Raw genomic sequence first — 115,343 nt, 5'->3', positions numbered from 1 at the left:
CCCGAGGACCGGATCGCCGCGGTCGTCCGCTCGTCGCTCGCCGACATCACCAAGGCAGACGAGCTCGACCTGGATGCGGGGTTGATCGAAAGCGGCGTCACCTCACTGCAATTGATCGACCTCGGCGCCCGGCTCGAGGACGTGGCCGGCGTCGGACTGGCCCCCGACGAGATCGTCGGCGCGGGCACCGTGCGCGGTGTGGCCGACCTGATTCGCACCAAGCGTGCGCGAGGCTGACATGACGGCTACCGATCGACACACATCGAACGGCGCGGAACTCCGGCCGGCCTCCCCGGCGCAGCCCGGTCTGTGGTTCGACAGCGTCTACGGCGCGGATCCGACGGCGTACAACCAGCCACTGGTCCTGCGTGTGGGTATCCGGCTGGAACACCGCCACCTCGTCGAGGCGTTGGCCGCGGTGCACCGAGACCATGCCGCGCTGCGCACCACCTTCGACATGGACGCCGGCGGCGAGCTGCGCCAGGTGGTGCACCGCGAGTTGGCGCCGGACGTGGACATGCGCGACCATCCCGGCGGGGACGTCGACGCGTGGGTGACCGAGCAGGTGGCCGAGATCGCCGGTGCCGCTTTCGATCTGCGGGCCGGTCCGCTCGCCCGGGCCCGGCATCTGCGGTTCGGCGACGCGGGGAACAGCGTGCTGGTGTTCAACATCCACCACACCGTCTTCGACGGCATGTCCTGGAAGCCGTACCTCACCCAGCTGGCGGCGGCCTACGCCGCGGTGCGGCGCGGTGAGCAGCCGCCCCGGGAAGACCGGCGCCAGGCCATCGAGGCCTATGCGCGGTGGGCCGAGCTGTCCGCCGATTCCGAGACGCTGCGTTTCTGGCGGGACAAGCTCGCCGACGCCCCGGCGGCGGCGCCCCTCGGCTTGCCCGCCGAGGGGCCCGCGCGGCACGTGACCCGGCAGTCGGTGCTCGATGCCGGGCTGTCGGCGCGGGTGCGCGAATTCTGTGCCGCGGAGGGCATCACCACCAGCATGTTCTTCGTCGCGCTCAGCTTCGTGATGCTGCACCGGCAGACCGGTCAGGACGATGTCCTGCTCGGCATTCCGGTGTCCGTGCGCGGCGCGGGTGACACCGAGGTGCTCGCCCATCTCACGAATACCGTGGTGCTGCGCCACCGGCCTACGCGCGGCGCCACCGCCAGGGACGTGCTGCGGGCGGCGAAACGGGAAGTGCTGGAGGGCCTTCGGCATCGGTACGCGCCGCTGGAGGCGGTCCTCGGCGAGCTGCGTTCGGCCGGCGGCAACCAGGACGGCGCGCTGTTCAACGCGATGGTCACCGTGATGCCCGCCGCCGCAAGGCGTCTGGATCTGCGCGAGTGGGGAGTGCGGACGTGGGAGCACGAGCCGGGTGGCGCCAAGTACGACCTGGCGATCCTGGTGGACGAGACCGCGGACCACTTCACCCTGGTGGTCGAGCACGCGACCGCGGCGGCCGACGGGGCGAACTTCACCGAATACCTGGTGCAGCGCCTGCGCACCCTCGTGGACAGTGTGCTCGCCGACCCGGACGTGCCGGTCGGCGATCTGCGTTGGACCGGTGACGCGGAGCGGCGGGCGATCGCCGAGCTGTGTGCGCGCTGTGCCGACGCGCCCGAACTCGGCACCGAGCTGACCGCCGATCTGTTCGCGGCGACCGTCGAGACCGCGAGCTCGGAGCCCGCGCTGACCGCCGACGGCGCCGAGCTCAGCTACGCCGAATTGGCCACGCGCGCAGACGCGGTCGCCGCTTCCCTGGCCGCCAGGGGAGTCCGCGCCGGGCAGCCGGTCGCCGTGCTGATGCGGTCGGGCGTCGACCTGATCGCGACGGTCATCGGAATCCTGCGCGCCGGCGGCAGCTACGTCACGCTCGACGCCGACCAGCCGTGGGATCGACTGAACTTCACCCTGAACGACTGCGGCGCAGAGATATTGATTCGAGCGCCCGAGATCGATATCGCGGGGAGCGCGTGGCCGCCTGGGCTCGAGGTCCTCGATGTGACCGAAATGGGCGGCGCGGGAACCGCATTCGAGGGGCGGCGGAAGACGCCGGAGGATACGGCCTACATCGTGTACACCTCGGGCTCCACGGGCAGGCCGAAGGGCGTCCGGCTGCCGGAGATCACGCTGGCCAACCTCGTGCACAACCAGGCGCTGTTCACCTCGGACCTGGCGATGCGCACATTGCAGTACATGCCGCCCGCCTTCGACGTCTTCGCCATCGAGGTGTTCGGAACGCTGTGCAACGGTGGCACTCTGGTCATCCCACCGGTTGCCGCCCGCACCGATTTCGAGGCGCTGGCCACGTTGCTCGCCGAGCAGCGGGTCGAGCGGGCGTACCTTCCGTACGTCACGCTGCGTGAGCTGGCCGCGGTGCTGCGCACGTCCGCGGTGGAACTGCCGGACCTGCGCGAGGTGTATGTCACCGGCGAGCGCCTGGTGATCACCGGTGACGTGCGGGCCATGTTCCGCCGGAATCCGGGCGCCCGGCTGATCAACGCCTACGGCCCGTCCGAGGCCCACCTGTGCAGCTGGGACCGGCTGCCGGCCGACCCCGACGAATGGCCGACCATCCCGTCGATCGGCCGCGTGGTGCCCGGCGTCGACGCGTACGTGCTCGACACCGACTCGACCGGCGCGGACCGGCAGGCGCCGTTCGGCGTCGAGGGCGAGCTCTGCGTCGCCGGACCGGTCGTGTCCCCCGGCTATATCGGGCTGCCGGACAAGACGCGCGCGGCCATGGTCCCCGACCCGTTCGTGGCCGGACGGCGGATGTACCGCACCGGTGACGTGGTCGTGCTGGCGCCGGACGGCCGGCTGCACTACCGCGGCCGCAAGGACGATCAGGTCAAGATCCGCGGCTACCGCGTCGAACCGGGCGAGGTGGAGGCCGCGCTGGAACGGGAACTGGACGTGGACGCGGCCGCCGTGATCGTGGTGTCCGAGGGCGGTGACCGCGCGCTGCGCGCGTTCGTGCAGAGTGCCGCGGAACCGCCGACGGACTGGCGCGATCGGCTCGGCGCCGTGCTGCCCGGCTACATGATCCCGCGGCAGGTCACCCGCCTCGACACCATCCCGGTGACACCGAACGGGAAGACCGACCGTCGGGCGCTGGAGTCGCTGCCCGTCGAGCCGGCGGCCGAGGACTCCGACCCGTCCGCCGTCGCCTGGACGGACTCGGAGCGGACGATGGCCGGGTTGTGGGCCGAGGTGCTCGGCCGGCGCCCGGCGACACCGGAGGACGACTTCTTCGTGCTCGGCGGGCACTCGCTGCTCGCCGCCCGCCTGCACCGCCAGGTCAAGCAGCACTTCCACACCGACGTCGCGCTGTCGACGCTGCTGAGCACGCCCACCCCGCGCGGGATGACGAAGAGCCTCGCCGACCGCTATGCCGCCGCCGCGCCGGACCTCGCCACGGACGCCGAGCTGCCCGACCTGTTCGTGGGGGAGCGGCACGCGCCCGCGCGCGGCGCGGTATTCCTCACCGGCGCAACGGGATTCCTCGGCAGCCACCTGCTCGACGAACTGCTGCGCACGAGGCAGCGGGTGCGCTGCCTGGTCCGCGCGGACACCGTGGCGGACGGACGCGACCGCCTGCGCCGCACGTTCCGCAAGTTCGCGCTCGATCCCTCCGGACTCGACGAGGTCGACGTCTGTCTCGGCGATCTCGACCGGCCGCGGTTCGGCCTCGGCGACGACTACGCGGCCGTCGCCCGCGACGTGACCGAGGTCTATCACGCCGCGGCGCACATCAATTTCGTCGTTCCGTACCACACGGTCAAGCGCACGAACGTCGACGGCCTGCGGCATCTGCTCGATTTCTGCGGGGTCAATCGCACTCCGCTGCGCCTGATCTCGACGCTGGGCGTCTTCCCGCCCGACTCGACCTCCGGCCGGGTCGGCGAGGACACGGTGCCGGGCGACCCCGCGTCGCTGGGCATCGGCTACTCGCAAAGCAAGTGGGTCGCCGAACAACTCGCGTTCCGGGCGCGGGCGGCCGGGCTGCCGGTGACCGTGCACCGGGTCGGCCGCATCGCCGGTCATCGCCGGACCGGTGCGTGCAGGCACGACGACTTCTTCTGGTTGCAGATGAAGGGTTTCGCGCTGCTCGGCTGCTACCCCGACGACATCGTCGAGACGCCGGCCATCGACCTGCTGCCGGTGGACTACGTCGCGCGGGCCGTTATCCGGCTCTCGGAAGGCAAGCCGGACAACGAGAATTGGCATCTGTACCACCCGGACGGCCTCGACTGGCCGACCATCCTCGAGGCCATTCGCGCCGAAGGCTATGCGACCGAACCGGCCGCCGGGTCGGTGTGGATGGCCGCCCTGGAACGCGAGGCCGCCGAGAACGACGACGAACGGCGCGGTCTCGGCCCGCTGGTGCCGCTCATGCGCGAGGGTGTGATGCGGCTCGGCGCGCACGCGTTCGACAACGAGAAGTCCAGGCGCGCCCTGGCCGACGTGGGATGCCCTTACCCGCAGGCGAATCCGGGCTGGATCCACCGGATGTTCGAGTACTTCCGCGCCGTCGGCGCCATCGCGCCACCGACCGAGCGAGCTCATGGAGGAGACCAGAATGACTGAACAGGCGATGCGCTCGGTGGTGATCATCGGCGCCGGGCCGGTGGGCTGCGCATTGGCCACGCTGCTGCGCAGACAGGGGCTGGAGGTGGATCTGTTCGAGCGGCAGCCGGAGTCGGCGGGCACCGGCTCCGGGCACTCGTTCAACCTGACGCTCACCTCGCGCGGGCTCGACTGCCTGCCCCGATCGGTGAAACGCCGTCTGTACCTTCAGGGTTCGGTGCTGGCGAAGCGCATCATCCACCACCGCGACGGCGCGATCTCGACCCAGGCGTACGGGACGATGTACAACCATCACCTGCTGTCCATCCCGCGCGGGATCTTGCAGGACCTGCTGCGCGACCAGGCGCTGCGCGAAGGCGCCCGGATCCATTACGGGCAGCGGTGTCTCGACGTGGACACCGCGCGACCCGCTGCGCTGCTTCAGGATCGGGACGGCTCGTCGAGCTGGGTGACCGGTGATCTGCTGGTCGGCTGCGACGGCGCCAACAGCGCGGTGCGCGATGCCATTGTCGCGGCACATCCGAAACAGGTCTGGATGACCCAGGATACGATCGCGCACGGCTACGCCGAGATCACCATGGACTACCGGGACGCCGACCCCACCGGTATGCACCTGTGGCCGCGCGGCGACCACTTCCTGCAGGCCCAGCCCAACCGGGATCAGACGTTCACCACCAGTCTGTTCAAGCCGACGGCGGGAGACGGTGCGCTGCGGCACTTTTCGGGTCTACCGTCGGCCGAGGCGATCAGCGACTACTGCGCGACCGAGTTCCCGGATGTCTTCGGCCGGATGGCCGAGGTCGGCAACGAACTGGCCGGCCGCAGCCCCGGCCGGCTCCGGATCATCAATTGCGCTCCGTACCACCATCGGCGCGCGGTGCTGGTCGGTGATGCCGCGCACGCCGTGGTCCCGTTCTACGGGCAAGGCATCAACTGTAGCTTCGAGGATGCCGCCACCTTGGCGAGCCTGCTGGAGAAGTTCCAGGCCGCGGTCCGGTCCGAGGGCGGCACGGTCAAGACGGTCGCCGAGGTCGTGGTGGACGAATACAGCGCCGTTCGCGTGCGAGCCGGGCACGCCCTCGCCGAGCTGTCGATGCGGAATCTGGAGGAACTCTCCGACCACGTGAACAGCCCGCGATTCCTGGAGCGCAAGGCGCTGGAACGGCGGCTGCACGAGCTGCGTCCCGAGCTCTATACGCCGCTCTATCAATTGGTGGCGTTCACCCACATGCCGTACGACGCGGTCCAGCGGGTGCAGCAGGAGTCGAGCGCGGTGCTGGACGCACTGTGTGCGGGGCGGGATGTGCGCGCGGACCAAGACGCCATCATCGACGAGTTCGCCGCGCGGTACGGCGACACGTTCACGCCCAAGCTGACCCCGTCGAAACAGCGGACGGGGTGACGGCGGCGGGCTAACCGGCGGCCCCGCCGGCCCCGGCCGGTTCGATGGCGTGCGCCGGCTTGCCCCGGGTCGCGTCCTCGTTGAAACGGAATCCGACGCCGTGCACCGTGACGATCCAGTCCGGCGAGCCGAGCTTCTTGCGGACGCTGCTGAGGTGGGTGTCGATGGTCCGGCTGGCCAGCGACGTCACCTCGGCGTCCACGTCGTCGTATCCCCAAACCCGTTGCAGCAGTTCGGCCCGGCAGAACACCTTCTGCGGTTCGGCGGCGAGCAGCCGGAGCAGTTCGAACTCCTTGCGGGTCAACTCGACCAGCCGGTTGCCCACCCTGACCTCGCGCAGCGCGGAGTCGATTTCCAGCTGGCCGACGATGAGCGCGGGCTGGGACATCATGTGCACCCGGCGCAGCAGGCCGCGCAGGCGGGCCATGAGCTCACGGCTGTGATACGGCTTGACGACGCAGTCGTCGCAACCCGCCTCCAGCGCGAGGACCTGGTCCAGTTCGAAGGACGAGAAACCGATGATCGGGATGTCGCTGGCGCGGCGGATCTCCCGGCACAGGGTGAGGCCGTCGAAGTCGGTGAAGTCGAGATCGATGAGCACCACGTCGAAATCGGGGTAGGACGCCATGGTTTCGGCTCCCGTCGTGGTCGGCTCGGGTTCGAAACCGTGCCGTTTGAGGTCATTGATCGTATCGTCGATCCCCTGGCAGTCCGCTACGATCAGCAAGCGCGGATGAAGCAAGACGCTCCTCCCTTCCGTATGGCAATTCAGTTGTTCGGCCGTGCGCGATCAGCGGGAAGACAGTTCGAGAAGAACTCGAATGGACGACTCCAGTGCGTAGTTCATTGAACCGCCGTTCGGTTCGAACGCGGTGTGCTCACCGGCGAAATGGATGCGCCCCTCCGCCGTCCGGGTGTGTTCCATGAGTTCGCCGTGACCCACCTCCGGCAGGATGTAGGCGCCGCCGGCGTAGGGCTCGTTGTCCCAGGCCACGGAGGCGCCGAGCTCGAAGTTGGCGCGGGCGCCCGGCAGCATCCGCTCCACCTCGCGCAATGCGAAATCCACCCGTTCGTCCTCGGTCATGCTCGCCGCGGCCTGCGCGGGCCAGCCGGTGAGCCAGCATTCGAGGATTTTGCGCGGGCCGGGTAGTCGCGGCGTGGCGTCGCGGACGGTGCAGATCGCGGTGTCCGCGGACAACATCAGTTTGTCCTCCGGCCAGAATTTCTTCCGCATCTGCAGGTAGATGCGCAGGACGGAGACGTATCGGAGGTTGCGGATCGCCGAATGCTTCGCGGCCGACAGTCCGGCCATCGAGAGATTGAGCCGGCGCATGCTGCTGAACGGCGCGGTGACGATGACCCGATCCGCGCTGATCGTCTGCAGCCGGTCGCGGTCGAGGAAGGTGACCTGTGCCGCGCGCTCGCTCTGGGCGATGCGGACTGCCGGGCTGCGGTAGTGGACGTGGTCTTTGACCTTGTCCGCGAGGGCGTGGGCGAGCAGGTCGGTGCCGCCCTTGACCTTGTACCACTGGGCGCCCGCCGCGGAGAACGAGCGCGGGCTCGACTCGTACCGGGCCCAGGCCATCGCGGAGGCGGATTCCAGTTCGCCGCCGCGCATTTCGAGGAACAGCGGTTCGATCAGCGCGATTGCGCCTGCCGACGCGCCGCGGTCCTGCAGGATCCGCCGCACCGAGATCCGGTCCAGCTCCAGCAGATTCGGCGTGGGGGTCCAGTCCGGTGCCGCGACCTCGGGTCCGAGGTTCTCGTTGAATTTCGTGACGTACCTGGCGAACAGGTCGGCGACGGTGAGCTGCCGCTCATCCGGGTGCAGCCCCAGCGTATCGGCGTGGTCGGCGACCTGATCCGGCCGGATCCGAATGCCGTTGCGGTAGTAGCGGAAATCGGTGTCGACCAGATCGCTCGGCTCGGTCTCCAGACCCATTTCCCTGAGGTAATGCATGGTGTAATGGCACTGTTCGGTCACCGTCATCGCGCCGGCCTCCGCGTGCAGGCCGTCGGCGAACGGGCGCCGGAACGTCCAGGTTCGGCCGCCCGGCCGGTCACTCGCTTCCAGAACGGTGACGGTGGTACCTTGCTTCGCCAATTCGAATGCTGTTGCGAGACCGGCCAATCCGGCGCCCACAATGATGGCGGAATCGATGTTATTCTGAGCTGGAAGGCCGCCGTCGAAGGTATGTCGGACGTCTTCCTGTGTAAGCCCCTGCACTGCTTTCCCTCCGGTGAATGCGCTTGATTTCCACCGGCTCAACAATGGTATTCTGAACCGAAATCATCAGACAAATCATCACGCTGACGGAAATATAGTCATCACTGATCTTCCACCCAATTGGATGAAATTATCGTATCAAGGCGCCGGAAGCCGGGCAAACAAATTTCAGTAGCCAGAATTTAGCTCGACGAGGGTGGTTCACACCTCGCTGCCCGGATGCCGTTTGCTTATCCCACTGTGACCGTTATCACACTGTGGCTCCTGTTTGGCCCGCAACTAACCGCAGGCGACTGCCGACTGAGTGGTCTCTCCGGTGCCGGACCGGGCTGGTCAATGTGCTGGCGGGCATGGCATTTCGAGCTGGTCAAGTGTTCAACTATAGATATCGGCTAACTTTTCGCAATCGCCGGAGGGCGGTTAGACGACCGGTCGGTCTTGCATTCGTGTGATCAGATGCCGGACGGCTGCGCGGGCGAACAGTGGTGCGCCCTGTCGCTGACGCCGGCCATTCGCGAAATGCTGGGCCGGCGTCACGCTGTCGCCCATTCGGGAAGTGGTTCGCGTGCGGCGAGCCACTGCTCGGGAATGCCGCGAATAGCACCACGGCCTCCGATGCCCGTGTGGGCGGCCACGATTCCACCGACGATCGCGGCGGTCGTATCGGCGTCGCCACCGGCTTCGACACAGGCGGCGACGGCGGACGGGTAGTCGTCGAGGAAGGTCGCGGCGGCCCAGAGCGTGAACGGGATGGTGTCCTGGGCGCTGACCGCCGCACCGTTGCCCAGCTCGTAGGCGGCCTCGGCCACCGTGCGTCCCATGAGTTTCCGGGCCCGACGCACGCCGTCGGAGGTGCGGCCGTCGACCAGGTACGGCTCGACGGAGTCGAGTAATTCGGTTGCCGTGCAGCCGGTTACGCGAGTCGCCGCCGCATGCGCGGCCGCGGCGGCGACCAGCATCGCGCCGACGATCGCCTCCGGATGCCGATGAGTGACCTCGGCGGACAGCGCGGCTTGCGCGGCCGCTCGGTCCCGGTCACCGGCGAAGTACGCCCCGAGCGGGGCCACCCGCATCGCGGCGCCGTTGCCCCAGGAGCCGCGGCCGTCGAACGCGGCGCCGGCCGCCTCGCGCCACGGGCGTCCGTCCCGAATCTCATGCAGCACAACGACTGTGCCGCCGCCGTAGCCGCGATAGGGTTCGCAGCGGTCGGCGAAGACGGCCGCGAGCGCGTCCTGGTCGATGGCGTCGCGGTGCCGGATTTCCGCATAGACCGAACAGGCCATCTCGGTGTCGTCGGTCCACGGCCACGGGCCGGCCGGCGGTCGCCCGGCGAGCAGATCGGGTACGGACCGGCCGGGGACGAAGAACTGCGCGCCCAGCGCATCACCTACGGACAAGCCTTCGAGGCTGTCGGAAACGGGATCGGAATTCGGCGGCATACCCGCGCAATAATGCCGATCGCGGCGAGTGAGCGCAACCTTTGTGCGGCTACACGCTGTCCGGCTCGGCGTTGGGCATTACGTGCGCCACGATGCACCGCTCGATATAGGTGAGCCATTCGTAGCCCTGCGTGGTGCCCGCGATCCACGCCGCCGTCGCACCGCCGACCACGTCGCGCGGGGGTGGCGGCGCGGGGTCTTCGACGGGCTGGGGTGCGCCCTGCCGATTCGGATTATCCGCGGCGTGGCGCCCGAGTTCGATATCGGGCGCCGGCGCGATATCGCCGAGCGGGTGCTCGTCGAGGGGCAGATCCGGTACCGCTTCCGGCCCGGTTTCCGGTGGCGACGAGACCGGGCCGGTCGGCTCGCCGACCGTAGTGTTGTGGGCGCGGGCGGCCGTCGGACCGCTGCTGTGCGATACGCCGCGGTCGGCCGTGACCAGGGCGGTGAGCAGCGCGGCCGTCGATACCACGGCCAACCGCATCGGGACGTCAGGCTTTTGTGGTGCGCGGTGCTTACCCATCGGCTACTTTCCGTCGATTACCGTCGGGTTTGAGAGTTTAAGCCGCGCAACCAATTCCGGCTACCAGTGTAAGTTGTGCTTCACGAACGTTAAGTTGGCACCGGACTCGGCACGGTGAAGGGATTATTCGGTAACGCCGAAATGTAATTCATCGGAACACATTCCGATTCCGCGGAAGCTCAACGTTACCCGTTGTCGTCGTCCGCTTTGCGCACCATTCTGGCGATCTCGCGGACGATCAGATCCGGGTCGGTGGCGGGGACGTTATGGCAGGAGTTCTCGGCCAGGACATGCCGCCCGAGCGGCGATCGAGCGGCCCGGTGGGCATGGGAGGCGATGGCCGCGGCGCGCATCGCGGCGTTCATGCCTTCACCGGCCAGTGCGCCCGAGATGACGGTGACCGGGACCGGGTCGTGGTCCGGCGGGTTGCCGCGCCAGGTCGCCAGCTCGTCCAGGAAGGTCCGCGCCTGCTCTCGCTGTGTGCGAATCACGCTGGGACGGAACGCCTCTCGTTCCATCTCCGGCCGAACATCGTCCGGCGCGGCCCGCAGTTGCGCCCGGAACAGCAGCTTCAGCAACCCCAACCGGGCCAGTACGCCGCTCACGGCGATCGCACCGCGTTCCAGCCGTCGAAACCCGCGACCGAACAACACGTCGGCGGCCTCGTCCGTCGGATCGATCAGCACGAGCCCGGCGATCCGATCGAGCCGCCGGGCCGCCGCCAGCCGGACGATCGGCCCCCCGGCGCTGTGCCCGACCAGCACGAACGGGCCGGGCCCGAAATGGTCCAGCACCTCGTTCAAGTCGTCGGCCATCCGGCTGAGCGTGCGATCGGTGACATCCGGCGCACTGCGGCCGAGTCCGGACCGGTCATACGCGACCGCCCGGGTGAACCGGCCCACTCCCGGCTGCACCAATGCCCAGGACCACCGCGCCGCGGCCGACCCGGCCTCGAACACGACGGTCGGCGCGGCGCCGGCGTGGGCGCCGGCCACCACCGTCGCATACAGTCGCCGTCCATCCCGAGTCCGCACCCACTCCGGCGCCCCCTGGGTGTGCTGCGCGATGTCCGTCATGGTCCCCCCGAATTCTCGACGTGGCACGACGACCGCGCCCCTCCCTGCCTGATCCGCGAAACCGATTCCCGCCGAGTGAACTCCACACACTCGCCGAGCTCCCGCGGATCAGCCGACCGTCACCGGCCTACGCTAGTTCATAGCAGGGGGAACGGCCTACGCCAAAGTCCGCTCACCGTCCAGGGCGCGATCCGGACGGATGGCGCGAGTCAGGCGACCACCGAACGCTGTGCCACGCCGACGTATTCGCTCAGCGGGCGGATCAACGCGTTCGATTCGCTCTGCTCGATGATGTGCGCGGCCCAGCCGGTGATCCGGCTCATCACGAAGATCGGGGTGAAGATCTCGATGTCGAAGCCGAGCAGGTAATAGGCGGGGCCGGTAGGGAAGTCGAGGTTGGGCTTGATGCCGGTGGCCTCGTCCATGGTGCGTTCGAGGATCTCGTACATCCGGACCCACTTGTGCCCGCCGGTGGCCGCGGCGATGTCGAGGAAGGCCCGCTTCATGGTCGGGACCCGGGAATCGCCGTTCTTGTAGACCCGGTGCCCGAAGCCCATCACCTTGTCCCGCTTGGCCAGCTTGTTGCGCAGCCACTGCTCGGCGAGGGCGGGGTCGTCGATCGCGATCATGTCGTGCATGACCGCCTCGTTGGCCCCGCCGTGCAGCGGGCCCTTGAGCGCGCCGACGGCCGCGGTGACCGCGCTGTAGATGTCGGACATGGTCGAGGTGACCACGCGGGCGGCGAAGGTCGAGGCGTTGAAACTGTGCTCGGCGTAGAGGATCAGCGAGACCTCGAACGCCTTCACCAGGTCCGGGGACGGGATCGTGCCGAAGCACATGTGCAGGAAGTTCTCCGCGAACCCGAGGTGCGAGTGCGGGGCGATCGGCTCCAGGCCGTGCCTGCGGCGGTGGTCGGCCGCGACGATGGTCGGCAGCACCGCCATCATCCGTAAGGCCTTCGCGCGGTTGGCCGCCGGGCTGCTGTCCGATTCGGCCGGGTCCTCGGCGCCCAGGTAGCTGATCGCGGTGCGGACGACGTCCATCGGATGGCAGTTGTCCGGCATCTTCATGACCAGCGACAGCAACGACCGGTCGACCCGCCGCGCCGCCCGTTCCTGCTGGCAGAACCGTTCCAGCTGAGCGTCGTTGGGCAGCTCGCCGTACCACAGCAGGTAGGCGACCTCCTCGAACGAGCAGTGCGCAGCCAGGTCCTGCACGGCGTAACCGCGGTAGGTCAGCGAGTTGGTCTCGGGTACCACCTTGGACACCGCCGTGGTATCCACGACAACGCCGGCCAGCCCTTTGTGGACAGTCGGCACGGCGGCCGCCGAACCGCCCGTCGCCTGATCGCCACCCGTCACCGAATCGTTGCGCGATGCTGTAGTCATTGGTCCTTCCCCAGGCTGAAATCGAAGACATCGGAATCGAATTCGTTGTAGCGCTCGTACCGGAGCAATTCGTAGAGCCGGCTGCGCGGCTGCATCCGATCCAGCAGGCCGGCCTGAGTACCCTCGGCGAAGATCTCCCGCAATCCGTTCTCGGCGGCCCACATCGCCAGGCGTAGCGTCGAGACCGGGTAGATGACCGCGTTGTAGCCGATCGACTCCAGCGTCTTCGCCGTCAGCAATTCGGTCTTGCCGTACTCGGTCATGTTGGCCAGCAACGGAATCGACACGGCCGCCCGGAACTTCGCGAAGTCGGCCGCGGTGGCGAGCGCTTCGGTGAAGATCAGGTCCGCACCGGCGGCGGCGTAGGCCTTGGCCCGCTCGATCGCCGAGTCGATGCCCTCCAGGCCGGCCGCGTCGGTGCGTGCACAGATCGCGAAATTCGGGTCACGCCTTGCGGATACGGCCGCGCGCAGGCGGCGCACCATCTCCTCGGTCGGCACCACGCCCTTGCCGTCGAGGTGGCCGCAGCGTTTCGGATTGATCTGGTCCTCCAGGTGACAGCCCGCGATTCCGGCGTCCTCGAGGAACGTCACGGTGCGCGCCGCGCTCATCGGCTCGCCGAATCCGGTGTCCGCGTCGATGAGGACGGGCAGATCGGTGACCCGCGCGATCTGCCGTCCGCGCTCGGTCACCTCGCTCAACGTGGTCAAGCCGATGTCGGGTAGCGCCAGATCGGCCGAAACCACCGCGCCGGAGACGTAGACCCCCTCGAACCCGATCTCCTGAATCAGCGTGGCCACCAATGGATTGAACGCACCGGGAAACCGCTGAATCGAGCCCGACGCGAGTCCCGCGCGGAAGGCGGCGCGCTTGTCCGCGGCCGAGGTCGCGGCGGCGAGCGGGCCCGGCATCAGAACAGCCCCTTGGGCAGTCGCGGCGCCCGCGCGAGCACCTCGTCGGACACGGTGAACGAAAGCTGGCCCAGCTCAGCGGCACTCAACTCGGCGGTGCGCTGGGCGACGTCGAGGAACCGATCCTGCTCGGCCGGCGCGACGACGCCCTCGGCCAGGGTGCGGAACTTCGCGATGTACTGCTCGCGGGCGAACGGACGGGCACCGAGCGGGTGTGCGTCGGCGATCGCCAGCTCGTCGACGATCACCTCGCCGGACTCGAGGGTGACCTCGGCGCGCGCGCCGAACGCCTTCTCCGCGGGGTCGGTGGAGTGGTAGCGCCGGGTCCACTCGGGGTCCTCGGCGGTGGAGATCTTGCGCCACAGCTCGACCGTGTCGGGCCGCTGCGCGCGCTCGGGCGCGTAAGACCGCTCATGGTGCCAGGTTCCGTCCTGCAACGCGACCGCGAAGATATACATCACCGAGTGGTCGAGGGTCTCGCGCGAGGCCGTCGGGTCGAACTTCTGCGGGTCGCCGGAACCGGTGCCGATGACCACGTGGGTGTGATGGCTGGTGTGCAGCACGATCGAGGCGATCCGGTCGAGATCGCCGATGCGCGCGCGCATCCGGCGGGCCAGGTCGATCGGGGCCTGGCTCTGGTACTCCGCGGAATGCTCCTTGGTGTAGGAGTCGAGGATGGCCCGCTTGGCCTCGCCGGGGCCGGGCAGCGGCACCGAGTACTCGGCCTTCGGACCGCCGAGCAGCCAGGCGATCACGCCGTCCTCGCCCTCCCAGATCGGCGACGGCGCGCCCTCGCCCCGCAGCGCGCGGTCGACGGCCTCGACGGCCAGCTTGCCCGCGAACGCCGGCGCGTAGGCCTTCCAGCTGGAGATCTCGCCCTTGCGGGACTGCCTGGTCGCGGTCGTGGTGTGCAGTGCCTGGCCGACGGCCTGGTAGATGGTCTCGGCGTCGAGGCCGAGCAGCGTGCCGATGCCTGCCGCGGCGGACGGGCCGAGGTGGGCGACGTGGTCGATCTTGTGTTCGTGCAGGCAGATCGCCCGCACCAGATCGATCTGGATCTCGTATCCGGTGGCCAGGCCGCGGATCAGGTCGCGGCCGGTGCGCCCGGTGTGCTGGGCGACCGCGAGGATCGGCGGGATGTTGTCACCGGGATGCGAGTATTCCGCGGCGAGGAAGGTGTCGTGGAAGTCGAGTTCGCGCACCGCGACGCCGTTGGCCCAGGCCGCCCACTCGGGGGAGTAGCCGCCGCCGACGCCGAACACGGCCGCGCCCGGTCGATAGGGGTGTGCCAGCGCCTGGGCGCGGGCATTGGCGACCGGGCGGCGGGTCAGCGCGGCCGCCGCGACCGCGGCGTTGTCGATGATCCGGTTGATGATCATCTCCGCCGTGTCCGGCGCCACCTCGACCGGATCGGTGGCGACCTCGGCGATGCGCCACGCGAGGTGTTCCGCGCGCGGGAACCGCTCGGCGGAGCGGTGGGTGCGAACGAGATGATTCTTCACCGTGGAAATCCTCCAGACTTCGATGTAAGCGTCCTTTTCGCACGCTACACACCACGATCGACCTGGAAAACACCTCGCAAATGCCTATTTTTGCGGAAGCGAACGGGTGAACTTGTAAAAGTTGTGTAAGACGATGGTGCTAGATTTCGGACTATGCAGAAGGTGTACGCGGGCGGGCGATTGCGCGCACTGCGGGAGCAGCGGGGGCTGACCCAGACCGGGATGGCCACGACGCTCGGGCTGTCGGTCAGCTACGTCAATCAGCTGGAGAACGACCAGCGCCCGCTGACCGTGCCGGTGCTGCTGCGGCTGAACTCGACCTTCGATCTGGACATGCAGTTCTTCGCCGCGGACACCGACGCGCGGCTGCTCGCCGATCTGCAGGAGGTGTTCGCCGAGGAATCCGACGGGGTCGCGATCACGACCGCCGAGATCGACGAACTCGTATCCCGGATTCCGGCCGCGGCGCGGGTGCTGGTCGGCATGCATCGCCGATTGCTCGGCGCGACCGAACAACTCGAACGGGTGTCGGCCGGGATCGACTCCCACGATTCGGGCACCGGTATGCCGTATGAGGATGTCCGCGACTTCTTCTACGACCACCGCAACCACATCCCCGATCTGGACACGGCCGCCGAAGAACTGTTCACCAGAAGGGGATTCACGCTCGGCGGGCTGGATCTCCAGCTGAGCAGGCTGTTGCGGGAGGAGCACGATATCGCGGTCGTGATCCGTACCGATGATCCCGATCGGCCCGGCCCGAAACGCACGTTCGATCCGGGGACGAGGACGCTGACGCTCGCCCGCCGGTTGTCGGCCGGGCAGCGGGCATTCCAACTGGCGACGCAGTTGGCGTTCCGCACCCAGGCCGACACCATCGACGCGGTCATCGCGCGGGGTGACTCGCTGGCCGCGCAGTCGCGTGGGCTGTTGCGGGTCGGGCTGGCCAACTACTTCGCCGGGGCATTGATCTTGCCCTACACAGCGTTTCACGACGCGGCGGAGGCGCTGCGCTACGACATCGACCTGCTGTCGGCGAAATTCGAGGTCGGGTTCGAGACGGTCAGCCACCGGTTGTCCACGTTGCAACGGGCCGGCCGGCGGGGTGTGCCGTTCCTGTTCGTTCGCACCGACCGGGCCGGGAACATCTCGAAACGGCAGTCCGCCACCGCGTTCCATTTCTCCCGGGTCGGCGGCAGCTGCCCGCTCTGGGTGGTGCACGAGGCGTTCGGGAGTCCGGGGCGTATCCGGACCCAGATCGCGCAGATGCCCGATGGCCGCCGGTATCTGTGGCTGGCCCGCACCACCGACGAGAGCACGCCGGGGTATCTCTCGCCCAAGCGAGACTTCGCCATCGGGCTCGGGTGCGACCTCAGTTACGCGCACAAACTCGTCTACTCGCACGGACTTCCGCTCGATGACCCGAGTACCGCCATCCCGATCGGCCCCGGCTGCAAAGTGTGTGAGCGCGCCGACTGTGCCCAGCGCGCGTTTCCACAGCTGGGCCGGCCCATTCGGGTCGACGAGAACAACGCCCTCAACATTCCGTACACCCCGGGTGACCAACGCGGCTGACCGGCGACGGTAAGTAATGCGGCGTCGGGGAGGCCGTCACCGGTATGAAAGTAAATTTCACCAAGACGTTAGTTTGCGGCATTATGATTTACGATTTCGCCGAATTTCCTGAATAAAAGGTGATGCGAAATGGGGCCGTCCGCCGATACAGGGTTCGACCGCAATGGCGTGCCCCCGGATGCTCCTTTTGCCGAGCAGCTCAGCACCGCTGTGGCGGCTACGGCAACTCTAGGAGATTTGTGTGACGTACCGGCTCGGGGACATCGATTGTGTCAGCGCGCGGGGGCATTCCGCGCTGGGCGGGACCCTGGCGATACAGGCGGTCTGGTATTACGACCGTCCGGTGGACAAAGCGGCACTCGCGGATTTTCACACGGCATTACGGCACGGCAGGTTGGGCCGGGTGGTCAAGGCCGCGATGATCCCGGCCGCCGGTGACCGGTGGAGTGCGCGAGCCGAATTCGCTCCGCTCGAGGTCTCAGATACGCCGATTCCGCGCGGAGAGCTCGAGACGTGGGTCGCCACGCAGGGGCGCGCGGAGTTGCGCACCTTCGGCGGGCCCGCGTGGCGGTTGTCGATGACCGCCTGTGACAACGGGGACAGCGCGATATCGCTGCTGGCCTCGCACACGATCGCCGATGGCCGGGCGTTCTGTGCCGCGGTCGCGGAGGCGGTCGCGGACAAGCGATTCGAGCTGCGCTATCCGACCGACGAATTCGGGCGGCTGCGGCTGCTGTTCGGTGATTGTCGCGATGCCGCGCGGCGTGGCGGTGCGCTGGTGCGCGCGGCCGGGCTGGCGGTGCAATTGGCGCTGGGGCGGCGCGGCGACACCGCGGCGGCGCGCGGCGGTGACCAGGACTTTCGCCTGCCGACCGTCGATGCGACGATTCCGGCGCAGCACTGGCATGCCGCCGCCAGGGACCGCGGTGGCAGCGCCACCACGTTGGCGGTGGCGGTGACCGCGGCGGTCGCCACCGAGATCGGTCGCACCGACGACCAGGGGCTGGTCCGGATGATGATGCCGGTCAGTACCCGCGCCGAGGCGGACGAGCGGGCCAATGCCTTGGCGTCCATAGATTTCGAGGTGGATCTGCGCGACGGGCCGTTGACCGACCTTGCCCCGCTGCGCGCGGTGATCAAGGAGAAGCTGAGCGCGGCCGTCACCGGGCAACGACCGGTCGCGCCGTTGATTCCGATCGCGGTCGCGTTGCCGCGCAGGCTGTTCGGGGTGCTGGTGCGCAAGGTCGCCGCCGACGCCACCGTCTCGGTGTGCTCCAACCTCGGCGAACTCGACCCCGAGATGCTGCGCGTCGACGGCGGTCCGGCAGCGAAGATCAGGCTCGGCCTGGTCAATCAGAGTCTGGACTCGCCTGCCGTACTTGCCGAGCGCGGGGGCAACCTCTATGTTTCGTTGTTCGAAACCGGCGGCCGGATCACCGTACGATTCAACGGGTTTCATTCACCGAAGCTGGTCGACGCGGAGCAACTGGCCGCGGTGACCCGGCGCGTGCTCGCCGGGTACGGGCTGTCGGCGATTCTCGAATAGTTCCGTTCAGGTTCGTGCCGCTGTTTTGTCGTGAACCGGCAGCGGCGCGAAAGTCTTTGTCGGAGTGGAGCGGCCGCGCAGCATCAGCGTGTCGTGCGGCTGCCACCACCGGGCTTCGTCGGGAGCGTCGGCAATGGTGTCGTAGGCGACCAGTATTCGTTCCGGCACCGCCTTCGCCTTTTCGGTGAGCCGGGCGGCCACGTTCACCGGATCGCCGATGACCGTGTATTCATATCGATGCTCGGCGCCGATATTGCCGGCCACGACGACCCCGGTCGACACGCCGATCGCGGCGTCGAGTTCGGGATATCGTTCGGCGAGGGTAGCCAGCGCGGAACGCAGCGAGCGGGCGGCCCGCAGGACCGCGGCGGCGTGCCCGGCGGTGTCGTCGGGCGGGCCGAAGACACACAGCGCGGCGTCGCCCTCGAACTTGTTCACCCAACCGCCCTCGGCGCCGACACAGTCCACCACCGCGGCGAACATGTCGTTGAGCATGGTCACCATCGATTCCGGGGGCAGGCGCTGAGCCAGCGAGGTCGAACCAATCAGGTCGACGAACAGCACGCTGGCCGGGCGGCGCTCGCCACCCACGCGCACACCGCCGGTCATGGCGAAGCGGGCGACCTCGGTGCCGACGTGCCTGCCGAACAGGTCGTGCAGGCGTTCCCGTTCGCGCATTCCCTCGACCATGTGGTTGAACCCGGCCTGCAACTGCCCGACCTCGCCGCCGTAGTCGACGGGGATCTGCGCGGACAGGTCGCCGTTCTGCACCCGGCGTTGCGCGGCCTGCAAACCGACCACCGGCTCGACCAGCGACCAGGCCATCGCGGCGGTGAACGCGAGACCCGCCACGACGCTCAGCGCGGCCAGCACGGACAGCGACACCGGCAGCCAGGCGCGCTCCGCGGGCGTCAGCCCGAGCGCCGCGGTGCCGAGCAGCACGACCGGGACCGCCCCGCTGAGCAGCCAGGACAGGATCAGCCGCCCGCGCAGCCCGAGCACGGCGCCGGCCGGCGGCGCCTCGCCGGCCAGGACGATCCGCAGGACCGGGCGGGCGACCCGCTCCAGGAGCAGATACGACAGGGCGCCGCTGGTCAGCCCGCCGAGCGCGATGATGATGCCGACCCGCACCGTGTACAGCACCGGATACTCGAGCACGGCGTGCACGACCGCGATCAAGATCGCCCCGAGGAGCCAGCCGCCGAGCTCGTCGATCGCCTCGGCCGAGGCGAAACCCAGCGTCAGCGACCGTTCCTGAGCGCTCGGCGCCCGCCGCTGCCGCACCCAGCCGAACGCCCGATCGGCGCGCCGCTCACCCCGATGGACCCCGATCAGCACCGCGACGGCGAAGTACACCAGCCCGACGGTGCCGACGACGATGGCGTCGTGCCGGAAATGCGAATGCCCGCCGGTCCACGGAATGCTCAGCACGGCCAGCTGCACCGCGACCAGGACGAACCCGACCCCGTTCGCGGCGATCGCCGCGCGCCGCCCGCGGTGGCGCTCGAACGCCACCGCGACCGCGTCCCACAGGGTGTCGTCGAACGGCAGGTCCGACGGGCGCCGGAGGTCTGCTTGATCGTCGATCATGAGGAACCCTCTTCCTAGGCCGTCATGGGTAACGCCCAGCACCGAGGACACCGCGTGCTGATCAAACCGTACGACACGGTTCCGGCCCGGGTTCGGTCACTCTTGGATAAACATCGCCGAGGCTTTGCCGGGGCGGGCGGATCGGGTGGTTCCATGTGCGGCATGAACCAGCGCGGTGATCTGCGTGGGATCGTCGGTGATCTGCTGCCGGAGCTCACAGAACTGCTAGAACAGCTGATTTCGATACCGTCGATCGCGTTTCCCGGTTATCCGGTCGACCATGTGCACCGTGCGCACGACCGCGTTGCCGACGAGTTGTGCAAATCCGGCGTCGACGACCTGCGGGTGCTGGAACTGCCCGATACGGCGCCGGTGGTGTACGGGCGCATTCCGCCGCCGCCGGGTGCGCCGACCGTACTGTTGTACGGGCACTACGACGTTCAGCCGTCGGGCGACGAAACGCTGTGGAACACACCGCCGTTCACCCCGGTCCGGCGAGACGGCGCGATCCATGGGCGCGGTGCCGCCGATTGCAAGGGCAACGTGGTCGCGCACATCGGTGCGCTGCGGGCGCACGGCGGCAAGCCGCCGGTGGGGATCATCGTCGTGATCGAAGGTCAGGAGGAGTACGGGTCGGTGCTCGACGACTATCCGGTCGAGCGACCCGACCTGTTCCAGGCCGACGCGCTGTTGATCTGCGACGCGGGCAATATCCGCGCGGGAACGCCGACGCTGACGACCGCGCTGCGCGGTGTCGCCGACGTGTTCGTCGAGGTCCGCACCCTGGCCGCGCCCGTGCACTCCGGCCAATTCGGCGGTGCCGCACCGGATGCGCTGCTCGCGCTGATGGCCGCGCTGACCACCCTGCACGACGCAGACGGCAACGTCGCCGTCGAGGGACTGCGCCGGGACACGTGGACCGGCGCGAACTACACCGACGCCGAGTTCGCCGAGATCACCGGCATGACACCGGGAATGCCGTTGCTCGGCACCGGTCCGATCGGGGAGCGAATCTGGTACGGCCCCGCGATCACCGTCATCGGCCTCGATGCGCCGCCGGTGAAAACCGCCGCGTCCGCGGTTGTTCCGTATGCGCGCGCGTATCTGAACGTGCGCGTCCATCCGGAGCAGGATCCGGCCGAAGGGCAGCGGGCGGTCATCGAGCACCTGCGCGGGATCAAGCCGTACGGTATCGAACTCGAGGTCACCGGCGGTGATGTCGGACGCGGATTCGCCGCTGCCACAACCGGTCCGGCCTATGCGGCGATGCGCGCAGCGATGCGGAACGCGTGGGGCGCCGAGGTGGTCGATTCGGCCATGGGCGGGTCCATCCCGCTCACCAATTCGCTGGCCGCCGTCAATCCCGGCGCCGAGGTGCTGCTGCTCGGCGCCGAGGACGCCAAGTGCAACCTGCACGGCTTCAACGAACGGGTGCTGCTGAGCGAAGTCGAGAAGGTCGCCCTCGCCGAGGCCGAGTTCTTCGCCCTGTTCGCGGCTGGGGCGCGCCGGTGAGCGACGTCGAAACGGCAAAGGCTGCAACGGAATCCGAACCACCGACGCAGAAGGCGCGGTACTTCCCGTCCACATACACCATCCTCGCCGGGGTCGCCGTACTGGTGTGGCTCGCCGCGTTCGTCATCCCGCCGGGGGCCTACGACATCGATGGCAAGGGCCACCCGATCGCCGGGTCATACCATCGCATCGAGGACGCCAAGAACTTCGGTGCGCGGCTGCGCGATCTGTTCCTCTCGCCGATCAACGGTCTCTACGGCATTCAGGACGCGAAATCCGGTCAGGTGGGCCCGGACCTGTCCGGCAATCTCTACGGCGCGGCAGCGGTTTTCCTGTTCGTGCTCGCCGTCGGCGCGTTCATCACCGTCGCCTTCGCGACCGGCGCGCTCGACAGCGGCATCGGGCAGTTGGCCTTTCGGTTGCGCAGCCGGTCCGCGCTGCTGATCGTCGGTGTCATGGTGGTGTTCGCGATCGCGGGCACCGTGGAGGGGTTCGCGGAGGAGACGCTCGGCTTCTACGCGCTGCTGGTGCCGTTGACCTTGGCGCTCGGCTACGACCGGATGACGGCGGTGGGCGCGATCATCTGCGGGGCCGGCGTCGGCATGCTGTGTTCCACGGTCAATCCGTTCGCCACCGGCACCGCGTCCTCGGCCGCCGGCGTTCCGATCGGCGACGGCATCCTGCTGCGGATCGCCATGCTGGTGGTGCTCACCGCGGCCACCGTCGGGTACGTGCTCTGGTACGCGCGCCGGGTCAAGCGGGATCCCGGCAAGTCCTGGTCGGGCTGGCAGCCCGGCGATCGGGACATCCGCGCCGAAGACCATGCGCCGGCCGCGATGACCCGGCGGCAGGCCGCGGTGCTCTGGTTGGTGGCGCTCACCTTCGCGTTCATGATCTTCGCGATCATCCCGTGGGCCGAGGTGATCAACGGACCCGAGGCCGAGCCGTTCACCTGGGAATTGGGTTGGTACTTCCCGGAACTCACCGCGCTGTTCCTGGTCGGGGCGGTGCTGATCGGGCTCGTCGGCGGGCTGGGCGAGAACAGGATGTCCGAGGCGGTCGGCAAGGGGTTCGGCGATTTCGTCGGGGCAGGCATGGTGATCGTGCTGGCGCGCGGGGTCACCGTCATCATGAACAACACCGAAATCACCAGCACCGCACTGCATGCGCTGGAAGGCGTGGTGACCGGCACCTCGTCGGCGCTGTTCGCGGTCGCGGTGTTCCTGGTGAATGTTCCGCTCGGGTTCCTGATTCCGTCGAGTTCCGGGCACGCGACGCTGGTCATGCCGATCATGGCGCCGCTGGCGGACTTCGCGAATGTGCCACGCTCGCTGGTGGTTACCGCCTGGCAGTCGGCGTCCGGGTGGGCGAACCTGGTGACGCCGACGACCGCGGTGGTGACCGGTGGTATCGCCCTGGCGAAGGTGCGCTACGACCGGTATGTGCGATTCGTCGCGCCGCTGATGGGCATCCTGTTCGTGCTCATCTGCGCGTTCCTCGCGCTCGGCGCCTGGGTCTGAACGGCCCGGGCGCGGCCCGGAAGCGAGATGTCAGGCGGGCCAGCCGCTTCCGCGGAACCGGATGTCGGCGTTGCTGCGTACTCCGTGCGGGCCGACGGCGAAGATCTCGTAGTCGATCGTCGACTGGGTGAGGACAGTGCCGGTGCCGCTGCTGATTTCGGTGATGAATTGGGGGTTGGTGCCCAGATCGATCTCGGTGGAGGGGGAACCGCCGACGCAACCGACGAACTGCACGTCGTTGAATCGAGGAAGCAGATGCTGTGGTGCTTCGACGATCCACTCGGCGCTCGATCCGGACGAGACCATGCCCGGTGGCGGATCGAACCCGACACTGGTGTTCTGCGGATTCGTCTTGTTGGAGATGGCGACGAAGCCGCGGCTCGGATTCGGTGTGCACACGGTCAGGGTGATCTCGTCGAAATCGGCGACCACGAAGTTGTCGATGCGGACCGGCGGGTTCGGATACCACTCGAAAAAGGCGTAGTAGCGGACGAATTCGTCGTAGCCGGGGCCGATCCCGAGCCAGCCGACGATGCCCGCCTGCACGACCTGCTGGTCCACGATGTACCCGTTGAGCCCGATCCACACCCCGATCGAATACCGGCCGTTGGGCAGCCCGCCCGGCGGCACGAAGATCCGGGGCACGTGGAAGCTCGCGCTCACGGTGTTCAGGGCGGGCCCGTCGCCGCGCCCGACGACGGCGCCCGCCCAGCCGTCGGCGGAGAGCAGCTTGCCCTGCGCGTCGCGCCGGTCGGGATCGATCAACGCCAACGGACGCGAGCGTCGTTCGCTCAGGATCGGATCGATGCTGAATTCCGGGGTGATCATGCGATACGAGTCGTCGATCGTGGCATCCCACAGGGCGTGCAGCCGCGGTTCGCGCTCCGGGTCCGGCTTGCGGGGGTACCCATAGCGATGCAGCTCATCGGTTGCCGCCCGGCGGGGACTGAATCCCGCGGGTGGCTGCGCGTAGCGGCGAAGCCGGCTCAGCAGATCCAGGTCGGACGTGGTCATCGGGGTGTCCTCTCGCTCGGACGCGAGGTCGTACGGATATGGGCGAATTCTTCGAGCATGCGACGAGCCCAGCGGTCCGCGCAGCACTGGCGTGTCATTCAGTGGCACGTATCCGCGATTCGTTCGACCTAGAGTGGGGCCGTGGTGGTCGCAGGCGTGGGAATCGTCGTACTCGGGGTGTTCGGCGGGCTGCATTGGTATGTGTGGCGGCGCCTGGTGCGGGATACGACGATGCGCGGATCGATCGGGCGGCGGGTGGGTACCGCGATGGTCGTCCTAGGGCCCTTGCTGCTGATCGGTGCGTTCGTGGCCGAGCGGGCCGGGATTCCGTTCCTGGCCGTCCAGCTTCTCGCCTGGCCTGGATATATGTGGGGCGTGCTGTTCCTCTACCTCGTGCTGTGGCTGCTGGTCGGCGAGGCGATTCGGCCGTTCTTCCGGCGCTGGGTCGATCGCGGCTCCGCGGTGGTCGACGACGCGCGCGTTCCCGTGGGTGCGCCCGAACCCGTCGCGGCTGATCAGTCGGACGATCCCGCGCCGGTTTCGCGGCGGCTCTTCGTTTCGCGCGCGGTGGGTGGTGCGGCGGCTGTGGCGGCGGTGAGCACCGTCGGCTACGGCACCTATGGCGTGCTGGCCGGTCCACGGGTGCAGCATCTGACGGTGCCGCTGGCCAATCTGCCACGCGCCGCGCACGGCATGCGGATCGCCGTGGTCAGCGATATTCATCTCGGCCCGATTCTCGGTCGCGGTTTCGCCGAGCGGGTGGTCGCGACGATCAACGGCACCCAGCCGGATCTCATCGCCGTGGTGGGCGATCTGGTCGACGGCAGCGTCGAACACCTGCGGTCGGCGGTCGAACCGCTGTCCCGGCTCACCGCGCGGCACGGCGCCTATTTCGTCACCGGCAACCACGAGTATTTCTCCGGCGCTGAAGAGTGGATCGAGCACGTGCGGGAACTCGGCCTGCACCTGCTGGCGAACAGTCGCGTCGAGCTGCCGTATTTCGATCTCGCGGGCGTCAACGACCTTCAGGGTAAGCGCATCGGTCAGGGACCGGATTTCACCGCCGCGCTCGGCAACCGCGATCTCGCGCGCACCGCGGTGTTGCTGGCGCATCAACCCGTGCAGATCCATGACGCGGTCGAGTTCGGCGTCGATCTGCAGCTGTCCGGGCACACCCACGGCGGGCAGGTCTGGCCCGGCAATCTGATTGCCGGACTTGCCAACCCGACGGTCGCCGGCCTGGAACGATACGGCGACACCCAGCTCTACGTCACCCGCGGCGCCGGCGCATGGGGACCCCCCGTCCGAGTGGGCGCACCCTCCGACATCACCGTGATCGAACTCGCGTCGACACAGGCGTAGCGGTGCGCCGCCCACTCGGGCGCGGTGCTCCGCAGTAACGTCGCGGTTATGGCCGCTCCGCAGTGCGTCGCCGGGCTCGTGGTTTCGCTGGTCGCCGCCTTCTCGACGAGCGCGACGTACGGGGAGCCGAGTGCGGAGCTCTCGGCTGTGTTGCACGCCGTGCCCACCGTCACCACGCAGGTAATCGTCGTGCACGCGCCGGTCGCCGCGACCACCCGGGCGATGCTGGAGACCTTCGAGAAGGTCGACGGTGCCTGGCAGCGGGCGTTCCCGGCGATGGTCGCCAGGATCGGCACGGACGGGTTCAGCGACCACCACCGCGAATCGGTGCCGTCGACGCCGACCGGGGTGTACGGCTTCGGCGCCACCGTCTTCGGCGTCCGGCCCGACCCCGGCACGCGCTACCCGTATCACCGGCTGGTCGAGGGCGATTGGTGGAACGCGAACCCGGCATCCGCCGGCTACAACACCTTCCAGCACGGCGTCGACCCCGGTGGCGCGAGCGAAGCCCTCTGGCAGGTGACACCGCAATACGACTACTTCGCCTTCATCGCCTACAACGTCCCACCGATCCCCGGCGCGGGCAGTGCAATCTTCTTGCACGTCAACGGATCCGACGATACCTCCGGCTGCGTCACCCTCGCCCGGACCGACCTGCTCCGAGTGCTGCGCTGGCTGGACCCCGCCCAGACCCCGCGCATCGTGCTCGGCCCGGACAGCGAGTTGGTACAGCTCGCCAGGCCGTCGGCTTGATCGCGGGCCGGGTGCACCTGGCCGCGGCCGAGATTAGTTGCTCTGTAAGGCGATTCGGATGCCGAACGCGACCAGGATGGCGCCCATGATGGTGTCGAGGGTGCGGCGGACGGTCGACTTGGCGAGTAGGCCGCGCAGGGCGTCGACCACGTTGGCCAGCACCGAGAACCAGATCAGGGAGACGGCGGCGGCGATGGCGCCCAGGGAGACGGTGTCGGTGACGGTCGGCGCGGCGGGCAGGAACTGGGGGAGGAGGGCCAGGAAGAAGACCGCGACCTTCGGGTTGAGCAGGTTGGTCAGCAGACCCTGGCGGAATGCGGCCAGCGCGCTCGGACCACCGGTCGGCAGGTCCGCGGTGGTCTCGTAACCGCCGCGGCGCGCGGCCAGCAGCGCGCGGACGCCGAGCAGCATCAGGTAGCCCGCGCCGACGAGCTTGACGATCGTGAAGGCCAGCGCGGACGCCGCCAGGAGTCCCGCGACACCGAGCGCGCTCACCACCGACCACAGGAATACGCCACCGGCAATCCCTGCCGCACAGGCCATTCCGGCGCGGCGGCCGGACAGCGCCGAACTCCGGGTCACGATGAAGAAGTCCGGTCCCGGCGACATGGCGGCCACCAGGATCACGCCACCGAGGGCGAGCATCTGCGCAGTTGACATCACCTGGATACCCTAGCGATCCACGGGGCCGCCGGATAGCCGGATTTCCGGGTGATCGGCTGGCCGTCGGTCCAATTCGAGGAGTCGTCGAATAACCGTTGACGTCCGCGTCGCCGTTCGGCCGATGTCGGATCCGGCCTCCGGCGATAGGCTGGCGTGATGTCGACTGGGGTGACTTCGGAAGACGCGCGCCGGCCCGGGCCGGAAATTCGGACCGCGTTTTCGGGTGATCACGATCGGGCGCGGCAGATATTGGCCGAGCGGGTGGCCGCGAAGGCGCCGAATATGGTGCTGGCAAGCACCTATGTTCCGCCGGATGGCGCGGTCTCGGCGTATCTACTGCATCGATTGCTCAGCGAAGGCGATTCGACCGGAACCGCATGGCATTCGGTATTCGTGAATTCCGGTGTCGAAGCGCTCGGTACGGTGGTGAAATACCTGCGCAACCGGCACAATCGCGGCGGCGCGGCCGGCGCCTGCCGCATTCTGATGCTCGACCCGACCGGGACCGCGCGGTACGCATTCGGACACGCGGTGCCGGGGCTGTCCGCGATTGTCGGGGACAACATGCTGATTGTCGGCACCGTCGAGGAGTTTCTGCACCGGGTCGGCGCGGAATGGACATCGTATGTCGTGATCGTCGACGGTTTTACCGACGACACGGTCATGCCGGTGTGTGCGGCGCTCGAGGTCGCGCGCGGGCGCGGTGCCGTCGTGGCGTGCGGCCTGCTCGGCGACGAGACCGCGCTCGCTCCGCTGCGCGAATCGGTCGCCGTCGCCGATCTGGTGTTTCTCGGCGAAGTCAGCGCCGACAATCAGATGCCCTGTGGCACTGTCTCGTTCACCAGGGAGATGTTCGCGCTGTGGAACAACACGATGGACAGTATCGCGCACGTATCGACATTCGGTGGCAACGGACTGGCCATGCGCATGTTGTCCGATACCTTGATTCGCTGGCGGCCGCCGGATCGGCACGAGCACGCGGCGGTAACTCGTATGCGGCGCAACAGTTTTACCCGCCGTGCGCGCCTACGTATGCACAGCAATACCTGGCAGACCAGGGCGATCGACCTGGCCGCCATCAACCTGACCTTCGACGAGGCCAGCGGTGTCCGGTATCGGCGCGGTACGCGGGACTACATCGACCTGGCCTCCGGTACCGGGCCCGCGTTCCGCGGGCACAACGCGCAGTCGGCCGACACGATCATGACGGCGGGTACGGCGGGTGACGAAACATCGCGGCTGGAAAGCACACTGGCGCGGTTGACCGGACTGCCGATCATGCTGCCCGCGGTGAGCGGACAGAGCGCCGTCGACAATGCGCTACTCGCGGCGCTGTGCGCCCGGCCCGGCCGTGCGACGGTGCTCACCTGTCGCGGAAACTATTCCGGCAAGGGCCCGATGTCGCTGGCCGTGAGCCGGACCAGCTCGTTCTTCCGCGACCGTGACGAGCATGCCTTCAGTCCGTATCCGGTCGAGGTGATCGAGGCCGATATCAACGACCTGACGGAATTGCGACAGGCGCTGCTGCGCGACGATATCGCGGTGGTCTGGCTGGAAATCGTGCAGGGCTACGACTGCGTCGAAATACCGCAGGCGGTGCTCGATGAGATCGAGCGGCGGCGATCGGCCGCCGGTTTCCTGGTTGGGGTGGACGAGATATTCACCGGCTTCTGGCGCTGCGATATCGACAACTTTCTCGCCTGCACCGGTCGCGGTTTCCGGCCGGATCTGGTCGCGCTGTCCAAGGCGCTCAGCGACGCGCTGGTCCCGATCGGCGCGGTCATGATCTCGGCGGCCGCCTTCGAGCAGGTGTCGCGCACCGCACCGGATTCGGCGCGGTGGCTGCGCACACACTATCGAAACGACATGGCGGCCGGGCTCGCCTGCGCGGCAATCGAAGCGGCGGAGCACGAGCGATCCGGGGCGGCCGATATCGCGGCGGCAATGGACTCGATGCTGCGCCGGGCGGTGCGCTCGCCGCTGTTCTCGGAGTATCGACGAGTCGGCCTGCTCGGCAGGCTGGTGCTTTCGCCGCGGGCGATCGGCACACGACCGCGACCGTCGGTGCAGAATTATGCGGAGGCCGTGCTCGCGCGGCTTATCGGAAAGCGCTGTGGCGCAATTACTTTGCAAATGCGGATCGCGCCGAATACGGCGGGCGACGGTGCGGGTGAGTTGGTGGCGGCGATGGCCGAGGTCGGCGAGTTTCTCGAACGCCTGCCGCGCTGGACGGTGGATCGAACCACGCTGAGCTCATTACTGGGTACGGTTGGTCGGGAAATTGCGGCGACGCTGTTGCGGGTGCGTGAGACCTACGGTGACCGAAAGGGAAGAACGCACTGTTGAGAATGATTCCGGCAGACTTATGTAATCGACAGTGTGCACATGAAGAATCGTTGATCTGCACAATGTATTCGGGATGAAACAACCAAGTAGTGCAGCATGAACGTGCTACCCTGGTGAACATTCGCTGGGACCGATAGGAGCGTGAGATGTTCTGTCACGCAATGGAACTGATCATGTGGAGCGGTGGCCTGCCCCGCGCCTTCGCGGTGCGATTATCGGAACCGTCGCGGCGCCGATCCCCGGGTCGGTGAGCGAGTGCCGGGGAACTAGCGTGTCGGCGCACAGGTCGGTCACCATTCGATTGGTGGTCTGTGCGGACAGCGCCTTGATGCGTTCGGGTCTGTGTGTGCAATTCGACCGGGAGCCGGATATTGATGTCGTAGACGATGTCGCCGGTGGACACAGTCTGCTCGGCGCCATCAAAGCGCACGCGCCCGATGTGGTCCTGCTCGTCGGCGCCGTCGAGGGCAAACATCGTCTCGCCGAGATCGTCGCGGCGTCGAAAGTCATCATGGTCATGACCGAGGAGGATGTCGCGCGCGCGGTGAACCTCGTGCGGACCGGCGTGCGCGCGTTGCTCTCGTCGGGTTGCTCGCCGTTCGAACTGCTCTGTGCGATAAGGGTGGTCGCCGTGGGTAATCGGCTGGTGGTGCCGCCGCAGATCGTCGGTGGTCTCGATCATGTGGTGGCCTCCAGCGTCACCCGGAACCTGGATATTCAGGTGGCGGGCAGCCTGACTCGCCGCGAAGCCGAGGTCCTCGGCCTGCTCGCGCACGGCCGTTCGAACGCGGAGATCGCCCGCCAGCTTTCGGTTTCGGCGACGACCGTGCGCAGTCACGTGCACCACGTATTGCAGAAGCTGGCCGTCGGGACGCGCGGGCAGGCGGTCGCGGTGGCCTACGAGACCGGTTTGATCGCCCTGCTCGACAACAGCACGGACCACGGGCAACCGCGCGCGGCCGGCCCCGGCAACGGGCTGCGCCACGGCCGTCAGTGGCCCATGCCGAGCCCGCCGTCCACCGGAATCACCGCGCCGGTGATGTAGCCCGCGTCCTCGCCGGCCAGAAACGCGACCACCCGGGCGATCTCGGCGGCCTCGGCGATGCGGCCGAGCGGAATCTTCTTGGTGACCTCGGCGCGCCACTGCGAGGTCAGCGTGGCGGTCATGTCGGTGTCCACGAATCCCGGTGCGACCACGTTGACGGTGATCCCGCGGGCCCCGAGCTCCCGCACGAGCGACCGTGCCAGGCCGATCATGCCCGCCTTGGACGCCGCGTAATTGGTCTGCCCGGCCGATCCGAGCAGCGCGGTCACCGAGGACACCAGGATGATCCGGCCCCGGCGCTGGCGAATCATGGTCCGGGCGGCGCGATTGATCACCCGGAACGTGCCGATCAGGTTGGTATCCAGCACGGACGCGAAGTCGGCCTCGGTCATCGCCGCGAGCAGTACGTCTTTGGTGATGCCCGCGTTCGCGACCAGCACGTCGACCGCGCCGAGCCGCTGTTCGATCATGGCGAACGCGCGATCCACCTGCCGCTGATCGGTGACATCGCACGGCACGGCGAACAATCCGTCGGGCGCCGCACCGGAACGCGTCGACACCGCCACGGGCTTGCCCCGGCGGGCGAGTTCGCGGGCGATGGCCAGGCCGATGCCGCGATTGCCGCCGGTGACGAAGGCGGAATGGTTCATCGGCGCACCTCCGGGCGGGCTCAATCGGACCGTTCGCGGATGATCGCGGCGAGGTCGAGGCGGCGAACGGCGCGCAGCCCGGGAAGTAGCGACCCTGCGGTGACCGCCAGGATCACCAGCGCCGCGATACTCAGGGTGCTCGGCCGGACGACCGCGTCGAGCTGGAACTGGTCGTTGGTATAGGTGGACAGGAAGGCGCGGCCGCCGAGCACTCCGAACGCCAGGCCCGGCGCGATGCCGAGCAGCGCCATCAGCACGTTCTCGCCGGTGATCAGGCGTGCGAGCATGCCGGGCGGCATACCGCCCGCCCGCAGTACAGCGAACTCGCGACGCCGCTCGGCGATGTTGATCGACATCGTGGTGAACACGATGGCGAAGGCCAGCACACCGCCCAGCGCCAGCATCCCGCCGACGAACACGAAGAAGAATCCGGCGTAGCGGTCGATCAGCCGATTCAACTCGGCCAGATCCTCGTATGCCGCGATACCGGAACGGCCGGACAGCTCGCGCCGGAGCTGATCGGGATCGGTGCCCGGCGCGACGCGCAGCAGGGCCGAGCCGACCGGTATCGGCGTGCCTGCCAGCGCGTCGAGCTGTTCGATCGACACATAGGCGAAGGTGCCGATCGGTTCGTCGAGTACGCCCGCGACGGGTACCTGAACCGGCGGCACGCCAGGCACTTTCACCTCGAGCGAGGCGCCGGTGTCGACGTGCAGCAGGCGCCGGACGCCCTTACCGACCAGCAGGCCGTCGCGGGCAACGGTGGTGCCGGCGACGGGGCGAAGGCCGTGCATCGTGGTGTCGCGGGGGAGCGCGATGAGTGCGGTCGTAACGGTGGCGCTGCCTGCGGTCAGTACGACCGGCAGTTGGACCATCGGTTCGGCGGCCACGACTCCGTCGGCGTGGGTCAGCTCGGCCAAGCGGCGCTGATCGACCGGAGCGGTGAAATCGACTCGCGCGTCGGCGGTTTGAACCTGATGGAACGACACGTCCAAGGCCTGGGCCATGGTGTCGAGCATTATCCACGACGTGAGGACGATCAGTAGCGCCAGCGCGGTACCCAGGGCGGTGCTCCAGGTGCGCCGCGGGTTGCGCCCGATGGTCCGCAGCACGAGCAGCCACCGCGCGGGGAGCCGGCGCAGGGGCGGGAACACGTGCTCGGGCAGGCTGATTCGCCCGGGGCGCGGGGGTGTGGGACCGCGCATCGCGGCCGCGGGCGGGGTACGGCAGGCGAGCAGCGCCGGTGTGAGGGTGCCGAGCGCGCCTGCCGCGACACCGAAGAGCAGCCCGCCGAGGATGGTCATCGGCAAGATCTCGACGACCGCCGCCGACGCCGGTAGATCGATCGCACGGAGGTAGACACGACTCAGTGTGCCGGATCCGACCAGCCCGAACGGGATTCCGGCGATCGCTCCGGCGAGCCCCGTCCCGATCCCGTAGTGCAGGTAGTGCCCCAGGATCGTCGCGCGGTCCATGCCGCCGGCCAGCAGCACGCCGATTACCGGGCGTTCGGCCTGTACCCGGCGATGCGACAGGATGTAGGCCACCAGTCCGGCGGCGCTCAGGAACAACAACGGAAACAGGTAGGCGAGATGCCCGAAGGCGTCGATGTCCATGCGCAACAACCAGTTCGACGGCTGATCGGCCCGGTCGAGCACCTCCTGCGCGCCATGGCTGTTCGCTGCGCGCCGAAGCTGTTCGAGCGCAATGGGATTCGGTGTGCCGGCGAATCGGGCCAGGGTCTGGTCGGTCGCGCCCGGGGTGAGCGCGGTGGCCAACGGCTCGGCCGCGAAGATCACGCCGAAGTTGTCCGGCAGCGCGAACATGTCGAGGCGGCTGCGCGCCGGCCAGAGGTACTCGGCCGAGGACACCACACCCGCGATCGAGACGTCCCGCCAGCCGTCGGGTCCCAGCACGGAAAGCGTTGCACCGGTGGTCAAGCCGAAGTGCTCGGCCATGTGATGTTCGATCAGTATCTCGTTCGCGGCCGGATAGCGACCGGACAGGAGGGTCGGGGAGTTGATCTCGGGCGGGCGGTCCGGGGGAATACCGACGATCCGCCCGCGCAGTTTGTCCGCGCCGACGCGCAGCGGCACGTCGGCCTGCCTGCGCACGATGACATCCGCGACGCCGGGTATCGTGCGCGCCGCGGCGGCGATGGCGGTCGAATCACCGCCGGTCACCCAGACATCGGCGAACCGTTGGGTCGCGAACGTTCCGGCGTAGGAGGCGGTCAGGTTCCGGTACGCGCCGTAAGACGCGGTGAACAGCGCGACCCCCAGCACGATGATCATCGTCTGTGCGGCGAACTGCGGCCATTGAACGCGGATGTCGCGCAGCAATTTCCGGCGCAGCGACGGATGCCCGGTCACCAGGAGATCTCGCTTGCCCGCAACGGTGTGTCCTGGTCTCTGTCTTCCACGATGCGACCCGAGCGCATCCGCAGCACCCGGTCGGCGATGGCCGCGATCGCCTGGTTGTGGGTAACCAGTACTACGGCGCGACCATCGCGGTGGCACAGTCTTTGCAACAGGGTGAGCACGCCGCGCCCGGTGTCCAGATCGAGTGCGCCCGTTGGTTCGTCGCACAGCAGCAGGCGCGGCCGGTTCACCAGTGCGCGCGCGATCGCGACCCGCTGCTGCTGCCCGCCGGACAACTGGGCCGGGAAGCGGTGCGCCTGCTCGGTCAGTCCGACGTCGGCGAGTACCTCGCGGACCCGGGATCGGACCGCACCGCCGGCCAATTCGGCCAGTACCGCGATGTTTTCGGCCGCGGTCAGGGTCGGGACGAGATTGAAGAACTGGTAGACGAAGCCCAGCGACTCCCTGCGCAGCGTGGCCATCGCCTTCGCGTCGAGGCCGCCGAGCGCCCGCCCGTCGACGCGGATATCGCCGGTGTCCGGCGTTTCTAGGCCGCCGAGTACGTTCAGCAGCGTGGTCTTGCCCGACCCGGAGGGACCGAGCACCACGAGCAATTCGCCGGACACGATGGTCAGGTCCAGCTCCGCCAGCGCCTGCACGGCGGTTTCCGCGCGCCCGAAGGTCTTCGAAACACCCCGCAGCACAGCGAGTATCGACTCGGCGGGAACGATGGTCGTGCGCTGATCGTCCCCGGCTCGGCTCGCCCGGTACACCATCGGCTACTCGGGTCCGCGGGTGGCGCGCACCCGGACCTGACCGAGGCGCCCCGCCGCGCCTTGTTCGGCGAGCGTCTCGAAGAATGCCAGGCCGTCATCGAAGAGCTTGTCGCCGAGCACCTCCCGGCCCTGCTCCGCGAAGCGCCGATACGATTCGGCCCAGCGCCGGTTGATCGCGACGAACATCGCTGTGGTGTCCCGGATATCGAGGTCGATGAATCCGGCGTGTGCCAGTAGTCGCCGATATCCCGCCGGCGTCTGCGGGAACAGGCGGCCGTAGACGGACAAGGCGCGCAACGTGTCCGGGTCACGCGGGAACGGGCCGGTGAGCACCTCGTCGGTGAACACCAGGCGGCCACCGGGTTTCAGCACCCTGGCGCACTCGGCCACCACCCGATGCCGGTCGGGCACGATGACGAGGCTGTCCACACTCACCACCGCGTCGAAGGTCGCGGCGGGGTAGGGCAGTTCGCGAGCGTCGCCGTGATGGAAGCGGATCGGTGGGCGCACGGCGGTCCCGGTGCGCCGGGCGATCTCGATCGCAGGCTCGGAGTAGTCGATTCCGGTCATCGCACAGCCGGTGGCCTCGGTCAGGTAGCGGGCGATTCCGCCGGTGCCGCAACACAGATCGAGGCCGGTCGTTCGGGGCGCCAACCCGGTGGCTCGGGTCAGCTCGCGCAGCTGGTCCCTGGTGGTCCAGCTCAGCTGGCCGAGATAGCCGCCCCAGTCCTGCCACAAATAGGCCATCATCGCCTGCCCGGAAGGGGTGAGCGTGATCTGCCGGTGGGTCAGGTCGTAGATCCCCCGGGTTTCCTCGATCACGGTGCGCACGAGTGCCTCCTAGTCGTTGGCTATCCGGACGTCAGCGAGGCGCCGCCGTCGACGACGATGGTCTGGCCGCGGATCCAGCTCGCGTCGTCGGTGCACAGGAAGGCGACGACCTTGGCGAGATCCGCGGGTCGCCCGACCCGCCGCATCGGGCCGACCTCCGCGACCTGCCGCATCCATTCCTGCGCACCGGCCAGCGCGCGAACCGAGTCGGTCTCGATGAGCCCGCCGCAGACGATGTTGACGTTGACCCCCGGCGCGAGTTCTACGGCCAGATAGCGGCCCATCGATTCGATCGCCGCCTTGCAGATGCCGAGCCCGCCGTAGCTGGGCAGGTAACGGCGGCCGCCCATGCTCGACAGCAGCACGATGGCGCCGCGCCCGCCGGGCATCAGGTCGTAGGCCGCGCGGCAGCCGAACAACGCCGCGGTGACATTCGTGTCGAGGATGTAGCGCCAGTGCGGGGTCTCGAGCGCGAACAACGGTTTCATGATGGCCGACGCGGCGTTGTTGACGTAGAAGTCCAGCTCGCCCCACTGTTCCCCGATGTCCGCGAAAAGCCGTTTCAGCTGATCCCTTTCGCCGACGTCGACGCGCAGCGCGAGGGCACGCCTGCCTTTGCGTTCGATCTCGGTGACCACCTCGCGAGCGGCGGAGCGTTTGCGCCAGTAGGTCAGGATCACGTCCGAGCCGCGGTCGGCGAACTCCAGCGCTATCGCCCGGCCGATGCCGCGGGAGCCGCCGGTGATCAGTACGGAGCGCCCCGCCAGATCGGCTGACATGGCCCTCACCTCTCTTCTTGCCAAGCGCCGAGCACCAACGCGGCGACTTCGGGACCATCCACGTTTCGGCTGAGCGTGACCGCGTACCGCGCGTCGAGCACGCACGGCCGGTCCACGACGTCGATCGCACCGGCCGTCGCCGCGTCGGGCCGCTCGAGATTGAGCGTCGGCGCGATGAGGCCGTCGCGCACGCTCAGGCAGGCGAACGCCGCCTCGGCGACGTCGGTGGCCGGCCCCATGTGACCGGTGGCCGCCTTGGTCCCGGTGAGCCGGATACGGCGTTCGCGCGCCAGGGTTTTCGCGATGCCCCGCAGTTCGGCGCGATCGCCGTCGACGGTGGCGTCACCGTGCCCGTACACGTAGCCGATCTGCCCTGGATCGATGTCGGCGTCGGCGACGGCGCGCGCGATCGCGTCGCGGACGCCGCTGCCGTCGGGGTCGGGGGCGAGCGGCCGGCCCCGATCGGTGGCGGCGCCGAATCCGGCGATCTCGGCCAGGATGTTCGCACCATAGGCGCGGGCCAACTCCACCTCGGCGAGGATGAGCGCGGCCGCTCCTTCGGCGCAGACGTATCCGTCCCGACCCCGGTCGTACGGCCGGATCGAGCGCGTACCGTGCGCGCAGGCCGAGGTCAAGCCGAACTCGCGCAGTGCGAGACGGGCGAATTCGTCCGCGCCGGCGTCGGTTCCGCCGCAGACAGCCACGTCTACGCGCCCGTCGCGCACGGCGCGGAAGGCCCGCCCGATCGCGCACAGGCCCATCGCCGACCCGTCGACCAAAGTGCTGTTCGCGCCGCAGATCTCGTGCCGGATGGTGATCTGGCACAGCGCCGCGTTGGGCAGGCCGGACAGCAGGAAGTCCGGCTTGGCCCGGCGCAGTGCCGCGTGGCCGAGCCGTCGGTAGTCGAGGGCGCCGTCCGGCCCGCGCGCGCTGGCCAGCACCGGCGCAAACCGTTCGAGGTAGTTGTGTTCGTCCTCGTTCTCGTTGGAGCCGATGTAGATTCCGCGTCGCGCGGTCGCGGCGGCCAGGAAGACCGGGCCCGCGTCGGCCACGGCCAGGTCGGCGGCGAACACGCCGAGACGCGAGGCTCTGGTCAGCCGTTTGAGCTGCTTGCGGTCCGCCGCGGCGACCGGATGTTCGGTGTCATCGACCGCGCCGAAATAGCCTGGATCGCAATGGCCTGCGGTGGTCGATCGCCGTAACCCGGTGTCGGCCGCCAGAATTCGATTCCATTGTGCGCGATAGTCGGTGCCGAGGCAGGACAGGACGCCCGCGCCGACGACGGCGACTCGGCGCCTCATCGCCCGTTCACCTTCGTTCCGTTGAGCCGCAGCACCTGATAGTTCCGCCGAGCGCTCTCCGGATCCTCGAATTCCGCCAATGGGTAACTGCGACAACGGAACGTCGCGACGGCGATCTTGCGCCCGTGCGCCTGCGCGGTGCCGCGGAAATCGAGCTCGGCCGACCGGTCCGCTGCGCCGCCGTCGTTGTCGAGCCGGTCCACCTCGACGGTGAGCCGATCGCCCGGAACCGCGAAGTCGATGAACTTGCTGTGCTGCACCGCGCTCAGCGCGACGGTTGTCCGGTAGTCGCTGGCGGTGATCACCAACCAGCGCGCCAGCTGGGTCATCGCCTCCAGCACCAGCACACCGGGCAGGATCGGCTGCTGGGGAAAGTGATCGGCGAAGTAGTCCTCGCTCATCGCGGCGTTCTTCACCCCGACCGCCCGCCGTCCGCCGTCCAGTTCGGTGATCGCGTCAACCATGAGAAAGCGCACGGGAACTCCTATCCGACTCCGCCGACCAGGATGGCCTGCCCATTGAGGTACGCACTCTCGCGTGCGCCGAGAAAGACCGCGATATCGGCGACGTCGTCCGGCGCGATCGGTCGCGGCATCGCCGCGCGCCGGGCGAGATAGCCGGCGACTGCGCGGATGTCGACGTCGAAGCCGCCGAAATACGCTCGGCTGACGCCACTGTCGGCCAACGTCGGGCAGATCGCGTTGACGCAGATGCCGCGCCGCCCGACCTCCTGGGCGACGCTGCGGGTGAAGCCGAGCACCGCCGCCTTCGCGGACGCGTACGCGACTTCGTCCGCGCCGCCGGTCAATCCGAGTGCCGAGGCGACATTGACGATCCGGCCGCTGCGTCGCGGCAGCATCCGCCGCACCGCCTGTCTACTGCAATAGAAGACCGTGTCGAGGTTGATCCGGAGCATGCGGTGCCAGTCGGCGTCGTTGTGGAAGACCAGCGGTGAGCGCAGCGCCGCGCCGGCGTTGTTGATCAGGACATCGACGCGGCCGTAGGTTTCGTCGGTGTGCTCGAACAGGCGGGTCACGTCGGCGGGGCCGGTGAGATCGGCGACGAACGCGGTGATCGGCACGTCGGCCACGGCTTCGATCGCCTTCGTCGTGGCGTGCAGGCGGGTCTCGTCGATGTCGGTGAGCACCAGCGCCGCACCCTCCTCGGCGTACCGGGTGGCGATGGCCGTGCCGAACAGACCGGCGGCGCCGGTCACGATGGCGACGGTGTCGGCCAGGCGGTTCATGTGCTCACCGCCCCCTGCGCGGTGAGCAACACGTAGGCGACGGCGTAGTCGCCGTCGTGACTCAATGACACCGCGGCACCGGTGATTCCGAGTCGGCGTGCCAGTGCGGGCAGGCGGTTGTGCAGCAGCAACCGTGGTGCGCCGGCAGGCCGGCAGACCTCGATGTCGCGCAGTCGCCGCGTCGTGGGCGGCAAGCCCAGGCCGACTTGCAGCGCCTTCAGCGTTGCCTCCTTGGCACTGAACCGGGCGGCGAAATGCGGTGCGGGATCGCGGAAGCCGGTGCAGTACACGATCTCTGCCGGTCGGAACACCTGTCGGGCGAACCCGTTTCCCGCCGCGAGTAGCACGCGCACCCGGCCGACCGCTGCGATATCGACACCGACCGCCATCGGTGTCGCGCCCGAGATGGCCGGTAGCAGAAGCGAGGTAGCGGTCACGGCAGTCGCTCCGCGCCGACCGAGCCGTAGTGTCGTTCCACGGCTCGCCGATAGGCCAGGTTGAGGCCGATGATGGCCCGCTTCTTCGCCGCGGACTGCGGGCCGGGCAGCGGGCGGTCGGCGATGTGACGGCGTAGGCGCTGCCGGGTCACCGCGCGGGAATAGGTGCTGGTGTAGAGGAATTCGAGGCCGTCTTCGAGCTGTCCGACGGTCATCGACACCGGCGCCACCGAGGCGCGCAGGTGCGACGGCCCGCCCGGGCCGGGGTCGATCATCCGGCCCGCGCTCCGATGTTGTTCATACAGCGGCACTCCAGGGCCACTGCCGAGCGGGTTGAAGTGGCAGATCTCGATCTCGTTGTCCACGACGAACTCCAGGGTCCGCTCGAACACGTCCGGGGTATCGCCGGCGAAACCGAAGACGAACGAGCCGATTACCCCGATACCCGCGTCGTGCAATCGGGCGATGTGCCCGCGATAGTCGCTCGGGCGGCTCCAGGCCTTGTCCGAGGAGACCAGGTTCTGCGGTCGCACCGATTCCAGGCCGATGAACACGAGCATGCACCCGGCCAGCCCGGCGGCCTGCGCCAGCGACTCGCGCTGGGCGATAGTGATCGTGGCCTGACTGCCCCACAGCACCCGCAGCGGTTCCAGTTCGGCGAACAGGGTGCGCGCGTAGCGTGGGTTGCCGACGAGGTTGATATCCGAGAATTGAACGAAATCGCTGGTGCGCGACTCGATCTGGGCGAGTACATGATCGATCGGCCGGGTGCGGAACGACTCGTGGTGGTAGCGGGTCTCGATGCAGAAGTTGCACGAGAACGGGCAACCCCTGGTGGCCTCCACCGGAAAGACGTAATCGTGCGGCGGCAGGTGTTCGGGACCGTACTGCGGCAGCGTTGCCAGGTCGACGGGACCGCCGAGGTAGCGCGGGCGCAACTGGCCCGCGGCTGCGTCGTCGAGCACCTGCGGCCACACCTGCTCGACCTCGCCGCGGACGACGGCGGCCGCCCCCATCCGCTCGGCCCCGGGGTCGTAGCTGGGGAAGTACCCGTCGACGACGACCGGCGTGCCCATGTCGCCGAAACCGCGGACGAGTTCACCGGTCCGGCGCTCGCCGAAGAACTTCGACGTGACGGCGACCAGGTCGACGTCGGCGAACCGGCCGAAATCGGTGATGGGCGTGGCGTTCTCGTCGATCACCGTGGCCCGGTGCGCGACCGAGGTCATGGCCGCGCGGTAGGCGAGGTTGACCGGAACCGGATTGAGCATGCGATTGCCGTAGATCACGCTCTTGTCCCGGACGTCGGGATTCACCAATAACACGTGCATGTGCGCCATCGCCTCCTCAGACCGGTGTCAACGCGTCGTCGGCGGCGCGGCGCACCACAAGGGTGCCGTTTTGGCCGCCGAGGCCGAACGAGTTGGTCAGCGCCACGTCCACCGGCAGGTGCCGGGCTGTGCCCGGCACGTAGTCGAGATCGCATTCGGCGTCGCGATGGCGATAGTTGACGGTCGGCGGCACGAGGGCGGTACGCACGCTCAGTACGGTGCTGATGAATTCCACGGCGCCGCAGGCGGCGATGAGATGGCCGGTCATCGACTTGTTCGCGGTGACCGCGAGCCGGGTCGCGGCGCGGCCGAAGACGTGCTTGATCGCGGTGGTCTCCACCCGATCGTTGAGGATGGTCGCGGTGCCGTGCGCGTTGACCAGGCCGACCTGGTCCGGGCTCACCGCCGCGTCGGCCATCGCCGCCCGCATGGCCAGCGCGGCCCCGTCGCCGTTCGGGTGCGGTTCGGTGAACCGGTGCGCGTCGAGCGAGCAGCCGAACCCGGCGACCTCCGCGTACCACGGCGCCGACCGGCGGCGGGCATGCGCCTCGGTCTCCAGCACGACCATGCCGGCGCCCTCGCCGACCACGAAACCGGTCCTGGTCGCGTCGAACGGGCGGCCGGTGCGACCGGCCAGATTGTCGGTCGAGGGCGCACCGAGCGCGACGAGCCCGGCCAGGCCGAGCGGGTTGATCATGGAATCCGTTGCGCCGCAGAGCACGATGTCGACGCCGCCACGCCGGAGCAGGCGGAACGCGGTGCCGATGGCGTGTGCGCCGGCCGCGCAGGCCGAGGTGATCACGGTGGTCGGTCCGGTGATGCCCAGATGCCCGGCGAGTAAGCCGATCACCAGGTCCTGCGGATCGCGGATCAGCGAAACCGGGTTGATCGTCGCCGGACCGGCCAGCGGCGCGGGGAGCCGGAACCGGCCGTGGTCGTCGAGGTGGCCGGCGATGTCGTCCATGCCGACGATGCCGAGCCCGGTGCCGAGCACCAGCCCGACCCGCTCGGTGGTGCTCGCCGCGATCGGACCGCCGGTCCGGGTCAGACCGCTGTCGGCGAGAGCCATGGCGCAGGCCGCGAGCGCGAACCGGGCCTGCCGGTCGGCGCGCAGCTCGGCGGGGAACGGGCCGTCCCAGTAGTCGTGCACGTCGAATTCCGCGACCTCGGCGGCGATCCGGGTCGGGAGGGCGGACGCGTCGAACAGCGTGATCGGCCCCTCGCCCGAGGTACCTGCCACGAGGTTGGCCCAGAACCGGCGGTGCCCGAGCCCGATCGGGGTGACCGCGCCGAGCCCGGTCACGACCACCCGGTTCACGGGGACACCGGCCCATTCGGCTCGGCCCGGATCCGGTCGAGTGACCAGCCGGAGTAGTAGCGGAACCGGTTTTCCTCGGCGGCGATCTCGGCCGGGTCGGTGATGTCCTGGAGCACGTAGTTCAGCCGTGCGATGCGCGCGATGGGCGTGGTCTCGTCGTAGGCCGCGCAGCTGAGCTGCGCCCAGCGTTTGCTCAGCCCGAGCATGCGCGCCTCGACCCGCATGGCCCGGCCCGGCGGGAGTTCGCCGACGATCTCGGCCCGGTCGATGAGGCACAGGAACGCCGAGACGGTGAAGTCGGTGCTCAGATGGACCAGCCAGCCGGCGACCTGCGCCATCGACTCGAGCAGCAGCGACCCGCTGAGCAGCCGACGGCCCGCGTAGCCGGCGGTCAAATGGTCCTCGGTGAGCGAGACGTGTTTCACCGCGACCATGGACTCGCGCTTGCTCGCCTCCAGCACCCGGTCGTAGAGCAGGAATCGCATCACGCCCCCTTCGCCTCGAACGCACCGAACACGACGCACTCGCTCTGCCCGCGGAACCCACCGGCCAGGCAGGCCACGGCGGTGCCGGCACCCATCCGGCGCGCGCCGCCGCATACCAGGGCCAGGCCCGAATCCGGTTCGGCATAGCGAAGATTGGCGATCGCGGGCACCCGCCGCTCGACCAGGCCGTGCACGGCGAAGACGCTGTGCAGCGGCAGCGCGGCGGCCAGCAGGTGACCGGTGGCGCCCTTGGCCGAGGTCACCGGGATGCCGGGTGCGTGCCGGCCGAGTACGGCGCCGATCGCGGCCGCCTCGACGGCGTCGCCCGACCGCAGTCCCGGCGCGTCGGCGTACACGCAACCGAGCTGGTCCGGGGTCAGCCCCGCGTCGTCGAGGGCCGCGGCCAAAGACTGTTCGATCGCCGCGTGCGGCGGGTGCGGTTCCGGTCCGGGCGGCGCGCCGACCGCCGCACCGTGGCCCAGCACCTCGGCGAGCACGTGCGCGCCCCTGGCCCTGGCGTGCGTGAGCGTCTCGAGCACCAGCACGGCCGCCCCTTCGCCGGGCACCGTCCCGGTACGGTCCCGATCGAACGGCCGGCACGATCCGGCCGCCGGGTCTGTGGTCCGCGCGACGATGCCGAGGTAGAGCATGCGTTGCAGGGCAGACAGATTCAGCCGCGGGCTGACCCCGCCGGCGAGCATGACCTCGGCGTCGCCCTCCTGCAACATGCGCAGCGCCGCGCCGATCGCCTGCCCGCCGGCCTCGCCGAAGGGGCTGAACGAGGCGTTCGGCCCGTGCAGCCGGTACTGCATGGCGATCTGGCAGAGGGTGGCGTTGTTGAGCATCACGATGGAGACCATGGGCGAGATGGCGCGCCACCCGGTGCGGCAGAACCGTTCGATGTCGAAGCCGGTCGGATCGTGCAATGACCGCCGGGCGGCGAGTTCCAGGTCGGCGATGTCGTAGTCGATCATGGTGACGCCCAGGGTGATTCCGGTCGCGTCGGCGTCGATGTTGCCCGGATGGATCTTCGCCGAGGTCATGGCCTGTCCGGTCGCGGCGAAGGCCAGGTGCGTGTGCAGCCGCATGGCGCGGGCGGCCTTGCGGTCGGTGATCCAGTCGCCCGGGTCGATGCCCCGCACCCGCGCCGCGGCGAGTGGCCGGTCGCAGTCGGCGCGCAGTTCGAGATCTTCGGCGAGCTCGCGCAGCCGCGCGACACCGGAAACCCCGCGCAGCAACGCGTTCCACTGCGTGCGCGCGTCGTTGCCGAGCGCGGACACCGCGCCGACGCCGGTCACCACCACGCGTTCACCCATGGCCGTCGCCGTCCGCCCAGCGGCGCAGCACGATGCTCGCATTCTGGCCGCCGAACCCGAACGAGTTGCTCATCGCGATTCGAACCTCCTGCGCGCGAGCGGTATTCGGTACATAGTCCAGATCGCAGTCGGGGTCCGGGAATTCGTAGTTGATGGTGGGCGGAATCAGGCCGGTGCGCAGCACGTGCACACAGGTGACGCATTCGATCGCGCCCGCGGCGGCGATCGTGTGCCCGATCATCGACTTCTGCGAGCTGATCGGGATCGCGGCCGCGCGATCGCCGAAAACCTTGTGCACGGCGCGGGTTTCGGCTCGATCGTTGATCAGTGTCGAGGTGCCGTGCGCGCTGATGTAGTCGATGTCCTCGGCCCGGAGCCCGCCGTCGGTGAGGGCGCCGGACATCGCCAGCACTGCGCCCGCACCGTGCGGCGGACTATCGGTGATGCGATAGGCATCACAGGATGTGCCGTACCCGGCCACCTCGGCCAGCGGTTCGGCGCCGCGCGCCAGCGCGTGTTCGAGCTCCTCCAGCATCACGAAGGCGGCGCCCTCGCCCATCACGAAGCCGCAGCGTCTGCGGTCGAACGGGCGACTCGCGGCGGCGGGGTGATCGTTGAACCGGGTGGCCAGCGCGGTGAGCAGATCGAATGACGAGATTCCGAGAAAACTGAGCAGCGAATCGCAGCCGCCCGCCAGCACCGCGTCGGCATCGCCCTCGCGGATCCAGAGCGTGGCCTCGCCGATCGCCTGGGTGCCCGACGCGCAGGTCGACGACACCGTCATGGTCGGTCCGGCCGCACCGCACAGGTGGGCGAGCGCGGCCGCGCTGGCGTTCTTGCGCATGCTGTGCCGCTGCGTGGCCAGCAGGCCGGCGAACTCCGCCCCGGGACCGGCTGTCCCCCTGCCCATTCTGTGCTGGAGCAGTTCGTCCAAGACGCCGATGTCATACATGTGACCGGAGGTGCCGACGCACACCCCGAATCGCTGCGGGGGTGTATCGGCAAGTCCGGCGGCCCGTTTCGTCGCGAGCCCGGCGGCGAGGCCGAGTTGAACCGCCCGTGGGGCCGATCGGGACAGTGCCTCGGCGTCTGGCGGCCATTCGATCGTGGCGCGGAATCCGTCATCGATCTCGGCCGCGACCTGGGAGCCGAGTCCGGAGGCGTCGAATCGGGTGGTGGTGCGAATTCCGGAGCGACCGTCGACGAAGCCACGGAAGGTCGTCTCGGCGTCCGCGCCGAGCGGCGTCACCATCTCCGCCGCGGTGATGACCACCCGTCGCGGGTGCTCCTCGCCGAACACCGGTCACTCCGCGACGGCGTCGGCCGGGGCCGGTGCGGTCGCCGCCGCTGCCTCGGCCGCCTGCGCCCGGCTCTGCTGGACCAACAGCGCGACCTCGTCGAGTTCGCGGATCTCCTCGAACCAGTTCTGGTTCAGCTCGTCGCCCGGTATCGCGGTGAGTTCGGTTCCGCACGTGTCACATTCGGCGTGGAACTCGCCGTCCTCGTTGCGCAGGAACGTCCGGCTGCCGCCGCAGGCCTGGCACCGCTCCGGGATAGTGTCGAGCAGCCGCCGGCACAGCCCACCCCAGGTGTGCACGGTCCACAGCGCGGCCACGTCTTCGACGCGCATCCCGGGTTCGACCTTGCTCAGATCGACCCCGAGGAGACGTTCGCGGACCAGATAGGCGCCCAGCGGGGTCAGCCTGCGCAGCGTGTCCACCGCCGCTCCGGCGCCGAACACATCCTCGGCCTGCTCGTTCAGATCGTCGCGCGGCACCGAGATCGGCAGGAACTGCTCGAGCCGAAAGGTGATGTCCAGGAAGTCGATCGATTCCGCGCCGAGCTCCGGAATCAGCAATTTGCCCGGCGTGACGTCGGATGGTTCGACGGCGAGCGCCAATGCGACCGCGCTGCGTACGATGTCGTCGAGTTCGTCCGAACTCAGCATGAACCCCACGGCGTTCCTCCTCGGATCGGTGTACATGGTGGGTTTGCTTGGGCGATAACGGGTTCAGCTCTTGGCGGTGAGCCGGGAGTACCTGGCCAGCACGCCGTCGAGGCGGCGGTAGAGCTCGTCGACCTCCTCGGTCGTGATGGTGAGCGGCGGGACGATGCCGATGGTGCCGCCCAGACCCTCCGCGCCCTGGCTGCCGATGATCAGCCCGCTCAGCGCGAGCCGGTCCTCGATCACCTGCCACTGCTGTTGCGGGATAGGCTCTTTGGTGTCCCGGTTCTTGACCAGCTCGATCCCCATCAGCAATCCGGCGCCGCGAATATCGCCGACGATCGGGTACTCACGCAGCCGCGCGAACTTGTCGAAGAGGTACTTGCCGGTCTGGCGCACCTGGTCGACGATGCCGTCGCGCTGCATGATCTCCAGGGTGGCCAGCGCCGAGGCGCAGCACAGCGGATTGCCGTTCGTGGTGCTGCCGGTCGCGATGAAACCATCAACGGCGGAGAGGAATTCGCGATAGATGTCGTCGTGTACGACCACGGCGCCGAACGGCAGATAGCCACTGTTGATGCCTTTGGACAGGGCCATGAAGTCCGGTCGCACGTCGAAGTAGCCGGCGCCGAACCATTCACCGAGCCTGCCGAATCCGGTGATCACCTCGTCGTAGGCGAGCAACAGGTCGTTGCGGTCGCAGATCTCGCGCAGCCGCTCGTGATACTCGCGGGTCGGCACGATCGCGCCGCCGACGCCGAGCGCCGGTTCGACGAGCACGCCGGCGACCTTGGCCGGCCCGAGCCGCACGACCATCGTCTCGATCGCGTCGACGCAGGCGAGCGTGCAGGTTCCGGCGCAACCGGATTCACACCGGTACGCGTACGGGGAGGGTGCGTGGTGAAAGCCGGGGGTCAAGGGTTCGAACTGTGTGCGGAACCGGCGAAACGCGGAGCCGGTGGCGCTCAAGGCGCCGTAGGTGACCCCGTGATAGGCCCGATCCAGGGCGATTACGCCGAGTTTCGCGGTGTCCGCGCCGAAGCGCAGCCGCTGATACTGCCGCATCATCTTGATGATGGTTTCATTGGCCTCGGAGCCGGTGGACGCGAAGAAGACGGTGTTCAGGCCCTCGGGGGTCACTGCGGCCAGCCGCCGGGCGTACTCGTCGGCGGCCTGATGCGTCGCCCGCTCGATGGGGAAATACAGCAACTTACCCGCCTGCTCGCGGATCGCGTCGATGATCTCGGGGTGGGCGCCGCCGAGGCTGAGATTGCACAGTCCGCCGAAGGCGTTGAGATATCGGTTGCCTTCGGTGTCCACCACCCAGACCCCCTCGGCCGAGGCGATGCTGATGCCGCGCCTGCGAAACCCGCGCATATTGGTGAATCCGTGCCAGAATGTCGAATCGGTCTCCGCCGCAATCTGATTCGGCATGACACTCCTCGCGTCGCCAGGTCTCCAAACGGACCGGAGGGGAAGGTGTTCCGGGCGAACCGGTTCCGTATGAGCCGACGATAACCTTGGGTACGGCCCTGTTTCCTCGGCCGAATGGTCACACCTGGCTCAACACTTGGTGGAGGTCGCGGTGCCGCTCCGCTGAGTATCGAGTGGTCGATCCGGCTCGGTGGACAACGTGATGAGGTCCCATCCGGCGCGACGGCAGCTGAGTCCGGCCGCAGTGGCTTCGGCGACGATGCTTCGCATTTCGAGCGCCCACCAGCACACGGTGCTCACCGACTCCCGTACCGTCCGCCCGTCCTGCACCACCCGGCACATCGTGGTCAATTCGATCCGTCCCGGGTCGGCGGGGCGCGAACCGAGCCAGATCTCGTGGTGTCGCACGCCGAATCTCACGACGCCGACGCGGATCGGGCGGACCGTCCGGGTGGCGGGAAACGGCGCGGCGTCCACGACCGCCCGGCAGCCGGTGGCCAGCCGGTCGGCGAGCAGTCGCCACAACCCGTGCCGATCCTCCGGTGCGAGATACCCGAGCACCCCGCAGGCGACCAGGCCGCCGATCCGGTCGGGCAGCGTGGTCTCCTCGAGCGTGCCCGCGACGATGGTCACCCGTGGGGCCAGCCCGTTCGCCTGCACCCGGCTCGCGAGTGCGGCGCGCATGGCCGAGGAGGGCTCGATCGCGATGATCGGGACCGTGGGCAGCGCCGCGCCGATGATCTCGACGACCAGCCCGGTGCCGGCGCCGACATCCACGATCGGTGAATTCGTCTGCGCGGCACCGGACATGGCCTTCGCCAGTAAGCCGGCCCGCGGCTTCCAATAGGGCCGTCCGGCGATGTCGTAGAACTCCGCCGCCGCATCGTAGTGGTCGGTCGCCACGGGTCATCGCCCGGCGCTGGGCGCGAGCCGCGCGCGATGTTCGAGAATCGTCTGCAGGTTGCGCAGCTCCAGCACATCGCAGGCGTGGAACAGCGGCCACATCGACCCGGGCCATACCCGGCCGCGGCGCGGCGAAAGCCGCGGATACGGATTCTTGTCGTAGTAGGGATGCCGCCAGATCGTCCATGAGACCAGTGCGCCGCTGCGGCGCTGCACCCGGCGGGCGGACAGCACCCGGCCGCAGAACACCATCCACAGATCGTCGCCCTGATCGAACGCCGACTCGTAGTCGACGGTGCCGACCTCGCGATTGCCGATGATGCGCAGGTGGATCGTGGTCCCAGGGTCGGTGGCATCGACTCCGACGTAGCGGCCGGTGTCGCCGTTGGGGCGGAAATCGCGCATGCTGTAGGTGAATTCCTCGACACTGCGGATATCGAGCAGATAGTCGTAGAGGACCTCGGGTGGACAGTCGACGTGCTGATGCACGGTGTACACCTCGCGGTCGGCGGCGCCCGCGCGCAACTGCCTGGTCAAGGCTAGCAACTGGTTGGTCGCGTCGGCGCGTGAGACCGTCTCGCACCGGAAGAGTCCGGGGATATCGTCGAGCGTCGTGCTGGTCATGGGTTCTCCTCGGCGAATGGGTGCTGGAGCGGAAGGTCGTTCCAGCGGTTGAGCATCATCACCTCGCCGAACACCCGGGCGCGGTGCTGTTCCGCGTCGATCCTGGGCATGCGGCGGCGGGCGAACCGGATGAGGGCGGTGTCGATGTGCGCGGTGTCCACCCGCACCAGTTCGTCGTCGAGCACGGCGGCCGACTCCATCGCCAGCGACGCGCCGATGCCGGTGCTCGGCACCAGGCCGGCGGCGGCGTCGCCGAGCAGCACGATCCGTCCTCGAATCCATTGCGGGACGTTGACTTCCACCAGATCCAGGCTCTCGACCCGGTCTGCGTCGGGCAAGGTGCGCAGGATCAAGCACTCGTCGGCGCGGCGCGGGTCGCGCGGGGGCCACTGCCCGGCCTCCCGGTCCGCGCCGTCGAACGAGCCGGCGATCGCGACGAAGCAGGCGACGCGATCCTGGGTCGGATAGGCGGACATGACGCGTCGCAGCCCCCAGGTCTCGTGCAACTCGCCCGGCGGAGTGACATCGCGATGCGCCCACCACCACCAGATCCGCCAGCCGAACCGATGCTCGGCGGTGCGTAGCTTCGCCTGCCTGCGGGTACGGGAACGCATGCCGTCCGCGCCGACGACCAGGTCGTAGTCGCGCTCCCGGCCGTCGTCGAACCGAACCCGCACGGTCGAGCCGATCTGGCGCATCCGCTCCACCTCGGTCTCCAGATCGACCGGTGTTCCGCCGTTGGCCGACTCCAGGATGGCCAGCAATTCGGCGCGCGGCGCGGCGCGGGGCAGCCCGCGGCAGGCATCGAGGCGGTCGAGGTCGAAGGTGTGCAGGATCGTGCCGTCGCGGTCGTGCACGACGTAACGCCGCAGCGGCACGCTCAGGTCGATGAAGGAGTTCCACAGCCCGAGCCCGTGCAGGATCCGGCTCCCGGCCGGCCACAGTGCGATCGCGTACCCGGTGGGACCGTAGCTGCCGATCGTGTCGATCACGGTGGGGCGCAGTCCGCGTTGGCGCAGTCGCGCCGCGAGGGTGAGCCCGGCTATGCCGCCGCCGACGATCAGGATTCTCACCCGATCGCTCCCCGGCGCGTGGCCGAAAGCAGTGCGGCGGCGGCCGTTTCGCCGGATCGGCAGCACGCCTCGATCGAGGTGCCGAGCAGGTAGTCGCCGGCCAGGGCGACGTTGGTGAGCGGGGCGGACGCGGCGGACAGCGCATCGAGGAAGTCGCCGTGATGCGGCAGGTAGCCGCAGTATGCGTGTGGCCAATGACGCACCGCCGCAGCGGTTCTCGGCTGAATAGTGATGCCGAGATGGGTGCGCAACTGGTGTTCGGTATCGGTGACCAGGTCGAGCACATCGGCGTCGGCGGGATCGATCAATCGACCGTGTTTGCCCGAGAATGTATATCGGACAACGTTTCGCATCTCCTTGCCGTAGCTGCCCGCGTTGCTGCACGGCTGGTCGTCGAGGGCGATGGCGCGGACATCCGCGGCGAAGACATTGTGTGCGTAGCGGACCACCGCGACCGTGGCCGGGAAGTAGCGCACCGCGTACAGCAGTTCGGCGACGGTGTCCGACAACGACGCGAGCAGCGGTGCCGCCGCGTGGGCGGGAGTGCTGACGACGACGGCGTCGTAGCGTGCCCGGGTGGTATACCCGCTCGCGTCGAGCAGGTGCAGAACAACGCCATCGTCGAGCCGCGCGATGCCGGTGACCGCGGTGCGGTACCGAATTTCGAGAAGATCAGCGATACGCCCGAGCAGGGTGGACAATCCGGTGGTCGGCTGATCGAAGGTGTCGATCAGCATGCCCATGTTGGCCGGGAAGTTCCCGTAGTAGGCCTCGTCCGGCTCGGCGCCGTTCATCCGGACCGTGATCGGCCGGAGGAAGTTGGCGGTCGTACGCTTGCCGAAATGCTCCGACAACGGCCGATCGTCGTGCCGGCCCAGTCTTCTGGCGAGATCGGAGCCGAGGAACCGGGCCTGGTCCGCGGACTTCACCGTCCGCGCTATGCGGTCGAGGGCGGCCAGGTCCCGCCAATCGCACATCCGCAGAACGCCGTTCAACGTCGCGGCCCGGTTGCCGCTGTCGAGGCCGACCAGCCGGCCCGCGACGACCCTGGAGGTATTGATGCCGAACGGCTCGTATCCGGTGCCGCCGAGCAGGTCCAGCAGCGCGCGGAACCGGGTGTAGCGACGCCCGATGTTCTTGCCGCCCAGCAGCACCTCGCGCCCGTCGAGTTCGGCGACACCGAGGCGCCCGCCGATTCGATCGTCACGTTCCAGGATCTCCACCGCACAGCCCGCGCGCCGCAGCGCGAGCGCGGCGGCGATACCGCAGACCCCGGCCCCGACCACCGCGACCCGCTCCGGTGTGCGCACCTGGTTCTCCCGTCAGCCCGAACCGGATTCGTCGAGCACGTCGAGGGCGATGACGCCGAGCGACTCGTCCGCCTGGTCGAAGCCGACGCGCACCCGATGCCGTCGGCCGGGGCGGGGGCCGCTGGAATCGGTGATCGCCGCCCGGCAGCCGGTGCGCAGCTCCGGTTCGCAGAAGTTGCCGAAATCGACGTCGCAGCCGACGATCACGGCCCGGCGCGGGTCGGTGCCGCGGTGTGCGGACAGCGCGGCGAGGCAGGCCTGCCTCGCCGCCTCCAGCAGGAGCATGCCGGGCACGTGATCCATCGGATGGTCGAAGAACACCGGATGCGTCGGATCGAAGGTGAGCTCGCAGTCGATGCTGTCCGCGCCACTGGCAATCTCGTTGGTGAGCAGAATATTTCGCGGCAGGCCGCGGCCGACCCGGTCCGGGGAGAGCAGCGTGGCCGGATCGAACGCGCGCGCCGGTTCCGGGCCGAGCGCGAGCGTCTTCGTCCGCGCGCGTTCGCGAATGTATTCGTAGTAGTGCAGCGGCAACGGCAGCCACCGGCCGCCTGCCCGCCCGCATTCGTGGCCGTCGACAATGATGGTCACCGGGTGCTGAGCCAGGCGCTCGGAGGTGCGCGCGTTGACGATGGTCACCACGCGCGCCGGTTCCGGGCCGGCGCGCAGGCGTTCGGGCGCGAAGATATCGATCCGCATGTCCCGGAAGACCAAGAACTGGTTGTCCGGCACGTTCACGAATTGATGCGCGACATACTCGGTCACCTGCCGGGTGACCTCCATGATCGCGATGGTATCCAGGTAGTCCGGATTGCCGCCGTCGTTGAACAGCATGTGGCTGCGCGGGAGCATGGCCGCAACGGCCCATTCGCGTTTGCCGATGACCGCCGCGTCGGTGAGGAATACCTCGTTGACCGCGGCGCGATGCACGAGCGAGCGCGGCACCGTGTGCTCGAAGCTCAACTGCGCGAGCGTCGTTCGGCCGCCATCCGGTACGGGGCGAGTGGTCACTGCGGTTTCGTCCACGGCTGCCTCTCCGGGATTCGCGGCTCGAACTATCGCGAGCGTATCGACGGCGTCGGCGCGGATCATCGTGCGTTCGCTGAAGCCGTCTCAACGTCTGACCGAATACCGGTGCCGCAGCGCGCGTTACGGTCGAGCTGTGCTCGAGCGTGACGACAGGGTGGAAGCGTCGTCCCGGTCCGGCGAGCGGACCGGATGTGCGTTGATTTTCCCGGGCCAAGGCGCGCAGCGACCCGCCATGGGTGATCGATGGCGGGACACACCGCAATGGCGGATCGTCCGCGAGGTTTCCGAATGGACCGGCCACGACGTGGCCGAGTTGGTGCTGCGCACAGGCGAACAGCAGTTGCGGCGTACGGATTCGGCGCAGGTGTCGATCTTCACCATGTCGCTGATGGCGTTGGACTACCTGGTCGAGCACGGCATGGTCGGCCCGGTGCGCGCGTGCGCCGGGCACAGCCTGGGGGAATACACGGCATTGGTGGCGGCGGGTGCGCTGGCGCCTGCGACCGGCGCCCGGCTCGTCGCGGCACGCGGCGCGGCGATGCGCGCGGCCACCCGGCAGCGCCCGGGGACGATGGCCGCGATTCTCGGCGCGAGCGGTGACACCGTCGAACAGTTCACGGCCGCGGTCCGGGCCGAAGGCGCTCAGGTGTGGGTGGCCAACGTGAACGGGCCGCGACAGGTCGTCGTGTCCGGCACGGTCGACGGGGTGGCGGCGGTGACCGAGGAGGCCAGGAAGGTCCGGCTGAAAATCGTGCGGATTCCCGTCGATGGCGCGTTCCATACGCCGCTGATGGCCGCCGCCGCACCGCCGTTGCGCGACGCCCTGGCCGCGGCCGAATTCCGGCCGACCGGTATTCGGGTAGTCGCGAATGTGGACGCGGGGCTGTACACCGCCGAGCGGTGGCGGGACCTGGCCGAGCGACAGCTGACCGCGCCGGTGCGCTGGACCGCGGTCATCCGGCGACTGAGCGACCTGGGCTGTGCGCGGCTGGTCGAGGTCGGGCCGAGCCGGGTGCTGGCGAAGTCCATCGGGCGGAGCGAGCCGGCTCCGGCGATGCGGTACTTCGGCTACCCGGGGGAGCTCGGCGCATGAGACCGCGGCAACGGTGGACGGCGGACGGTCGCCGGGATCGGTTGAGCGAGCTGGACTGTGTGCAACTGCGCCTCGACAGTGTTGGCCATCCGATGCACTGGATGCTCGGCTTACAGCTCGAACCCGGCGATCCGGTCACGCTCGAACAGTTGCGTGCGCGGGTGGCGAATCGCGCACGCGGGCACGAGCTGTACCGCCTGTGCCTGCCGGAGCGCCTGCGTCGGCGACCGAGATTTGTTCGCGCAGAGGTGGACCCGCGGGCCCGCGTGCAGGCGGCCGCGGTGGACGACCAGGATGCGCTGTCGCGCTTGATCGAACAGCTCATGGCGACGCCGATGACCCGTACCGTGCCGCTGTGGGACATCACGCTGGTCGACGAACAGGACCGGGGGAGTCAGACGGTACTGCTGCGGGTGCAGCACTGCTTGAGCGACGGCTTGGCCGGACCTGGCTTCGCCGCATTGGTCGTGGACTCGACGGTCGCCGACTCCGCCAGATTCGTTACCGCGCCCCGGTTTCCGTTCCGCAGGTCCTTCACCTGGCGGACCTGCACCGAGGTACCGCGGCAGTACCGCGCCGCCCGTTCGGTGCGTCGAGGCGGGCGAGTGCTGCCGTTTCCGCCGCCGGACTGTGTGCGGCAGATCGCGACCTTCGCCGTTCCGCTGGCGCGGCTACGCCGGAACGCTGCCGCGACCGCAGGGTCCAGCACCGATTATCTGCTGGCGAGCGCCGCCGAGGCGTATCGACGGGCAGCACCGCGCGGCGCCGGGGAGGCATTGCGGATCATGCTGCCGGTCACCCTCGACGAGGCGCTGCGGCACACCGGTAATGCCACCGCGTCGGCGTTCCTCGACCTGGAGATGTCGAGTGGGCGGATGATCGACCGGGTTCGGACGGTGCGGGAACAGCTGGCCGCCATCGATCCGGTGGCGCAGGCCCGGGCGCTGGCCTCGGCCGGCGTGGATTTGCAGTATCTACCGTGGCGGGCGCAGACCAGGTTGATGGCGCGGATGGTGCGGGACACCTGTCAGCTCAGCGTGAGCATCACGCCCGGATTTGCCCGGCGACACAGGATATTCGGCCGCGCTGTGACGGCCACGCTGCCGCTGTCACCGCTGATGGCCGACGAGCTCATGGTCACCACGTTGATCCTGCGGGATCAGCTGAGCGTCGGCGTGGTCGCCGATCCGCGGGTATTGCCCTGTGCACTCACGGAATTCGCCGACACCCTGCGCGCGTTGCTGATCGATTCCGGTGAACCGTCGTCGTGCTAGCCGGCTCACGGATTCCAGCGGGTGATCTCCGAGATCACCGCGTGCTCCGGCAGTGCACGCACCATGGCGTTGCGCACGGCGGTGCCGAACCTGGTGCGGCGCAACATCACCGGAATGAGCCACCGGGACCGATTCTGCACGGCGTCGACCCTGGCGCGGCGGCGGAGCACGTAGTGCCGGAGCGCGTCGGGAACCTGGTCCGCGCCCACCTTCGACAGCTCCTCGGCCAGGACCAGCGCGGACTCCATCGCCATCGACGCGCCGACACCCGCGGTCGGCAGAAAAGCCGCGCCCGCGTCGCCGAGCAACACCACCCGCCCGAACCGCCAGTCCCGCATGCGCAGATCGGCCAGGTCGAAACAGCCGACGCGGTCCGGGTCGTCGAGTGCGTCGAGCATCCAATCCCGCTGTCCGGCAATGCCGGACAGGCGTTCGCGGAGCTGCGCCGGGGTCGCCGGGGCATCCGCCGCGCGCAGCGCGGCCGCGCAGCCGACCGGTCCGGTGGTCGGGTTGTAGCCGAAATATCTTGCGGTTCCCCAGAACTCGTGTGACTCGTCGGACGCGACGCCGATACCCCGCGTCCACCAGGTCCACAGTCGAAGACCCGTGCGGCGCATCGGCACCTCGCCCGCCGCCAGTGCGCGTATTCCGGAATCGATGCCGTCGGCCCCGACCACGACATCGTATTCGGCGCTCGCACCGTCGTCGAAGCGGGCGACGACGACGCGCCCGTCCTGTTCGATACCCGTCACGGTCCGGGCCATCCGCACCTCGGTGCCTCCGGCGAAAGACCCGAGCAGTTCGATCAGCTCGGCTCGTCGGAGCGCGCGCGGGACGCCGTCGCCGAGGCGGCCGCGAAAGTCGAAGTCGCGCAACCGGCCACCGCCGTCGGTGTGCGTCGAGTAGGTGTTGATCGGCACCGCGAGGTCGTTGAACCGGCGGCCGAGGCCGAGATGCTCGACCACCAGGCGGCCCATCGGCCACAGCGTGATCACGTAGCCGACGTCGCCGTATCGCGCCACCCGCTCCACGACCGTGGGTTCGATTCCATTGCACCGCAATGCCGCGGCCAGCGTCAGGCCCGCGATGCCGCCGCCGACGACCAGGACGCGCGGCGTGCTCGTTCGCATGGCGGCGAGTCTAATTTCGGCTCGGCGATCGGCTCATCGGCCGAACGTTGATCTGTGCTCAACGCCGGTGGCAACCGCGCCGTTCGTTGAGGCGCACCCGGATCGTTCGATCCAAGACCGCTCCGGCACCGGTGATTACGCTTGGTTTCGTGTCCGAAAGAACGCTGCCGATCGTGCTCGAGATCTTCGAGACCGACCTCGGCATGGACGTCCGGCGGCGCGAGCCCGAGACCATCCTCCTCGGCGACCTGGGCTTCGATTCGGTTGCCGTCGCCATCGGGACCGTCGCCATCGAGGAACGACTCGGCGTCCGGTTGTCCGTGCGCCAGTTGCTCTCCTGCTGGACGGTCGCCGATATCGTCGAGGCCGTCGACGCGGCATCGCCGGGCGCGGCGCCCGACCGGCGCGGCCCGTAGTCGCTGGTCAGTCGTGCAGCGCGGCGAGCATGCGCTCTTTGCCGGACAGAATGTGCGCCTCCATCAGCCGGCCCGAGGTCACGGCGTCGCCGGCGGCGATGGCGTCCAGGATCTCGCCGTGCTGGCAGTTGGAAACGGTTCGGGCGGCGTCGGATTCGAGGCCGTGGCGGCGGAACAGGTGTAGTTCCTTGGAGACGTCGTCGTAGAGGTCGGCCAGGCGGGGGTTGCCGGACAGTGCGACCAGGGTGCGGTGCAGGTCGACGTTGCGGGGGTAGTAGTCGTCTACCGAGGGCACGGCGGTCTGTAGCTGTTCGACCTTGGCGCGCAGCTCGGTCAGCTGCTCGGGGGTGATGCGTTCGGCGGCCAGGCGACCGGCCAAGCCGAACAGGCTCGCGCGGATGTCATAGAGCTGGGCGGCCTCGGCGACGGAGACCTCGCGCACGAACATGCCCCGGTTGGTGCGGAATTCGACGAGCTTGCCCCGTTCGAGCTGGCGCAGCGCCTCGCGTACCGGGCCGCGGCTGACGCCGAGCCGCGCGGCGAGCGACGATTCGTTGATCCGGTCGCCGCCGCCGAGCGCGCCCGCGATGATCAGCCGCTCGAGTTCCTCGGCGATCACCTGCAGGAGCGAACTGGACTGATGTTCGGCCACCCGCTGTTGCAGCGCGGTCATCGCCTGCGTCTGTTCGGTCATCACCGTCACTCCTTGCCCGCGCCCGTCGACAGTTCCGCAGTGTCGCATAGTCAACAGTCGATTGCAAATCGTTGACAGTTGACGATTCACGCGCGCAGACTCAGTGCACCGTCCGGAAGTGAGCAGAAGGAGGACGGAATGAAGATCAAAGACATCCGCGCCAGCGTGCATACGACCTCGATCGACGTGCCGCTGCTGAGCGAGCGGGTCAGCGGTTACGGTCGCGAGGAACAGCGCGAGTTCGTGTTCTGCGAGGTGGAGACCGATGCGGGACTGACCGGTGTCGCGCTGACCGGGCACTTCTTGGCCCGAGCCGTGGTGGTCGCGCTGGAGCGGCACTTCCTGCCCGTGGTACTCGATATGGATCCGCGCGACGTGGAGGCGATTCATCAGCGGGTCTGGCGGACCCTGAATCCGCGGACCATGACGGGCGTGGTGTCGAGCGCCCTGTCGCTGCTGGACATCGCGCTGTGGGACATCCAGGGCAAGGCGGCGGGTCGCCCGGTCGCCGGTCTGCTCGGTGGTGCGCGGACCGAGGTCCCGGTGTACGTGACGTTCGGCTTCCCGCAGTACGACCGTGAAACCCTGTGTGCCGCGGCGCGACTGCAACTGGATCAGGGTGTCACCGCGCTGAAGCTGGTGGTCGCGGTGGACCGGGGCGGCTGGCGCGAGGACGCGGCGCGCATCCACGCGGTCCGCGACGCGGTCGGCCCCGGCATCGACCTGATGATCGACGCCAACTACCTGTACACCCCGACCGAGGCCGCGTGCCTGTGCCGCGCCGTCGAGGACGCGAACCTGACCTGGTTCGAGGAGCCGCTGCACCAGAACGACGCCCGCGCGCTGGCGGATCTGCGGCGGCACACCAGGATTCCGCTGGCCGCCGGCCAGATGGAGGGGCATCGGTGGCGGCTGCGCGAGCTGGTCGAGCGGCAGGCGGTGGACATCCTGCAACCCAACGTCTGCTACTGCGGCGGGTTCACCGAGGCGCGCAAGGCCGCGCACCTCGCGCAGATCTACAACCTGCCGCTCGCGCACGGCGGCGGCTGGCCGCTGTTCAACCTGCACACGCTGGCCGGGCTGATGAACGGGTGGATTCTCGAATGGCACCTCGGCATGGTCCAGGTCGGCGAACTGCTGTTCCCGGACGCGCCGAGACCGGTGAACGGACGGATCACCGTGCCGGACCGGCCAGGTCTGGGCCTGACGGTCGATCGCGCGGCATTGCGCGACACCCTTGTCCGTGACCGGTGATGTGCGGCGATTCCCATGAGCGACAAAGCAATCGCGGTCACGCCGGAGTCGGCGTCGCCGCGCCCCCGGTGGCGCGGGCTGGCCACCAACACGAGCCTGCAGGTGCTGGTCGCGGCGATCGTCGCGGCGATCTTCGGCATCGTCGCGCCGGACGCGGCGGCGAGCACGCAACCGATCGCGAAGGCGTTCATCGCGCTGATTCAGATGCTGATCGCGCCGATCGTGTTCCTGGTGATGGTCACCGGGATCGTCGCGACCGGCGGGATGCGGGCGGTGGGCCGGATCGCGGCGCGGGCGCTGATCTACTTCGAGATCATCACCACGGTGGGCATGCTGCTCGGGCTGCTCGCGGTGAACCTGTTGCGGCCCGGCGCCGGGGTCGCGCCGCCGGCGCACGCCTCCGGCGACCTGTCCAGCTACGTGAAAGGCGGTGCGGAGCACGACTCGTTCGGCGAATTCCTGTCGAAGATGGTGCCGGATAACGCGGTCAACGCGTTCGCCACCGGCAGCATCATCCAGGTGCTGATCTTCGCGGTGCTCTTCGCCGTTGCGTTGATCAAGCTGCCGGACCGGATCTCGCGGCCGATCGTGGACGGCTGCGCGAAGCTCACCGACGTGTTCTTCCGGATGATCGGCATGATCATGCTGCTGGCGCCGATCGGCACCTTCGGCGCGGTGGCGGCGACGGTCGGCAAGTACGGGCCGGAAACGCTTACCGCACTGATGAAGCTGGTCGGGGTCTCGGCGATCGCGTTGGCGGTCTTCGTCGTCGTGATCCTCGGCGGGGTCTCGCTGCTCGCCGGGTTCTCACTGTGGCGGCTGATCACGGTGCTGCGCAGGGAGTTCGCCGTGGTGCTCGGCACGTCGTCCTCGGAAGCCGTACTGCCGCAGCTGATGCGGCGATTGGAGCAGGTCGGTTGCCGCCGCAGCGTGATCGGTCTCGTCGTGCCGACCGGGTTCTCGTTCAATCTGGACGGGGTGGCGGTGGTGGTGCCGATCTGCGTGGTCTTCATCGGCCAGGTGTACGGCATTCCGCTCGGCTTCGGCGACCAGCTCGGACTGTTCCTGATCTTCCTGGTGCTGTCCAAAGGCACTGCCGGAGTGAGCGGTTCGGCCTTCATCACGCTGGCCAACACGGTGGCCGCGACCAGCCTGGTGCCCGTCGCCGGACTCGCGCTCGTCCTGTCGGTCGACCGCTTCCTGTCGTTGATGCGCGCCCTGACCAATGTCCTGGGCAACGCGGTCGCGACCGTCGTCGTCGCGCGGTGGGAGCCCGACGGCCTCGACCGTGAACTCGCCGCTCGAACCATCGGGCTGTCCCGCCCGAAAAGCACAGGAGGAGAACCGTAATGCCCCGAATCGTCGCCATCCACGAGGGTGTCGTGCCGATCAACTCCTCGATGAGCAACGCGTTCATCGACTTCAGCGCGATGGACTGTTCCATCGTCGCGGTGGTCAGTGACGTGATCCGGGACGGCGAACCGGTCGTCGGCTACGGGTTCAGCTCCAACGGCCGCTACAGCGCGGGAGAGATCCTGCGCCGCCGGATCATTCCGCGGTTGATGCGCGCGGACCCGGACGAGCTGCTGACCGAGGACGGCTCCGCCATCGATCCGGCGGCGGCGTGGAATCTCATGCTGCGCAACGAGAAACCGGGCGGTCACGGCGAACGGTCGGTCGCCGTCGGGGTGATCGACATGGCGCTGTTCGATCTCGCGGCCAAGCTCGCCGGGCTGCCGCTGTACCGGTGGCTCACCCGGCACTACGGCCTCGGCGCACCGGACGCGGACGTGTTCGTCTACGCCGCGGGCGGCTACTACGCACCGGGCAAGGGACTGACCCAGCTCCAGGAAGAGATGCGCGGCTTCCTCGACCAGGGCTACGACGTGGTCAAGATGAAGATCGGCGGCGCGAGCCTGGCCGACGACGTCAAACGGGTCGAGGCGGTGCTCGAGCTGCTCGACGGCGACGGATCGAGGCTGGCCGTGGACGCCAACGGCCGATTCGACCTGGACACCGCGCTCGACTACGGCCGCGCCCTCGCCCCGTACGGCCTGTTCTGGTACGAGGAACCCGGCGACCCGCTCGACTTCGCTCTGCACGCGACGCTGTCCGAGCGGTATCCGGGCCCGCTGGCCACCGGGGAGAACCTCTTCTCGCTGCCGGACGCCCGCAACCTCATCCGCTACGGCGGCATGCGCCCCGACCGCGACTACCTCCAATTCGACCCGGTGCTCGGCTACGGCCTGGTCGAATACCTGCGGATCCAGGACATGCTGCGCCGGCACGGCTGGTCGTCGCGCCGCTGCATCCCGCACGGCGGTCACCAGTTCTCGCTGCACATCGCCGCGGCGCTGCGGCTCGGCGGCAACGAGTCCTATCCCGGCGAGTTCCAGCCCACCGGTGGTTTCGCCGACGCCGCCGTGATCGAGCACGGCCGGCTGCGGCTCACCGACACACCCGGCATCGGCTTCGAAGACAAGGCTGAACTGCACCGAGTCTTCCGGGCGCTGCACACGGGGTAGCGCCTCCCCGCCCTGCGGGCGTGGACCGGTTAAGATCAACGCGGCCCATGTGGACGTGGCGGCGTCCCTGGGTGTACGGGGAAGTGGCCCGCCCAGCGATAGATCGACCTTCCGTTGGGCGGGCCACACACCGGAACCGTCCCAGCCGGCGTGGCCGCCGAACGCGTCGCGGCGCCGCCGTCGACCCGCATCGGCGATCGCCCCCGCGGCCCGGATTATCCGGCAGCCGAACCATATTCGTGCCGACTCGCACCCGTTTCGCCTGCTCGGGGTGCCGTGCACATGCACTATCGCCGGTCGGAATCTTTCTGAAATATGTCAATGGTGGCTGTCTGGGTCGCAGTGGTGTGCTCGTTCCAGACGACGCGGTCGATAGTTCTCGGCTGTCGTCGTGTCGTTCGGACACACGAGAGGAGCCGATTCGTGGCTTCGGTTACACGCTGGGGACGCTCGGTTCGCCAGGGACTGCGCTGGGCGGTTCTGCCTGCGGTCGCCGCGGCCGCGGCGGGAGTGCTGGTGCCGGTGGGGGCCGCCGCGGCCGAGCCGGCGCCGGTCGGGGTCGCGACCGACCGGCAGGAACAGGTGCTCGAGGTGCGGGACGGGGTGATCATCTCCAACGTCAGCTATCTGCTCCCGCTGCCCGCCGGCGCACCCGCGCACCCCGCGGCCTGCGACCGCGCGGGTTATCTGCGATACCGCCCGGTCGGCGGGCCCGCGGCGGCCGCGGACGCCGATCACGTGATCGTGCAGCAGCCCGGTGCGATCGGCGGCGCGGTGAACAACGACAGCGTCGCCGCGAACACGGTGGTCGCGGCGAAGGCGTCGGGGCAGAACGTCGAGTTCTGGGCGTTGGCGCGGCGTAGCGCGTGCCTGGACGAGACCGTCGGCTTCGATTACGCGCTGCGGACCGGCAATTACCTCGACGCGGTCGACTACTACTTCAATCACAAGCCGATCGATGGCCGGGTGTTCCCGGGGTTCAAGGAATCGCCGGATCTGGCCGTGCTCGACGCCATGGGCATGGAGCGGGTCATCCGGGACGAGTACGAGCTGATGCTCGCGGAGATCCCGGATCAGGCTGTGCGGCAACAGAAGTACGTGTGCACCGGAATCTCGCTCGGCGGCCTGGTCACCGGGTTCTTCGCGGACTGGGACTTCGACGGTAACCCGGCGACGACCGGCGACGCCGGCTACAACCAGTGTGCGGCGTTCGCCGCACAGGACACGATGATCACCTCCGATCCGGTGGCGATCCAGAACACGCCGTTCCTGCACGATCTGACCAATGCGATCGTCGGCCCGGCCAACGACGTGGTGAAGGCGGTCGCGAATGTCGGTGTGCTGCCGCGCGCGCTGGTCTCGGTGCCGATCATCGGCGCTCGATCGTTCCTGATCTATCGACTGGCCGGTCTCGCCGCGCACCTGGAGCCGGACGCGGAAAGTCAACTGCTGGCGCATCTTCCGCATGACCTGGATATCGACGCCACGCTCGATTTCATGTTCTCCGGGTCACTGACCTCATTCGCCACCAACGGTGCGGACGGTTCCGGCGGCATGCGCGAGTTCCGGTTCACCAACACGGCTTTGCTCGGCGAGTTCATCGACAACAACTCCGGCAACTTCGCGCTGTTCCAGCAGGGTGTCGGAGCGCTGGCGGGTGGGCCGGTGTCGGAGAAGACCTTTCCGGTGCCGGGTTCGGTCACCCAGGTGCCGTTGCTCGGTGGATTCCTGCGCGCGATCGCCGGTCCGCAGCCGCGCGTTCGCCCTACCGATCGCACCGCGCTCTACACCTGGCGCAACTACGACGACGTCCGCGGCGTGCCCTACACCTCGCCCAACCACGAGGCCTCCGATATCCGGGACGCGGCGAGACAACTCGGGATCGGCGGCCCCTACGCGTACTGGGAGACCTACTTTCCGGCCCGGCTGTTCATCGACATCGGCGCCGGCTACGGCGGCGCGCGCAGCGGTGACCTGACGAACCTGCGCTACCACAACATGGCGCGGACCAAGCCCAGCTACATCGCCTACGCCGGTGACGGTTTCGTGCAGCAGGGGGTCGGCGTCGTCGTGCCGCCGCCGCCCACCGCGCAGGTGGTCACGCTGCCGGGCTACAGCCACGTCGACACGATCGGTGCGGCGCGGGTGCAGAACGACGGCAAACCGGACGCCAGCGCGCAAACCCTGGCCGACTTCGTGAAAACCCTCGGATGACAACACATAACGGAACAACGCAGACCGGAAAGCGGGGAGCGATGCGGCTCACCAGTCGAATCGGAATGAGGCCGGCCACGGCGATGTCGGTGGCGATCACGGCGGTACTGGTCGTCGCCGGCCTGTCGGTGCCCATATCGACTGCCGCGCCTGCGTTTTCGGCGGGCGCGGACCGGGTGGAGACCAGCCCGGTGGCCGGTGATCCGGCGCTCGGCGACGACGTCGAGGCGAGCTATGTCCGGCTGCACTATCCGAGCCCGTACTCCACGATGGCGCATCCGGAAGCGTGCGACTGGATCTCGTTCGTGCGCTATCGGTCGAAGCGGGGACCGGAGCGGTCTGCCGACGCGGATGCGGTGCTGACCGTGCAGCCCGGCACCTTCTCGGGTGCGGCGAACATGAATCCGCAAGGCCCGCAGGTGGTTCGGAAGGCCGCGGCGACCGGCAAGTTCGTCGAGTACATTTCGCTGGATCGCCGGGCGAACTGTGCCGAGGACCGCACCGGGTGGGAGGCCGCGGACAAGGCGCGCGACTATCACGTCGCCGCGGACTACTACTTCGGCGGTAAAGCGATCGACGGCAAGTCCTACCGCTACCAGACCCCGCAGGACCTGAACTATCTCGGCGAGTACGGCCTGGCGCTGACCATGGACGACTGGCGGGTGGTGATCGAGTATCTGCTGCCCGACCCCGGCGCCAGGACCAAGAGCTTCTGCGGCGGTCACTCGCTGGGCGCCTTCCTGACCGGGCCGATGATGGCGTGGGACTTCGACCAGAACGCGGCCACCACCGAGGACGCGGGCTTCAATCTCTGCGGCGGCGGCATCATCCCGGAGGACGGATTCGCGATGACCGACCCCGCCGGGTTCGCCGGAGCGCCGCCGCTGGACATGTTCTTTTCCGCCGTCGGCGGTGCGGTGAAGAACGGCGTGGACTGGTTGCTGAAGAACGGTCTGGGTGTCGCGCAATGGCCGGTGCTCGCGGCCAGCGAGATCATGAACGTCTATCAGTTGGCCGGCATGGCCGCGGACCAGAACCCGGACGGTGAAAGCGACCTGAAGACGCTGGTGCCCGCGGAGTTGCGGACCGAACCGTGGATGCGGACGTTCTACGGCAAGGACTATCTGGACCTGTTCACCGGCCGGAATCTGCCGCGCGACTTCCGGCTCACCAACACCGCGGCCCTTGGCATGTTGTTCGACCAGAACTCGGCGGAGTATGTCCTACAGGCGGGGATGGGATATTACGACTGCCCGACGGTCGGCAAGACCTACCCGATTCCCAATGGGCTCGCCTCGGTGCCGATCCTCGGACCGACCTTGTTCATCATTCCGCTGCGGGTCGGCTACGGCCAGAACTACACCCCGGTCGATCACAACCAGCTGTGTGGCTGGAAGAACTACGACCAGATGCCCGCTTCCACGATCGACGGCATCGATCCGGTCCGGGGCAACCCGACCGACCGAGATCACGAGGTCACCGATGTCGGTCAGTTCGCCAGGGCGATGAACCCCGGCGGGCAGCCCACCGACTTCTTCGAGGAATACACCCCGCTGCGCATCATCACCGACACGATCTTCGCGCTCGGCCTCGGCCGCGACGGTGAGCTGCGGCAGTTGCAGAACCGCAGCGGCGGCATCCTGAACTTCCTGCTGCACGGTGATCGCTGGCAGAGCACGCCCTCGGCCAGGCGCAACCTCACCCTGCTCTCGGGCGACTCGCCGTTGCAGAACGCGGGCTACGGCGGCCTGCTGCCCGCCAACGCCAAGATCATTCCCGGCTACCGCCACTACGACGTGGTCACCGCCGCGGAACGGCAGAACAACGGGATGCCGGAGATGGCGAGCAGTCTGATCGCGAATTTCCTGACCCAGCCGTGAGGTGAGCGTCGAAGCGGCGCCGGCATTTTCGTTGAAGTACCGGTGCCACGCGCCGCTTTCGGTGTACTGTCCAGACACATGTCCAACGCAGGTGTGGGCAGGTGTTCTGGAAGGATTGCCGATGGCACTGGTCAAGCCGCAGCGGGTGTCCGGGGGAGCCGATGAGCACGGGCATCTGGCGGAGTTCCGCAGCGATCCGATCGCGTTGATGCGGCGGGTCCGGGCCGAGTGCGGCGACGTCGGCGCGTTCGAGCTGGCCGGGCGGGACGTGATTCTGCTGTCCGGGGCCGAGGCCAACGAGTTCTTCTTCCGGGCCGGTGACGAGGAACTGGATCAGTCTGCGGCGTATCCGTTCATGAAGCCGATCTTCGGCGACGGGGTGGTGTTCGACGCGAGCCCGGAGCGGCGCAAGGAGATGCTGCACAACCAGGCGTTGCGCGCGGATCACATGCGCGGGCATGCCGCGACGATCGCCGGGGAGGTGGATCGGATGCTGGCGGGTTGGGGGGAAGCCGGGGAGATCGATCTGCTGGAGTTCTTCGCCGAGTTGACGATCTACACCTCGTCGTCGTGTTTGATCGGGCGCAAGTTTCGCGCGGAGCTGGACGGGCGGTTCGCGCGGCTCTATCACGAGCTCGAGCAGGGGACCGACGCGCTTGCCTACGTCGATCCGTACGCGCCGATCGAGAGTTTCCGCCGCCGGGACGCGGCACGGGTGCAATTGGTCCAGCTGGTGCAGGCGATCATGGACGGGCGCGCGGCGAAACCGCCGGCCGGCAAGGGCGATCGGGACATGCTCGATGTGCTGATCTCGATCAAGGACGAGCAGGGCGCGCTCCGGTTCTCGGCCAGCGAGATCACCGGGATCTTCATCTCGATGATGTTTGCCGGGCATCACACCACCTCGGGAACCGCCGCGTGGACGATCATCGAATTGCTGCGGCATCCGGAGATCCTGGATGCGGTGGTGCGTGAACTCGACGAGTTGTACGCCGACGGGGCGGAGGTCAGCCACCACGCGCTGCGGCAGATTCCGAATCTGGAAGCGGCACTGAAGGAAACGTTGCGGCTGCATCCGCCGCTGATCATTCTGATGCGGGTCGCGCGGGACGAGTTCGAGGTGTGCGGGCATCGGATCGCGGCGGGGGACATGGTGGCGGCGACGCCGGCCATCTCCAATCGCATCGCGGCGGACTTCCCGCGGCCGGACGCGTTCGATCCGTCGCGGTATCTCGATCCGCGGCAGGAGGACATCGCCAATCGGTGGACCTGGATTCCGTTCGGGGCGGGCAGGCATCGGTGCGTGGGGGCGCCGTTCGCGTTGATGCAGTTGACAGCGATCTTCTCGATTCTGTTGCGGGACTGGGAGTTCGAGTTGGCGCAGCCGTCGGATAGCTACCGCAACGATCATTCGAAGATGGTGGTGCAGCTGCAGCAGCCGTGCCGGGTGCGGTACCGGCGCCGGCGGTCATAGATCTCACTGCGCTCCGTTTGGACGAGCGCGCCATATTTCCCCGATTCGACCGTCGCGCCGGTCGGTTTTACGGTACTGCGTTGGGTGCGGCAGCGTCGGTGCTGGACGCGGGATCGAATCGAGGAATCATGACCATTGCGCGTGGGCTGCTGATCGGCGGCAAGGATGTTCCGGCCGAGGGCGGCCGGACTACCGAGGTGATCACCCCGCATACCGGGAACGCGTACGCGACGGTGGCCGCCGCCACCGCCCCCGATGTCACCGCCGCGGTGGCTGCCGCGGCCGCGGCAGCGGGGCAGTGGGCCGCGTCGAGTCCGTTTACGCGGCGCAAGATCTTTCTCGACGCCGCCGACCTGCTCGATGCCAGGCTGGAGCAGGCGGTCGCGTCGATGACCGGCGAGACCGGTGCCACCTTCGGCTGGGCGGCGTTCAATGTGTCGTTGGGCGCCAACATGTTTCGTGAGGCCGCCGCGGCGGTGACCGCGCCGCGGGGTGCGGTGCTCGCCGCCGAGCAGCCGGGCGCGCTGGGGTTGGCGGTGCGCGAGCCGCTCGGGGTGGTCGCCGCGTTCGCGCCGTGGAACGCGCCGATCATTCTCGGCACCCGGGCGGTCGCCGCCGCGCTGGCCGCCGGAAATGCCGTGGTGCTCAAGCCGAGTGAGGCGGCGCCGCTGTCGAGCGGGCTGTTCATCGCGGACATCCTGCGCGAGGCCGGCTTGCCGGACGGCGTGTTGAATGTGGTGACCAACGATGCGGCCGACGCCGCCGAGGTCGCGCAGGCGTTGATCGGTGACGAGCGGGTGCGTGCGGTGAACTTCACCGGCTCGACGAAGGTCGGTCGCATGATCGGCGTCCTCGCGGCCCAGCACCTCAAGCCCGCGGTGCTGGAGTTGGGCGGCAAGAACTCGGTCGTCGTGCTCGCCGATGCCGACGTCGACTACGCCGTGCAGGCCGCGGCCTTCTCGATGTGTGCCAACGCGGGCCAGATCTGTATGTCGGCGGATCGGTTGCTGGTGCACGAGTCGGTGGCGGAGGAGTTCACCGGCAAGCTGGTCGCGGCGGTGTCCGGGCTCCCCGCGGGCAATCCGGAGGATCCTGGCACGATGATCGGGCCCCTGGTCAGCGCGGCCGCGGCCACCAGGGTCGCCGGGTTGATCGCGGATGCCGTCGGCAAGGGCGCGAAGGTGCTTGCCGGTGGCGGTGTTCCGGAGGGTGCGCATCATCCCGCGACGTTGTTGACCGGGGTGCCGCGCGAGGCGGAGCTGTATCACGCGGAGTCGTTCGGCCCGGTGTGCGTCATCGACACCTTCGGCACCGACGAGGAAGCCGCCGACAAGGCCAACGACACCGAGAACGGGCTGTCCGCCGGGGTGATCACCGAGAACCTCACCCACGGCCTGCGCGTGGCCCATCGGTTGACGACGGGCATCGTCCACATCAACGATCAGTCGGTCGGGGACGAGCCGCAGGCGCCGTTCGGCGGGGTGAAGGGTTCCGGTTACGGTCGCTTCGGCGGGCGCTGGGGTATCGAGGCGTTCTCCAATACCCGCTGGATCACCATGCTCACCCAGCACGCCCAGTTCCCGGGCTGACCGCCGCTATCGGGTCAGTCGGCCGAGCAGGTATGCGGCGCAGGCGATTCCGAGGACCGCCGACACGACGAGGACGCCGAGGTCGAGCCAGAGGTGGTAGGTGCCGCCGACGAGCAGCCCGCGCAGGGCGTCGACCTCGTAGCTGAGCGGATTCACGTGACTGATCACGCGCAACCAGCCGGGCATCAGGTCCAGCGGGTAGAGGGCATTGGAGGCGAAGAACAGGGGCATGGTGATCGCCTGACCGATGCCCATCAGGCGATCGCGCTTCACCACCAGGCCCGCGATCGTCATGGACAGGCAGGCGAAGAACGAGGCGCCGAGGAGCACGGCGACCACCGCGCCGAGCAGCTTCAGCGGGTTCATCGTCAGGTGCACGCCCATGATCAGCGCCAGCGCCACGATGATCAGCACCTGGGCGACCGCGCGGACGCCGGCGGCGAAGCATTTGCCGGTGATCAGCGCGGCGCGGGGCGTGGGGGTGACCATGAGCTTGTTCAGGATTCCGGCGTCGCGGTCCCAGATCAGCATGATGCCGTAGAAGATCGCGATGAACAGCGCCGACTGCGCGATGATGCCAGGCGCCAGGAAGTCCAGGTAGGGCATGTTCCCGGTGGGGATGGTGTGCAGCCGGGCGAAGGTGGTACCGAAGATCAGCAGCCACAGCGCGGGTTGCACTGCGCGCGTGACGAGTTCGGTGCGGTCGTGGCGCAGCTTCTGGAGCTCGACGAGGGCGAAGGTGCCGATGCGTGAGCCGAGGGTGCGCAGTCGCGCGAGGCCGTGCGGCGCCAGGCGCAGAGGTGGGTGGTCAGCCGGCGCGTTGAGCGGTACGGCGGGTGCTTCGGACACCGCGCAACCCTCCTTCGGTGGTCGAGTCCTCGTCGAGGTCGGCGCCGTGATGGCGGAAGACGTCTTCGAGGCTGGCATCGGGGCCGAGGGCCGCCTTGAGCTCGCCGGGTGAGCCGACGGTTTGCAGCTTCCCCCGGTGCAGCAGGGCGACTCGGTCGCAGAGCAGGTCGGCCTCGGCCATGTAGTGGGTGGTGAGCAGGACCGTGGTGCCGAAGCGGTGGCGCAGGTCGCGCACGCGCTCCCAGACGCTGTCGCGGGCAATGGGATCGAGGCCGACGGTGGGTTCGTCGAGGACCAGCAGGGCGGGCCGGTTGACCAGGGCCTGGGCCAGTTCCAGCCGGCGGACCATGCCGCCGGAGTAGCTCGAGGCGAGCCGGTCGGCCACGTCGAGCAGGTCCATGGCGGCCAGCACCTCGGTCACCCGGTCGGCGCGTTCCCGGCGCGGAACGTCGAACAGCCGGGCGAACCAGGTGACGTTCTGCCGGCCGGTGAGCGCACCCTCGATCGAAAGTTGTTGCGGGACATAACCGAGGTTGTACCGGATATCGATGTCGCGGCGGCCGACCTCGAAACCGAGGACCCGGACGGTGCCCTCCTCGACCGGCATCAGGGTGGTGAGCAGGCGGATCGTGGTGGTCTTGCCCGCGCCGTTGGGACCGAGCAGGCCGAACACCTCGCCCCGATCGATGCGCAGGTCCAGGTGGTCGACCACGGTGTGCTCGCCGTAGCGGTGGGTGAGGCCGGTGCATTCGACGGCGGGGGAGTCATCAGGTGGGGCAACGGAATTCGATCTCATCTGCGCGTCCTCTGCTCGTGTTCGTGCAGGATCCCGGTGAGCTTGCCGACGACCTCCAGGCCGCGGATCAGCTCCGCGCGTTCGGCGGCGGTCAGCTCCGCGAGCGCGGTCGCGACCAGATCGTGTCTGCGCCTGCGGGTCTCGTCGACGGATCGCTGAACCGGGCCGGGCAGGCTCAGCCGGGTCGCGCGCCGGTCCGCCGGATCCGGTTCGCGGACCAGCAGTTCCGCCTTCACCAACGCGGTGACGAAGGTCGACACGCTGTTCGGGGCGAGCCCCAGTTCGGCGGCCGCCGCCTTCACCGAGATGTTCGGGTTGCGGCCGACGAGGCGCAAGAACTCCGCCTGCGCCGCGCTGACCCCTGGTCGATCGAACGATCGCCCGACCAGGCGGGCCACCTGCCTGCGAAAACGGCCGAACGTGCTCATCAGCCGCCCGACCAGTTCCGCTTCCTCCATAGCCCCATATTAGCTCTGAATCAGAGCTAAATCTAGGGCGCGTGTGTCAGCGGGCCTGGCTCCGGCCGGCTAGGCGCCGGCGCGCGGGGGGAGCGGTGGGAGTTCGAGGTTGTCCCGGAAGGTGTTTCCGATGTAGTCGGTGCCGACGATGTTGCGGCGGCGGAGTTCCGGGAGCAGGCCGTTGAGCAAGAAGTCGCGGGTGCGGGGGTCGGCGAGGCCACCGAGGCTGATGACGTCCAGCACGCCGGCGTCGTAGCGTTCGGCGATGGCGTCGGCGAGTTGCTCGGGGGTGCCCGCGGCGGCCCAGTGACCGGTGTCCTTGGCGGCGATGATCAGCTCGCGCAGGGTTTTGCCGGAGCGGGCGAAGCCGCTGAAGATCTCGACCCGGCCGCGGCGACGGTGGACCGAGTTCACCTCGGGGAGAAGGTGTTCCGGGATCGGCCGGTCCAGCGGGAGATCGGTCAGATCGACGCCGCCGCCGAGCATATCGGCGAGGGCGAGGCGGCCCGCGTCGAAATCGGTGGCCTCGTCTCGTTCGCGGACCAGCTGGCGGACTTCGGCTTCGGTGGAGCCGTAGGTGGCGTGGAACGAGCTCATGATCAGGGGCAGCCCGTCGGCCCGGCCCAAATCGGTTGCGCGGGTACGGATCTTCTTCGTATAGGTGATGGCGTCGTCGAGGGTGGGCAGCGAGGTGAAGACCACCTCGGCGAAGCGCGCGCCGAGTTCGATGCCCGCCTCGGATTGGCCGGCCTGGAACTGCACCGGGCGGCGCTGCGGTAGCGGCGGGATGTTCAGCGGGCCGCGGACGGTGAAGTGTTCGCCCACGTAGTCGATCGGCCGGACCAGGTCGGCGTTGAGGATCGCGCCGCCGTTTCCGTCCGAGGTGAGGGCCCCGGGGCGCCAGCTGTCGAACAGTGCGTTGACGACCTCGAGAGATTCCGCGGCGCGTGCGTAGCGTTCCTCCGGGGACGGCAGGTCCTGGTCGCCGTAGTTCTCCTCGCCGACCGAGGAGGTGACCGCGTTCCACGCGGCGCGGCCGTTGCTGACGTGATCGAGGGTGCCGAACAGGCGGGCCAGGTTGAACGGGTGGTGGAAAGTCGTTGTCACGGTGGCGATCAGGCCGACATGGGTGGTGACCGAGCTCAGCGCGGAGACGAAGATCAGCGGCTCCTGCGCGCCGATCGCGCCCTGATTCCCGAAGCTGAGCAGGTCCGCGGCGAACAGCGCGTCGAACCGGTTGGCTTCGGCGAGTTTCGCGATCTCGATGGCCGAGGCCAGCGTGGATTGTCCCGGGTCCAGTGCGGCCTGGTAGATATCGGTCGAACCACTCACGCCAGTAACGGTTTTCAACGGCCGCCGCCGTGTAGCACCCACCCCTCGACGCTAGGGCGCTCGGGCGCGGGCCGCGATGATTACCCTCGGCGTGAACGAAATCGCGTCGGGTAGTTCTCCGCGCGTCGGGACGGCCTGTCCGGCCGAGTGCGGCACCATCGAGACATGCACATCGATCTATCGGGACGACGCGCAATAGTTTCAGGTTCGAGCCAGGGAATCGGGCTGGCCATCGCCACCGAGTTGGCCAGGTCGGGTGCCTCGGTGACCGTGAACGGGCGGGACCGGGCGAAGACGGAGGCCGCGCGCGCGACGATCGTCGACGAGGTGCCCGACGCCGTCGTCACCGCGGTCGCCGCGGACCTCGCCTCCGCCGCAGGTGCCGACATACTGCACGACGCGGTGGACGAGGCGGACATCCTGGTGAACAACCTCGGCATCTTCGGCGCGAAACCGGTGCTCGAGATCGATGACGACGAATGGCGGCGCTACTTCGAGGTCAACGTGCTCTCCGCGGTCCGGCTCATCCGGATGTACCTGCCGGGCATGATGGCTCGTGGTTTCGGCCGAGTGATGAACATCGCCAGCGATTCGGCGGTGGTCACGCCGCTCGAGATGGTGCACTACGGCACCACCAAGACCGCGCTGCTCGCGGTGACCCGCGGTTACGCGAAAGCCGCTGCGGGAACGGGGGTTACCGTCAATTCGGTGATGGCGGGCCCGACCCATACGCCGGGCGTGGAAGATTTCGTGCGCGAGCTGGTCGGCGACGAATTGCCGTGGGACGACGCGCAACGTGAGTTCATGCGCGAGCACCGTCCGTATTCGTTGATCCAACGCCTGATCGAGCCCACCGAAATCGGCAACCTGGTCGTCTACCTCAGCTCGGAATTCGCCTCCGCGACCACCGGCGGCGCGGTTCGCGTCGACGGTGGCTACATCGATTCGATCCTGCCCTGACGGGCTCGCTCAATCGAGCATGCCCGCGATCTTCCGGACGGTGTTGCAGTTGCGGATGGTCATGCGCTGAGCCGGGCCGGGGCCGGCCAGTTTGGCGATGCCGGTTTTGTTGACGTCTTTGCCGTCGAACGCCCAGAGGATCGCGCCGGGAACGTATTTCACGGTGTCGATCCCGTCCTTGGCGGGCAGCTTTTCGACGATGTCGGGGGAGTCGATGTCGGCCCACAGGAACATCACGTTGCAGCCCATCGACTTACCGTGGACCCAGTTGTCCGGCAGCGCGTCGGTGATCTTCTTGTACGCGGTTTTCGTGAGGGTGACCGCGTCCACCTTGAAACCGAAGGTGTCCTTGATGATTTTCTCGACGGCGTCGTTCACCTCGGCGGTCGACAGTGAACTCTTCACCAATACGTTGCCGGAATTGATGTAGGTTTTCACCTCGGTGAATCCGCCCTCTTCCAGGGCCGCTTTGAGGTCGGCCATACTGACCTTATTCTTGCCGCCGACATTGATGCCTCTGAGGAGGACGACATATTGCATGGGCCGGATTTTACGCGAGGCGCAGTCCGGATGTCACTGTATTGCTACCGAAGTCGTTGACCGCCAGCGGATACCGGCCGTCGCGCGGCGGACGGCCGACGGCGAGCGACGCGCCGCGAAACGCCGATGTTGCTGGATGGAAACTATGACTTTGTCGGCACCCGATGGGATGCTTGGCTGATGGACTGGAAAATCGAGCTCATCGCGATCCCGGTGACCGACGTGGATCGTGCCAAGGACTTCTATACGAAGATCGGTTTCACTCTCGATCAGGACAATGCCCAGGGTGATCTACGGTTCGTGCAGCTCACCCCGCCCGGCTCGGCCTGCTCCATCTGCCTCGGCAAAGGCATGCCGCAGGGCGAACCCGGCAGTGTCCGCGGCGTCCACATCGTGGTTGCCAGCGCCGACGACGCCTACAAGAAGCTGCTGGACGCCGGCGTGGACGTGAACCCGGTCGAGGAACTGAGCTGGGGCAAGTTCGTGTACTTCGCCGATCCGGACGGCAACGAGTGGGCCGTCCAGGAGTTGCCGATCAAGTAGCAGCGCCGCGGCAGCGTGCGGTGGTGGGTGTCCGAGCGGCACGCCACCACCGGCATGACTTCGCGGCCTCGAGCCGGGCGCTACCCGGTCAACGCCCAGTCGTTGATGGAGAATCGTTCGCCGAGCGCCCTAGCGTCGACCATGTACTCGCTGATCTCGGCGGCCTTGGCCGCCAGATACTTGTCGCCGGTGCCGTCGCAGATCCGCAGCAGCCACTCGTAGGTCTTCTCGGCCGGTACCTCGTAGTCGAAGTGGACCTTGGCGAGCAGGAAGAGAATGTCCTTGAAGTTGCGGCGATCGACCACCGGGGTCAAGGCGAGCAGTCGCTGTTCGTGCGCGCTGGTGAAGGTCCGGCGCTGCCGGATCTCCGGCTGGGTGTCGCGGTGGTAGGTGCCGCGATCGCGGAAGATCGCCGCCTCGTCCCGGTCCGCGTCCAGGACGAAATCGACGCAAATCGATTGCCGGGACACCGTCGAGAAATTCACTGCCGAATGCACCGCCGCCGCGTCGAGATACCACAATTCACCGGGGCGCATCCGGAAAACATGGTCGCTGTCGGAGTGGAAAGCCTCCGGATTGTCCTCCAGCACCATGAACGTGCGGAAGTAGTTGTCGTTGTCGCGTTCCAGTTCGACGAAGTCGCGATGCGGCAGCACCATGGCGTCGATGAGATTTCGGGCGCGCACCATCTTGACCCGATTGCGGTCGAAGACCGATTCCACCAGATCGGTGAGGTAGGTGGTCTTACGTCCGTGGTCGGTGGTGATCGCGGCACCCTCGATGTCCCGGTATTCGGTATCGTCGGTGAGTCCGCTGCTGTTGGCCAGCGAGATGTTCTTCCAATACCCGGAGGAGAACTCGTCGTATTTCTCCTCTACCCGCGGCACGCCGGCCAGGTAGTCCAGATCGGACGCTAAACGATCCTCGTCCAGGTCGATACGAGCAATAATATGTGACCGCATGTGCCTTCCCTAGTGTAATTCGAGGCTCCGTCGATACAGAAGTCCCGATCAGTGATGTACCGATGCACGGATCCCGCCGAGGCCGAACCGGCTACGCAATCGTCGTGTCCACCTCTCCGTTCCCGGCCGCGGGCGGCGCCGCGGAATCGCCGGACATCGCCGCCAGCAGCGCGTCGAGTTCGGCCTCCGGCAAACTCGCGATCCAGTTGTCGTCGTCGACCTCCAACCCGCCGGGCGCGTCCCGGTCGAGCTCGGCGAGCAGGTCAGCCATCGACTGCAAATTCGAGTTGAGGAACAGCGTCTCCATCGGCACCTCCAGGCCGAAGCCGGTGCGAATGCGCGACACCAGCTGAACGACCATGAGCGAATGCCCGCCGAGCTCGAAGAAGTTGTCCTCGGCGCCGATCCCGTTGACGCCGAGCATGTCCGCCCAGATGGCGGCCAGCGCGGTGGCGGTCTCGCCGTCCGGCGGCGCCATCGAACCGCGCGACTTCGCCTCGGTGCGTTGCAGTGCCGCGAGGGTGCGCTGATCGATCTTGCCGTTGCTGGTGAGTGGCAGTTCGTCCTGGACCAGGATGGTGGTGGGCACCATCCAGTCGGGCAGGGTGCGCAGCAGCGCGCGCCGCAGTTGGGTCGGGGTCGGCGCCTGATCGCCGGTGGGGACGACGCAGGCCATCAGCGCCTTGGTGCCCACCCGGTCGTCGGCGACGAACACCGCGCACTGCGCGACCTCCGGCAATCTCAGTAGCGCGGAATGGGTTTCGCCGAGTTCCACCCGGTGGCCGCGGATCTTGAACTGGTGGTCCGCGCGGCCGAGGTAGGCGAGTTCGCCGTCGCCGCGGCGGATGGCGATGTCGCCGCTGCGGTACATCCGGGCGCCGGGTTGTGAGCTGTACGGGTCGGGCAGCATGCGCGCGGCGGTCATGGCCGGTGCGCGCTGATAGCCGAGTGTGACACCGGCGCCGCCGACGAAGATCTCGCCCGGGATGCCGGGTGGCACCGGCTCCAGCTCGTCATCGAGCAGATACAGCGTCAGGTCTGGTAGCGGCAGGCCGATCAATGACCCGGACCGGTCGGCGTCCGCGCTGGACAGCCGCCGAAAGGTCACGTGCACCGTGGTTTCGGTGATGCCGTACATGTTCACCAGTTCCGGCCGGTGGTCGCCGAAGACGCGGAACCACTCGTGCAGCGTGGCGAAGTTCAGTGCTTCACCGCCGAAAACCACGTAGCGCAGGGCGAGTTCGGCCGGCTTGGCGACGGCGACCTGGGCGAGCTGGGCGAAGGCGGAGGGTGTCTGACTCAGCACCGTCACCGCCTCGCGCGCGAGCAACTCCAGCAGCGCGTCCGGAACCCTGGTCAGCCACTGCGGAACCACGACGACCCGGCCGCCGTGCAGCAGCGCACCCCACAGCTCCCAGACCGAATAGTCGAAGGCGTAGGAGTGGAACAACGTCCAGACGTCGTGCTCGCCGAGGTCGAAGACGTGCTCGGCCGCGGTGAACAAGCGCAGGACGTTGGCATGGGAGACCACCACGCCCTTCGGCGTGCCGGTCGAACCGGAGGTGTAGATGATGTAGGCGGGAGCGGACGGTGGCACGACCGCGCGCACCACGGCGGTGGAGGCATTCGCCAGTTCGGTTGCCTGCCAGTTCAACTCGATGAGCGGAGCCGAGGTCGCCGGGAGCCGGTCGGCGAACTCGGGCGCGGTGAGCACCGCGGTCACCGCGCAGTCGGTGAGCTGGATCGCGGTCCGGCTGGGCGGGCTGTCCGGATCGATGGGCAGATACGCCGCACCGCATTTCAACACGGCGAGCACGGTCGTCGGCAGGTCTGCGGTTCGATCGACCAGCAGACCGACGATCGATCCCGGCCCGACCCCGTGGCCGACAAGGACATTCGCCAGCCGGTCGGATCGCAGATCCAGTTCGGCATAGGACAAGCGAGTGTGCTCGTCGCACACCGCGATCGCGTCCGGCCTGCACACGGCCTGAGCGCGGAACCGTTCGTGCAGCGCGGTGTCGACCGCGCCGAGTTCGGTTCGGCGATCGCCGACCAGCTCGGCGCGCTCGGCCTCGGTCAGCAGCGGGACCGTGCACAGCGGGCGATCGGGGTCGGCCGTTCCCTCCGCCAGCAGCCGGATCATCCAGCGGCCATAGGTCTCGACGGTGGACTCGTCGAAGAGCGCGTCGTCGAACGGGAAGTAGCCGACCACCCGGTCGTCTTCGCACCACAGCTCGACCATCAGGTCGTAATGCGTGACGCCGCCGTCCAATTCGGCGAAGTCGACGGCCAAACCGAGCAGGTCCGGCGGCCGCGGGGCGGCGTCGCGCAGGCTGAACGAGGTCTGGAACACCGGCGTCACGCCGGGCGCCCTGGCCGGGGACAGCTCGCGGACCAGCATGTCGAAGGGCAGATCCTGGTTGATCAGCGCGCCGGCGAACACGTCTCGCGTGCGTTGGATGAGTTGCCGCAGGGACGGCCGGTCATCGAGCCGGACGCGGACCGGCAGCCAGTTCAGGAAGTAGCCGAGCAGCTGTTGCAGCGCGGGCTGCGAGCGGCCGGCGATCGGCACGCCGACCACCAGGTCCTGCTGCCGGGTCAGCCGGGACAGCAGGGCGAAGTAAACGGCGAGAAAGACCACATTGAGGGTGGCGGAGTTCTCTTTCGCCAGCCGGCGCGCGGCCGCGCTCAGCCGCACCGGGAACTCGATCGGGCAGAACTTGCCCTGCGAGGTCCGAATCGCTTGGCGCGGACGGTCGGTCGGCAACTCGAGCAGGCCGGAGTAGCCCGCGAGCTGGGTGCGCCAGAAGTCGAGCTGGCGCTCCAGGGATTGCTTGTCGAGGATCTCCCGTTGCCAGTAGGCGAAGTCCGGATACTGCACGTCGAGCGGCGCGAGCGCGACCGGCTTGCCGAGTTCGCCGGAGTAGTACGCGCCGAGCTCGGTGAGCAGGATGCCCAAAGACCAAGTGTCGGAGACGATGTGGTGCTGCACGAGGACGAACAGATGATCGTCGGGCCCGATCTCGTACACGTCGCAGCGCAGCAGTGGGCCGGTGAGCAGGTCGAACGGCTCGCCCACCGACGCCGAGGCGTGGTCGCGCGCGGCCTGGGCCGGGTCGGGCAGATCCCGGAACGGGTGCAGGACGAGCGGCACGTCCATGTGGTCGAGCACGACCTGGCGAGGGTTGTCGTCCTGCAGCACGAGGACCGTGCGCAGGGCCTCGTGCCGCTCGACCACCCGGGCGACGGATCGGCGCAGCGCCTCGACATCGAGTGGGCCGCGCAGTCGTAAAGCGGTGGGCACGTTGAAGATCTGGCGCTGGGTGAACAGCTCGTTCATGAACCAGAGGCGCTCTTGTTCGAACGACGCGGGTATGTGGGTGAGTCCGGCCGGCCGCCTGCGGATGGTCCCTGGCGATTCCGCGCCGCGCTCGGCCATGATGCGTTCCACGAGAGCCCGCTGCGCGGGGCTGAGGGCGGCCAGTCGCTGCTGTAAGGCGTCGGCGGTCTCGTCTCGTTGCTCGATCATCTCCCCGTTCCTCTCCTATCGCCCTCGGCGAGCGCCGTCCGCGGCCGTCGTCCGCGCAGGGATCGTGGCCGAAAGGGTGCGCTCGACCATCGGGGCAGTGCACCGTCACGAGTCTCGAGCGCCGCATCGTCAGTGCGGCGGGCCGACGGGTCACCCCGAGATACGGTGAATAGTGTGTGGTTTCTGTCGGGACTTCCTCCGCACACTCGCACAGTATCGGTGATGTCTCCAGCGACACTGTACTCGACATACGAGAGGCGGGCTAGCGTACCGACCGGGCGAGATGCGCCGGTCATGCCCGGAATATTGGGCCGGACCGGGCCGCGCGGAGACTACATACCGGGTGTAGTGTGGGGTGCTATTCACTAGAGGAGGCTGCGTGAAGGTCAGTGCGGCGCAGGTTTCCGCGTGGCGGATGCGGCGGCAATACCTGGATCCGCGCGGCACCGGGACGGCGCACGAGATCGTCGGCAGACTGTGTGGTGTACAGGTTCAGGTCTGGAGTGCCGCCGAGTTGGCCGTCGCGGTGCGGCAGTCGGCGCCCGACCGGGACAGCGTCAACCGGGACGTCGCCGGGCTCACGCTGATGAAGACCTGGGCGATGCGCGGGACCTTGCATCTGCTGCCGCCCGGTGCGGCGAGCGCGTATCTGACACTGCTCGAGGCCAACGGCTCCTGGCGGAAACCATCCTGGCAGCGAGCTTCCGGCGTCACGCCGCGCCACATCGACGAACTGACCGACAAGGTGGCCGACCTGCTCGACGGCACGGTGCTCACCCGCGACCAGCTGGTCCGGGAACTGGTGTCGGACAAGCGCTTCGCCGCCCTGGAGTCCAGGCTGCGGTCGGGCTGGGGCCAGGTCTTGAAACCCCTCGCCTGGCGCGGCGTGCTGTGTCACGGTCCGAATGAGGGCACCAAGGTGACCTTCACGCGGCCGGCCGGCCGGTACCCGGATTGGGCGAAGGCGCCGGAGCTGGACGCGGCGGCGGCCACGGTGATCAGAGCGTATCTGGGCGCGTACGGTCCGAGCACGCCCGAGGCGTTCGATCGGTGGCTGTCGCTGAACGGTACGAGCAAGCCGAGGCTGCGAAAGTGGTTCGCGGACCTGGGCGATGAGCTGACCGAGGTCGACGTCGAGGGGCGCAAGTCGGTGATCGCCACCGAACACGCGGCCGAACTCGCCGACACCGCCGAATGCTCGGGTATCCGCCTGCTCGGCGGCTTCGACCAGTACATCCTCGGTCCCGGGACCAAAGACGACATGATCCTGCCGCAGGCGCATCGCGCCGCGGTGAGCCGCACGTCCGGCTGGATATCGCCGATCGTCCTGGTGGACGGCCGGATCGGCGGCGTGTGGGAGCTGGCCGGCCCCGAGCTGGTGGTGACCCCGCTCCCGGGCGGCGCCGACCTGCCGCGCGCGGAGCTCGACCGGGAGGCGGCGCATGTCGCGCGCGCGTGCGGACTGAGTCGGCTGACGGTAAGGGTCGATCGAGCGGTGGGATGAGCAATGGCCGGAACAACAGACAAAGTCGAGCTGGGTCTCGGACCCTACATCGAGCACCTGGGCCTGCGATTCGAGCAGGTCGGCCCGGATCGGGTGGTCGCGGGCTGGACGGTGCGCGGCGACCTGCTACAGCCGCACGGCATCCTGCACGGTGGCGTGCACTGCGCGGTGGTGGAGTCGGTCGCCAGCGTGGCCGCGGACTGCTGGCTCGGTGATCGCGGCATGGTGGTGGGGGTCAGCAACGCCACCGACTTCTTCCTGCCCGCCACCGCGGCCAACGGGAAGCTGACCTCGACCGCGTTGCCGGTGCATCGCGGTGCGACGCACCAGGTTTGGGTGGTGGAGACGGTGGACGCGGTGGGCAGTCTGGTCGCCCGCGGGCAGGTCCGGCTACAGAATTTGCGCTGAGCCGCCGAACGGGCCGTGCCGGGGGCCGGTGTAGGTCTGGCGTGCCCGGAAACCCGTACATCCGTCGGACCGAAGTCATCGGTTGTCGACCGAATACAACACTGCGAACAGGCCACACTTCGCCGGGTTCGCAGCGGCCTTGACGCGCATGACCTGGTGTGACATAAATGTCGTATCTTCGATGACTATGTCGAGTAGTCGTCAGAGACTGAAGAGTCGGCAGGTTCGACCCTGTGGACTCGTCCCGAGCCGGGCGGCTCATTCCGGCCTGCGCGTTCAGCACCGTCGTGTCGACGGCGAGCGCGACGATAGGAGACGGGGACAGCATGCACAGTCCGATCGCGAACATGGACGTCGCGGACAAACGCCGGCTGCTCGCGGAGATGCTGGCCGGCGCCGAGCGAAAATCGGCCGGGCGCACGGGTCCGGTGTCCTTCGCGCAGCGGCGGTTGTGGATTCTGGACAGCCTGGTTCCGGGCAGCTGCGCGTACAACGTCCCGGTGGTGCTGCGGACGAGCACACCGCCCGATCCGGTCGCGTTCGCGCGAGCGCTCGAAGTGGTCATCGACCGGCACGAGGTGCTGCGGACCGTGTTCGTCAGCCGGGACGGTGTCCCGGTGCAGCGGGTCGGCCCTGGCTTCCGGCCGGAGATCGACAGTCACGATGTCAGCGCCGAACCCGACCCGGCCGCCGCCGCAGATCAGTTGGTGCGCACCTCGATCCGGCGGCCGTTCGATCTCGCGACCGGGCCGATGCTGCGCGTGCTCCTGGTCCGGGTCGCCCCGGACGCGCATCTGATCGCGCTGACCGTGCATCACATCGTCTGCGACGGCTGGTCGATCGTCACCCTGTTCCGCGAGCTGGACGGGCTCTACGCGCAGCTGCGTGGTGGTGCCCCGGCGGCGCTGCCGACATTGCCGCATCAGTACATCGATTACGCGGTCTGGCAGCGGACGCGGCTGTCCGGGCCGCGGCTGGACGAGCTGAACGACTTCTGGCGCAATTGCCTCGATGGGGCGCCCGGCTTGCTGCAACTGCCACATGACGCGCCGCGACCCGCCCATCAGCGCGCCAACGGTGGCGTCCACGAATTCGCGTATCCCCGTCAATTACGCGAGGACCTGCTGGCTTTCGCCGCCAAGGCGAAGACCACGCCGTCGGTGGTGGTGCTGGCCTGCTTCACCGCGCTGTTGCAGCGGTTCTGCGCGCAGGACGACATCGTGGTCGGCGTCGCGACGGCGGGCCAGACGCACAGCGCGTTGCAGGGCATGATCGGATTCTTCGTCAACACGCTGGTCATGCGCATGGACATGACCGGACAGCCCAGCCTCGCCGAGGCCATCCAGCGCGGGCACGAACGCACGCTGGACATGTTCGCGCATCAGGACATGCCGTTCGAGAAGCTGGTGATCGAGCTCCAGCCGGACCGCAATCCGACGGTGACGCCGATCTTCCAGGTGCTGTTCAACTTCCAGACCGCGTCGAACGACCGGGTGCGCCTGCCGAATCTGGACGCCGACCTGGTGCCGTTCGACACCGGGATCGTGCGGTTCGACCTGGAATTCAATGTGTTCGTCGCTGAGGAGGAAATGGGCGGCAGCTGGTTGTACAACCGGGAGCTGCTCAACCCGGCGGCGGTGGCGCGGATGACCACGCTGCTGGAGCGACTGATCGCGGCGGCCATCGCGCGGCCGGAGGTGCCGCTGTCCGCGCTGGATCTGTTCGATGCGGCGGATCTGGCGGAGTTCGACCGGGTGGGTGGCGCGGTGGGGGCGAGTTCGCTTGGCTCCGCGCCGAATCCGGGCGAGCCGGTGGTTCGGGTGGGGCCGCACACCGTGTTCGCGGACGGTACGCCGATCCCGGCGCCGAACGATGCGGCGACCGGCGCCTACCGCTGGTTGGTCGATGAGCTGATTCCCTTGTGGCGCAATGGGCTCGGTGCGAGTGCGCGCCATGCGGTGGATCGTCGGCGGGCGCGGTTTCCGGTGCCGCCGCGTGGTGTCGTGTTGTTCGCCATGGCGCCCGCGGCGGTCGAACTCGACGAGGCGGTCTGGGCGCTGGAGGCCGGCGCGCAGCTGGTACTGATCGACGTTCGGGCCGGACTGCTGGACGCGGTGTCGAGCGCGCTCGCGACGGAAGCCGTCGACACCCTGTGCATCGCGCCGGGCCTGCTGAGTCAGGTGATGGATGCCGTTGAGCGGAAGCGACTTTCGCCCAGCATCCGCAGGGTGCTCAGCACACACGAGCCGTTGAGTGTCGAGCTGGAGGCGCGGTGCCTGCGGCTGCTGCCGGACACCGAATTCTGGTCTGTCTACCGGGTCGCCGGGATCGGTGACATCGCGGCGCGCCGGTGCCTCGACGATCGGCCGCTCGGGCGGGATGTCGCAGGCAGGGTCTATCCGGGCCTCGCGGTTCGGATTCGGGATGTCGACGGGCACCCGCTTCCGATCGGTGCTCCCGGCCGGGTGTGGGTGAGCCATGCGCCGGGCGGCGATGTCGCGACCGGAGACCTCGGGCGGTTCCGGGAGGACGGGCAGCTGGAGCTGCTGGGACCGGAAGCGGCACAGGTGCTTCTGCGGCAGGTCCGAGTGTCGTTGGGCGAGGTGGAATCGCCACTGACCGCGCATCGGTCGGTGCGTGACGCGCGGGTCCTCGCGATCGCCGATCCCGCCGGTGCCTCGCGATTCGTCGCCTATCTCGCCACTGCGCCGGCGGCACAAACCGATCGGGCAGAACTGCGCGACGACGTGCGGGCACACGCGCAACGACTGGTGCCGGGCCCGTTGGTGCCCAGGTCATTCGTCTTCCTCGACGCGCTGCCGCTGACCGCACGGGGCACCGTCGACTCGGCGGCCCTGCGCGAGATCGACGGGGACGACAGCGATGTCGAGCGGGTCGCGCCGCGCAACGACACCGAGCGGCTGCTCGTCGACATCTGGCGTTCCGTGCTCGAGGTCGACGAGGTCGGCATCCACGACAACTTCTTCCTGCTCGGCGGGCATTCGCTGCTGGCCATCCAGCTGATGAGCAGGCTGCGGCAGGCGACCCGGATCGATCTGCCGGTCAGCGTGCTGTTCCGGCATCGCACGGTGGCCGATCTGGCGGCGCGGGTGATCAGCATGTCCGGCGGGGCCGGGGCGCTGAGCAATCTGGTCGAGATCCAGGCCGGGTTCGAGCCAGTGCCCGTGGTCGCCGTGCATCCGGCCAGCGGCGGCGTATTCCCCTATGTCGCTTTGGCTACCGCGTTGAGCAACCGCACGGTGTACGCGTTCGAAGGCCGCGATCCGGGACCCTCGGTCACCGCGTTGGCCGAGCGGTATCTCGATCAGCTGCCCGAAGACGTGCTGAACGGACCGTTCGCGCTGGTCGGCTGGTCGCTCGGCGGCGTCGTGGCGTTCGAGATGGCGCGCGTGCACGCGCAGCGGGGCGGACGGGAGGTGCCGCTGACGCTGATCGACTCCGCGCTCTTCGAGGTCGATGCCGCCGCGCCGGACGCGGAGGCGCGGCTGGCCGAGGGTTATTTGCACAGTGTCAGTGCGGATTTCGGCGTCGAGCTGCCGGTGCTGTCCGGGCTCGACCGCCTGTCGCCGCGGCGCGTGTTCGCGGATCTGTTGGAACGGTGGGGTTCTGCCGCACCCGAGGTGCTGGATCTGGAGGAGATGATGCGCCAGTTCGCGGTGTACCGCTCGCACATGCTCAACGTGGCGGCGTATCGCCCGCCGGGGCAGTACGCCGGGCCCGTGCACCTACTGCCCGCGACGCAGTCGCCGCCGGGGATGGCGCAGACGTGGCGCGAATTCGCACCGGGGCTGGTGGTGCGGGAGATCGACGGCGACCACCACAGCGTCCTGCGCAATCCCGGCCTCGGCGCGGTGGTCTCCGAGATCGAACAGCAGTTGAAGGGTCTCGACGCCGAGCGGGGGTTTCTCCGGTGATGCACAGCGAAATCGGTTCGCGCACAGTGGTCGGCGGGATCGCCGCGGCCGTGGCCGACTACCCGGACAACCCGGCGGTCGTGGACGATGCGCAGAGTCTGTCGTATGCCGAGCTGTGGCGGGAGTCGGCGCGGATCGCGCACGGGCTGCGGGGCAGGGGCGTCGGGGCGGGGCAGGTCGTCGCGCTGGCGGCCGAGCGGTCCGCGAGCCTGCTGGTCGGGTTGGTCGGGATCCTGCGGTCGGGCGCGGCGGTGCTTCCGCTGGACGTCACGTATCCGCAGCCGAGGCTGCGCATGATGGTGGACGACAGCGGCGCGGCGGTGGTGGTCGGGCATGCGCACACCGTCGCGCCCTTTGTTTCAGAGGGCCGTGAATCATTCGTCATACCAAAGATTTTCGAGGACCGGTCGGACCTGCCCGCGGACCCGCTCGTCGAGCCGGATCCGGCGAGCGGGTGCTGCCTGCTGTTCACCTCCGGATCCACCGGGCGGCCCAAGGGCATGCTGATGCCGCACTCCGGGCTGGCCAATCTGGTGCGCTGGCAGGCGAGTGCGTCGGTGTCCGGCGCGGGGAGCCGGACGCTGCAATACGGGGCGATCTCGTTCGACGTCGCGATGCAGGAGATATTCGCGACCCTGATCTCCGGCGGGACCCTGGTGTGCATCGACGACAGCACGCGGCGGAATCCGGTGCGCACCTGGGATCTGATCATCCGCGCGGAGATCAACCGGATATTCCTGCCCTACGTCGGGTTGCAGTCGCTGGTGATGGTGGCCGACGAGGTCGACCTGGACGCGGTGCGGCTGCGCGAGATCATTCCGGCGGGGGAGCAGTTGCAGTGCACGAATGCGCTTCGGGCGCTGCTGAAGAAGTTGCCGCAGTGCCGGTTGTTCCAGCAGTACGGGCCGTCGGAGGCCCATACCGTCATCAATCATCCGCTGGCCGACGACCCGGACGCGTGGCCGCCGCTGCCGCCGATCGGCATTCCGATTCCGGGAAATCGCGCGTATGTGCTCGACGACGCAGGCCACGAATTGGCGCCCGGCGAGATCGGCGAGCTCTACATCGCCGGTGCCCAACTGTCCTTCGGCTATTGGCGGCAGCCCGGGCTGACCGCGGCGCGGTTTCTGCCCGCACCCGACGGCGTCGGCGAACGGATGTACCGGACCGGGGATCTGGCCCGGCGCCGGGAGGACGGGAACATCGATCATCTGGGCCGCGCGGACAGCCAGGTGAAGGTCCGGGGCTTCCGGGTGGAACTCGGCGAGGTCGAATCCGCGCTCAGCGACTACCCGGAGGTCAACGCGTGTGGCGTGACGCCGGCCGGCAGCGAGGGCATCGATCTGATCCTGGTGGCGTTTGTGGTAGCCGATGCGGGAACCGATACCGCCGCGATCCGAGAACGCCTGCGGGCCACGCTGCCCGAGCACATGGTGCCGGCCGTGCTGCACGTCGTGGACGCGCTGCCGCAGGTGCCGAGCGGCAAATTGGACCGGCGCCGGCTTCGGCTGCTGGCCGAAACCAGCATGACGGCAGGGGATTCGGACCGCGTTCGCGCCTGATCGAGCCTGACCGGCGGGTCTGCCATTCCATCTGCCCGAAACATGAAGTTGAGGCGACGACACCATGACTGTGCAAGAATCGCAGACCATCGATTTCCGCAGTGCTATGCGGCGCAAGTGTTTTCTGTACGACGATGGGGTTGTCCTTTCGGTCACGCTGCGCGCGCTCGACCGATTGGGTTTGCTGACACCGGATTCCGGTGGTGAGCGGTCGTTGCGGAAACTCGTGCCGGATTTGACGCCGAGCGGGTTCGGATACCTTCGGGTGGCGTTGCGGTCGCTGGTGGCGCAGGGGTGGTTGCGCGAGGCTCCCGAGCTCGACCCGATGTCGGTGTTCCTGAATTGGACGCGGGCCGGGCGGGCGGTTGCCGACGCGCCGGCGGGTTATCTGCGGGTGGGGCGGTTTCTGGCTTCGTTCGACGATCCGGCACCGGATTCCTGGGCTGTGCCGTGGCGCGGCGATCTCGTCGCGGAGTACGAGGCGCTGGTCGGGTCGGTGGAGTTGTGGCGGCGGGAGTTCGGGCTCGCGCGGGCGCATTCCCCGGTGCATTTCGAAGGGGGCCTGATCGTCCCGACGGTGCTGCATCTGCAAGCGTCGGGCGCGTTGGCTGCCGAGGGACCGGTGTTGCCCGCCGATCGATTCGGGCGCGCGGCGTTGCGGCTCCTGCAGACGTCCGGGTACGTCGATGCCGATGCGAGCTGGACCGGTGGTGGGCGTGAGTTGTGCGCGTTCGCCACGCATTTCGGGATGGTGGGGTCGTATCTGCCGATGTTCGCCCGGCTACCCGAGTTGTATCGGGGCGAGTTGGTCGTGACGACCGAGTTCGGCGTGCCCGAGTGGCATGTCAATCGGGAGCTGAACGTGGTGGCGAGCGGGCACGCGCATCGCCGCTACTACGCGGATGCGGATCGGATCTTCGTCGAGATCTTCGATCGGGCACCGGTTTCCAGTCAACCCGCGTTCATTGCCGACATGGGCTGTGGTGACGGGACATGGCTGGCCCGGCTGTATCACCTCATTCGGGAATCGACGTTGCGCGGGCGCTGCCTGGACACCGATCCGCTGCTGATGGTCGGCATCGATGTCAACGAGGCGGCATTGGACTGCGCTCGGGAAACCCTGCGCGAGGCCGGAGTTCCGGCGCGGCTGCTGGCCGGGGACATCAGCGATCCGGACGGCGTGCGCATCCAGCTGGAGGAGGTCGGCGTCGCGGTCGAGGACGGGCTGCACATCCGCAGCTTCATCGATCACAATCGGGAGTTCCGGGGCGCTCGGGGCGCGGTGCCGGGCGGACGGTCGAGTGGTGCGTCCGTCGATTCGGCGGGGCATGCGCTGTCCGACCGTGCGATCGAGGACGATCTGACGGAGCATCTGCGCCGGTGGCGCAACAACATTCGCAAGCACGGCATGGTCGTGCTGGAGGCGCATTCGGTGCCGCCCCAGGTGGTGCGGCGGCACATCGGGTCGCTGCACAGCATCGCCTTCGACGCCTACCACGGATACTCGCACCAGTTGCTCGTCGATCACGCCGCCTACCTGCGGTGCTGCCGGAATGCGGGACTGGAGTCGATCGCCTACCTGGAGCAGCGGTATCCGGCGCGGAAGCCGTTCGTGGCAATCAGCCTGAACCGCTTGGCGGTACGGCCCGAGGTGGATCCGTCGTTCGCGGCCGCCGCCTCGCCACAGCGGCACGATACCTGGCGGCCGGACGATTCGGTCGACCTCACCGATGGGGAGGGACTGCACCGGTTGTTGTTCGACGGTGGCGACATTCACCAGCCGCGCGGGTGGTGTGCGGCGGCCACCGGTGTGGTCGTCAAAGACGTGCTGCTGGAGATAGAGCGCCGGGCACAGACTGCCACACCCGGCGAGGTCATCCGGGTCATGGATTACGGCGCGGGCACCGGGCTGGCCGCCATCGAACTGATCAAAGCCTGCCGCGACATCGAACTCGCGGAACGGCTCGCCCGGGTCGGTGCCGAGTTCGAAATCCACCTGGTGGACATACCCTCCGGCTGGTTCGCCAAAGGGTACGAGCTGCTGAAGGGGTGCCCGTGGACGCGGTTTCATTCGATGCAGTCGCGGGACAAGGCCTTCCGCGAGCTGCGGGACGTCACCGGAGGCCTGGCGATGGATGTCGTCATGGCCAACATGGTGTTCCACCTGATCCCCGCGCGGGCGTTCACCCAGGTCGCCGCCAACCTCGCCGAGGTGCTGGTGCCGGGCGGCCGATTGATCTGGAGCACACCGGATCTCGGGCCGGCGGCCGAGTCCTCGGTGCTGTTCCACGACCCCAACCGGCTGGCCCGGCAGCACTGGATGCAGCTGATCGCCGAGGCGGACTCGTTCCGCGTCGACGGGCTACCCGCCGCGGTGCGCACCGCGGCCGCGGCGGCCGCTCGATTGTCCGAGGAGGAACGAATCCAAGCCTTCGGCCGCTCCGACCGTCGCATCCTGCCCACCGCGAACGACCGGTTCGCCGTAGCGGCCGCCCTCACCCCACATTTCCTGGGCGCCATGCAGGTTCGATCGTTCGAGATGTCCGAATCCGAATTCGTCGACGCCGTCCTGGTCCCCTCCAACCAACGCGAATACTTCCCCGAGGTAGCCGACGACCACCTCCGCGAACGAGTCCTCCGCCACCTCCTGCTCACCGACGTCCTCCCCGCCCTGACCCGCGGCCCCGCCGGCACCGGCCGCGGCCTGAACGTCGAATGGACCTTCGGCGACTTCTACCGCCGCTGAGCGATCGCTGGGTCGCTGGTCTGTCGGGTGCCGCAACGCACGGGGAGACGACCGGCACTGAGTTGTACTCTGCCCTTGCGAAACTCGACGGTGATCGACTCAGGGGCACGCCCGTCCAGCAGCTGGATGGTGCCGAACTGGGCCTGCGATTCCGAGTCCCGATACTCAGGTCTCAGTTCGTCGGGCACCGCAGTGCCCACGACACAGTCTCGGTTCGGCCGGTCATAGGCCGGCCCGCGAGTACCGGGATCGCCGTGTTCGTCATCTGAGTGAGCATGCCGGTGTTGCCCGGTTCAGGGCAACACCGGGCAGGGCCCGATCTGTTGGTGAGCGTGCGGAAACAGTTACGTCGGTTGGTCGTTCGTGTCGAAGCGGACCGGGAGGCTGTCGAAGAGGATGTGGCGGCCGTTGTCGAAGTGGATGGGCGGTGCCTCGGTGAGGTGGAAGGTGGGGCGGCGGGCGATTTCGGCGAGCACGGCTTTGAATTCCATGCGGGCGAAATGTTCGCCGAGGCAGCGGTGGATGCCGTGGCCGTAGGTCAGGTGGTGGTGGGAGTTGCCGCGGTTCAGCGAGAACGTCTCGGGGTCCGGGAACTCTTCGGGGTCGCGATTGGCCGCGTCGAAGAGCAGGACGACGCGGGCGCCCGCGGGGATGGTGACGCCGCTGACGACGACCTCGCGGGTGGTGACCCGGGTGAACCGGTCGGTGGGGCACCAGCGGCGCAGGATCTCGTCGCCGAGGGTGGGCACGAGGTCGGGCTCGCGCTTCAGACGCTGCTGGAGCTCGGGATCGCCGGCCAGCCACCACAGGATTCGGTTCACCGTGTTCATCGTGTTGGCATGCCCGGCAACGCAATACGAGACGATGATCGAGTAGAGCAGGTCATCGGAGACCGGTTCGCCGTCGAGGGTCGCGTTCACCAGCCAGGACAGATAGTAGTCGCCGGGGTGCTCCCTGGCCCGCTTGATCTCGCCGGCCAGGATGGGCTGATAGTGCATCCAGAAGCTGGTCGCGTCGGTCTCCTCGCCGAGATAGCGCCACATCGTGCTGGTCATGGCGCGGATCTCGTGCTGCACCTCGACGGATAATCCGATGGCCAGTCCGAGCGCGCCGATGGCGTAGGGCTGAACCAGTTCCGCGACGAAGTCGCCGTGGCCGCGTTCGACGATCGGCGCGATCAGCTCAGCCGCGAGCGCGCGCACCGAGGCTTCCAGGTCGTGGATCGCCTGCTTCTTCAACGGCGGCGCCATCAGGTTGCGGATCTTGGCCTGGACCGGCAGGTCGAAGTCGATGGGGGAGAACGGCGGCATGCCCGCGGCGCGCGGAAAGTGCACGCCCGCTGCGGAACTGAACGTATCGTGGTCGCGCAGAGCGGCCTTGACGTCGGCATAGCGGGACAGGATCCACATGCCTCCGTGCGCGGCCGAGTAGGCGACCGGAGTGCGTTCGCGGATCGTGCGGTTGACGATCTCGGCCAGCTCCGGGGTGTACTCGGGATCGAGCCAGTTGAATGTGGTGGTGAGCCGATCGACGACGGCTTGCTTGGCGGGTTGCTCTGTCGCAGTCACGTTTCCTCCGAACCTCGGTGAGCCGCGCCTATAACCCGGGCATCGGGGAGGCATCGCGAGATCGCAGACTATGGGCGCCGAGTGTTGAGTGTTATTGAACCAGAATGCCACAGGCAGAGGCAACAGTGCAGTGTTCGCGAAAATGTATACATTGCGGGTGAATACCTCAGTCGGGGAGCAGGTCCGCGATGGGGGTGCGCGGGCCGGCGGCCGCGGCGGCCAGGATCCGCAGGACCTGGTCTATCTGCTGGTGACCGGACGCGTGGTCCCACAGATCGGTGTTCAGCTCGAGCATCGCGGACAGGCCGGAGGGGCGGAGGAGACCGTGGAAGGCCATGTCGTATCGAGCGGTCCCGTGGGTGAGGAAACGATAGTCGCAGTCGACACCGGCGGCGAATTGGGCTGGGATCCAGGTCTCCAGCTGTAGCTCGCAGGTGACCTGGTAGATCGGGTGCTTCCCTGTCACCCGAGGACGCTGAAGAAGCTGCACGATGTCGGCGAACGGGGCCTGCTGGTGTTCGTAGGCCCGCAATACGGCCGCCCGGACACGCTGGACCAGCTCGTCGAACCGCGGGTTGCCGGACAGGTCGAGGCGCAGCGGGACCACGTTGAGGAAGCAGCCGATCAACTGTTCCGCGCCGCGTTGGGTGCGGTTGGCCGTCGGGATGCCGATCAGGATGTCGTGTTGTCCACTGAGCCTGTGCAATTGGACCGCGACGGCGGCGCAGAAGACGGCGAACGGAGTCGTCTTGCCCGCCGCGGCGAGCTCACGCACGGCGGCGGCGCCGGCAATCGAGGTCGGTCGCTCCAGAAACTCACCGCGGAACCTGGCCTTGTCGCCGCGCGGCCGGTCGGTGGGTATCCGCAGCTCCGGTGCGCCCGCCAGCTCACGGACCCAGAATCGCCGCAGCCGTTCGCCTTCGGGGCCGTTCAGCATGTCCTGTTCGGCCAGGGCGAGGGCGCCGAAGTCGACCTCGTGCCTGTTCGGCCGCGGCGGGTGACCGGCGGCCCTGGCCTGGTAGGCGGTGCTCAGTTCGCGCATCAGCAGGGTCATCGACACCTCGTCCATGACCAGGTGGTGGAACAGCAGCTGGGCCTGGTGGCGTTGCGCGTCGAGGCGGACGACCCGGGCGCGCAGCAGGGGGTAGGCGGTGATGTCGAAACCGGTGAACGCGATCTCCTGTTCGAGGCGCTTCAGTTCGGCCTCGCGTTCGGCGTCGTCCAGTTTCGTGAGGTCGAGGACCGGGACGTCGATGCCGGTGTGCGGGTGGATCCGTTGTACCGGAAGGCCTTCCACCTCGACGAAGGTGCCGCGCAGGCCGGGCTGGTGCGCCACCACATCGTTCACCGCCAGGGCGAACGCGTCCGGCCGCAGTGGTCCGGACAGGTCGAGGACCAGGGGAATGGTGTGGGTGAGGGCACCCGGGTCGGCCTGCTCGGCCAGCCACAGCTGGCGCTGGCCCGACAGCAGCGGCACCTCGACAATGGTGTCGGGCCAATTCGGTACTGAAGTCCCCGAAGGCTCCGAATCGTCCAATGCGGCAGCGAGACCGACCGGCAGATCGCCCAACTCCGAGACGAGCTGAAGCATCTTGTCCAGGTTCGGATTCGCTGTGCGCAGGTGAACGGTCAGTTCGCCGGGGGTGGGGTTCTCGAACAGGGTCCGCACCCGGACGGGCACGCCGAGGGTTTCCTGCAGCTCGGCGGTGAGCCGGGTGGCGAGCATCGAATGTCCGCCGCAGGCGAAGAAATCGTCGTCCGCGCTCAGCCCGGGGTATTCGAGGGCCTGTGCCCATAGTTCGGTCACGAGCTCCAACAGGCGGTCCGCGGGTGGCGCCGTGCCAGTTTCGGCCAGGCCTGGCTCGAGCGGGGCGGTCTCCGGCAGTCCGGCTACGATCTCCCACCGGCCTTCGGCATCGCGGCGTGCGGTGAGCCCGCTGGGAGCTCCGGCGAGCAGCAGCGCCGACGGCTGGTGCACCGAGCGCGCCGAATCCAGTTGCGGGTCTTGCGCTCCGGCGAGACCGGACAGCACCGGCCAGTGGTCCGCACCGCGAGAACGGTCCAGTGACAACGTGATCGGCGTCCCGTCGGGCAATTCGAACGGGACCTGCTCCGCGCTGATCGGGGCGAGCGCTACCGGGGCCGGTTGCTGGAGAACCAGCTCGGACATCCGCGATTCGGGATGCTCGAGCCACTGCCGCAGCACAGTGGCGTAATCCTGAACCAGCGCGTCGATGCCGGCCGGCGTGTAGAGATCGCCGTCGTATTCCAGCCACAGTCTGACTTCGGCTCCGGCGAACTCGATTTCGACGACGGTGTCGAACCGGCCGCGTTCGCGTTCGACGTCGAGTACCTGCACCGGGTGCCCGCCCAGCCGCAGTTCGCCGACCGCGTCCACCGGCGGCAGGAACAGGTGCTGGATCAGCGTGGTCCGGTCGGTCGGGCGAGGCGCACCGGCGGCCCGCACGATCCGGTTGAACGGCAACCGGGCGTGCTCGATCGCCGCCGCCACGGTCGCCGAACAGCGCGCCGCCGCGTCGGCAAGCGTGTGGTCGCCGCCGAGATCGAGGCGCAGCGGAACGGTGTTCGACATCTGCCCGATGAGCGTTTTCAACTGTGGGACAGTGCGGTTGGCGGCGAGGGCGCCGAGGATGAGGTCCGGCTGACCGGTGGAACGGGCGATCGTCGCCGCCCACCCGGCCAGGCACAGCGCGTACGGCGAGCAACGCAGCGTCCGGGCGGTGCCGCGTAGCGCGAGGCCCGCGACGCCGGGCAGGACGAACGCGGTGCGCCGGCCCACGCCGCGCTTGATGCGTCGGCGCGGCCGGTCCGGCCGCAGGTCCAGCCTGGTCGGCGCATTGCGTAAAGTCGCCTGCCACCAGGCGGTGTCGGCGGCTTCGAAGGCGGGAAACAGGGTGTCGCTCTCCCAACGGACGAAGTCGCGGTATTGCAGCTCCGGCGGCGGCACCGGCGACGGGTTTCCGGCCAGTGCGGCGTCGTAGTCCGCGCTGAGTTCGGCGAGCAGCAGCCGCACCGCCGTGGCATCCAGGAACAGGTGATGCAGCGCCACCGCGAGCACATCCCCGCCGTTCGGCCCGCCGCCGCGCAGCAGCCGGAACGCGATGGCGCCACCGGCCGCCGGATCGATTCCGGTGCAGGCGAATCGAGTCAGTTCCCGGTCGCGCAGCCGAGCGATGTCCGCGCCGGGATCGAGCGCGATCTCGGTGATCGGCAGCTGTTCCGGCACCGGCAGCACCAGCTGCACCGGCTGCCCACCCGCCGCGCGCACCGCGCTGCGCAGGATCTCGTGCCGGCCCAGCAGCGCGCGCACCGCGCTGTGCAGAGCATTCCGGTCCAGCGCGGCCGGCACCGCGAGTCCGACGCACTCGGTCAGCGGGGCCTGCTCGGCGGCCGAACCGTCCGGGAACCAGAAGTGTTCTTGAATTGCCGCGAGAGGCATAGAGTTTTCGTAGTCTCTCATGCAGACACCTTATCCGTTATGCAGTCATTGAGCAGGAGTTCTTGTCTTGTCGCGCAAGCCAACACTCACGTGACTTCCCGGCAAAGAGACTGTACGGTGATGCGTGGTGTGTTGAGAAAATCGACATCTCGCACCGACTTCCCCGCAGAGGAGTCAGAGGGCATGACGTCATCACTGAATCGTCGACCGGCCGTCCAGGAGACGAGCACGGATTCGACCCTGGTCTCCCGGATCGAGGACTTCGCCCGCATCACGCCGTCGGCGCCGGCGATCCGGCACGGCGATCGGGAATTGACCTACGCGGAACTGAACCGGCAGTCGAACCGGCTCGCCCAGCGGCTTGTCGGCTCGGGCGTCGCGCGCGGTGACATCGTCGCCATGTACCTGGGTCGCTCGATCGAGTGGGTGGTCGGCATGCTCGGCTGCCTGAAGGCCGGTGCGGTCTGCATGCCGCTGGATCCGGCCGCGCCGGCGCAGCGGTTCCACCGCGCGATCGACTCCGCCCGGCCGGTCGTCGTGATCGGCGCGGGCAACGACCACCCCGTACCGGCCGGGACCGGAGGATTGCCCGAGGTGCTGCTCGACGCCGGGATCCCCGCGCCGGACGACGTGTTCGACCTGCCCCGGCCACCGCGGCGCGCCGAGCTCGCCTACGCCATGTTCACCTCGGGTTCCTCGGGCGCCGCGAAAATCGTGCTGGCCCAGCACTCCTGGATCGCTCTGAGCGCCGACCGCAGCGCGGAGATCAACGCGACCACCGGTGCCGATCGCGGCTCGTGGCTCGGCGCCGCCGGTGCCGGAATCGCGTTGCACGAGGTCAGCGGATTGCTCTGGCGGGGCGCGCACATCGTGATCGGCGAGCACGACGTGTACGCGAACCCGCGCGCGTTGCAGGATTGGCTACTCGCCGAGCGGATCACCCAGTGCTTCGTGGTCGCCCCGGTCGGCGAGGCATTACAGCGCCTGCCGTGGCCGCGCAACTGCGCTCTGCGGCTGCTGACCTGCGGCGGCGAACGGTTACATCGGTGGGGGCCTGCGGATCTGCCGTTCGAGGTTGCGGTCTCCTACGGGTGCCTGGAGGCGTTCCAGGTCGCCCACTCCTGCTATCCGTGGGCGCAACGGCACACCGCCGCGACGGCCACCGCCGCGGACCGCGAGTTGCCGCCGACCGTCGGCCGCCCGATCGAGGGCGTCACCGTGCACCTGCTGGAGGAGGACGGGCTGACCCCGGTCGGCGACGGCATCGGTGAGGTATGGATCGACTCGGACTGCCTGAGCCTCGGTTACCTCGGGGATCCGGCGCAAACCGCGGATCGCTTCCGCCCCAACCCGTTCGGTGCCGCGGGCAGCCGGATCTACCGCTCCGGCGACGCCGGTCGGCTCCGCCCGGACGGCATCCTCGAACACCACGGCCGGATCGACGACATCGTCAAGATCCGCGGCAATCGCGTCGAACTCGGCGACGTCGAGTGGACGCTCGGCCTGCACCCCGCCGTGCGCCGGGTCGCGGTGGTCACCGCGGTGGACGGCGATCAGCTCCGCCTCGTCGCCTGCTTCGTCGCCGAACGCGATGTGGCGCCGTTGGAATTGCGCAACTACGCACTGGAACGGTTGCCGGACTGGATGGTTCCGGTCGCCTACGTGCAGCTGGACGCCCTGCCGCAGAACACGTCCGACAAGATCGATCGGCGGCAACTGCCGCCCGACGACTGGGCCCGCTGGCGCCCGGCGAGCACCTGGCGCGCCCCGGCCCCGGGCACGGAAACCGTTCTGGCCCGGCTGTTTTCCTACGTGCTGCGGCTGAGCCGGGTGGGCGCGGACGACCACTTCGTCGAACTCGGCGGCGATTCCTTGCAGCTGGCCGAGTTGCAAGGCCGCATCGAGCAGGAATTCGGCCGCCGGATCGAGCTGGCCGATCTCCAGGTCGCGGGCACGGTCGGTGGCCTGGCCGCACTGCTCGACCCCGCCCCGGATATCGGCGGCCTGCCCCCGCCGCACCGGGTTGAGCAGCAATCGAACAGCACCGGGATGCACACGAGCACAACACTTCCCGGACCGACGAGGGAGGCCGGTATGACCGCGGACACGGGGACGATCGGCGGGAAGCCTGCGACGGCCGTCCCGGCTGCCGAACCGAACGGCGAGGCGGCCGCGCCGCCGCCGACCCTGCTCATCGACTTGGCCACCGGCATGTGGCGGACCCACACGCTCACGGCCGCGATCGAGATCGGGCTGTTCGAAGCGTTGGCCCCGAGCCCGGCGACGGCACCGGAACTGGCCGGACGGCTCGGCATCAACGCGCGTCCCGCGGAGATCCTGCTGACCGCGTGCACCGCGCTCGACCTGCTGGAGCACCGGGACGGGCGCTACCGCAACACCGCCGTGGCCGAGCGGTATCTGGTGCCCGGACGGCGCGACTACTTCGGCGACTACGTGCAGATGGTGGCCAAACACACTGCGCCGGGCTGGAATCGGGCCGCCGAGGCGATACGCACCGACGCGCCGAGCCGGCCGGTGGTCGACCCGAGCCGGACCATCTTCGAGCAGGGCAACACCCCGGCCTACTTCTGGAGCGCGCTCTGGGCGTACTCCACGCTGACCGCCCGCGCGCTGGCCGAGGCCGTGGACCTGTCCGGCGTGCGCCGAATCATGGACGTCGGCGGTGGATCCGGGGCCACCCTGATCGAATTGTGCAGGCAGAAACCAGAGCTCAGCGGCACCGTGCTGGACCTGCCGCACGTGTGCGCCATCGCGCGGGAACGGATCGACGCCGCGGGCCTGTCCGGACGGCTCGGCACGACGGCCGCCAACTTCTTCACCGATCCGCTGCCGACCGGGCATGACGCCGTGCTGCTCTCGATGATCATGCATGACTGGGACGAGGAGCGGAACCGCAAGATCCTCGCCGCCTGCCTGGACGCGCTGCCCTCCGGCGGCCTCGTGGTGATCAGCGAGTTGCTGGTGGACGACGACAAGTCCGGCCCGGCCGACGCGGCGCTGATGAGCATGAACATGCTGGTCGGCTGCCTGGGGCGGAATTACACCGCGGCCGAGTACGGTGCGTGGCTGCGCGCCGCGGGTTGTGTGCGGGTGCGCACGGTCCGGTTCGACTCGCCCGGCGCCAACGGTGTGGTGATCGGGGAGAAGGCGTGATGGAACGGCAACAGCGCCGCTGGTTCCTGCGCGAGCCCGCGCCCGAGTCCCGAATGTTGCTGCTGTGCATGCCGTATTCGGGCTGCGGCGCGTCGATGTACCGGGCCTGGCCCGCGACCATCGGCGCGGCCGAGGTGGTCGCGCTGCAACTGCCGGGCCGCGAGAACCGCATCAAGGAACCGTATTTCGAGACCTATCAGGAGGTGGCCGCGGCACTGCTGGACGATGTCGGCGAGCTGATCACGGCGCGTCCGTACGCGCTGTTCGGCCACTGCGGCGGCGCACTGCCCGCGTTCGAACTGGTGATCCAGATCGCGGAACGCGGTCTGCCCGCGCCGGATCGGTACTTCGTGTCCAGTCAGGTCGCACCGCAGGACGGTCCGTGGGGTCGCTTCCTCGGCCTGGACGAGCAGGGTCTGCGCGCCGAGATCGCCGGGCTGCTCGCCGCGATGGGCGCGCCCGAATCGGCCGGCGAGCTGGTCGATCTGTTCATCGACGTGATGGCGGCCGACCTGGCGGCCAACAAGAAGTATTGGCGCCCAGCGGGTTCGGTGCCCTGCCCGATCACCGCGCTGGGCTGGAATGCGGATGTCGAGGTGCCGCACACGCTGATGGGGGGCTGGCGGGAATGGGCGGAGACCGAGAAGGTGGTCCTGCCCGGCACGCACTACAGCTTTCTGAACGCGCCGCCGGAGTTGCTCGCGGTGCTGGCGAATCGGCTTGCTGTCGAATCGGCTCCGGAACCGGCCGGCTGAGTGTAGTCAGTTGCTCGTCGGACCCGCGCCCGCAGTGTTCCTGCTGCAGGCGGGTATCGGCAGGTCACCGGCTGTTTCTGTCCGGTGTGCGACGTAGATAATTTGTCCGCTTACAGACTATTTCCCGGTCAATTGCAGAGTATTATGTTGACTTCGAGGGGTCTGTTCTCAACAGGCGACACCTAGCTGTAGTAAGTTGCAGATTGACTGGGAGGCCACGGCATGGGTCCACAGAGCGAGTTGCTTCGTCGGCTGCGCCAGCTCCCGGGGGAGCGCCGAGACGAGTTGCTGGCCCAGCTGGCAGACGTCTCCTCCGGGGTCCGATCGGCACCGCTGTCCTACCGGCAGGAGCAGCTGTGGCTGTTCGACCGGCTCGCCCCGAGCAGCCTGGCCTATGGGCTCGGCTTCGCGTTCCCGATCGACGGCCCGCTCGATGTCGAGGCGCTGCGCCTGGCGCTGACCGATCTGCTGCGCAGGCACACGGTGCTGCGTTCGATCTTCCCGGACGAGGACACGCGCGGCACCCAGCAGGTGCTTTCGGTGCCCGAGCTGCGGTTGACGGTGGAGGACGTGGCCGATGGACGGCTGCGGGTGCGGGCGGACGAGGTGGTGCAGGACGAGTTGCGCCGCGGTCTACAGCTCGACACCGGTCCCGCGATCCGCCTCCGGCTGCTGCGCGCCGATCCGGAGCGGCATCTGCTGGTGCTGATCGGGCACTACATCGTGCTCGACCCGCGTTCGGCGCGGGTTGTGCAGGGCGACTTGACTTTTGCCTACCGCGCCCGCGTTGCCGGCGAGCCGCCGCGGTGGCCGCAGGAGGCCGTCGATTTCGGCGCCTACGCGAACTGGCAGCGGGAGTGGTGCGGGCAGGACATCGCGCGCGCCGCCACCGAGTACTGGCGTGGCGCGCTGTCCGGCTGGGAGAGCACGGAATTGCCGCCGGACGGGCACCGTCCGCGACTGCTCGACCTGAGCAGCGACGTGGTCACCGGGTCGATGCCGCCGGACCTGGTCGCCGCCGTGCACACCCTGGCCGGGACGACGGGCGCCGAGCGCGACGACGTCTTGCTCGCCGGGTTGCTCGTGGTGATCGCCAGGCACACGGCCAGAGGCGATCTCACCGTCGGGCTGCCGTTCGACGTCACCGGTCCGTTCGACGCAGATCGCTTGGTCGGGGACTGCGGCAATCTGCTGCCGCTGCGTGTCGAACTGGACGAGGCGGACAGCTTCGGCGCGGTGATCGCCGCGGTGCGCGCCGCTCGATTGGCCGGTGCCCTGCACGCGACACTGCCGTTCAAGCTGATCCTGGACGCGCTCGGCGTAGAGCCGGACACCGGGCGATTGCCCCTGGTGCAGATCGGTTTCGTCAATACCGGCGAACCGGCGGGCCCGATCGCGGCCGATGCCGTGCGGATCGGTTGCGAGCAGGTCGACGCCGGTGCCGGGGCGTTCGAACTGGCGCTGGAGATCAGCGGCGGCGAACGGCCAACGGTGGCACTGCGATTCGCCACGGCACTGTATCGCGCGACCACCGCCGACCGCCTGCTCGACCGGTTTCTGCAGACCCTCGGCGCCCTCTGTGCCCAGCCCGACCGGCCGGTGGGGGACGCCCCGTTCGGCACTGCGCGGGAACGCGCGGACATCCTCGAACACTGGAACACGCCGATCGGCCTGCCCCTGGACACGCCGGTACACGAACTCTTCACCGAGGTCGCCGCCGCCGACCCGGACCACGCGGCGCTGGTCTGGCAGGACGGCAGCCTGAGCTACCGCGCGCTGGACGACTGGTCGCGCCGCATCGCCGACCGGCTGGCCGCGGCCGGCGCCGGACCCGGTGACCTGATCCCGGTGGTGATGGAACGCGGCCCCGCGCTGATCGCGGTCGCGCTCGGCGTGCTGCGCGCCGGGGCCGCCTACGTGCCGCTCGACGTCACCCAGCCCGACGAACGGCTGGCGATGATCCTCGCGGACACCGACGCCACAACCATTGTCGTCTCGCCGACTACCGCCGAGCGGGTGCCGCCGCCGCATCGCTTGGTCATCGACCCCGCCCCGGACCACGAATCGCTGCGGCTACCGGAGCCACCCGGCCCAGCGCCCACGGTGCCACCCGCCGCGGCCGCCTACGTGATCTACACGTCCGGTTCCACCGGCAAGCCCAAAGGCGTTGTGGTCGAGCACCGTAACGTCACCAACTTCGTTCGCACCGTGCGCGCGATGTTCGACCTCACCCCGCAGGACCGGGTGCTGCACTTCAATTCGCCCGGCTTCGACGTCTCGGTCTTCGAGATCTTCGGCACGCTGCTCAGCGGCGCCGTGCTGTATGTGATGGACGAGGACCAGCGACGCTCGGTGGACGCGCTCGACGAGGTGCTGCGCGGGCAGCGGATCACCATCGTCGACCTGCCGCCGGCCATCATGGGATTGCTTGCGCCGGAAGGCTATCCGGATCTGCGGGTGGCGTTCGTGGGCGGCGAGGCGTTCACCGGTGAGCTGACCACCCGATGGGCGCGCGGCCGCGGTTTCTGGAACGGCTACGGGCCGACCGAGACCACGGTGACCGTGGTGGCCAAGCTGTGCGCGGGAGAGTGGACCGCGTCGCCGCCGATCGGACGGGCGATGGCCAACCACCGCGCCTACGTCGTGGACAGCACCGGGGCGGGCGTGCTGCCGCCCGGCGCGATCGGCGAGCTGGCCATCGCCGGACTCGGCGTGGCGCGCGGCTACCTCGGCAGGCCCGATCTGACCGCGGACCGATTCCGGCCGGACCCGGACGGGCCGCCCGGCTCGCGCCGCTACCTCACCGGCGACCTCGCGGTCTGGGACGACGCGGGCGATCTGTGCTTCGTCGGGCGGGCCGACCGGCAAGTGAAGATCCGCGGCGTGCGGATCGAACTGGGCGAGGTAGAGGCCGCGCTGCACGCGGTGACCGGGGTCGCCCAGGCGGTGGCCTCGGTGGTGATCGAGCCGCGGACCGGCGCGATGCTGGTCGCCTATGTGGTCCCCGAGCGGGCCGGTGAGCTGCAACTCGATTCCGTTCGCGCGGCGGTGAGCGGGCGGCTTCCCGCGGCGATGGTGCCGTCGGTGCTGGTGCCGCTGGACGAGGTGCCGCTCACGCCGAGCGGCAAGATCGACCGGCGGCGGTTGCCCGCGGTGGAGTTCTCGGTCGACGAGCTGACCGACGCCGACGAGGAGAACAGCACGCCCACCGAACGGCTGATGCGCGCAGAGGTTTTCGCGCCGCTGCTCGGTGTCCGGATCGGCAACGACGTGAACTTCTTCGCCGCGGGCGGGACGAGCCTGGAGGCCATCCAGCTCTCCTCGCGGGTCAACGCGGTGTTCGGCGTGGCGCCCTCGATCGCGGACTTCTTCGCCGATCCGACGGTGTCCGGGCTGGCCGCGCTGGTCGACGCGGCGAAGGCGGAGCAGCGGACCCAGCAGGACGCTTTGGCAGACGCGCTACAGCTGGTCGAGGGCCGCAGCGACGCCGAGATCGCCGCGCTGGCAGCCGAATTGGACGGGACGGCGGTGCAATGACGGCCGACATCGGGACGGTGGGTTACACGACGGACTCGCTCTGGGTGCGCAGGCTGGCTCGTCCGGGTGCTCGGCTGCGGCTGATCTGCCTGCCGTTCGCCGGCGGCGGCGCGTCGGTGTTCCAGCGGATGGCGGCGTTGCTGCCCGCCGAGATCGAGACGCTGGTGGTGCAGTTGCCGGGGCGCGAGGACCGGTCCAGGGAGGATCCGCCGAGTGACATCGGACGGCTGGTCACCGCCTGCGCGATCGCGTTGCGGCCGTACACGACGATGCCGTACGCGTTGTACGGGCATTGTGCCGGTGGGCTTTTGGCGTTCGAGATCGCGCACGAGATGGGCGGCCGGTTCGGGACCTGGCCGCGGCGATTGATCGTCGGCGAGCAGCCCCCGCCGCAGGCGCCGCCGCCCGCCGACCCGCTGCATCGGCTGCCCGATGAGCAGTTGCTGGCCACCGTGCGCGAGCGCGGCGGGCTGCCGGAGGCAGTGGTGCGCAACGCGGAGTTGCAGGAGTTCCTGCTGCCGATGCTGCGCAGCGAGTTCGCGCTCTGGGAGAACTACCGGTACCGGCCGCGCCGGCCGCTGCCGGTGCCGATCACCACGGTTCGCGGGTCCACCGGATCGGTGGACGCGCCGACCCTGGCCGGATGGGCCGAGCAGACCGACGCCGGATACTCCGCGCTGAACGTCGAGGGCGGCCACTACTTCATCGTCGGACTCACCGCGGCGGTAGCGCGGCAGATCGGCGAGCAGTTGCCAGCCGTGGCGCCGGCCGCTTAGGACGAAAGGACGCTCGCGTGCGCACTGCCGCCAGCCCAAGCATTCGGATCGCGCCGGACGACATCGCCCGGATCGCGGCAGACACGGCAGGCGTGCTCGACGCGGCCGCCGTGTACGACCGGCAGCTACGTTCCCGCCGGACTCGGCGGACGGCGGGAGCGAGCGGCGTGCCTGCGGGTGTCGCGATCTCGCCGGACCGGCCCGCGTCGACCCGTGGGGCGGAGCCGGTGTTGCCCGCCGACGCGGTGTCGACATTGCCGGAGGCGTTGGCCCGCGCCGCGCGGGTGGCCCCGGATCGCGGCACCACCTATGTGCTGCCCGACGGGAGCACGGATCGGCAGACCTACGCCGAGTTGTACGACGACGCGCGCCGGATACTCGGCGGGTTGCGCGGACACGGGCTGGCGGTGGGCGATTCGGTGCTGTTGCAGTGTGCGGACAGCCGGAACTTCGTCACCGCCTGGTGGGCCTGCGTGCTCGGTGGATTTCTGCCGACCGCGGTGGCCCCGGCACCGGAGTACGGCACCGACAACGCCGGGGTGCGCAAGCTGGTCGCCGCCTGGGAACTGCTCGGACACCCGCCGGTGGTCGCCGATCCCGAGTTGCTCGCCGGGGTGCGCTCGCTGGGCGAACGGCTGCCCCGCGGCGCGGCGTTGCGCGTGCTGGACGCGAGTACGTTGCCCGCGCCGGAGCCGGCCTGCTGGACGGTGCCCGATCCGGGGCAGCTGGTGGTCAACCTGTTGACCTCCGGCAGCACCGGCACGCCCAAATGCGTTCAGCACTACCACCATACGATCGTCGCGCGGACCTACGCCGCGATCGACGCGAACGACTTCACCGAGCACGAGGTGTCGTTGAACTGGATGCCGCTCGACCACGTCGGCGGGATGATCATGTTCAATCTGCGGGACGTGTTTCTCACCTGCGAGCACGTCAATCTGCGGACGGAGTCGGTGATCGGCCGTCCGCTGCGGTGGCTGGACTGTGTCGACCGGTTCCGGGCGACCTGCACGTGGGCGCCGAACTTCGCGTTCTCGCTGGTCTGCCAGCGGGCCGAGGATATCGCCGCGGGCGCTTGGGATCTGAGCAGCCTGACGAACATCTGCAACGCGGGCGAGGCCGTGGTGGCGCGCACCGCCCGGCGATTCGTGGAACTGCTTGTGCCGCATGGGCTCCCGCCCGACGCCATGGTGCTGTGCTGGGGGATGTCGGAGACGTCGTCGGGGGTGACCTACGCCCGCATGCGCCTCGATGATCCAGCGGCGGGGACGATTACGCTCGAGCCCGCCTCGTTGGACGGTGGGCTGCGCGAACTGCCGGTCGGCACCCCTGGCGCTCTGGTGGTGGCCGAGGCGGGGACGCCGATACCCGGTGTGGCGCTGCGCATTACCGACGACCAGGGGCACGTGCTGCCCGAAGGGCGGGTCGGCCGGTTGCACGTTTCCGGGCGCACTGTGCACCGCGGGTACGCGCACAACGAGCGGGCGAATCGGGAGAGTTTCACCGCCGACGGCTGGTTCGATACCGGTGATCTGGGCTTTCTCCGCGACGGCCGGTTGTATCTCACCGGCCGTGGGAAGAACACGGTGATCGTCAACGGGGCGAACTTCCCGGCGCACGAGATCGAGGCGGTGGTCGAGCAGGTCTCGGGCGTGCGGCCGGCCTGTTCGGCGGTGGTCGGGGTGCCCGACGAGGACACCGGGACCGACGCGCTGGTGGTGTTCTTCGTGCCGGAAACCGAGGACGTGCCCGCGCTGGTGGACGCCATCCGGGTTGCGCTGGCGCGGGACCTGGCGTTGCGGGCGACCTATCTGGTGCCCGTGACGGCGCCGGAGTTTCCCCGGCAGCAGGGCGGAAAAGTGCAGCGCGAGAGGCTGTTCGAGGGCTGGCATGCCGGGCGGTTCGAAGACCGGTGCTACGGCGGGGAAGCCGACGGCGCCGGTCCCGAAGTCACGGACGACGACGCGGGTGTGGCGGCGCTCGCGGTGGGCTGGGAGCCGTCCGAGCTGCCGCTGCGACCGCGATCCGAAGGTCCGGTGATCGCCTGTGTCAGCGGTCCTGCGGTCGATTGGCTGGGGAAGGCCGATGCTCGGATCCCGGTCGGTGGCGACCATGTCCACTTCCGGCAGGCATTGGAGCAGGCGCTGGATCTGGTCGGATCCGAGGCGCCGCACGTGCTTTTCGTCGCCACCGGAGAGGTCACCGATGTCGCCGACGCCGGCGTGCTGGCCCAGTTCCTCACCGCGGCGGGTGTGCTGGCGCGGGTCCGGCCCGACGCCGAGCTGACCGTCCTCACCACCGGTGCCGCGCAAGCCCTTCCCGGCGACCCGGTGGTGCCGGGCCGGGTCGGTCTGACCGCCCTGGTACGGACCGCGCGCGCGGAACGACTCGTCGCCCGCTGCGCGCTGATCGACGCCGCGGCCGACGCCGACCCGAATGTGCTTGCCGCGCTAGTGCAACAGCGGCACGACCAGGACGTGGTCGCCGTGCGGGACGGAGTTCCGTGGCAGCAGCGGTTGCGCACGGTGCCGCTACCGGAGGAGTTCGACGTGCCGACCGGCGTGCTGCCGCGCGGCGGAACCTGCCTGCTCACCGGCGGACTCGGCGGTCTGGGGCGGACCATCGCCGAGCATCTGGTGACCGCGCACGGTGCCCGGTTGCTGATCGTCGGACGGACGCCCGTGGCGGAACTCGACGCCGACGCCCGGGCGGAACTGGAGATTCTCGCAACAGTCGGCGAGGTCCGATATCGCCAGGTCGATGTGGCCGACCCCGAGGCTCTGGCCCGGGAAGTGACGGCGGCCGAGCCGGATTGGGGGCGCGGGCTGGATCTGGTGCTGCACCTCGCGGGCGCTCCGGTCGCGCCGCAGTGGGATCGACTGTCCGAGCACGAGTTACGCACCGAATCCGCGGACTGGCTGGACCAGATGCTGCGCCCGAAGGCGGGCGGCTGTGTCGCCATCGACACGATCCTCGGCACCCGGCCGGAAACGGCCGTCGTGGTCTTCTCGTCCGTCAACGGACTGTTCGGCGGCACCGGGTTCGGCGCCTACTCCGCGGCCAACGCGGTACTGGACGGCTGGGCGCAGCGCTGGTCGGCTGCGGGCAGACAGGCACAGAGCCTGGCCTGGAGCATGTGGGGCGGGCCTGGCATGAACCAGGGCAGCCCACTGGTCTCGGCCGCCCGGCATCGGGGCCTGTCGTTGATCGATCCGGTGCCCGGGACGGTCGCGTTGTTGCGTGCGCTGCATGTCGGGGCGCCGCACCTGCTGCTCGGCGCCGATCCGGCGCATGAGCAGATCAAGCCGTTCCTGGCCGCCGACCAATTGCACAGCGGGACAATCGCGGTCGCGGTGGTGCCGCGGCCGGGGGCAGATCCGCAGCGGGTGCGGGCGGCGGTGGCGGCCAGGCTGGCCGGTCACGCCGTCTTCGCCCGGGTGGCGGTGACCTCGCGGATCGAGCGGGACCGCAGCGGCGACCCGGACCGGGTGGCGTTGCTGGCCGCCATCAGCGCGGGGAGCGCTGGCTACGTCGCTCCTGAGGGCTGGCTGGAAGAGCTGGTGGCGGGGGCCGCGGCGGCCGTGCTCGCGGTGGCCCGGGTGGGGCGGGAGGATTCGTTCTTCGGGCTCGGGTTCGACTCGATGCGGGCGGTGCAGCTGGCGGCGGCGTTGAGCGAGCGGCTCGCGCGGCAGGTGAGTGTCGGTTTGCTGTACGAGTCGCCGACGGTGCGTTCGCTGGCCGCCAGCATCGCGGTCTGAGCGGCGGTAATACCCTCTCCGCCAACAGAAGTCGACCAGGCGATGGCTTTTCCGGTTGTCTCCGGAAAGGCCATCGCCTGGTCGAGTTGGACCGTTGCCGTTATCGCGGTGCCGCGGTGGTGGGCGCGCTCTGTGGCGGGCGGCTCGAACGACTCCATCGATTCATCGCGGGCCGTTCCACATACAGATGCAACAGCACGGCCAGCCCGATACTGACCGCGATCGTCACCACCGACAACGCGATCACCCAGGGCCACGAGGAGGTTCCGCTCGGATCCCCGCCCCAGCCCGGCGAGGTGCGCCCGATCGGGCCGTAGGCCACGACCAGCCAGTGGATCAGGTAGATCGAGTAGGAGATCTCGCCGAGGAACACCATCCGCCGGCCGCCGAATGCCGTTGCCCGCGAGCCGAGATCGGCGGTGGCGACCGCCCCGATCACCAGCGCCATCGGCAGCGCCTGCAGCACCGCGACGCCGAACCGCAGCGGCAGCACGCCCTGCGCGAACACCGCGAGGATCGGCAGCATGAGCGCCACCGGCAGCGGGAAGCGAATCCACTTGCCGTGGATCAGGATCTGCGCCAGCACCATGCCGAGAATGAACTCCAGCATCCGCACCGGCGGGAAGAACGTCATGAACCACATCCGCAACCACGGCACGCCGGTGCCCTGCTGAATCTCCGAGGCGGGCAACAGGGTCGCCACGAACGGCACCGACCAGATCAGCGCGTAGGTCGCGATGAACGCAGACCAGAGGCGCTCGGGACGGATCTTCTGCACCAGCGGCAGCAGGATCGGGAACAGCAGGTAGAAGAGCAGATCCAGGCCCAGCGACCAGGTCGGCGCGTTCGACCAGAGGTTGTACAGCAGGTGCTGGTCCGGAATCCACGCGTGCACCAGGAACAATGTGGCCACCGTGTCACGAGCCGACAGGGCATGGCCGGCGAGCGCGGCGAGCACGCACAGCACGGCGAAGGTGACCAGATGGTTCGGGTAGACCCGGAAGAACCGGCGCCGCCAGAACCGCCGCACCGGAACCTTTTTGGTGGTGACCCAGGTCAGCACGAACCCGCTCAGCACGAAGAAGAACGACAGCGCGGCGATACCGATGGCGTGGAAGGTGCCGATCACCGGCCGCGAGTCGGTCAACCGCGGCAGCACATTGATCCCGACGTGGCACAGCACGACCGCCATCGCCGCGTAGAAGCGCAACCCGGTGAGCGAGGGCATGTTTCGCGTGCGGTCCACCGCCGGTTCCGGCGGGCCGGCCGCCGGCCCGGGGACCGCCTTCAGCGTGGGTTCCTCCATGGGACTTCCTCCAGCAACTGATGTCGTCGAATGATCACGAGGTTGCGACGCCATGCTCACGCACCTCCTTCGGTGGCGTTCGGCGGGAGTTCACCGGCCAGTTCGCGGATCGCGGTGGCCTGATAGAACTTCCGGGCAGGCACGCGCACGCCCCGTTCGGCTTCGATCAGGTCGAGCACTTCGATGGCGGTCAGCGAGGTACCGCCGAGGGCGAAGAACTCGTCGTCCGGGGTGGTCTCGTGTTTCAACTGGAGTACACGCTGGAATACGCTCTGCACGTAGCGGATTCGGGCCTCGTCGCGGACCCCTGCCGGACTGTCCATCGTCATCACCTCGTCAAAGGGCAGCGGCACTGTGCTGCGCCGGTTGCTGCATCGGTCGATCATTCGGTTCGTGGGTCCGGTCGTCCGGCTTCCGGGCGAGCAACCCTCGCGCGGCGTCCAGCACGGCCTCGGTACTCACGCCATGTGCCCGCAACCCGGTCCGCTGGTCGTGCACGCGCGTGCCCGGGCGCCCGCGGACCGCCAATCGGCGCAGTGGCACGGCCGCTTCGGCCGACACCACCTCGGCGACCGCGTCGCCAAGGCCGCCCTGCGGGCGATGCTCCTCGACGGTGACCACGCCCGCGCGGCCGCGGCACGCGGCCAGCAGTCCGTCCCGGTCCAGCGGGTGCAGGGTGTGCAGGTCGACGACCTGCGCGCCGATGCCCCCGGCGGCCAGCTCGTCGGCCGCTTCGAGGGCGAACAGCAAGGGGAGCGGGCCAGTCGCCACGATCGTCACGTCCGCGCCGTCGCGCAGCACCCTGGCCTTGCCGAGCACGAGGTCGGGTGTCCGGCCCGGTGGCGCCGGGGTGGCCGAGCGGCCGAGGCGCAGGTAGGCCGGACCGGTTAGATCGTGCAATTGCCGGGTGGCAGAGGCGATCTGGCGCGCGTCGCCGGGGACGACGATCGCCAGGTCGAACAGCGCGCGGGTCACCGCCAGGTCTTCCAGCGCGAAATGGCTGGTGCCGAAGTGCGCCGCGGACACGCCACCGTGGGTGGCGATCACCCGTACCGGTAGCCGGTTGCCGACGATGTCGAGCTTGAGGAACTCGCCCGCGCGCAGGGTGGCGAAGGTGGCCATGGTGTGCACGTACGGGATGAAGCCGCGGCGGGCGAGTCCGGCGGCGACCGTCATCAGGTTGGCCTCGGCGATGCCGACGTTGATGTAGCGGCTGGGGAATCGCTCGCCGAAGGTGTGCTCCAGGCCACCGGTGTCGGAGTCGAGGCAGATCACCCGCGGGTCGGCGGCGGCCAGCTCCAGGAGTGCTTCGCGGTAGGCGGCGCGGGGATCGGGGCCGAGCTCCGGAACCTGCGGTGCCGCAGTCGGATCCATGGTAGCCGGGTGGTCGGTGACCGGGCGAAGATCGGAAGACGTTGGTAAGTCGGTGATCTGAGCCGAGTCGACTCCCGGGGTGATCGGTCTGCCTGTCATGACGCGCCGCCTGCCGGTCGCGCGAGCGCGGCCAGTGCCCGGCGCACCAGCGTTGGCTTGAGTTTGGCGTAATGCCCCGCCACCCGGTCCTCCAGGAACGGCACACCGCGGCCCTTCACTGTCCGGGCGATGACCATGACCGGACCGTCGGGCGACGGCCGCAGCGCCGCGCGCAACGCGCTCGGATCGTGCCCGTCGATACCGCGCACCTGCCAGCCGAACGCGGTGAACTTGGCGTCGAGCGGTTCGAGTCCGACGCAGTCTTCGGTGCGACCGGTGATCTGTAATCCGTTGCGATCCACCGCGGCAACGAGTCCGGGCAGCTTGAGGTGTCCCGCCAGCAGGGCCGCCTCCCAGACGCTGCCCTCTTGCAGTTCGCCGTCGCCGAGCAGGGTGTACACGTGTCGGTCGCCGCCGGACAACTGTTCGGCCAGTGCCAGACCGATCGAGAGTCCGAGACCGTGACCGAGTGAGCCGGTGGCGAATTCGACTCCGGGCAGCTCGTACGGCGGATGGCCGAACAGTCGGCTGCCCGGGCGGGCGTAGGTGTCCAGCTCCTCGGCGGGGATGCGGCCGAGCTGGGCCAGCGCGCTGTACAGCGCGGGCGCCGCGTGGCCCTTGCTGAGCACGAAAGAGTCGCCGGGGCGCAGCAATTCGGCGTGGATGACGGCAATCAGGTCGGCGCTGGACAGGCTGCCACCCGCATGCGCGCCTTCGGGCCCACCCGCCATCCGGATCACGTCTTCGCGGATGCGGCGCGCCATCGCCGCGGAATCACGTGACGGTGCTGCGGCATTCGCTGATGGCGTGGCGTCTGCCTGCGGTGCGGAGTCACCCGACGCGGGGGAATGCGGCGGGCCGGTGGTGGCCATGGCCATGTCGGCTCCCTTCGAGTCGGTGTTCAGCCCTTGCGGAGCACTTCGCGCCAGCCGGGCGCGGGGCGGGAGCCGGCCATGCGGCGGATGAGATCGAGGTTTTGCCAGGCTTTTTCGAACGCGTCGGCATAGCGCTGGAGCAGTGGGCCCGCGGCGGGATCGAGGTGGCGGCGTTGCAGGCAGAGGGATCCGTCGACCACGGCGGCGGTGACCGGGAAGCGCTCGGCGACCTCGTCCAGCGCGGCCGACTCCGGCAGCCCCGCGCGCCGGAACGCAGGGTGCGCGGGCAGCGGGACCACCTGATACTGCGAGACCGGGACGCCCTCGGCCCGCAGCACCCGGTGCAGGGCGGCGCGCAGTCCGGTCCGATGCTCGGGACCGAGGCCGAACGCCGCGGGATCGGGCATCAAGCGCAGGATGTGCCAAGCGTGCGTGCGCCCGGGCGGGACGCTGGGCACGCGCAATCCGGGCAGTTGGGCCAGTCGGTTCAGGAAGCCGCGGATGTGCGGCTCGCGTTGCCGGGCGGCGTCGTCGAAGCGGGTCAGCTGGGAGAGGGTGAACGCCGCGGCCACCGGCGCTATCCGGGCATTGAGCGCGGCCCGGTGGGCGATGTAGGTGCGGGCGCCGGCCGGGGTCAGTTCGCCGAAGTTGCGCAGCCGGACCAGCTGTTCGTGCAGGTCGTCATCGTCGGTGGTGATCAGTCCGCCCTCGCCGCAGGTCGGCAGATTCTTGTGCGGGTGCAGGCTGAAGCAGCCCGCGGCGCCGAGGGCGCCGACGCGGCGGCCGTCGAGTTCCGCGCCGTGCGCCTGGGCGGCGTCCTCCACCACGGGGATGCCCAGGCGATCGGCCAGCTCGCGCAGCGCGGGCATGTCGGCCGGGAGGCCGTGCAGATGCACCGGCAGCAGGGCTTTGGTGCGTGGTCCCGTGGCCTGGGCGGCGGATCGCGGGTCGAGGGTGTAGGTCTCGGGTTCCACGTCGGCGAAGACGGCGGTGCCGCCGGCCGCGTAGACGGCGTGGGCGGTGGCGTTCATGGTCAGCGCCGGGACGATCACCTCGTCGCCGGGGCCGATGCCGCGGCCGCGCAGGGCCAGGTGCAGGGCGGCGGTGCCGGAGGCGACGGCGACGCAGTGCCGGGTTCCGGTGGCCTCGGCCCACGCGTTTTCCAGTTCGCCCACCTCGGGTTCCGCGGGGGTGGCGGCGTTGAGCTTGCCGCTGCGGAGCACGCGCAGCACGGCCTGTTCATCCGCCGCGGTCACGATCGGCCAGTCGCCGCCGGCGGTGTCCTTGGGGACGGCGCGCGGTCCGCCGAGTAGCGCGAGGCCGGTGTCAGGCATGGGCGCGGACCACTTCTCCGGTGCGGAACATGCCGCATGTCGATACAGACTCTACATAGTCGTCATGTAGATGTTGTCGGGTTTTTGGGCCGCCGCGGCCTGCCGGTCCACCCCGGTTCGCGCGACCAGTCAGCTCGATCTCCACCGCCCGTGTCTCCCTGTCTATTCCGCGATGAGGCAGCCGAACCGAGTCGGCGACTCGAATACGATGCGATCGCTTCTGCCAGTGCCTGCCCCGTGGTCACGTCGGGTTTTCCGCGTCCCTTTGGCTGTGCGATCTGGGGTGTGTTGACGTGAAGTATGTGTTAGTTTTTGCAGTGTGAATATAGACAGTAGTCACACAATCTACGGGAGGCAACCCATGACTACCGCAGTAAGTGCGGAGTGTCCCGAGTGCCGGGATTCGGTGGAACTGTCCAGTGACCTGCTGGTTGCCGAGATCGTGATCTGTCAACACTGCACGAGCGAACTCGAGGTGGTGGCGACCGAACCCGTCGTATTGGCGTTGGCGCCCGAGGTCGAAGAGGACTGGGGCGAGTAGTGAAGGTGAGCGTCGTCGGCGCGGCCGGCTACACCGGTGGCGAACTGCTCCGGTTGGTGCACGGACATCCGGAATTGGAGCTGGTGCAAGCCATCTCGCGCCGGTACGCGGGCAGGCCGGTATCGGAGGTGCACCCGAATCTGCATCATCTCGGGCTGACCTTCCACGCGCCGCCGGAGCTCGATCGAGTGAGTGTCGCCTTTCTGGCGGTGTCGATGGGCGCGGCCGCGGAGCTGGAGGCCGGTGTCGGCGAGCGCGCGGAGACGATCGTGGATCTGAGCCCGGACTTCCGTGCGGGCGCCGTGTCGGCGTCGGGTGTCGCGTATCGGACCGGGCTGCCGGAACTGTTCGCCGACGAGCTCGCCGGCGCCACCCGGATCAGCGTTCCCGGCTGCATGGCGACGGCCGCCATCCTGGCCCTGGAGCCGGTGCGGCGCGCGGGGCTCGTGTCCGGCGACGTGGTGGTGGACGCGCGGACCGGCTCATCCGGTTCCGGCGCCGAGCCGACGCCGGCCTCCCATCATGCCGAGCGCGGGCAGGCCTTCCGGGTCTACCGCCCGGCCGGGCATCGGCACGAGGCGGAGATCGCCGAGCTCGCCGGGGTGCGGGCGCGGATGACCGTGACGGCGGTGCCCGCGGTGCGCGGTGTGCAGGTGGTCTGTCATGTCACGCCGCCGCGGCCGGTGACCCGGCAGGAGGTCTTGCGGGTCTTGCAGCGGGCCTACCGCGACCGCCCGTTCGTCCGGGTGGTGGCGCGCGGTCGCGGCGTGCATCGGATGCCGGATCCACAGTTCTTGTCCGGCAGCAACTTTGTCGACATCGGCTGCGCCGTCGACGCGGACGGCGGCCGGATCGTGCTGGTCGCCGCGCTGGACAACCTGGTCAAGGGCGCGGCGGGTGGCGGCGTGCAGAGCCTGAACGTAGCCAGTGGCCTGGCCGAGGACGCGGGTCTGGGTTTCCCCGGCCTGCATCCCGCCTGATCGGAGAGAGCGGGACATGACGGCTCAGCGACAAGGATCCGGCCGGAGCGCGCCGGGACCGGTGCGGGACGCGGTGATCGTGGTCAAGATCGGCGGCGGCACGGACCCGGAACCGGTGCTCGACGAGGTGGCCGAGCTGGCCGCGGCTGGGCAGCCGGTGGTGCTCGTGCACGGTGGCGGCGTCGACGCGGATCGGCTCGCCGACCGGCTCGCGGTGCCGCGCGAAGTGATCGAATCGCCCGACGGAACGCACAGCAGACGCACCGATCCGCGCATGCTCGCGGTCCTCACCCTGACCCTGCTCGGGCAGGTGAAACCCCAACTGGTCAGCGGATTACGCTTGCGTGGCGCGTCCGCGGTCGGGCTCAGCGGCGCGGACGGCGCATTGATCACCGCATCCCGCAAACCCGCGATCCGATCGGTGCGGGCCGGCCGGACCACGCTGATCCGCGACGACCAGTCCGGCCGGATCGACCATGTCGAACCCAGCCTACTGCGCGTGCTGCTGGCGCGCGGCGACGTCCCCGTGGTTTCCCCGCCGGCCAGCGACGCCGACGGCAACTTGCTCAATGTCGATGCCGACGAGGTCGCCGCCCGGCTCGCCGCGGCACTGAACGCCGCGGCCCTGGTCCTGCTCACCGACGTGTGCGGCGTGCTGTCCGACCCCGCCGACCCGGCCAGTCGGATCATCGAGGTCGGCCCGCAGCACCTGACCGGCGACGTCGTGCGCGGACGGATGCGGCACAAGGTCCGAGCGGGACTGCGCGCCAGCCGGACCGTCGCGCGGGTGAGTATCGCCTCGGCTCATCAAGTGCGGCCGATCCAGCAGGCCTTGGCCGGCGGCGGCACCTGGGTGCGCGAAGGAAGTGCCGCATGAGTGACCCACGCCAGGCCACGGCCCGATCCCGCCCGGTCCGCCCGCTCGACCTGCAGGGCGACTATCCGGCCTGGTTGTTGCGCGCCGCGGTCGGCATTCCCTCGGTGTCCGGCGAGGAGTTGCCGGTCGCCGGGTTCCTCGCCGAACAGCTGACCGCGCTGGGTTTCGACGCACACGTCGACGAGGTCGGCAATGTGCACGGTGTGATCGGCCCGAGCACCGGTCCCACCGTGATGCTGCTCGGACACATCGACACCGTCCCCGGCCGAGTCCCGGTGTGCCAGATCGGCGATCTGCTCTACGGCCGCGGTGCGGTGGACGCCAAGGGCGCCATGGTGGCGATGATCTGCGCCGCCGCGCGCAGCAGCGACGTGCGCGTGCACGTGGTGGGCGCGGTCGGCGAGGAGGTGGCCGGCGGCCGCGGCGCGCTGCACGTACTGGCCACGGTCCCGAAACCCGCGGCGGTGGTGATCGGCGAACCGAGCGGCTGGGACGGAATCTGCCTGGGCTACAAGGGCCGGACCGGCATCGGCTACGAAATGCACCAGCCGCCCCTGCACACCAGCAGCCCGGAACCGACCGCGGTCGAGTGGGCCGTCCGGTTCGCCGCGGAGATCCAGGGCTATCTGCGTGGACTCTCGCCCGAGGCCGATCCGATCGCGTTCGGGGTGGCCACCGGCACCCTCACCTGGCTGCGCGGCGACCTCGCCCGTGCCGAGGCGTTCCTCACCTGCCGGGTACCACCCGGCTTCGACTTCGCCGCCCTCGAACGCTTCGCCAAGAGCCTTCCGCACAGCCGGATCTGGGTCGACGAACGGGTGCCCGGCGTGACCCGCCCCCGGGCCGATCCGGTGGTCAGCCAGCTGCGCGCCGCGATCGCGTCCAGGGGCGTGCGCCCCACGCTCAAGCTCAAGGCGGGCAGTTCGGACATGAACACGCTCGACCCGTGGGGCGTGCCGATGGCCGCCTACGGACCGGGCGACGCCCACCTCGATCACACGATCGACGAACACATCGCGCTCGGCGACCTGTACCGCGCGATCGACGTCCTCGCGCTGACGCTGCCTCGTCTCGCCCGCCAGCTACCTGTCCCGCCGGCCGAAACCATCGACCGTCCAACAGCTTTGGTGGGCTCGACGCCGCACGACCGAACACCGTCTCTGGAGGCCTGATGCTGCTCGACGGGAACGTCGCCATGATCACCGGCGCCGCGCGCGCACTGGGCCGTTCGCACGCACTGCTCTTCGCCGGCGAGGGCGCTGACCTGATCCTGGTCGATCACTGCGAACCGGACGCCGGACCCTATCCGATGTCGAGCAGACGCGATCTGGAGGAGACCGCCGAATCCTGCCGCAGACTGGGCAGCCGGGTGCTGACCGCGGTCGCCGACGTCCGGGACCAAGCCGCCGTGGACAAGGCGACGGCGGCCGGGGTGGACGAGTTCGGCCGGATCGACGTGCTGCTGAACAACGCGGGCATCCTCGGCCCCGGCGGGCGCCGCGCGCACGAACTGACCGAGGAGCAGTGGCAACTGGCCCTTGATGTCAACCTCGGCGGTACCTGGCGCTGCTGCCGAGCGGTGTTGCCGCACATGGTCGAACAGGGCGGCGGCCGCATCGTGAACACCTCGTCCACCGGCGGCCGCGTCGCCTTCGAGATGTACGCCAACTATGTCGCCGCCAAGCACGGCGTGGTCGGGCTGACCAAGGCCATCGCGCTGGAGTACGGCCGCAACGGCGTGCGCGCGAACGCGGTGTGTCCCAGCACCGTTGCGGACAACTCCGCGCTCGGCACCCGCAGCACCCGCGCGGTCGCCGAGGACATGGGCGCGCAATTGCAGGACTACGAGCGCAGTTCCGCCGCCCTGCACCCGATCGGGCGGCTGGTCACCGCCGCCGAGGTGTCGGCGGCCTGCCTCTGGCTCGCCGGCCCGCACTCCGGCGGCGTCACCGGCACCGAGCTGGTGGTCGACGGCGGCTTCACCGCCCGCTGACCCGAACACCCTGTCCAGCAACGACATCCGCAAAACCGACCGGGAGGATGCGCCGAGACCTAGCCGCAGCCATCGCACGGCGGCGACAGACCTGGGCGTTTAGATCGATGGGAGTAACAGTGACCACGGACGAACGCACCTATCTCGTGGTGCGCAACCACGAGGACCAGTACTCGATCTGGCCCGACGGGCGGAACGTCCCGGACGGTTGGGCCGCCGCAGGTTTCGCCGGCCCGAAGGACGAATGCCTGGCACACATCGCCGAGGTATGGACCGACATGCGACCGCTGAGCCTGCGCCGAGCAACTGACAATGAGGGAGGCGTGCGCCTTGACTGACAATGGCCAGACTTCGACTGTGACCCCGCATCCGACCGAGGAGCCGCTCGCGGTGATCGGCATGAGCTGCCGATTCGCCCCCGATCTGGACACCCCTGGCCTGCTGTGGGAACACCTGCGCGCGGGCCGCAGCGCGGTGAGCGAAATGCCTTCCCGCCGTTGGGATCCCTACGAGATCGACCCGCAGACCCGGGCCATCCTGCGCAAGACCACCCGCAAGGGCTCGTTCCTGCGCGACATCGAGGGCTTCGACGCCGAGTTCTTCCAGATCACGCCGCGCGAGGCCGAGTACATCGACCCGCAGCAGCGGATCATGCTCGAATTGGCCTGGGAGGCGCTGTGTGACGCGGGCCTGCCGCCGATGTCGTTGTCCGGCACCGACGCCGGGGTCTACGTGGCGGCGAACTCCAACGACTACGGCCGCAGGCTGCTGGAGGACCTGAGCCGCACCGGCGCCTGGGCGGTGAACGGCACCACCTTCTACGGCATCGCCAATCGGATCTCCTACTTCCTCGACACCCACGGCCCGAGCATGGCGGTGGACGCCGCGTGCGCGGGTTCGCTGACCGCCCTGCACGTGGCCTGCCAGAGCCTGCGCAGCGGAGAGACCGGCGTGGCGATCGTCGGCGGCATCAACATCATGGCCTCGCCCGCCCTGGTGGTCGCGCTCGACGCGGCCTCGGCGACCGCGCCGGACGGGCGCAGCAAGGCGTTCGACAAGGCGGCCGACGGTTACGGGCGCGGCGAGGGCGGCGGCGTCGTCGTGCTCAAGCGGCTCGGTGACGCGGTGCGCGACGGGGATCGGGTGCACGGGCTGGTGCTGGCCAGCGGCGCCTTCCAGGACGGTCGCTCCGACGGGATGATGGCGCCGAGCGGCGACGGTCAGCGGCGGATGTTCCAGGAGATCTACCAGCGGGCCGGAATCGAGCCGCGCACCGTGCAATACGTCGAGGCACACGGCACCGGCACCCGGCTCGGCGACTCCGCCGAGGCCGGCGCCATGGGCAGTGTCTTCGGCACCGGTAGGGACAGCGACGACCCGCTGCTGATCGGCACGCTCAAGCCGAATGTCGGCCACGTCGAGGCGGCTTCGGGTATCGCCGGGGTGATCAAGGTGCTGCTGTCCATGCGGCACGGTGAGTTGCCGGCCAGCCCGCACGAGGAGGTCGACCCGGAGCTGAATCTGGCGGCCAACGGGATGCGGCTGGTCGGCGAGCCGACCGCGTGGCGGGCCGGTCGGCACGGCAGGCGAGCCGGGGTGTCCAGTTACGGTGTGGGCGGGTCGATTTCGCACGTCGTGTTGCAGGAGCCGCCGGCCGACAGAGACGCAGAGGCTGACCGCCGTCGCGATCGTGCCGTCCGGCCGTGGGTGTTCCCGCTCTCCGCGGTGTCCGAAGCGGGCGTACGCGGGCTGGCCGGGGCGACGGCCGAATGGGTGCGCGCCAACCCCGATGTCGATCTGGATTCGCTGGCGCACACCCTGTGCGACCGCCGCTCGCACCTGGCTCGGCGCGCGGCGGTGGTGGCAGGCAGCGCCGAGGAATTGATCGCCGGCCTGGATTCGCTGGCCGATGCCGAGGCCACGCCGGCCATGACCACCTGGGCGGCAAACACGTTCGGCGACAGCGGTGCCGCCGGACCGGTCTGGGTGTTCTCCGGGCACGGCTCGCAATGGTCCGGGATGGGGCAGGAGCTGCTCGACACCGAGCCCGCGTTCGCCCGGGTCATCGACGAACTCGCGCCGATCTTCACCGAAGAACTGGGCTGGACCCCGCGTTCGGCCATCGAAGCGGGCGGGCCG

88 protein-coding genes (2 of these 88 running past the window's edge) are annotated in these 115,343 nt (G+C 68.9%); 40 read left to right on the top strand and 48 right to left on the bottom strand.

Features of this window, described 5'->3' with window-relative positions:
* The 3 genes in view from ACFQ9K_RS08930 to ACFQ9K_RS08920 are tightly spaced (at most 1 nt apart) and all read left to right on the top strand, a layout consistent with a single transcriptional unit that may run on beyond the window.
* Window positions 1-237 carry the 3' portion of an amino acid adenylation domain-containing protein gene (locus ACFQ9K_RS08930; protein ID WP_378717629.1) on the top strand. It extends 1,596 nt beyond the left edge of the window, so only the last 237 of its 1,833 coding nucleotides appear in the window; the start codon falls outside the window, past its left edge; its stop codon occupies window positions 235-237.
* A 1-nt stretch (window position 238) separates the two neighbouring features.
* Window positions 239-4,588, top strand: coding sequence for an amino acid adenylation domain-containing protein (locus tag ACFQ9K_RS08925; RefSeq protein ID WP_378717630.1), 4,350 nt, complete (start codon window positions 239-241; stop codon window positions 4,586-4,588).
* The gene (locus ACFQ9K_RS08920; protein ID WP_378717632.1) at window positions 4,581-5,990 is read left to right on the top strand and encodes an FAD-dependent oxidoreductase; all 1,410 of its coding nucleotides are present in this window, start codon (window positions 4,581-4,583) and stop codon (window positions 5,988-5,990) included. Before ACFQ9K_RS08925 ends, ACFQ9K_RS08920 begins: the two co-directional genes overlap by 8 nt.
* A 10-nt stretch (window positions 5,991-6,000) precedes the next feature.
* On the opposite strand, the gene ACFQ9K_RS08915 is transcribed toward ACFQ9K_RS08920, so the two are convergent.
* From ACFQ9K_RS08915 to prpD, 8 genes are all read right to left on the bottom strand, one after another.
* Window positions 6,001-6,717 (bottom strand): response regulator transcription factor, encoded by a 717-nt coding sequence (locus tag ACFQ9K_RS08915; RefSeq protein ID WP_378717633.1) that lies wholly within the window; start codon window positions 6,715-6,717, stop codon window positions 6,001-6,003.
* 63 nt (window positions 6,718-6,780) lie between these two features.
* Entirely contained in the window at window positions 6,781-8,217 is a 1,437-nt protein-coding gene (locus tag ACFQ9K_RS08910; protein WP_378717635.1) for a flavin monoamine oxidase family protein, read from the bottom strand.
* A gap of 533 nt (window positions 8,218-8,750) precedes the next feature.
* On the bottom strand, window positions 8,751-9,614 hold the full coding sequence (locus ACFQ9K_RS08905) for an ADP-ribosylglycohydrolase family protein (protein ID WP_378717636.1): 864 nt from the start codon (window positions 9,612-9,614) through the stop codon (window positions 8,751-8,753).
* A 91-nt stretch (window positions 9,615-9,705) separates the two neighbouring features.
* The gene (locus tag ACFQ9K_RS08900) at window positions 9,706-10,140 is read right to left on the bottom strand and encodes a hypothetical protein (protein WP_378983006.1); all 435 of its coding nucleotides are present in this window, start codon (window positions 10,138-10,140) and stop codon (window positions 9,706-9,708) included.
* Window positions 10,141-10,364: 224 nt separating this feature from the next.
* Window positions 10,365-11,255: an alpha/beta fold hydrolase gene (locus ACFQ9K_RS08895; protein WP_378717639.1), complete on the bottom strand. Its 891-nt coding sequence runs from the start codon at window positions 11,253-11,255 to the stop codon at window positions 10,365-10,367.
* A 209-nt stretch (window positions 11,256-11,464) separates the two neighbouring features.
* Window positions 11,465-12,643, bottom strand: a complete 1,179-nt coding sequence (locus tag ACFQ9K_RS08890; protein WP_378717640.1) for a bifunctional 2-methylcitrate synthase/citrate synthase — start codon at window positions 12,641-12,643, stop codon at window positions 11,465-11,467.
* Window positions 12,640-13,554, bottom strand: a complete 915-nt coding sequence (prpB, locus tag ACFQ9K_RS08885; protein ID WP_378717641.1) for a methylisocitrate lyase — start codon at window positions 13,552-13,554, stop codon at window positions 12,640-12,642. The genes ACFQ9K_RS08890 and prpB overlap by 4 nt, the downstream gene beginning before the upstream one ends.
* Window positions 13,554-15,056, bottom strand: coding sequence for a 2-methylcitrate dehydratase PrpD (gene prpD, locus ACFQ9K_RS08880; protein ID WP_378717643.1), 1,503 nt, complete (start codon window positions 15,054-15,056; stop codon window positions 13,554-13,556). The genes prpB and prpD overlap by 1 nt, the downstream gene beginning before the upstream one ends.
* 153 nt (window positions 15,057-15,209) lie before the next feature.
* Between prpD and ACFQ9K_RS08875 the strand changes: the two genes are divergently transcribed.
* Both ACFQ9K_RS08875 and ACFQ9K_RS08870 read left to right on the top strand, forming a co-directional pair.
* Complete coding sequence (locus tag ACFQ9K_RS08875; protein WP_378717645.1) at window positions 15,210-16,631, top strand: short-chain fatty acyl-CoA regulator family protein; 1,422 nt, start codon at window positions 15,210-15,212, stop codon at window positions 16,629-16,631.
* Between the two features lie 241 nt (window positions 16,632-16,872).
* Window positions 16,873-18,177 carry a hypothetical protein gene (locus ACFQ9K_RS08870; protein ID WP_378717647.1) on the top strand — a complete coding sequence of 435 codons (1,305 nt, stop codon included), beginning with the start codon at window positions 16,873-16,875 and terminating at the stop codon, window positions 18,175-18,177.
* Window positions 18,178-18,183: 6 nt separating this feature from the next.
* On the opposite strand, the gene ACFQ9K_RS08865 is transcribed toward ACFQ9K_RS08870, so the two are convergent.
* Window positions 18,184-19,767: an adenylate/guanylate cyclase domain-containing protein gene (locus tag ACFQ9K_RS08865; RefSeq protein WP_378983003.1), complete on the bottom strand. Its 1,584-nt coding sequence runs from the start codon at window positions 19,765-19,767 to the stop codon at window positions 18,184-18,186.
* Window positions 19,768-19,929: 162 nt separating this feature from the next.
* Between ACFQ9K_RS08865 and ACFQ9K_RS08860 the strand changes: the two genes are divergently transcribed.
* A complete protein-coding gene (locus tag ACFQ9K_RS08860; protein ID WP_378714613.1) occupies window positions 19,930-21,279 on the top strand; it encodes a M20/M25/M40 family metallo-hydrolase in 1,350 nt (449 codons plus the stop codon).
* Entirely contained in the window at window positions 21,276-22,799 is a 1,524-nt protein-coding gene (locus ACFQ9K_RS08855; protein ID WP_378714615.1) for a YfcC family protein, read from the top strand. Before ACFQ9K_RS08860 ends, ACFQ9K_RS08855 begins: the two co-directional genes overlap by 4 nt.
* A gap of 30 nt (window positions 22,800-22,829) precedes the next feature.
* Here the strand turns inward: ACFQ9K_RS08855 and ACFQ9K_RS08850 are convergent, their stop codons facing one another.
* Window positions 22,830-23,813: an A4/G1 family peptidase gene (locus ACFQ9K_RS08850; RefSeq protein ID WP_378714617.1), complete on the bottom strand. Its 984-nt coding sequence runs from the start codon at window positions 23,811-23,813 to the stop codon at window positions 22,830-22,832.
* Between the two features lie 141 nt (window positions 23,814-23,954).
* Here ACFQ9K_RS08850 and ACFQ9K_RS08845 point away from each other — a divergent pair, with 141 nt between their 5' ends.
* Together ACFQ9K_RS08845 and ACFQ9K_RS08840 are read left to right on the top strand one after the other, a co-directional pair.
* Entirely contained in the window at window positions 23,955-25,175 is a 1,221-nt protein-coding gene (locus ACFQ9K_RS08845) for a metallophosphoesterase (protein WP_378714618.1), read from the top strand.
* Between the two features lie 48 nt (window positions 25,176-25,223).
* On the top strand, window positions 25,224-25,928 hold the full coding sequence (locus tag ACFQ9K_RS08840) for a L,D-transpeptidase (protein ID WP_378714620.1): 705 nt from the start codon (window positions 25,224-25,226) through the stop codon (window positions 25,926-25,928).
* Window positions 25,929-25,961: 33 nt separating this feature from the next.
* Here the strand turns inward: ACFQ9K_RS08840 and ACFQ9K_RS08835 are convergent, their stop codons facing one another.
* Entirely contained in the window at window positions 25,962-26,588 is a 627-nt protein-coding gene (locus ACFQ9K_RS08835; RefSeq protein WP_378714747.1) for a LysE family translocator, read from the bottom strand.
* A 159-nt stretch (window positions 26,589-26,747) separates the two neighbouring features.
* Here ACFQ9K_RS08835 and ACFQ9K_RS08830 point away from each other — a divergent pair, with 159 nt between their 5' ends.
* Window positions 26,748-28,937, top strand: coding sequence for an aminotransferase class III-fold pyridoxal phosphate-dependent enzyme (locus tag ACFQ9K_RS08830; RefSeq protein WP_378714622.1), 2,190 nt, complete (start codon window positions 26,748-26,750; stop codon window positions 28,935-28,937).
* A gap of 271 nt (window positions 28,938-29,208) precedes the next feature.
* A complete protein-coding gene (locus ACFQ9K_RS08825) occupies window positions 29,209-29,982 on the top strand; it encodes a response regulator transcription factor (RefSeq protein WP_378714624.1) in 774 nt (257 codons plus the stop codon).
* On the opposite strand, the gene fabG is transcribed toward ACFQ9K_RS08825, so the two are convergent.
* The 21 genes from fabG to ACFQ9K_RS08720 form a co-directional block, all read right to left on the bottom strand.
* Complete coding sequence (gene fabG, locus ACFQ9K_RS08820) at window positions 29,928-30,632, bottom strand: 3-oxoacyl-ACP reductase FabG (protein ID WP_378714626.1); 705 nt, start codon at window positions 30,630-30,632, stop codon at window positions 29,928-29,930. The genes ACFQ9K_RS08825 and fabG overlap by 55 nt on opposite strands.
* A 20-nt stretch (window positions 30,633-30,652) precedes the next feature.
* Complete coding sequence (locus tag ACFQ9K_RS08815) at window positions 30,653-33,004, bottom strand: ABC transporter permease (protein ID WP_378714627.1); 2,352 nt, start codon at window positions 33,002-33,004, stop codon at window positions 30,653-30,655.
* Window positions 33,001-33,768, bottom strand: coding sequence for an ABC transporter ATP-binding protein (locus ACFQ9K_RS08810; protein WP_378714629.1), 768 nt, complete (start codon window positions 33,766-33,768; stop codon window positions 33,001-33,003). The genes ACFQ9K_RS08815 and ACFQ9K_RS08810 overlap by 4 nt, the downstream gene beginning before the upstream one ends.
* A 3-nt stretch (window positions 33,769-33,771) precedes the next feature.
* The gene (locus ACFQ9K_RS08805; RefSeq protein WP_378714631.1) at window positions 33,772-34,599 is read right to left on the bottom strand and encodes a methyltransferase domain-containing protein; all 828 of its coding nucleotides are present in this window, start codon (window positions 34,597-34,599) and stop codon (window positions 33,772-33,774) included.
* Window positions 34,600-34,619: 20 nt separating this feature from the next.
* On the bottom strand, window positions 34,620-35,378 hold the full coding sequence (locus tag ACFQ9K_RS08800) for an SDR family oxidoreductase (protein WP_378714633.1): 759 nt from the start codon (window positions 35,376-35,378) through the stop codon (window positions 34,620-34,622).
* 5 nt (window positions 35,379-35,383) lie between these two features.
* Window positions 35,384-36,679, bottom strand: coding sequence for a beta-ketoacyl-[acyl-carrier-protein] synthase family protein (locus ACFQ9K_RS08795; RefSeq protein ID WP_378714635.1), 1,296 nt, complete (start codon window positions 36,677-36,679; stop codon window positions 35,384-35,386).
* Window positions 36,676-37,155: a 3-hydroxyacyl-ACP dehydratase FabZ family protein gene (locus ACFQ9K_RS08790; protein WP_378714637.1), complete on the bottom strand. Its 480-nt coding sequence runs from the start codon at window positions 37,153-37,155 to the stop codon at window positions 36,676-36,678. The genes ACFQ9K_RS08795 and ACFQ9K_RS08790 overlap by 4 nt, the downstream gene beginning before the upstream one ends.
* A gap of 8 nt (window positions 37,156-37,163) precedes the next feature.
* On the bottom strand, window positions 37,164-37,925 hold the full coding sequence (locus ACFQ9K_RS08785; RefSeq protein WP_378714639.1) for an SDR family NAD(P)-dependent oxidoreductase: 762 nt from the start codon (window positions 37,923-37,925) through the stop codon (window positions 37,164-37,166).
* Window positions 37,922-38,362, bottom strand: a complete 441-nt coding sequence (locus ACFQ9K_RS08780; RefSeq protein ID WP_378714641.1) for a holo-ACP synthase — start codon at window positions 38,360-38,362, stop codon at window positions 37,922-37,924. Before ACFQ9K_RS08780 ends, ACFQ9K_RS08785 begins: the two co-directional genes overlap by 4 nt.
* The gene (locus ACFQ9K_RS08775) at window positions 38,359-39,702 is read right to left on the bottom strand and encodes a B12-binding domain-containing radical SAM protein (protein WP_378714642.1); all 1,344 of its coding nucleotides are present in this window, start codon (window positions 39,700-39,702) and stop codon (window positions 38,359-38,361) included. Before ACFQ9K_RS08775 ends, ACFQ9K_RS08780 begins: the two co-directional genes overlap by 4 nt.
* Before the next feature lie 7 nt (window positions 39,703-39,709).
* A complete protein-coding gene (locus ACFQ9K_RS08770; protein WP_378714644.1) occupies window positions 39,710-41,011 on the bottom strand; it encodes a beta-ketoacyl-[acyl-carrier-protein] synthase family protein in 1,302 nt (433 codons plus the stop codon).
* On the bottom strand, window positions 41,008-41,496 hold the full coding sequence (locus ACFQ9K_RS08765) for a hypothetical protein (protein ID WP_378714645.1): 489 nt from the start codon (window positions 41,494-41,496) through the stop codon (window positions 41,008-41,010). The genes ACFQ9K_RS08770 and ACFQ9K_RS08765 overlap by 4 nt, the downstream gene beginning before the upstream one ends.
* Window positions 41,496-42,812, bottom strand: a complete 1,317-nt coding sequence (locus ACFQ9K_RS08760) for a beta-ketoacyl-[acyl-carrier-protein] synthase family protein (protein ID WP_378714646.1) — start codon at window positions 42,810-42,812, stop codon at window positions 41,496-41,498. The genes ACFQ9K_RS08765 and ACFQ9K_RS08760 overlap by 1 nt, the downstream gene beginning before the upstream one ends.
* The gene (locus ACFQ9K_RS08755) at window positions 42,805-44,112 is read right to left on the bottom strand and encodes a beta-ketoacyl-[acyl-carrier-protein] synthase family protein (protein WP_378714648.1); all 1,308 of its coding nucleotides are present in this window, start codon (window positions 44,110-44,112) and stop codon (window positions 42,805-42,807) included. The genes ACFQ9K_RS08760 and ACFQ9K_RS08755 overlap by 8 nt, the downstream gene beginning before the upstream one ends.
* Before the next feature lie 3 nt (window positions 44,113-44,115).
* The gene (locus ACFQ9K_RS08750; RefSeq protein ID WP_378714749.1) at window positions 44,116-44,760 is read right to left on the bottom strand and encodes an acyl carrier protein; all 645 of its coding nucleotides are present in this window, start codon (window positions 44,758-44,760) and stop codon (window positions 44,116-44,118) included.
* Between the two features lie 63 nt (window positions 44,761-44,823).
* Window positions 44,824-46,191: an aspartate aminotransferase family protein gene (locus ACFQ9K_RS08745; RefSeq protein WP_378714650.1), complete on the bottom strand. Its 1,368-nt coding sequence runs from the start codon at window positions 46,189-46,191 to the stop codon at window positions 44,824-44,826.
* Window positions 46,192-46,320: 129 nt separating this feature from the next.
* The gene (locus tag ACFQ9K_RS08740) at window positions 46,321-47,094 is read right to left on the bottom strand and encodes a class I SAM-dependent methyltransferase (RefSeq protein ID WP_378714651.1); all 774 of its coding nucleotides are present in this window, start codon (window positions 47,092-47,094) and stop codon (window positions 46,321-46,323) included.
* Window positions 47,095-47,097: 3 nt separating this feature from the next.
* The gene (locus tag ACFQ9K_RS08735) at window positions 47,098-47,718 is read right to left on the bottom strand and encodes an SRPBCC family protein (protein WP_378714652.1); all 621 of its coding nucleotides are present in this window, start codon (window positions 47,716-47,718) and stop codon (window positions 47,098-47,100) included.
* Window positions 47,715-48,791 (bottom strand): FAD-dependent oxidoreductase, encoded by a 1,077-nt coding sequence (locus ACFQ9K_RS08730; RefSeq protein ID WP_378714653.1) that lies wholly within the window; start codon window positions 48,789-48,791, stop codon window positions 47,715-47,717. Before ACFQ9K_RS08730 ends, ACFQ9K_RS08735 begins: the two co-directional genes overlap by 4 nt.
* Window positions 48,788-50,101, bottom strand: a complete 1,314-nt coding sequence (locus ACFQ9K_RS08725; RefSeq protein WP_378714654.1) for an FAD-dependent oxidoreductase — start codon at window positions 50,099-50,101, stop codon at window positions 48,788-48,790. Before ACFQ9K_RS08725 ends, ACFQ9K_RS08730 begins: the two co-directional genes overlap by 4 nt.
* Before the next feature lie 12 nt (window positions 50,102-50,113).
* Window positions 50,114-51,127, bottom strand: a complete 1,014-nt coding sequence (locus ACFQ9K_RS08720) for an AfsA-related hotdog domain-containing protein (protein ID WP_378714655.1) — start codon at window positions 51,125-51,127, stop codon at window positions 50,114-50,116.
* Between ACFQ9K_RS08720 and ACFQ9K_RS08715 the strand changes: the two genes are divergently transcribed.
* Both ACFQ9K_RS08715 and ACFQ9K_RS08710 read left to right on the top strand, forming a co-directional pair.
* Window positions 51,048-52,223, top strand: a complete 1,176-nt coding sequence (locus ACFQ9K_RS08715) for an ACP S-malonyltransferase (RefSeq protein WP_378982999.1) — start codon at window positions 51,048-51,050, stop codon at window positions 52,221-52,223. The genes ACFQ9K_RS08720 and ACFQ9K_RS08715 overlap by 80 nt on opposite strands.
* The gene (locus ACFQ9K_RS08710) at window positions 52,220-53,497 is read left to right on the top strand and encodes a wax ester/triacylglycerol synthase domain-containing protein (protein WP_378714657.1); all 1,278 of its coding nucleotides are present in this window, start codon (window positions 52,220-52,222) and stop codon (window positions 53,495-53,497) included. The genes ACFQ9K_RS08715 and ACFQ9K_RS08710 overlap by 4 nt, the downstream gene beginning before the upstream one ends.
* A gap of 5 nt (window positions 53,498-53,502) precedes the next feature.
* Here the strand turns inward: ACFQ9K_RS08710 and ACFQ9K_RS08705 are convergent, their stop codons facing one another.
* A complete protein-coding gene (locus ACFQ9K_RS08705; protein ID WP_378714658.1) occupies window positions 53,503-54,627 on the bottom strand; it encodes an FAD-dependent oxidoreductase in 1,125 nt (374 codons plus the stop codon).
* A 149-nt stretch (window positions 54,628-54,776) separates the two neighbouring features.
* Between ACFQ9K_RS08705 and ACFQ9K_RS08700 the strand changes: the two genes are divergently transcribed.
* Complete coding sequence (locus tag ACFQ9K_RS08700) at window positions 54,777-55,043, top strand: phosphopantetheine-binding protein (protein WP_378714660.1); 267 nt, start codon at window positions 54,777-54,779, stop codon at window positions 55,041-55,043.
* A gap of 7 nt (window positions 55,044-55,050) precedes the next feature.
* On the opposite strand, the gene ACFQ9K_RS08695 is transcribed toward ACFQ9K_RS08700, so the two are convergent.
* Window positions 55,051-55,737 (bottom strand): FCD domain-containing protein, encoded by a 687-nt coding sequence (locus tag ACFQ9K_RS08695; protein WP_378714662.1) that lies wholly within the window; start codon window positions 55,735-55,737, stop codon window positions 55,051-55,053.
* 138 nt (window positions 55,738-55,875) lie between these two features.
* Here ACFQ9K_RS08695 and ACFQ9K_RS08690 point away from each other — a divergent pair, with 138 nt between their 5' ends.
* The 7 genes from ACFQ9K_RS08690 (at window position 55,876) to ACFQ9K_RS08660 (ending at window position 66,673) form a co-directional block, all read left to right on the top strand.
* On the top strand, window positions 55,876-56,991 hold the full coding sequence (locus ACFQ9K_RS08690; protein WP_378714663.1) for a mandelate racemase/muconate lactonizing enzyme family protein: 1,116 nt from the start codon (window positions 55,876-55,878) through the stop codon (window positions 56,989-56,991).
* Window positions 56,992-57,006: 15 nt separating this feature from the next.
* Window positions 57,007-58,341 (top strand): cation:dicarboxylate symporter family transporter, encoded by a 1,335-nt coding sequence (locus tag ACFQ9K_RS08685; protein WP_378714665.1) that lies wholly within the window; start codon window positions 57,007-57,009, stop codon window positions 58,339-58,341.
* Window positions 58,341-59,516 carry a mandelate racemase/muconate lactonizing enzyme family protein gene (locus ACFQ9K_RS08680; RefSeq protein ID WP_378714667.1) on the top strand — a complete coding sequence of 392 codons (1,176 nt, stop codon included), beginning with the start codon at window positions 58,341-58,343 and terminating at the stop codon, window positions 59,514-59,516. Before ACFQ9K_RS08685 ends, ACFQ9K_RS08680 begins: the two co-directional genes overlap by 1 nt.
* Before the next feature lie 423 nt (window positions 59,517-59,939).
* Window positions 59,940-61,730, top strand: coding sequence for a hypothetical protein (locus tag ACFQ9K_RS08675; RefSeq protein ID WP_378714668.1), 1,791 nt, complete (start codon window positions 59,940-59,942; stop codon window positions 61,728-61,730).
* Window positions 61,731-61,813: 83 nt separating this feature from the next.
* Window positions 61,814-63,610, top strand: coding sequence for a hypothetical protein (locus ACFQ9K_RS08670; protein WP_378982994.1), 1,797 nt, complete (start codon window positions 61,814-61,816; stop codon window positions 63,608-63,610).
* A gap of 121 nt (window positions 63,611-63,731) precedes the next feature.
* On the top strand, window positions 63,732-65,084 hold the full coding sequence (locus ACFQ9K_RS08665; RefSeq protein WP_378714671.1) for a cytochrome P450: 1,353 nt from the start codon (window positions 63,732-63,734) through the stop codon (window positions 65,082-65,084).
* Between the two features lie 128 nt (window positions 65,085-65,212).
* Window positions 65,213-66,673 (top strand): aldehyde dehydrogenase family protein, encoded by a 1,461-nt coding sequence (locus ACFQ9K_RS08660; protein ID WP_378714673.1) that lies wholly within the window; start codon window positions 65,213-65,215, stop codon window positions 66,671-66,673.
* A 6-nt stretch (window positions 66,674-66,679) separates the two neighbouring features.
* Here ACFQ9K_RS08660 and ACFQ9K_RS08655 read toward each other — a convergent pair whose 3' ends face one another.
* From ACFQ9K_RS08655 to ACFQ9K_RS08640, 4 genes are all read right to left on the bottom strand, one after another.
* The gene (locus ACFQ9K_RS08655) at window positions 66,680-67,522 is read right to left on the bottom strand and encodes an ABC transporter permease (RefSeq protein ID WP_378714675.1); all 843 of its coding nucleotides are present in this window, start codon (window positions 67,520-67,522) and stop codon (window positions 66,680-66,682) included.
* Entirely contained in the window at window positions 67,482-68,318 is an 837-nt protein-coding gene (locus tag ACFQ9K_RS08650) for an ATP-binding cassette domain-containing protein (RefSeq protein WP_378714677.1), read from the bottom strand. The genes ACFQ9K_RS08655 and ACFQ9K_RS08650 overlap by 41 nt, the downstream gene beginning before the upstream one ends.
* Window positions 68,315-68,776 carry a MarR family winged helix-turn-helix transcriptional regulator gene (locus tag ACFQ9K_RS08645; protein WP_378714678.1) on the bottom strand — a complete coding sequence of 154 codons (462 nt, stop codon included), beginning with the start codon at window positions 68,774-68,776 and terminating at the stop codon, window positions 68,315-68,317. Before ACFQ9K_RS08645 ends, ACFQ9K_RS08650 begins: the two co-directional genes overlap by 4 nt.
* Before the next feature lie 69 nt (window positions 68,777-68,845).
* Window positions 68,846-70,150: an NtaA/DmoA family FMN-dependent monooxygenase gene (locus ACFQ9K_RS08640; RefSeq protein WP_378714680.1), complete on the bottom strand. Its 1,305-nt coding sequence runs from the start codon at window positions 70,148-70,150 to the stop codon at window positions 68,846-68,848.
* Window positions 70,151-70,273: 123 nt separating this feature from the next.
* On the opposite strand from ACFQ9K_RS08640, the gene ACFQ9K_RS08635 reads away from it, so the two are divergent.
* Complete coding sequence (locus ACFQ9K_RS08635) at window positions 70,274-71,068, top strand: SDR family NAD(P)-dependent oxidoreductase (RefSeq protein ID WP_378714682.1); 795 nt, start codon at window positions 70,274-70,276, stop codon at window positions 71,066-71,068.
* Between the two features lie 9 nt (window positions 71,069-71,077).
* On the opposite strand, the gene ACFQ9K_RS08630 is transcribed toward ACFQ9K_RS08635, so the two are convergent.
* Complete coding sequence (locus ACFQ9K_RS08630) at window positions 71,078-71,608, bottom strand: DUF1697 domain-containing protein (RefSeq protein ID WP_378714684.1); 531 nt, start codon at window positions 71,606-71,608, stop codon at window positions 71,078-71,080.
* A 180-nt stretch (window positions 71,609-71,788) separates the two neighbouring features.
* Between ACFQ9K_RS08630 and ACFQ9K_RS08625 the strand changes: the two genes are divergently transcribed.
* A complete protein-coding gene (locus ACFQ9K_RS08625; RefSeq protein WP_378714686.1) occupies window positions 71,789-72,151 on the top strand; it encodes a VOC family protein in 363 nt (120 codons plus the stop codon).
* 80 nt (window positions 72,152-72,231) lie between these two features.
* On the opposite strand, the gene ACFQ9K_RS08620 is transcribed toward ACFQ9K_RS08625, so the two are convergent.
* Together ACFQ9K_RS08620 and ACFQ9K_RS08615 are read right to left on the bottom strand one after the other, a co-directional pair.
* The gene (locus ACFQ9K_RS08620) at window positions 72,232-73,113 is read right to left on the bottom strand and encodes an aspartyl/asparaginyl beta-hydroxylase domain-containing protein (RefSeq protein WP_378714688.1); all 882 of its coding nucleotides are present in this window, start codon (window positions 73,111-73,113) and stop codon (window positions 72,232-72,234) included.
* A gap of 91 nt (window positions 73,114-73,204) precedes the next feature.
* Window positions 73,205-76,642 (bottom strand): amino acid adenylation domain-containing protein, encoded by a 3,438-nt coding sequence (locus ACFQ9K_RS08615; RefSeq protein WP_378714690.1) that lies wholly within the window; start codon window positions 76,640-76,642, stop codon window positions 73,205-73,207.
* Between the two features lie 379 nt (window positions 76,643-77,021).
* On the opposite strand from ACFQ9K_RS08615, the gene ACFQ9K_RS08610 reads away from it, so the two are divergent.
* From ACFQ9K_RS08610 to ACFQ9K_RS08590, 5 genes are all read left to right on the top strand, one after another.
* A complete protein-coding gene (locus ACFQ9K_RS08610) occupies window positions 77,022-78,146 on the top strand; it encodes a winged helix DNA-binding domain-containing protein (protein ID WP_378714692.1) in 1,125 nt (374 codons plus the stop codon).
* A gap of 3 nt (window positions 78,147-78,149) precedes the next feature.
* The gene (locus ACFQ9K_RS08605; protein ID WP_378714694.1) at window positions 78,150-78,554 is read left to right on the top strand and encodes a PaaI family thioesterase; all 405 of its coding nucleotides are present in this window, start codon (window positions 78,150-78,152) and stop codon (window positions 78,552-78,554) included.
* A 233-nt stretch (window positions 78,555-78,787) separates the two neighbouring features.
* Window positions 78,788-82,489 (top strand): condensation domain-containing protein, encoded by a 3,702-nt coding sequence (locus ACFQ9K_RS08600; RefSeq protein WP_378714695.1) that lies wholly within the window; start codon window positions 78,788-78,790, stop codon window positions 82,487-82,489.
* The gene (locus ACFQ9K_RS08595; protein WP_378714751.1) at window positions 82,489-84,051 is read left to right on the top strand and encodes an amino acid adenylation domain-containing protein; all 1,563 of its coding nucleotides are present in this window, start codon (window positions 82,489-82,491) and stop codon (window positions 84,049-84,051) included. Before ACFQ9K_RS08600 ends, ACFQ9K_RS08595 begins: the two co-directional genes overlap by 1 nt.
* 64 nt (window positions 84,052-84,115) lie before the next feature.
* On the top strand, window positions 84,116-86,797 hold the full coding sequence (locus ACFQ9K_RS08590) for a class I SAM-dependent methyltransferase (protein ID WP_378714697.1): 2,682 nt from the start codon (window positions 84,116-84,118) through the stop codon (window positions 86,795-86,797).
* 344 nt (window positions 86,798-87,141) lie between these two features.
* Here the strand turns inward: ACFQ9K_RS08590 and ACFQ9K_RS08585 are convergent, their stop codons facing one another.
* Together ACFQ9K_RS08585 and ACFQ9K_RS08580 are read right to left on the bottom strand one after the other, a co-directional pair.
* A complete protein-coding gene (locus tag ACFQ9K_RS08585) occupies window positions 87,142-88,365 on the bottom strand; it encodes a cytochrome P450 (RefSeq protein WP_378714699.1) in 1,224 nt (407 codons plus the stop codon).
* A 166-nt stretch (window positions 88,366-88,531) separates the two neighbouring features.
* A complete protein-coding gene (locus ACFQ9K_RS08580) occupies window positions 88,532-91,846 on the bottom strand; it encodes a condensation domain-containing protein (protein WP_378982991.1) in 3,315 nt (1,104 codons plus the stop codon).
* A gap of 162 nt (window positions 91,847-92,008) precedes the next feature.
* Here ACFQ9K_RS08580 and ACFQ9K_RS08575 point away from each other — a divergent pair, with 162 nt between their 5' ends.
* From ACFQ9K_RS08575 to ACFQ9K_RS08555, 5 genes are all read left to right on the top strand, one after another.
* Window positions 92,009-94,999, top strand: a complete 2,991-nt coding sequence (locus ACFQ9K_RS08575; protein ID WP_378714703.1) for an AMP-binding protein — start codon at window positions 92,009-92,011, stop codon at window positions 94,997-94,999.
* A complete protein-coding gene (locus tag ACFQ9K_RS08570; RefSeq protein ID WP_378714753.1) occupies window positions 94,999-95,754 on the top strand; it encodes a thioesterase II family protein in 756 nt (251 codons plus the stop codon). Before ACFQ9K_RS08575 ends, ACFQ9K_RS08570 begins: the two co-directional genes overlap by 1 nt.
* Before the next feature lie 222 nt (window positions 95,755-95,976).
* The gene (locus tag ACFQ9K_RS08565) at window positions 95,977-99,291 is read left to right on the top strand and encodes an amino acid adenylation domain-containing protein (RefSeq protein ID WP_378714705.1); all 3,315 of its coding nucleotides are present in this window, start codon (window positions 95,977-95,979) and stop codon (window positions 99,289-99,291) included.
* Window positions 99,288-100,067, top strand: coding sequence for a thioesterase II family protein (locus ACFQ9K_RS08560; RefSeq protein ID WP_378714707.1), 780 nt, complete (start codon window positions 99,288-99,290; stop codon window positions 100,065-100,067). The genes ACFQ9K_RS08565 and ACFQ9K_RS08560 overlap by 4 nt, the downstream gene beginning before the upstream one ends.
* Before the next feature lie 17 nt (window positions 100,068-100,084).
* Window positions 100,085-103,825, top strand: a complete 3,741-nt coding sequence (locus ACFQ9K_RS08555) for an SDR family NAD(P)-dependent oxidoreductase (RefSeq protein WP_378714709.1) — start codon at window positions 100,085-100,087, stop codon at window positions 103,823-103,825.
* Window positions 103,826-103,925: 100 nt separating this feature from the next.
* Here ACFQ9K_RS08555 and ACFQ9K_RS08550 read toward each other — a convergent pair whose 3' ends face one another.
* The 5 genes from ACFQ9K_RS08550 to ACFQ9K_RS08530 form a co-directional block, all read right to left on the bottom strand.
* A complete protein-coding gene (locus ACFQ9K_RS08550; protein ID WP_378714710.1) occupies window positions 103,926-105,131 on the bottom strand; it encodes an acyltransferase family protein in 1,206 nt (401 codons plus the stop codon).
* A 56-nt stretch (window positions 105,132-105,187) separates the two neighbouring features.
* Window positions 105,188-105,454 (bottom strand): acyl carrier protein, encoded by a 267-nt coding sequence (locus ACFQ9K_RS08545; RefSeq protein WP_378714711.1) that lies wholly within the window; start codon window positions 105,452-105,454, stop codon window positions 105,188-105,190.
* Window positions 105,455-105,467: 13 nt separating this feature from the next.
* Window positions 105,468-106,505 (bottom strand): transketolase family protein, encoded by a 1,038-nt coding sequence (locus ACFQ9K_RS08540; protein WP_378714712.1) that lies wholly within the window; start codon window positions 106,503-106,505, stop codon window positions 105,468-105,470.
* Window positions 106,506-106,600: 95 nt separating this feature from the next.
* On the bottom strand, window positions 106,601-107,482 hold the full coding sequence (locus ACFQ9K_RS08535; protein ID WP_378714714.1) for a transketolase: 882 nt from the start codon (window positions 107,480-107,482) through the stop codon (window positions 106,601-106,603).
* Between the two features lie 23 nt (window positions 107,483-107,505).
* Entirely contained in the window at window positions 107,506-108,813 is a 1,308-nt protein-coding gene (locus ACFQ9K_RS08530; RefSeq protein ID WP_378714716.1) for a DegT/DnrJ/EryC1/StrS family aminotransferase, read from the bottom strand.
* A 361-nt stretch (window positions 108,814-109,174) separates the two neighbouring features.
* On the opposite strand from ACFQ9K_RS08530, the gene lysW reads away from it, so the two are divergent.
* The 7 genes from lysW to ACFQ9K_RS08495 all read left to right on the top strand — a co-directional run.
* Window positions 109,175-109,354 (top strand): lysine biosynthesis protein LysW, encoded by a 180-nt coding sequence (gene lysW / locus ACFQ9K_RS08525; RefSeq protein ID WP_378714717.1) that lies wholly within the window; start codon window positions 109,175-109,177, stop codon window positions 109,352-109,354.
* 5 nt (window positions 109,355-109,359) lie between these two features.
* Window positions 109,360-110,334 carry an N-acetyl-gamma-glutamyl-phosphate reductase gene (gene argC / locus ACFQ9K_RS08520; protein ID WP_378982987.1) on the top strand — a complete coding sequence of 325 codons (975 nt, stop codon included), beginning with the start codon at window positions 109,360-109,362 and terminating at the stop codon, window positions 110,332-110,334.
* A gap of 16 nt (window positions 110,335-110,350) precedes the next feature.
* The gene (argB, locus tag ACFQ9K_RS08515) at window positions 110,351-111,211 is read left to right on the top strand and encodes an acetylglutamate kinase (RefSeq protein ID WP_378714721.1); all 861 of its coding nucleotides are present in this window, start codon (window positions 110,351-110,353) and stop codon (window positions 111,209-111,211) included.
* Entirely contained in the window at window positions 111,208-112,383 is a 1,176-nt protein-coding gene (locus ACFQ9K_RS08510; protein ID WP_378714723.1) for a M20/M25/M40 family metallo-hydrolase, read from the top strand. The genes argB and ACFQ9K_RS08510 overlap by 4 nt, the downstream gene beginning before the upstream one ends.
* On the top strand, window positions 112,383-113,204 hold the full coding sequence (locus ACFQ9K_RS08505) for an SDR family oxidoreductase (RefSeq protein WP_378714724.1): 822 nt from the start codon (window positions 112,383-112,385) through the stop codon (window positions 113,202-113,204). The genes ACFQ9K_RS08510 and ACFQ9K_RS08505 overlap by 1 nt, the downstream gene beginning before the upstream one ends.
* Window positions 113,205-113,323: 119 nt before the next feature.
* Entirely contained in the window at window positions 113,324-113,542 is a 219-nt protein-coding gene (locus tag ACFQ9K_RS08500) for an MbtH family protein (protein ID WP_378714726.1), read from the top strand.
* A 19-nt stretch (window positions 113,543-113,561) separates the two neighbouring features.
* A protein-coding gene (locus ACFQ9K_RS08495; protein WP_378714728.1) for a type I polyketide synthase crosses the window boundary here: on the top strand, window positions 113,562-115,343 show its beginning. The gene runs 3,567 nt beyond the window's last position; only the first 1,782 of its 5,349 coding nucleotides appear in the window; it begins with the start codon at window positions 113,562-113,564; the stop codon falls past the right edge of the window.

It is taken from the genome of Nocardia sp. NPDC056564 (genome assembly GCF_042793755.1).
Lineage (GTDB): Bacteria > Actinomycetota > Actinomycetes > Mycobacteriales > Mycobacteriaceae > Nocardia.
Note: the sequence above shows the minus strand (reverse complement) of the source record. Positions and strands in the feature narration are given on the sequence as shown.

Excerpts from the sequence above, each read along its gene's own strand:
- ACFQ9K_RS08810 (WP_378714629.1), bottom strand. The coding sequence starts at position 33,768 with ATGGTGTACCGGGCGAGCCGAGCCGGGGACGATCAGCGCACGACCATC.
- ACFQ9K_RS08705 (WP_378714658.1), bottom strand. The coding sequence starts at position 54,627 with ATGCGAACGAGCACGCCGCGCGTCCTGGTCGTCGGCGGCGGCATCGCG.
- ACFQ9K_RS08830 (WP_378714622.1), top strand. The coding sequence starts at position 26,748 with ATGTCGACTGGGGTGACTTCGGAAGACGCGCGCCGGCCCGGGCCGGAA.
- ACFQ9K_RS08535 (WP_378714714.1), bottom strand. The coding sequence starts at position 107,482 with ATGGCCATGGCCACCACCGGCCCGCCGCATTCCCCCGCGTCGGGTGAC.
- ACFQ9K_RS08635 (WP_378714682.1), top strand. The coding sequence starts at position 70,274 with ATGCACATCGATCTATCGGGACGACGCGCAATAGTTTCAGGTTCGAGC.
- ACFQ9K_RS08895 (WP_378717639.1), bottom strand. The coding sequence starts at position 11,255 with ATGACGGACATCGCGCAGCACACCCAGGGGGCGCCGGAGTGGGTGCGG.
- ACFQ9K_RS08735 (WP_378714652.1), bottom strand. The coding sequence starts at position 47,718 with ATGACCAGCACGACGCTCGACGATATCCCCGGACTCTTCCGGTGCGAG.
- prpB (WP_378717641.1), bottom strand. The coding sequence starts at position 13,554 with ATGCCGGGCCCGCTCGCCGCCGCGACCTCGGCCGCGGACAAGCGCGCC.
- ACFQ9K_RS08590 (WP_378714697.1), top strand. The coding sequence starts at position 84,116 with ATGACTGTGCAAGAATCGCAGACCATCGATTTCCGCAGTGCTATGCGG.
- ACFQ9K_RS08865 (WP_378983003.1), bottom strand. The coding sequence starts at position 19,767 with ATGATCGACGATCAAGCAGACCTCCGGCGCCCGTCGGACCTGCCGTTC.
- ACFQ9K_RS08530 (WP_378714716.1), bottom strand. The coding sequence starts at position 108,813 with ATGCCTGACACCGGCCTCGCGCTACTCGGCGGACCGCGCGCCGTCCCC.
- fabG (WP_378714626.1), bottom strand. The coding sequence starts at position 30,632 with ATGAACCATTCCGCCTTCGTCACCGGCGGCAATCGCGGCATCGGCCTG.
- ACFQ9K_RS08580 (WP_378982991.1), bottom strand. The coding sequence starts at position 91,846 with ATGAGAGACTACGAAAACTCTATGCCTCTCGCGGCAATTCAAGAACAC.
- ACFQ9K_RS08575 (WP_378714703.1), top strand. The coding sequence starts at position 92,009 with ATGACGTCATCACTGAATCGTCGACCGGCCGTCCAGGAGACGAGCACG.
- ACFQ9K_RS08695 (WP_378714662.1), bottom strand. The coding sequence starts at position 55,737 with ATGACCGAACAGACGCAGGCGATGACCGCGCTGCAACAGCGGGTGGCC.
- ACFQ9K_RS08550 (WP_378714710.1), bottom strand. The coding sequence starts at position 105,131 with ATGGAGGAACCCACGCTGAAGGCGGTCCCCGGGCCGGCGGCCGGCCCG.
- ACFQ9K_RS08670 (WP_378982994.1), top strand. The coding sequence starts at position 61,814 with ATGTCGGTGGCGATCACGGCGGTACTGGTCGTCGCCGGCCTGTCGGTG.
- ACFQ9K_RS08925 (WP_378717630.1), top strand. The coding sequence starts at position 239 with ATGACGGCTACCGATCGACACACATCGAACGGCGCGGAACTCCGGCCG.
- ACFQ9K_RS08615 (WP_378714690.1), bottom strand. The coding sequence starts at position 76,642 with ATGATCGAGCAACGAGACGAGACCGCCGACGCCTTACAGCAGCGACTG.
- ACFQ9K_RS08630 (WP_378714684.1), bottom strand. The coding sequence starts at position 71,608 with ATGCAATATGTCGTCCTCCTCAGAGGCATCAATGTCGGCGGCAAGAAT.
- ACFQ9K_RS08625 (WP_378714686.1), top strand. The coding sequence starts at position 71,789 with ATGGACTGGAAAATCGAGCTCATCGCGATCCCGGTGACCGACGTGGAT.
- ACFQ9K_RS08505 (WP_378714724.1), top strand. The coding sequence starts at position 112,383 with ATGCTGCTCGACGGGAACGTCGCCATGATCACCGGCGCCGCGCGCGCA.
- ACFQ9K_RS08685 (WP_378714665.1), top strand. The coding sequence starts at position 57,007 with ATGAGCGACAAAGCAATCGCGGTCACGCCGGAGTCGGCGTCGCCGCGC.
- ACFQ9K_RS08510 (WP_378714723.1), top strand. The coding sequence starts at position 111,208 with ATGAGTGACCCACGCCAGGCCACGGCCCGATCCCGCCCGGTCCGCCCG.
- ACFQ9K_RS08650 (WP_378714677.1), bottom strand. The coding sequence starts at position 68,318 with ATGAGATCGAATTCCGTTGCCCCACCTGATGACTCCCCCGCCGTCGAA.
- ACFQ9K_RS08920 (WP_378717632.1), top strand. The coding sequence starts at position 4,581 with ATGACTGAACAGGCGATGCGCTCGGTGGTGATCATCGGCGCCGGGCCG.
- ACFQ9K_RS08765 (WP_378714645.1), bottom strand. The coding sequence starts at position 41,496 with ATGCGATTCCTGCTCTACGACCGGGTGCTGGAGGCGAGCAAGCGCGAG.
- ACFQ9K_RS08540 (WP_378714712.1), bottom strand. The coding sequence starts at position 106,505 with ATGGATCCGACTGCGGCACCGCAGGTTCCGGAGCTCGGCCCCGATCCC.
- ACFQ9K_RS08595 (WP_378714751.1), top strand. The coding sequence starts at position 82,489 with ATGCACAGCGAAATCGGTTCGCGCACAGTGGTCGGCGGGATCGCCGCG.
- ACFQ9K_RS08785 (WP_378714639.1), bottom strand. The coding sequence starts at position 37,925 with ATGAACCGCCTGGCCGACACCGTCGCCATCGTGACCGGCGCCGCCGGT.
- ACFQ9K_RS08680 (WP_378714667.1), top strand. The coding sequence starts at position 58,341 with ATGCCCCGAATCGTCGCCATCCACGAGGGTGTCGTGCCGATCAACTCC.
- ACFQ9K_RS08565 (WP_378714705.1), top strand. The coding sequence starts at position 95,977 with ATGGGTCCACAGAGCGAGTTGCTTCGTCGGCTGCGCCAGCTCCCGGGG.
- ACFQ9K_RS08760 (WP_378714646.1), bottom strand. The coding sequence starts at position 42,812 with ATGGGTGAACGCGTGGTGGTGACCGGCGTCGGCGCGGTGTCCGCGCTC.
- ACFQ9K_RS08560 (WP_378714707.1), top strand. The coding sequence starts at position 99,288 with ATGACGGCCGACATCGGGACGGTGGGTTACACGACGGACTCGCTCTGG.
- ACFQ9K_RS08795 (WP_378714635.1), bottom strand. The coding sequence starts at position 36,679 with ATGAGGCGCCGAGTCGCCGTCGTCGGCGCGGGCGTCCTGTCCTGCCTC.
- argB (WP_378714721.1), top strand. The coding sequence starts at position 110,351 with ATGACGGCTCAGCGACAAGGATCCGGCCGGAGCGCGCCGGGACCGGTG.
- ACFQ9K_RS08545 (WP_378714711.1), bottom strand. The coding sequence starts at position 105,454 with ATGGACAGTCCGGCAGGGGTCCGCGACGAGGCCCGAATCCGCTACGTG.
- ACFQ9K_RS08750 (WP_378714749.1), bottom strand. The coding sequence starts at position 44,760 with ATGCTGAGTTCGGACGAACTCGACGACATCGTACGCAGCGCGGTCGCA.
- ACFQ9K_RS08775 (WP_378714642.1), bottom strand. The coding sequence starts at position 39,702 with ATGGCGCACATGCACGTGTTATTGGTGAATCCCGACGTCCGGGACAAG.
- ACFQ9K_RS08875 (WP_378717645.1), top strand. The coding sequence starts at position 15,210 with ATGCAGAAGGTGTACGCGGGCGGGCGATTGCGCGCACTGCGGGAGCAG.
- lysW (WP_378714717.1), top strand. The coding sequence starts at position 109,175 with ATGACTACCGCAGTAAGTGCGGAGTGTCCCGAGTGCCGGGATTCGGTG.
- ACFQ9K_RS08860 (WP_378714613.1), top strand. The coding sequence starts at position 19,930 with ATGAACCAGCGCGGTGATCTGCGTGGGATCGTCGGTGATCTGCTGCCG.
- ACFQ9K_RS08890 (WP_378717640.1), bottom strand. The coding sequence starts at position 12,643 with ATGACTACAGCATCGCGCAACGATTCGGTGACGGGTGGCGATCAGGCG.
- ACFQ9K_RS08690 (WP_378714663.1), top strand. The coding sequence starts at position 55,876 with ATGAAGATCAAAGACATCCGCGCCAGCGTGCATACGACCTCGATCGAC.
- ACFQ9K_RS08900 (WP_378983006.1), bottom strand. The coding sequence starts at position 10,140 with ATGCGGTTGGCCGTGGTATCGACGGCCGCGCTGCTCACCGCCCTGGTC.
- ACFQ9K_RS08850 (WP_378714617.1), bottom strand. The coding sequence starts at position 23,813 with ATGACCACGTCCGACCTGGATCTGCTGAGCCGGCTTCGCCGCTACGCG.
- ACFQ9K_RS08660 (WP_378714673.1), top strand. The coding sequence starts at position 65,213 with ATGACCATTGCGCGTGGGCTGCTGATCGGCGGCAAGGATGTTCCGGCC.
- ACFQ9K_RS08835 (WP_378714747.1), bottom strand. The coding sequence starts at position 26,588 with ATGTCAACTGCGCAGATGCTCGCCCTCGGTGGCGTGATCCTGGTGGCC.
- ACFQ9K_RS08645 (WP_378714678.1), bottom strand. The coding sequence starts at position 68,776 with ATGGAGGAAGCGGAACTGGTCGGGCGGCTGATGAGCACGTTCGGCCGT.
- ACFQ9K_RS08665 (WP_378714671.1), top strand. The coding sequence starts at position 63,732 with ATGGCACTGGTCAAGCCGCAGCGGGTGTCCGGGGGAGCCGATGAGCAC.
- ACFQ9K_RS08620 (WP_378714688.1), bottom strand. The coding sequence starts at position 73,113 with ATGCGGTCACATATTATTGCTCGTATCGACCTGGACGAGGATCGTTTA.
- ACFQ9K_RS08570 (WP_378714753.1), top strand. The coding sequence starts at position 94,999 with ATGGAACGGCAACAGCGCCGCTGGTTCCTGCGCGAGCCCGCGCCCGAG.
- ACFQ9K_RS08840 (WP_378714620.1), top strand. The coding sequence starts at position 25,224 with ATGGCCGCTCCGCAGTGCGTCGCCGGGCTCGTGGTTTCGCTGGTCGCC.
- ACFQ9K_RS08745 (WP_378714650.1), bottom strand. The coding sequence starts at position 46,191 with ATGCCGAATCAGATTGCGGCGGAGACCGATTCGACATTCTGGCACGGA.
- ACFQ9K_RS08800 (WP_378714633.1), bottom strand. The coding sequence starts at position 35,378 with ATGTCAGCCGATCTGGCGGGGCGCTCCGTACTGATCACCGGCGGCTCC.
- ACFQ9K_RS08710 (WP_378714657.1), top strand. The coding sequence starts at position 52,220 with ATGAGACCGCGGCAACGGTGGACGGCGGACGGTCGCCGGGATCGGTTG.
- ACFQ9K_RS08605 (WP_378714694.1), top strand. The coding sequence starts at position 78,150 with ATGGCCGGAACAACAGACAAAGTCGAGCTGGGTCTCGGACCCTACATC.